Origin of the sequence: Proteus sp. fly-1089 (assembly GCF_040138965.1) — a bacterium.
Classification (GTDB): Bacteria; Pseudomonadota; Gammaproteobacteria; order Enterobacterales; family Enterobacteriaceae; genus Proteus; species Proteus vulgaris_B.
On sequence record NZ_JBEETS010000005.1, the window covers coordinates 1 to 115,343 of the forward strand.

At 38.2% G+C, this 115,343-nt stretch carries 98 protein-coding genes, 1 tRNA gene and 3 pseudogenes; 45 read left to right on the forward strand and 57 right to left on the reverse strand.

Annotated features, from left to right (window positions below):
- Positions 1-293 precede the first annotated feature (293 nt).
- Genes hemG through pepQ form a run of 4 tightly spaced genes read right to left on the reverse strand, consistent with a single transcriptional unit; the run spans position 294 to position 4,276 of the window.
- Complete coding sequence (gene hemG, locus ABN080_RS11995; RefSeq protein ID WP_072069481.1) at positions 294-824, reverse strand: menaquinone-dependent protoporphyrinogen IX dehydrogenase; 531 nt, start codon at positions 822-824, stop codon at positions 294-296.
- Positions 825-844: 20 nt separating this feature from the next.
- Positions 845-2,296: a Trk system potassium transporter TrkH gene (trkH, locus tag ABN080_RS12000; protein ID WP_072064491.1), complete on the reverse strand. Its 1,452-nt coding sequence runs from the start codon at positions 2,294-2,296 to the stop codon at positions 845-847.
- Positions 2,297-2,321: 25 nt separating this feature from the next.
- The gene (locus ABN080_RS12005) at positions 2,322-2,942 is read right to left on the reverse strand and encodes an IMPACT family protein (protein WP_196554339.1); all 621 of its coding nucleotides are present in this window, start codon (positions 2,940-2,942) and stop codon (positions 2,322-2,324) included.
- A complete protein-coding gene (gene pepQ, locus ABN080_RS12010) occupies positions 2,942-4,276 on the reverse strand; it encodes a Xaa-Pro dipeptidase (protein ID WP_196554338.1) in 1,335 nt (444 codons plus the stop codon). The genes ABN080_RS12005 and pepQ overlap by 1 nt, the downstream gene beginning before the upstream one ends.
- A gap of 267 nt (positions 4,277-4,543) precedes the next feature.
- Between pepQ and fadB the strand changes: the two genes are divergently transcribed.
- Positions 4,544-6,724 (forward strand): fatty acid oxidation complex subunit alpha FadB, encoded by a 2,181-nt coding sequence (gene fadB, locus ABN080_RS12015; RefSeq protein ID WP_349441156.1) that lies wholly within the window; start codon positions 4,544-4,546, stop codon positions 6,722-6,724.
- 11 nt (positions 6,725-6,735) lie between these two features.
- A complete protein-coding gene (fadA, locus tag ABN080_RS12020; RefSeq protein ID WP_349441157.1) occupies positions 6,736-7,899 on the forward strand; it encodes an acetyl-CoA C-acyltransferase FadA in 1,164 nt (387 codons plus the stop codon).
- A 142-nt stretch (positions 7,900-8,041) separates the two neighbouring features.
- Here fadA and fre read toward each other — a convergent pair whose 3' ends face one another.
- The 3 genes from fre to pepE form a co-directional block, all read right to left on the reverse strand.
- Positions 8,042-8,743, reverse strand: coding sequence for an NAD(P)H-flavin reductase (gene fre / locus ABN080_RS12025; protein WP_072069486.1), 702 nt, complete (start codon positions 8,741-8,743; stop codon positions 8,042-8,044).
- A 15-nt stretch (positions 8,744-8,758) separates the two neighbouring features.
- Positions 8,759-10,228: a 4-hydroxy-3-polyprenylbenzoate decarboxylase gene (gene ubiD, locus ABN080_RS12030; protein ID WP_196554345.1), complete on the reverse strand. Its 1,470-nt coding sequence runs from the start codon at positions 10,226-10,228 to the stop codon at positions 8,759-8,761.
- Between the two features lie 119 nt (positions 10,229-10,347).
- Positions 10,348-11,073: a dipeptidase PepE gene (pepE, locus tag ABN080_RS12035; protein ID WP_072069488.1), complete on the reverse strand. Its 726-nt coding sequence runs from the start codon at positions 11,071-11,073 to the stop codon at positions 10,348-10,350.
- Between the two features lie 287 nt (positions 11,074-11,360).
- Here pepE and rfaH point away from each other — a divergent pair, with 287 nt between their 5' ends.
- Positions 11,361-11,861, forward strand: a complete 501-nt coding sequence (rfaH, locus tag ABN080_RS12040; protein WP_349441158.1) for a transcription/translation regulatory transformer protein RfaH — start codon at positions 11,361-11,363, stop codon at positions 11,859-11,861.
- A gap of 63 nt (positions 11,862-11,924) precedes the next feature.
- Here the strand turns inward: rfaH and tatC are convergent, their stop codons facing one another.
- From tatC to udp, 10 genes are all read right to left on the reverse strand, one after another.
- Positions 11,925-12,713: a Sec-independent protein translocase subunit TatC gene (tatC, locus tag ABN080_RS12045; RefSeq protein WP_072069490.1), complete on the reverse strand. Its 789-nt coding sequence runs from the start codon at positions 12,711-12,713 to the stop codon at positions 11,925-11,927.
- A 3-nt stretch (positions 12,714-12,716) separates the two neighbouring features.
- On the reverse strand, positions 12,717-13,235 hold the full coding sequence (gene tatB / locus ABN080_RS12050; protein WP_349441159.1) for a Sec-independent protein translocase protein TatB: 519 nt from the start codon (positions 13,233-13,235) through the stop codon (positions 12,717-12,719).
- Positions 13,236-13,238: 3 nt separating this feature from the next.
- Positions 13,239-13,508, reverse strand: coding sequence for a twin-arginine translocase TatA/TatE family subunit (tatA, locus tag ABN080_RS12055; RefSeq protein WP_006535549.1), 270 nt, complete (start codon positions 13,506-13,508; stop codon positions 13,239-13,241).
- 125 nt (positions 13,509-13,633) lie between these two features.
- Complete coding sequence (ubiB, locus tag ABN080_RS12060; RefSeq protein ID WP_072069492.1) at positions 13,634-15,271, reverse strand: ubiquinone biosynthesis regulatory protein kinase UbiB; 1,638 nt, start codon at positions 15,269-15,271, stop codon at positions 13,634-13,636.
- The gene (locus ABN080_RS12065; RefSeq protein ID WP_197269601.1) at positions 15,271-15,912 is read right to left on the reverse strand and encodes a ubiquinone biosynthesis accessory factor UbiJ; all 642 of its coding nucleotides are present in this window, start codon (positions 15,910-15,912) and stop codon (positions 15,271-15,273) included. The genes ubiB and ABN080_RS12065 overlap by 1 nt, the downstream gene beginning before the upstream one ends.
- 1 nt (position 15,913) lies before the next feature.
- The gene (ubiE, locus tag ABN080_RS12070) at positions 15,914-16,669 is read right to left on the reverse strand and encodes a bifunctional demethylmenaquinone methyltransferase/2-methoxy-6-polyprenyl-1,4-benzoquinol methylase UbiE (RefSeq protein WP_072069494.1); all 756 of its coding nucleotides are present in this window, start codon (positions 16,667-16,669) and stop codon (positions 15,914-15,916) included.
- An 83-nt stretch (positions 16,670-16,752) separates the two neighbouring features.
- Entirely contained in the window at positions 16,753-18,093 is a 1,341-nt protein-coding gene (gene rmuC, locus ABN080_RS12075; RefSeq protein WP_072069495.1) for a DNA recombination protein RmuC, read from the reverse strand.
- A 102-nt stretch (positions 18,094-18,195) separates the two neighbouring features.
- Positions 18,196-18,726 carry a DedA family protein gene (locus ABN080_RS12080; RefSeq protein ID WP_164525886.1) on the reverse strand — a complete coding sequence of 177 codons (531 nt, stop codon included), beginning with the start codon at positions 18,724-18,726 and terminating at the stop codon, positions 18,196-18,198.
- A 71-nt stretch (positions 18,727-18,797) separates the two neighbouring features.
- A complete protein-coding gene (locus ABN080_RS12085; protein WP_349441160.1) occupies positions 18,798-19,580 on the reverse strand; it encodes a tyrosine-protein phosphatase in 783 nt (260 codons plus the stop codon).
- A 151-nt stretch (positions 19,581-19,731) separates the two neighbouring features.
- Positions 19,732-20,490, reverse strand: a complete 759-nt coding sequence (udp, locus tag ABN080_RS12090) for a uridine phosphorylase (RefSeq protein ID WP_023583501.1) — start codon at positions 20,488-20,490, stop codon at positions 19,732-19,734.
- Between the two features lie 436 nt (positions 20,491-20,926).
- Between udp and ABN080_RS12095 the strand changes: the two genes are divergently transcribed.
- Complete coding sequence (locus ABN080_RS12095; protein WP_349441161.1) at positions 20,927-21,319, forward strand: YidB family protein; 393 nt, start codon at positions 20,927-20,929, stop codon at positions 21,317-21,319.
- A 92-nt stretch (positions 21,320-21,411) separates the two neighbouring features.
- Here the strand turns inward: ABN080_RS12095 and ABN080_RS12100 are convergent, their stop codons facing one another.
- Together ABN080_RS12100 and metE are read right to left on the reverse strand one after the other, a co-directional pair.
- The gene (locus tag ABN080_RS12100; protein WP_072069499.1) at positions 21,412-22,239 is read right to left on the reverse strand and encodes a hypothetical protein; all 828 of its coding nucleotides are present in this window, start codon (positions 22,237-22,239) and stop codon (positions 21,412-21,414) included.
- Positions 22,240-22,414: 175 nt separating this feature from the next.
- A complete protein-coding gene (metE, locus tag ABN080_RS12105) occupies positions 22,415-24,688 on the reverse strand; it encodes a 5-methyltetrahydropteroyltriglutamate--homocysteine S-methyltransferase (RefSeq protein WP_349441162.1) in 2,274 nt (757 codons plus the stop codon).
- A gap of 106 nt (positions 24,689-24,794) precedes the next feature.
- Here metE and metR point away from each other — a divergent pair, with 106 nt between their 5' ends.
- Positions 24,795-25,748: an HTH-type transcriptional regulator MetR gene (gene metR, locus ABN080_RS12110; protein ID WP_115351170.1), complete on the forward strand. Its 954-nt coding sequence runs from the start codon at positions 24,795-24,797 to the stop codon at positions 25,746-25,748.
- On the opposite strand, the gene ABN080_RS12115 is transcribed toward metR, so the two are convergent.
- From ABN080_RS12115 to ABN080_RS12140, 6 genes are all read right to left on the reverse strand, one after another.
- Positions 25,663-26,535: a carboxylate/amino acid/amine transporter gene (locus tag ABN080_RS12115; protein ID WP_349441163.1), complete on the reverse strand. Its 873-nt coding sequence runs from the start codon at positions 26,533-26,535 to the stop codon at positions 25,663-25,665. The genes metR and ABN080_RS12115 overlap by 86 nt on opposite strands.
- A 2-nt stretch (positions 26,536-26,537) precedes the next feature.
- Positions 26,538-28,187 (reverse strand): Na+/H+ antiporter, encoded by a 1,650-nt coding sequence (locus tag ABN080_RS12120; RefSeq protein WP_072069503.1) that lies wholly within the window; start codon positions 28,185-28,187, stop codon positions 26,538-26,540.
- A 393-nt stretch (positions 28,188-28,580) separates the two neighbouring features.
- A complete protein-coding gene (locus ABN080_RS12125; RefSeq protein ID WP_072069504.1) occupies positions 28,581-29,084 on the reverse strand; it encodes a GNAT family N-acetyltransferase in 504 nt (167 codons plus the stop codon).
- Positions 29,085-29,211: 127 nt separating this feature from the next.
- A complete protein-coding gene (locus ABN080_RS12130) occupies positions 29,212-30,558 on the reverse strand; it encodes an NCS2 family permease (RefSeq protein ID WP_164525884.1) in 1,347 nt (448 codons plus the stop codon).
- A 759-nt stretch (positions 30,559-31,317) separates the two neighbouring features.
- Positions 31,318-32,505 carry an MFS transporter gene (locus ABN080_RS12135; RefSeq protein ID WP_196554328.1) on the reverse strand — a complete coding sequence of 396 codons (1,188 nt, stop codon included), beginning with the start codon at positions 32,503-32,505 and terminating at the stop codon, positions 31,318-31,320.
- 200 nt (positions 32,506-32,705) lie between these two features.
- Complete coding sequence (locus tag ABN080_RS12140) at positions 32,706-33,452, reverse strand: sulfite exporter TauE/SafE family protein (RefSeq protein WP_502929698.1); 747 nt, start codon at positions 33,450-33,452, stop codon at positions 32,706-32,708.
- A 184-nt stretch (positions 33,453-33,636) separates the two neighbouring features.
- Between ABN080_RS12140 and ABN080_RS12145 the strand changes: the two genes are divergently transcribed.
- Positions 33,637-34,215, forward strand: coding sequence for a helix-turn-helix domain-containing protein (locus tag ABN080_RS12145; RefSeq protein ID WP_069368071.1), 579 nt, complete (start codon positions 33,637-33,639; stop codon positions 34,213-34,215).
- Between the two features lie 51 nt (positions 34,216-34,266).
- On the opposite strand, the gene ilvN is transcribed toward ABN080_RS12145, so the two are convergent.
- Together ilvN and ilvB are read right to left on the reverse strand one after the other, a co-directional pair.
- Entirely contained in the window at positions 34,267-34,551 is a 285-nt protein-coding gene (gene ilvN / locus ABN080_RS12150) for an acetolactate synthase small subunit (protein WP_006535577.1), read from the reverse strand.
- Positions 34,552-34,554: 3 nt separating this feature from the next.
- Entirely contained in the window at positions 34,555-36,252 is a 1,698-nt protein-coding gene (gene ilvB, locus ABN080_RS12155) for an acetolactate synthase large subunit (protein WP_072069508.1), read from the reverse strand.
- 91 nt (positions 36,253-36,343) lie between these two features.
- Here ilvB and ABN080_RS18260 point away from each other — a divergent pair, with 91 nt between their 5' ends.
- On the forward strand, positions 36,344-36,511 hold the full coding sequence (locus ABN080_RS18260; protein ID WP_420902346.1) for a hypothetical protein: 168 nt from the start codon (positions 36,344-36,346) through the stop codon (positions 36,509-36,511).
- A gap of 190 nt (positions 36,512-36,701) precedes the next feature.
- On the opposite strand, the gene ABN080_RS12165 is transcribed toward ABN080_RS18260, so the two are convergent.
- From ABN080_RS12165 to rbsK, 9 genes are all read right to left on the reverse strand, one after another.
- Complete coding sequence (locus ABN080_RS12165) at positions 36,702-38,213, reverse strand: YfcC family protein (protein ID WP_349441164.1); 1,512 nt, start codon at positions 38,211-38,213, stop codon at positions 36,702-36,704.
- Between the two features lie 101 nt (positions 38,214-38,314).
- Entirely contained in the window at positions 38,315-39,262 is a 948-nt protein-coding gene (arcC, locus tag ABN080_RS12170) for a carbamate kinase (RefSeq protein WP_349441165.1), read from the reverse strand.
- Between the two features lie 15 nt (positions 39,263-39,277).
- On the reverse strand, positions 39,278-40,270 hold the full coding sequence (gene argF / locus ABN080_RS12175; protein ID WP_196554324.1) for an ornithine carbamoyltransferase: 993 nt from the start codon (positions 40,268-40,270) through the stop codon (positions 39,278-39,280).
- 134 nt (positions 40,271-40,404) lie between these two features.
- A complete protein-coding gene (gene speFL, locus ABN080_RS12180) occupies positions 40,405-40,506 on the reverse strand; it encodes a leader peptide SpeFL (protein WP_109372621.1) in 102 nt (33 codons plus the stop codon).
- Between the two features lie 306 nt (positions 40,507-40,812).
- Positions 40,813-41,601 (reverse strand): sulfite exporter TauE/SafE family protein, encoded by a 789-nt coding sequence (locus ABN080_RS12185; RefSeq protein WP_349441166.1) that lies wholly within the window; start codon positions 41,599-41,601, stop codon positions 40,813-40,815.
- Positions 41,601-42,452 (reverse strand): MurR/RpiR family transcriptional regulator, encoded by an 852-nt coding sequence (locus ABN080_RS12190; protein WP_349441167.1) that lies wholly within the window; start codon positions 42,450-42,452, stop codon positions 41,601-41,603. Before ABN080_RS12190 ends, ABN080_RS12185 begins: the two co-directional genes overlap by 1 nt.
- 24 nt (positions 42,453-42,476) lie before the next feature.
- Entirely contained in the window at positions 42,477-43,841 is a 1,365-nt protein-coding gene (locus ABN080_RS12195; protein WP_349441168.1) for a PTS transporter subunit EIIC, read from the reverse strand.
- 42 nt (positions 43,842-43,883) lie between these two features.
- Positions 43,884-44,795 carry an N-acetylmuramic acid 6-phosphate etherase gene (gene murQ / locus ABN080_RS12200; RefSeq protein ID WP_196554319.1) on the reverse strand — a complete coding sequence of 304 codons (912 nt, stop codon included), beginning with the start codon at positions 44,793-44,795 and terminating at the stop codon, positions 43,884-43,886.
- 238 nt (positions 44,796-45,033) lie between these two features.
- Positions 45,034-45,954 (reverse strand): ribokinase, encoded by a 921-nt coding sequence (gene rbsK / locus ABN080_RS12205; RefSeq protein ID WP_196554318.1) that lies wholly within the window; start codon positions 45,952-45,954, stop codon positions 45,034-45,036.
- A 179-nt stretch (positions 45,955-46,133) separates the two neighbouring features.
- Here rbsK and deoC point away from each other — a divergent pair, with 179 nt between their 5' ends.
- The 4 genes from deoC to prfH all read left to right on the forward strand — a co-directional run bounded on the left by deoC (position 46,134) and on the right by prfH (position 49,694).
- A complete protein-coding gene (gene deoC, locus ABN080_RS12210; protein WP_349441169.1) occupies positions 46,134-46,802 on the forward strand; it encodes a deoxyribose-phosphate aldolase in 669 nt (222 codons plus the stop codon).
- 56 nt (positions 46,803-46,858) lie between these two features.
- Positions 46,859-47,635, forward strand: coding sequence for a DeoR family transcriptional regulator (locus tag ABN080_RS12215; RefSeq protein ID WP_115351181.1), 777 nt, complete (start codon positions 46,859-46,861; stop codon positions 47,633-47,635).
- A gap of 311 nt (positions 47,636-47,946) precedes the next feature.
- A complete protein-coding gene (locus tag ABN080_RS12220) occupies positions 47,947-49,083 on the forward strand; it encodes an RNA ligase RtcB family protein (protein WP_349441170.1) in 1,137 nt (378 codons plus the stop codon).
- Entirely contained in the window at positions 49,083-49,694 is a 612-nt protein-coding gene (prfH, locus tag ABN080_RS12225; RefSeq protein WP_196554316.1) for a peptide chain release factor H, read from the forward strand. Before ABN080_RS12220 ends, prfH begins: the two co-directional genes overlap by 1 nt.
- 221 nt (positions 49,695-49,915) lie before the next feature.
- Here the strand turns inward: prfH and ABN080_RS12230 are convergent, their stop codons facing one another.
- The 4 genes from ABN080_RS12230 to dpaL all read right to left on the reverse strand — a co-directional run bounded on the left by ABN080_RS12230 (position 49,916) and on the right by dpaL (position 55,379).
- Positions 49,916-51,190 (reverse strand): MFS transporter, encoded by a 1,275-nt coding sequence (locus ABN080_RS12230; RefSeq protein ID WP_166540349.1) that lies wholly within the window; start codon positions 51,188-51,190, stop codon positions 49,916-49,918.
- A 95-nt stretch (positions 51,191-51,285) separates the two neighbouring features.
- Entirely contained in the window at positions 51,286-52,872 is a 1,587-nt protein-coding gene (locus ABN080_RS12235; protein WP_072069521.1) for an N-acyl-D-amino-acid deacylase family protein, read from the reverse strand.
- A gap of 73 nt (positions 52,873-52,945) precedes the next feature.
- On the reverse strand, positions 52,946-54,130 hold the full coding sequence (locus ABN080_RS12240; RefSeq protein ID WP_340894845.1) for a YgeY family selenium metabolism-linked hydrolase: 1,185 nt from the start codon (positions 54,128-54,130) through the stop codon (positions 52,946-52,948).
- A gap of 31 nt (positions 54,131-54,161) precedes the next feature.
- Positions 54,162-55,379 (reverse strand): diaminopropionate ammonia-lyase, encoded by a 1,218-nt coding sequence (dpaL, locus tag ABN080_RS12245; RefSeq protein ID WP_072069523.1) that lies wholly within the window; start codon positions 55,377-55,379, stop codon positions 54,162-54,164.
- Between the two features lie 364 nt (positions 55,380-55,743).
- Between dpaL and ABN080_RS12250 the strand changes: the two genes are divergently transcribed.
- The 5 genes from ABN080_RS12250 to ABN080_RS12270 all read left to right on the forward strand — a co-directional run bounded on the left by ABN080_RS12250 (position 55,744) and on the right by ABN080_RS12270 (position 63,094).
- The gene (locus ABN080_RS12250; RefSeq protein WP_197269617.1) at positions 55,744-57,546 is read left to right on the forward strand and encodes a sigma-54 interaction domain-containing protein; all 1,803 of its coding nucleotides are present in this window, start codon (positions 55,744-55,746) and stop codon (positions 57,544-57,546) included.
- Positions 57,547-58,182: 636 nt separating this feature from the next.
- On the forward strand, positions 58,183-58,755 hold the full coding sequence (locus ABN080_RS12255) for a fimbrial protein (protein ID WP_349441171.1): 573 nt from the start codon (positions 58,183-58,185) through the stop codon (positions 58,753-58,755).
- Positions 58,756-58,813: 58 nt separating this feature from the next.
- The gene (locus ABN080_RS12260; protein ID WP_197269985.1) at positions 58,814-59,494 is read left to right on the forward strand and encodes a fimbrial biogenesis chaperone; all 681 of its coding nucleotides are present in this window, start codon (positions 58,814-58,816) and stop codon (positions 59,492-59,494) included.
- 18 nt (positions 59,495-59,512) lie between these two features.
- Positions 59,513-62,023, forward strand: coding sequence for a fimbria/pilus outer membrane usher protein (locus ABN080_RS12265; protein WP_349441172.1), 2,511 nt, complete (start codon positions 59,513-59,515; stop codon positions 62,021-62,023).
- A 9-nt stretch (positions 62,024-62,032) separates the two neighbouring features.
- Complete coding sequence (locus tag ABN080_RS12270; RefSeq protein ID WP_349441173.1) at positions 62,033-63,094, forward strand: fimbrial protein; 1,062 nt, start codon at positions 62,033-62,035, stop codon at positions 63,092-63,094.
- 88 nt (positions 63,095-63,182) lie between these two features.
- On the opposite strand, the gene ABN080_RS12275 is transcribed toward ABN080_RS12270, so the two are convergent.
- The 8 genes from ABN080_RS12275 to ABN080_RS12310 are packed head-to-tail and all read right to left on the reverse strand — an operon-like array spanning position 63,183 to position 70,340.
- Positions 63,183-64,283 carry an MrpH family fimbial adhesin gene (locus ABN080_RS12275; protein ID WP_115351189.1) on the reverse strand — a complete coding sequence of 367 codons (1,101 nt, stop codon included), beginning with the start codon at positions 64,281-64,283 and terminating at the stop codon, positions 63,183-63,185.
- A gap of 8 nt (positions 64,284-64,291) precedes the next feature.
- Positions 64,292-64,807 carry a fimbrial protein gene (locus tag ABN080_RS12280; protein WP_115351190.1) on the reverse strand — a complete coding sequence of 172 codons (516 nt, stop codon included), beginning with the start codon at positions 64,805-64,807 and terminating at the stop codon, positions 64,292-64,294.
- Positions 64,808-64,816: 9 nt separating this feature from the next.
- Complete coding sequence (locus ABN080_RS12285; RefSeq protein ID WP_349441174.1) at positions 64,817-65,344, reverse strand: fimbrial protein; 528 nt, start codon at positions 65,342-65,344, stop codon at positions 64,817-64,819.
- Positions 65,337-65,825, reverse strand: coding sequence for a hypothetical protein (locus ABN080_RS12290; protein ID WP_072069531.1), 489 nt, complete (start codon positions 65,823-65,825; stop codon positions 65,337-65,339). Before ABN080_RS12290 ends, ABN080_RS12285 begins: the two co-directional genes overlap by 8 nt.
- 15 nt (positions 65,826-65,840) lie before the next feature.
- Positions 65,841-66,575: a fimbria/pilus periplasmic chaperone gene (locus ABN080_RS12295; RefSeq protein ID WP_196554308.1), complete on the reverse strand. Its 735-nt coding sequence runs from the start codon at positions 66,573-66,575 to the stop codon at positions 65,841-65,843.
- A gap of 21 nt (positions 66,576-66,596) precedes the next feature.
- Positions 66,597-69,101, reverse strand: coding sequence for a fimbria/pilus outer membrane usher protein (locus tag ABN080_RS12300; RefSeq protein WP_419775797.1), 2,505 nt, complete (start codon positions 69,099-69,101; stop codon positions 66,597-66,599).
- 38 nt (positions 69,102-69,139) lie between these two features.
- Positions 69,140-69,727: a fimbrial protein gene (locus ABN080_RS12305; RefSeq protein ID WP_072069534.1), complete on the reverse strand. Its 588-nt coding sequence runs from the start codon at positions 69,725-69,727 to the stop codon at positions 69,140-69,142.
- Between the two features lie 58 nt (positions 69,728-69,785).
- A complete protein-coding gene (locus ABN080_RS12310; RefSeq protein ID WP_072069535.1) occupies positions 69,786-70,340 on the reverse strand; it encodes a fimbrial protein in 555 nt (184 codons plus the stop codon).
- Positions 70,341-71,970: 1,630 nt separating this feature from the next.
- Between ABN080_RS12310 and ABN080_RS12315 the strand changes: the two genes are divergently transcribed.
- Both ABN080_RS12315 and ABN080_RS12320 read left to right on the forward strand, forming a co-directional pair.
- Positions 71,971-72,456: a hypothetical protein gene (locus ABN080_RS12315; RefSeq protein ID WP_349441176.1), complete on the forward strand. Its 486-nt coding sequence runs from the start codon at positions 71,971-71,973 to the stop codon at positions 72,454-72,456.
- Between the two features lie 100 nt (positions 72,457-72,556).
- Positions 72,557-73,429 carry a phosphorothioated DNA-binding restriction endonuclease gene (locus tag ABN080_RS12320; RefSeq protein WP_349441177.1) on the forward strand — a complete coding sequence of 291 codons (873 nt, stop codon included), beginning with the start codon at positions 72,557-72,559 and terminating at the stop codon, positions 73,427-73,429.
- Positions 73,430-73,512: 83 nt separating this feature from the next.
- On the opposite strand, the pseudogene ABN080_RS12325 reads toward ABN080_RS12320, so the two are convergent.
- Both ABN080_RS12325 and ABN080_RS12330 read right to left on the reverse strand, forming a co-directional pair.
- Positions 73,513-73,812: pseudogene (locus ABN080_RS12325) on the reverse strand (DUF932 domain-containing protein); the annotation flags it as partial.
- A gap of 133 nt (positions 73,813-73,945) precedes the next feature.
- The gene (locus ABN080_RS12330; protein ID WP_349441178.1) at positions 73,946-74,104 is read right to left on the reverse strand and encodes a hypothetical protein; all 159 of its coding nucleotides are present in this window, start codon (positions 74,102-74,104) and stop codon (positions 73,946-73,948) included.
- 790 nt (positions 74,105-74,894) lie between these two features.
- Between ABN080_RS12330 and ABN080_RS12335 the strand changes: the two genes are divergently transcribed.
- The 3 genes from ABN080_RS12335 to ABN080_RS12345 all read left to right on the forward strand — a co-directional run bounded on the left by ABN080_RS12335 (position 74,895) and on the right by ABN080_RS12345 (position 82,074).
- Entirely contained in the window at positions 74,895-78,245 is a 3,351-nt protein-coding gene (locus ABN080_RS12335; protein WP_349441179.1) for a DNA methyltransferase, read from the forward strand.
- Complete coding sequence (locus ABN080_RS12340) at positions 78,245-81,499, forward strand: DEAD/DEAH box helicase family protein (RefSeq protein ID WP_349441180.1); 3,255 nt, start codon at positions 78,245-78,247, stop codon at positions 81,497-81,499. Before ABN080_RS12335 ends, ABN080_RS12340 begins: the two co-directional genes overlap by 1 nt.
- Positions 81,500-81,783: 284 nt before the next feature.
- Positions 81,784-82,074, forward strand: coding sequence for an N-6 DNA methylase (locus ABN080_RS12345; protein ID WP_502935115.1), 291 nt, complete (start codon positions 81,784-81,786; stop codon positions 82,072-82,074).
- Positions 82,075-82,384: 310 nt separating this feature from the next.
- Here ABN080_RS12345 and ABN080_RS12350 read toward each other — a convergent pair.
- Positions 82,385-82,597 (reverse strand): annotated as a pseudogene (locus tag ABN080_RS12350) (integrase); the annotation flags it as partial.
- 269 nt (positions 82,598-82,866) lie between these two features.
- On the opposite strand from ABN080_RS12350, the gene ABN080_RS12355 reads away from it, so the two are divergent.
- The 7 genes from ABN080_RS12355 to ABN080_RS12385 are packed head-to-tail and all read left to right on the forward strand — an operon-like array spanning position 82,867 to position 92,380.
- Positions 82,867-83,766 (forward strand): helix-turn-helix transcriptional regulator, encoded by a 900-nt coding sequence (locus ABN080_RS12355; protein ID WP_349441182.1) that lies wholly within the window; start codon positions 82,867-82,869, stop codon positions 83,764-83,766.
- The gene (locus ABN080_RS12360) at positions 83,763-84,677 is read left to right on the forward strand and encodes a dynamin family protein (RefSeq protein ID WP_349441183.1); all 915 of its coding nucleotides are present in this window, start codon (positions 83,763-83,765) and stop codon (positions 84,675-84,677) included. Before ABN080_RS12355 ends, ABN080_RS12360 begins: the two co-directional genes overlap by 4 nt.
- Positions 84,678-84,730: 53 nt before the next feature.
- Positions 84,731-87,019, forward strand: coding sequence for a dynamin family protein (locus ABN080_RS12365; RefSeq protein ID WP_349441184.1), 2,289 nt, complete (start codon positions 84,731-84,733; stop codon positions 87,017-87,019).
- A gap of 51 nt (positions 87,020-87,070) precedes the next feature.
- Complete coding sequence (locus ABN080_RS12370) at positions 87,071-88,024, forward strand: hypothetical protein (RefSeq protein ID WP_349441185.1); 954 nt, start codon at positions 87,071-87,073, stop codon at positions 88,022-88,024.
- A gap of 11 nt (positions 88,025-88,035) precedes the next feature.
- A complete protein-coding gene (locus ABN080_RS12375; protein ID WP_349441186.1) occupies positions 88,036-91,290 on the forward strand; it encodes an ATP-binding protein in 3,255 nt (1,084 codons plus the stop codon).
- Positions 91,287-91,961 (forward strand): HNH endonuclease, encoded by a 675-nt coding sequence (locus ABN080_RS12380; protein ID WP_349441187.1) that lies wholly within the window; start codon positions 91,287-91,289, stop codon positions 91,959-91,961. Before ABN080_RS12375 ends, ABN080_RS12380 begins: the two co-directional genes overlap by 4 nt.
- 2 nt (positions 91,962-91,963) lie before the next feature.
- Complete coding sequence (locus ABN080_RS12385; RefSeq protein WP_349441188.1) at positions 91,964-92,380, forward strand: SMI1/KNR4 family protein; 417 nt, start codon at positions 91,964-91,966, stop codon at positions 92,378-92,380.
- A gap of 193 nt (positions 92,381-92,573) precedes the next feature.
- Here ABN080_RS12385 and ABN080_RS12390 read toward each other — a convergent pair.
- Together ABN080_RS12390 and ABN080_RS12395 are read right to left on the reverse strand one after the other, a co-directional pair.
- Positions 92,574-93,167, reverse strand: a pseudogene (locus tag ABN080_RS12390) (tyrosine-type recombinase/integrase); the annotation flags it as partial.
- 157 nt (positions 93,168-93,324) lie between these two features.
- Positions 93,325-93,409, reverse strand: a tRNA-Leu gene (locus ABN080_RS12395).
- Positions 93,410-94,975: 1,566 nt separating this feature from the next.
- Between ABN080_RS12395 and ampH the strand changes: the two genes are divergently transcribed.
- Positions 94,976-96,208, forward strand: a complete 1,233-nt coding sequence (gene ampH, locus ABN080_RS12400) for a D-alanyl-D-alanine-carboxypeptidase/endopeptidase AmpH (RefSeq protein WP_197269636.1) — start codon at positions 94,976-94,978, stop codon at positions 96,206-96,208.
- 71 nt (positions 96,209-96,279) lie between these two features.
- Here ampH and lptG read toward each other — a convergent pair whose 3' ends face one another.
- Complete coding sequence (lptG, locus tag ABN080_RS12405) at positions 96,280-97,359, reverse strand: LPS export ABC transporter permease LptG (RefSeq protein ID WP_115351194.1); 1,080 nt, start codon at positions 97,357-97,359, stop codon at positions 96,280-96,282.
- Complete coding sequence (gene lptF, locus ABN080_RS12410) at positions 97,359-98,456, reverse strand: LPS export ABC transporter permease LptF (protein WP_349441189.1); 1,098 nt, start codon at positions 98,454-98,456, stop codon at positions 97,359-97,361. The genes lptG and lptF overlap by 1 nt, the downstream gene beginning before the upstream one ends.
- A gap of 286 nt (positions 98,457-98,742) precedes the next feature.
- Here lptF and pepA point away from each other — a divergent pair, with 286 nt between their 5' ends.
- The 7 genes from pepA (at position 98,743) to ABN080_RS12445 (ending at position 106,918) form a co-directional block, all read left to right on the forward strand.
- Positions 98,743-100,251 carry a leucyl aminopeptidase gene (pepA, locus tag ABN080_RS12415; RefSeq protein ID WP_349441190.1) on the forward strand — a complete coding sequence of 503 codons (1,509 nt, stop codon included), beginning with the start codon at positions 98,743-98,745 and terminating at the stop codon, positions 100,249-100,251.
- Positions 100,252-100,356: 105 nt separating this feature from the next.
- Positions 100,357-100,806: a DNA polymerase III subunit chi gene (locus ABN080_RS12420; protein ID WP_006535638.1), complete on the forward strand. Its 450-nt coding sequence runs from the start codon at positions 100,357-100,359 to the stop codon at positions 100,804-100,806.
- 14 nt (positions 100,807-100,820) lie between these two features.
- Entirely contained in the window at positions 100,821-103,709 is a 2,889-nt protein-coding gene (locus ABN080_RS12425; protein WP_340894823.1) for a valine--tRNA ligase, read from the forward strand.
- A 373-nt stretch (positions 103,710-104,082) separates the two neighbouring features.
- On the forward strand, positions 104,083-104,592 hold the full coding sequence (locus ABN080_RS12430) for a GNAT family N-acetyltransferase (RefSeq protein ID WP_371032880.1): 510 nt from the start codon (positions 104,083-104,085) through the stop codon (positions 104,590-104,592).
- A gap of 421 nt (positions 104,593-105,013) precedes the next feature.
- Complete coding sequence (locus ABN080_RS12435) at positions 105,014-105,181, forward strand: YhfL family protein (protein ID WP_036914671.1); 168 nt, start codon at positions 105,014-105,016, stop codon at positions 105,179-105,181.
- Positions 105,182-105,391: 210 nt separating this feature from the next.
- A complete protein-coding gene (locus ABN080_RS12440) occupies positions 105,392-105,751 on the forward strand; it encodes a tetratricopeptide repeat protein (protein WP_349441192.1) in 360 nt (119 codons plus the stop codon).
- Between the two features lie 297 nt (positions 105,752-106,048).
- A complete protein-coding gene (locus tag ABN080_RS12445; RefSeq protein WP_349441193.1) occupies positions 106,049-106,918 on the forward strand; it encodes a pirin family protein in 870 nt (289 codons plus the stop codon).
- Positions 106,919-107,028: 110 nt separating this feature from the next.
- On the opposite strand, the gene rraB is transcribed toward ABN080_RS12445, so the two are convergent.
- Positions 107,029-107,463 (reverse strand): ribonuclease E inhibitor RraB, encoded by a 435-nt coding sequence (gene rraB / locus ABN080_RS12450; protein WP_349441194.1) that lies wholly within the window; start codon positions 107,461-107,463, stop codon positions 107,029-107,031.
- Between the two features lie 184 nt (positions 107,464-107,647).
- Between rraB and argF (ABN080_RS12455) the strand changes: the two genes are divergently transcribed.
- The 9 genes from argF (ABN080_RS12455) to ABN080_RS12495 all read left to right on the forward strand — a co-directional run bounded on the left by argF (ABN080_RS12455) (position 107,648) and on the right by ABN080_RS12495 (position 114,829).
- Positions 107,648-108,652 (forward strand): ornithine carbamoyltransferase, encoded by a 1,005-nt coding sequence (gene argF / locus ABN080_RS12455; RefSeq protein WP_349441195.1) that lies wholly within the window; start codon positions 107,648-107,650, stop codon positions 108,650-108,652.
- A gap of 178 nt (positions 108,653-108,830) precedes the next feature.
- On the forward strand, positions 108,831-109,001 hold the full coding sequence (locus tag ABN080_RS12460) for a hypothetical protein (protein ID WP_176694712.1): 171 nt from the start codon (positions 108,831-108,833) through the stop codon (positions 108,999-109,001).
- Positions 109,001-109,936 carry an aspartate carbamoyltransferase gene (gene pyrB / locus ABN080_RS12465; RefSeq protein ID WP_072069547.1) on the forward strand — a complete coding sequence of 312 codons (936 nt, stop codon included), beginning with the start codon at positions 109,001-109,003 and terminating at the stop codon, positions 109,934-109,936. The genes ABN080_RS12460 and pyrB overlap by 1 nt, the downstream gene beginning before the upstream one ends.
- Positions 109,937-109,949: 13 nt before the next feature.
- On the forward strand, positions 109,950-110,408 hold the full coding sequence (gene pyrI, locus ABN080_RS12470; protein WP_006535648.1) for an aspartate carbamoyltransferase regulatory subunit: 459 nt from the start codon (positions 109,950-109,952) through the stop codon (positions 110,406-110,408).
- Between the two features lie 324 nt (positions 110,409-110,732).
- Positions 110,733-111,119, forward strand: a complete 387-nt coding sequence (locus ABN080_RS12475; RefSeq protein WP_006535650.1) for a RidA family protein — start codon at positions 110,733-110,735, stop codon at positions 111,117-111,119.
- Between the two features lie 343 nt (positions 111,120-111,462).
- Positions 111,463-113,601: an anaerobic ribonucleoside-triphosphate reductase gene (gene nrdD, locus ABN080_RS12480; RefSeq protein WP_349441196.1), complete on the forward strand. Its 2,139-nt coding sequence runs from the start codon at positions 111,463-111,465 to the stop codon at positions 113,599-113,601.
- A 4-nt stretch (positions 113,602-113,605) separates the two neighbouring features.
- Positions 113,606-114,070 carry an anaerobic ribonucleoside-triphosphate reductase-activating protein gene (gene nrdG / locus ABN080_RS12485; RefSeq protein ID WP_072069548.1) on the forward strand — a complete coding sequence of 155 codons (465 nt, stop codon included), beginning with the start codon at positions 113,606-113,608 and terminating at the stop codon, positions 114,068-114,070.
- A 26-nt stretch (positions 114,071-114,096) separates the two neighbouring features.
- Complete coding sequence (locus ABN080_RS12490; protein ID WP_023583554.1) at positions 114,097-114,306, forward strand: hypothetical protein; 210 nt, start codon at positions 114,097-114,099, stop codon at positions 114,304-114,306.
- Positions 114,307-114,466: 160 nt separating this feature from the next.
- Positions 114,467-114,829, forward strand: coding sequence for a hypothetical protein (locus tag ABN080_RS12495; RefSeq protein ID WP_082151806.1), 363 nt, complete (start codon positions 114,467-114,469; stop codon positions 114,827-114,829).
- Between the two features lie 24 nt (positions 114,830-114,853).
- On the opposite strand, the gene ABN080_RS12500 is transcribed toward ABN080_RS12495, so the two are convergent.
- Complete coding sequence (locus tag ABN080_RS12500; RefSeq protein ID WP_196554278.1) at positions 114,854-115,294, reverse strand: YhbP family protein; 441 nt, start codon at positions 115,292-115,294, stop codon at positions 114,854-114,856.
- Between the last annotated feature and the right edge of the window lie 49 nt (positions 115,295-115,343).

Consider the following 115,343-nt stretch of genomic DNA (forward strand, 5'->3'; position numbering starts at 1 on the left):
CAGATTGTCTGATAATTTGTTAAAGAGCAGTGCAACATTCGCTGCCGTTTCCGGTCTTCTGCGTTGTTGCGAGGAGGCGTATATTACGTTATTCCTCTGAAGAGTCAAGAGTTTTTTCAAACTTTTTTCTTTTCTCTTCACCGTCCTGCGTGGCTAGTTGTTTGCTCATCGCCGGTCAGTGGATGCGCATTATAGGGAGATCTCGGATTAGCGCAAGTGTTTTTTTAAAATAATTTTCCGTTCGTTCAAAACACCAACAAGACGTATAAAAACCCAACAATAAAGGTGGGATATCACTCAATTTTGGCAAAATAAGAGGCAAATTCGCTTACTTTATTCCAATCCGTATATTCAATTTCTTTTGTAGGATCTGTTTCACCTTTAGTCATCTTCATAATTAGCTGGATCATGACTCTATCAATCCATTTATAACGAGGATAAAAAAGGGCACCAGCAAATACACCCGTTAATGTTGGCTTCCATGGGGTCTTATCTAGAAACTTACGCATATAAGCATTCGTTTCAGGTGTATTCTTTTCTTCTTTTCTTGCCGTAAGATTAACGCCAAAGAATGCGGACGGCATACTATTCAATTGTGCAAGATGGCGAGTGATAAATTTATCGAGAGCTTTATTAAAGTAACCATAACGAATAGAAGCACCCACTAAGACTTTATTATAAGCAGATAAATTTAAACTCTGCTGGACAGAGGTTAAATCTCTCACATCACATTCATAACCGTGTTGTCTTAATTCATTCGCGATTTGTATCATTATCTTTTTAGTTTGACCATCAGTACTACAATACAACAATAGCGCGCTCATACATCACTCCTTGTATTAGATTAATCACGCCAAAACGTTGGGGTAAATAAAACTAATAATGTGAAAACTTCTAGTCGTCCAAATAACATTGTTACGACGAGTATCCATTTTGCAGCCGGATTCATTGTCGTAAAGTTATCAGCGACAATACCTAGTCCTGGCCCAAGATTATTTAATGTTGTTGCAATAGCAGAAAATGCAGAGAACTCATCAACCCCCGTTGCGATCAACAACATTAAGCTAATAATAAATACCAAAGCATAAGCGGAGAAAAATCCCCATACGGCTTCAATAATACGTTCAGGTAATGCTCGATGACCAAGTTTGATGGTATAAACTGCATTCGGGTGAACAAGACGTTTTAATTCACGATTCCCTTGTAAGAATAAAAGTAAAATACGGATCACTTTTAATCCACCACCTGTTGATCCCGCACACCCACCAATAAAAGCTGAGCATAATAATAGAAGAGGTAGAAATGCCGGCCATTGTGCAAAACTGTCTGTTGCAAAACCAGCAGTTGTCGCCATAGAGACAACTTGGAAAAAGGCCTGATTTATGGTTATCCATCCTGAATCATATACAGAATAAAGCCAAAGAATACCGCTACAGATAATGACTAATCCCAATTGAATTGAGATAAACATACGAAATTCAGGATCACGCCAATAAATATTAAGACTTCTTCCTGTTAATACAGCAAAGTGTAAGCCAAAGTTACACCCAGAAATTAAGAGGAATACACCAATAATGATATTAATAGTTGGGCTATTAAAATAACCAATACTAGCATCGTGAGTAGAAAACCCACCAATTGCAATAGTTGAAAAGCTATGAGAAATAGCATCAAATACATCCATGCCTGCAATCCATAATGCTAAAGCACAAATGATGGTAAGCAAGACATAAATAAGCCACAGTGCTTTTGCTGTTTCTGCAATTCGAGGTCGCATTTTATTATCTTTCAATGGCCCCGGCATTTCTGCACGATAAAGCTGCATTCCCCCAACACCTAAAAGAGGAAGAATAGCGACTGCTAATACAATGATCCCCATCCCCCCTAACCATTGAAGCATTTGGCGATAAAACAAAATAGCTTTAGGTAAGGAATCTAGCCCTACTAAGGTTGTAGCTCCTGTCGTAGTAAGCCCAGAAAAAGATTCAAAAAATGCATCTGTTATAGAAAGGTGTGGTTGCTCAGAAAAAATAAACGGTAATGCCCCCACACTGCCCAATACAGTCCAAAATAAAACCACAATAAGAAAGCCCTCTTTAGGCTTCAACTCACTTTTCTTATGTCGGTTGGGGATCCACAGCATTAACCCAATGATCAATGCGACAATAAATGTTTGGCTAAATGCTCGTCCGGCACCATCTCGGTATATTAACGCGACAATACCAGGAATGATCATCGTGACAGAAAATAAGATAACGAGCAGTCCGACAATACGGGTTATTGAACGAAAATGCATTTAGCGATTTCCTTGGTAGCAAAGATTATTCATTTTTATCTAATGGGATTAATTGCATACTGCCACGACTCATATCGCGTAGTTTAATTTCCACTTCACCACTATGTACAGCTGGCAATGAAAGGATAAATGTGACTTTATCAGTATATTCACTTGAGAGCACTTGCCCTTGATATTGTTCAACGACTTGTTCAAGTAATGAAACAAGTGAATATTCACACTCCACATTAAAGCGTAATTGTGGCACTTTTGTCTTTGTAGATAATATTTTTAATGCCTGCTGAACACCACTACCATAAGCACGAACCAACCCGCCTGTTCCTAATTTGATCCCGCCAAAATACCGAACAACCACTGCGGTTACTTCTCCCATTCCACTTCCTAAGAGGGGAGCTAGAATAGGTTTTCCCGCAGTACCTGTTGGTTCACCATCATCAGAAAATCCTAATTGTTGCGAATCATCTGGCCTACCAGCAACAAAAGCCCAACAATGATGTCGGGCATCAGGAAATTGCTCTTTGATAGACTGAATATAGGCTTTAGCTGCATCAATGCCCTCAGTGTGAGCAATAAATGTAATAAAACGGCTTTTCTTTATTTCTTCACTGAACTCTACAGTTTCAGCGGGGATCAAATACGCTTTCATCAGGCTAAGTGTAAGTCTCTGGTCATATTTTCAATTTTGTTATCGTGGATAATAATATTATCTTCAATACGAATGCCACCAAAGGGTTTGAAGTGTTCAATTTGCTTCCAATTAAAATGAGTGCTGTATTTCCCATCTTTCCAAGGCTCTAATAAAGAATCGATGAAGTAAAATCCAGGTTCAATCGTTAATACCATGCCAGGTTCAATAATACGTGTACAACGTAAGAATGGATACATAGCAGGAGCAGCTAAATGAGTTCCTTTATCATCTTGCATAAACCCAGCAGCATCATGAACTTGCAGACCTAAAGCATGTCCTAAACCATGAGGCAAAAATGGTGTCGTTAAGCCAGCACTCACCATCTCTTCTTCACTAACACCTTTCACAATACCGTATTTATTGAGCAATCCAGCAATACGCTGATGCATTTGAACATGGTATTCTGTGTAACGCACACCCGCTTTCATCGTTGCGATCAGCGCTTGTTGCGCATCATTCATATCTTTAACTAAAGACGTAAATTCATGATTTTCTTTTGCGCTATAAGTACGAGTTATATCAGCAGCATAACCATTATATTCTGCGCCAGCATCAATAAGGAAACTACGGTATTCATCTGGTGATTCATGATCTAATTTTGTGTAATGCAACACAGCCGCATGCTCATTTAATGCAACAATATTCCCATAAGGTACATCGGTATCACGATGACCTGTTGCCATTAAATACGCCATATTAATATCAAATTCACTTAATCCTGCTTGGAAAGCTTCGCGTGCAGCAATATGTCCATTCACTGCCATTTTCTGAGCTTCACGCATACAGGCTAATTCATAACCTGTCTTATAGGCACGATAGTAATGATAATAATTAAGAAGAGATTGATTATTGATATTATCAATACTCACACCTAATGATTCAGCACGTTGCGTATTTGGCCCAATATAAGCAGTATTCTTATTAATATAAGGAGCAAGTTCTTTTTGAATATCATCAACATTTTTGAGATGAATTAATTCAATTTCATGCGTCCAATAGCTACTTGGTAGTGCTTCAACACTATGCCAATAATCAACTGGAGAATAAAACCATAATTTTGGTTTATTAACACCATCAACTAATAACCAGCAATGAGGTACATCAGTCACAGGTACCCATGCTTTAAAATGTGCGTTAACTTTAAAAGGATAATCACTGTCATCAAGAAAAATACGAATAGGCTCACCAGAATGAATTAATACGGAATCAAGATGGTGTCTGGATAAAGCATCACGCGTACGATTTTGTAGAGTTTTGATATGTTCTTGGTACAGAGAGAGCAATTTTTCCATTATTAATTACCTTATCTTATTCATTGTTAATGATTCAGCTTAACACGCCAACTCTTTTAGTAGCTAATGCCATAACAAAAATAGATTATTAGCGATTTATCTCACTTATTTTTATCAAATAGAGCAACGATATAAAATTCAACAAGTTAAATAATTTCACTGTGATCCTCCTTGCAGTTTTTTAATCAATTATTTGCATTTATTTAACATTGTATTCACACTCTTATTATCTGGTCATACCAGTCTATACTTTTAGGGAGAATACAAATGCTCTATCAAAGCGAAAATATTCAAGTCGATTGGGTGAAACAAGGTATTGTTGAACTCGTTTTTAACGCCAAAGGTTCTATTAATAAATTAGATACCAAAACAGTTGCGATGCTAAGCGAAGCTTTAACTGTATTAGAGGCAACACAAGATCTAAAAGGTGTTATTTTACGTTCTGAAAAACCTGCCTTTATTGTCGGAGCTGACATCACTGAGTTTTTATCCCTATTTGATGCCCCTGAAGAAGAATTGACTCAGTGGCTACACTTTTCTAATCAAATCTTTAGCCGACTCGAAGATCTCCCAGTTCCCACCATCTCTGCTATCAATGGTTATGCACTTGGTGGAGGCTGCGAATGTGTACTTGCTACCGATTTCCGAATTGCATCCCCTGATTTACGCATTGGTCTTCCAGAAACCAAACTTGGGATCATGCCCGGCTTTGGTGGGTCGGTACGTCTTCCCCGTTTAATTGGTGTCGATAATGCATTAGAAATTATTACTGCGGGTAAAGATGTTGATGCTCAAACGGCACTTCAAAATGGGTTGATCCAAGCTATTGTTCCACTGGAAAACTTAAAAGAGAGTGCAATTTCGCTAATAGAACAATCCATTGACGGCAAGATTGATTGGAAGGCCGCTCGTTATCCGAAAACAACGCCATTAAGATTGACAGAACTTGAACATAAGATGTCTTTTGGTGTAGCTAAAGGCATGGTGATGAAAGTAGCTGGCTCTCATTATCCAGCGCCTATCACCGCAGTTAAAACCATAGAAAAAGCAGCATTTTTAAATAGAGATGAAGCACTTGCTCTTGAAACCGAAAGTTTTGTCAAACTCACGCGCACTGATGTTGCTAAAGCCTTAGTCGGTATTTTTCTCAATGATCAGTATGTCAAAAATATTACGAAAAAACGGCATGCAGAATTACCTAAACAAGCAGCTGTATTAGGTGCAGGTATTATGGGCGGTGGAATTTCCTACCAGTCAGCCTTAAAAGGTATTCCGGTTATTATGAAAGATATTAACCAAAAATCCCTTGAACTGGGTATGAATGAAGCACTAAGCCTATTACAAAAACGCCAAGAAAAAGGTCGTATGACCGCTGTTGATATGGCGAAAACACTCTCCTCTATTCAACCAACACTAAATTATGCCTCTGTCAGCGATGCAGATATTGTGGTTGAAGCTGTTGTTGAAAATCCAAAAGTAAAAGCAACTGTACTTGCAGAAACAGAAGCATTATTAGCAGATAACGCGATCCTTGCTTCCAATACCTCAACGATACCTATCTCATTGCTCGCAAAATCCTTAAAACGCCCAGAAAATTTCTGTGGTATGCATTTCTTTAATCCTGTCCATCGCATGCCTTTAGTGGAAATTATTAAAGGTGAAAAAACCAGTGAAGAGACCATTAATCGTATTGTTAGTTATGCAAGCAAAATGGGCAAAACACCGATTATTGTTAATGATTGCCCTGGCTTCTTTGTAAATCGAGTCCTCTTTCCTTATTTTGCAGGATTCTCTCTATTGCTAAGAGACGGTGCTGATTTTATTGCTGTTGATAAGGTGATGGAAAAAGTATTTGGTTGGCCAATGGGTCCAGCTTATTTACTTGATGTTGTGGGTATTGATACAGCTAATCATGCTCAAGCTGTTATGGCTCAAGGCTTCCCTGACAGAATGGGAACTATTGAACGCGATACTATTGCACTGTTATATGAACAACAGCGATACGGGCAAAAGAATAATCATGGTTTCTATAATTACACAGTTGATAAACGAGGTAAAAAACAGAAATCAGTTGATGGGCAAATTCAAACACTCATTCAACAAAATGTGGGTAAAGCACAAGAGTTTAGCCAAGACGAGATTATTGCTCGCATGATGATCCCAATGATCAATGAAGTTATTCGTTGTCTAGATGAAGGTATTATTGCTTCACCAGCCGAAGCTGATATCGCACTAGTATATGGCTTAGGCTTCCCTCCTTTCCGTGGTGGTGTATTCCGTTACCTCGATACTATTGGAACTGCAAAATTCGTTGCAGATGCACAGCAATATGCGTCATTAGGGGCACTTTATCAAATCCCTGAAAGCTTAAAACAGAAAGCACAACACAACGAAACCTATTATCCAAAACCCACAAAAGTAGATGTTAACATCAGAGAACTCGCTTAAGGAGAGATGAAATGGAAAAGGTTGTCATAATTGATGGTATTCGTACTCCTATGGGACGCTCTAAAGGTGGTGCTTTTCGCCATGTTAGAGCAGAAAATCTCTCTGCTCACCTGATGCAAGCACTACTAAAACGTAATCCTAATATTAATCCTAATGATATTGGCGATGTGATTTGGGGTTGTGTACAGCAAACCTTAGAACAAGGTTTCAATATTGCACGTAACGCTGCATTATTAGCCGAACTTCCTCACAAAGTGCCAGCTGTCACGGTTAATCGCTTATGCGGTTCATCAATGCAAGCATTACATGATGGCGCTCGCCAAATTATGCTTGGTGATAGCCAAGTGGCATTAATTGGTGGTGTTGAACATATGGGTCATGTACCAATGACTTATAATGCGGATTTTAATCCATCTCTCAATCTTTCTGTTGCTAAGGCCTCATTTTCCATGGGGTTAACCGCAGAAATGTTAGCTAAATCATTCCAAATTTCACGTGAAGACCAAGATAAATTTGCTTATCGTTCTCACCATTTAGCAGCTCTTGCAACACAACAAGGCTATTTTGATAATGAAATAGTGGCTATCAATGGTCATGATGCAAAGGGTAATTTCATTAATGTTAAAAATGACGAAGTTATTCGTTATAACCCAAGTCTTGATGATTTAGCACAACTAAAACCTGTATTTGATCCCGTAACTGGCTCTGTAACAGCAGGAAATTCATCCGCAGTTTCGGATGGTGCATCAGCGATGTTTATCACCAGTGAAGGTTATGCTAAAGAGCACAACTTAAAGCCTAGAGCTGTTATTCGTGCTATGGCTGTTACAGGGTGCGATCCCGCAATTATGGGTTATGGCCCTGTTCCTGCGACAGAAATTGCATTGAAGAAAGCAGGATTAACACTCAGTGATATTGATATTTTTGAACTCAATGAAGCTTTTGCAGCACAATCATTAGCCTGTATGAAGAAAATGAATTTGCTAGAAAATCTAGATGACAAGATTAATTTAAATGGTGGTGCAATTGCCTTAGGACACCCTTTAGGTTGCTCCGGTTCACGTATAACAACCTCGTTACTCAATATTATGGAACGTAAAGATGCACAATTTGGCTTAGCCACAATGTGCATTGGATTAGGGCAAGGCATTGCAACGATTATAGAACGTGTTTAATGCGATATTCTGTATATCCACGTTCTTATCATTATGAAAGTCTTCTTTTCGATTGCATGGTTAGAAACCATTTTCCCGCCGTCAGGGGCGGGTTTTTTTATGGTTTTAAAAACAAAATCGATAATAACGTGGAAAAACGTTATCAAATAAATTCAAACGCATCGCTAAATAAGCGTGTTTTATCTGCATTACGTTCATTACAAAAGCGCTCTCTGGCTATTTTGGCCATTTCAAAACGCCCTGCAATGTAAATATCATATTCTGATAAATCACCAAAATCTTCGCTTATTGCAGTTAATACCGTACCTTTTCTGCCTCGCCAAGTTTCATCAGGTTGTTCAACTACGGGGACAACAGTTAAAGAAGGATGCAACTCTGATAATTCTTGTAATTCATTGAGATCATAGAGATGAATGCTTTCTCTTCCACCCCAATAAATTGTAATAGGTCTCTGTGGGTTTTCAGCTAATGCTGCCAGTAAAATTGAATGGGTATAAGAAAAACCTGTGCCACCAGCAATTAATAGTAGAGGACGCTGACTCTCTTTTTTAAACCATGCATTTCCATGAGGAATATCAATGGTGAGTTGCTGTTTTTCTAAAATCACATCAAGCACAGCCATCGCATAAAGATTGAGTTCAGAAGCACCAATATGAAGTTCAATAAAGTCTTTATTTTCAGGTATAGATGCTATAGAAAAAGGGCGTTTATCACGTTCATCCATAACAGCTAAAAGATATTGCCCAGCCTGAAAATCAAATTCGCCATCGGGTAATAGCCTTACCCGATAAACCGTATCTGTCATCGGCTCAACAAGTGAGACTTTACAATTCAGTATTGCCATGTTGTTCCTCTGTTATTATTTAAGAATATCGAGCTGTTCCCAAATAGTATCGACTCGTTGCTTAACTTCATCAGACATCACAATAGGTCTACCCCATTCTCTATCTGTCTCACCAGGCCATTTGTTGGTCGCATCAAGACCCATTTTTGATCCTAATCCTGAAACAGGTGAAGCGAAATCGAGATAATCAATAGGCGTATTTTCCATCATAATGGTATCTCTCGCAGGATCCATTCTGGTTGTAATTGCCCAAATCACATCTTTCCAATCTCTTGCATTGACATCATCATCGCAAACAATCACAAATTTGGTGTACATAAATTGCCGTAAATAAGACCAAACTCCCATCATTACGCGTTTAGCATGACCCGCATACTGTTTCTTCATAGTCACAACGGCTAAACGATAAGAACATCCTTCAGGAGGTAGATAAAAGTCTACAATTTCAGGAAATTGTTTTTGTAATATCGGAACAAGCACTTCATTAAGTGCAACACCTAATACTGCGGGTTCATCAGGTGGGCGTCCTGTATAAGTGGAGTGATAAATTGCATCTTTACGGCGCGTTAAATGCGTAATGGTAAACACAGGGAAAGAATCAATTTCATTATAATATCCTGTGTGATCGCCATATGGTCCTTCTGGCGCAAGCTCTCCCGGTTCAATGTAACCTTCAAGGATAATTTCAGCACTTGCAGGCACTTCAAGATCATTCGAAAGACATTTTACAACTTCTGATTTATTTCCACGCAATAAGCCTGCGAAAGCATATTCAGATAATGTATCAGGTACCGGTGTTACAGCACCTAAAATAGTAGCGGGATCTGCCCCTAATGCTACGGAAACAGGGAATCGTTCACCCGGATGTTTTTGACACCATTCTTGAAAATCTAAAGCACCACCACGATGCGATAACCAACGCATAATCACTTTGTTTTTACCCAGCACTTGCTGGCGATAAATACCCAGATTTTGGCGCTCTTTAAGTGGGCCACGAGTCACCGTTAATCCCCAAGTAATTAAAGGTGCTGCATCTTCAGGCCAACAATGCATAACAGGGATCTTTGTTAAATCAACATCATCACCAGTTAAAACAACTTCCTGGCAAGGTGCTTTGCTCAAGCGTTTCGTTGGCATATTTAAAACTTGCTTAAACTTGGGTAGCTTATCAAAAAGATCACGAAAGCCTTTCGGTGGATCGGGTTCTTTTAGAAATGCTAATAGTTTGCCGACTTCATGCAAAGCTTTAACATCATCTTGCCCCATTCCCATAGCCACACGCTCTGGTGTGCCAAATAAGTTACAAAGCACTGGCATATCAAACCCTTTGGGATTTTCAAATAACAGCGCTGGCCCACCGGCACGTAAAGTTCTGTCCGCTATTTCGGTCATTTCAAGGTAGGGATCTATTTCGAAGGTGATACGTTTTAATTCACCTTTTTCTTCTAATAATGAAAGGAAATCTCTTAAATCGCGGTATTTCATCATAATCTTACGAGCCAGTGAGTGAAAGAAAAGAGGGCAATGCCCTCTTTGAGACGCTATAAGCTAAACGCATAACTCACTAAAATGCAATGCTTTTTATTTGATAGCGTTTACTATACTTATAAACAACGGAATGGAACCCACTCTGAAAGTAATTTAGTATCAAACTGTTCAGGAAATGTTTTTCCATGTTGGAAGATTTTAAAACCTTCATTTTTAGCGCTGTAATAATGTAATTCTTCACCATGAATATATAAGTAACTCCCTTCACGGATAGCCACAACAATCTCTTCAGGATTAATAGCACAAAACTCAGCAATACGCTCATCACGTGTTTCACCCATATGACCACTAATAGAAGCATCAATGTAATGTGGGTTAATTTGAACAGGGAATAAGCCAAGTGATGGCATGATAACAGAGGAACGTACTGGCATGTCATTGGTTGTACGAATTGTTGGGGTTGCAACGTTACAACCTGCGCTCCAACCAATATAAGGAATATTACGTTCACGGACAGCACGTTGGATAGGAACAACTAATCCTTTTTCATGTAGCATTTGGTTTAATAACCAAGTATTACCACCGCTAACTAAAATACATTCCGCATTATTGATTGCGTCAACTTCTGAATCGAAATGCTCAATACAAGTCACTTCAATACCTAACACTTCTGATAAATCACGAGCACGTTGGTCATGATCAGAACGAATAACAGCATAGGCAATTAATACAGCAGAACGAATACCACGTTTTTTGATCATATTATCGATATTATCTTTCGCATAACTTAACCATCGTGGATCCCCGGCAATTTTTCCGTTACTTAATAAAAAAACTTCCATTACAGAACCTCTTTATAATTATGAATAGAACTCTAAGATAATTATCTTGAAAGCTTTTTCTTGTTTTTACCATCACTTTTTTGTCAACTTGTTACCTCTATCTGAGATCCAATTGAAAGTAACAAAAACGACCTCTTTTATTGCGTATGAACACAGCTTTTCTATTTTTTTTCCAGTATAAAACCACGTTAGGCTATTTTTACTTAAACCCAATAGATGACTGTTACCATAATTATAAATTTGCTATTATCACTTAAATTAAAATTAACTAACTTATTGTCTCTATTATGAAAAAATGGCACTTGCTGTATTGTAAACGAGGACAAGTTCCTCGCGCTATCGAACACTTAGAACGTCAGCAAGTGGGCTGTTTCACACCAATGGTTACCATAGAAAAAATAATAAGAGGAAAACGCACAGCAGTAACCGAGCCTCTTTTTCCTAATTACCTTTTTATCGAGTTTGATCCTGAAGTGATCCATACCACAACCATTAACTCAACACGTGGAGTGAGCTCGTTTGTCCGCTTTGGGCAATATCCTGTCACTGTTCCTCAAGATGTGATTGATACATTACAAATACCCCAACTTTCATCACTCACTTATAGTGAAGAAAATGTACCTCATAGTGGAGATAGTGTATTGATTACAGAGGGTATTTTTCAAGGAATTCAAGCTATATATCAAGAACCTGATGGTGAGGCTCGCTCAATTTTGCTTTTAAACATATTAAATAGCGAAGTGAAAAAATCAGTGAGTAATAAAGAATTTAAAAAAGAGTCCCCCTAGAAAAAGTTAACCCAGCTATTGCTGGGCTAATATCATATGATTCCAGGAACCTTGTTCCTAAAACTATTTTTGCTGTTCTGTTTCAGCTTCTTCCTCTGCTTCCTCAGCTTCTTCTTCAGGTGTTTTTCTTCGGCCGTTACCCACATAGAAACGCGATACCATGACACCGATTTCAAACAGTAAGTACATCGGTATTGCTAATAAGGTTTGAGAGAAAACATCTGGTGGCGTCAATACCATACCAACGACAAAGGCACCCACAAGAATATAAGGACGTTTTTTCTTTAATGCTTCTGGGGTTGTTACACCACTCCAGCACAGTAAGATAATCGCAATAGGTACTTCAAACGCCGCACCAAACGCCATAAAGAGCGTCATCACGAAGCTGAGATATTTACTGATATCTGGAATAAAGTTAACCCCTTCAGGGGTTGTATTAACAAAGAAACCAAATGCAAGAGGGAACACAACAAAATAAGCAAACGCCATGCCGAGATAGAATAATACCGTACTTGAAACAAGTAACGGCAACATCAGGCGACGTTCGTGTTTATACAATGCTGGTGCGATAAAAGCCCATACCTGATAAAGGATAACAGGTACAGAAGCAAAAACAGATACCATGATTGTCAATTTAATCGGAGTCAAAAAAGTAGAGGCAACATCTGTCGCACTCATATTTGACCCTTGTGGCAACTTATCGAGTAATGGAGCCGAGACTAATTGATAGATATCGTTAGAAAAATAAACCAGCCCTAAAAAAACCACTAAAACAGAAACCAAGCTATACATCAAACGCTTGCGTAGTTCTATTAAATGGCTGATCAGTGGTTGGGTATCATTTACTGCCATGTTTTAATGCTCACCATTGACCTGATCAGTTATTTTTTTCTCTATTGTTACTGTTTTAGTAACAGGAACTTCTGTCTTTGTAACACTTTCTGCCACAACAGGTTTATGGCTGTTAGCATCATCATTAACTTCATCAGCTTCAACAAGCGCAGCAAGATCAGAAGGTGAAGGTTCCGTAGAGTCGGTTTTTACAGACTGCTCTGTTGTTGAGTCTGGCGTTGAAGGTGCTTGATAAGTCTGCTTTAAAGACTGTGCAGCCTCTTTTAACTCATCCATAGACGCTTTTAACTCTGGCGATAACGTTTGTAAATTTGCTTTCTCTTCAACTTTCTTCAAACTCTCTTGGAGTTCTTGAAGTTTGAGTTCTTGAGTTAGCTCATTTTGTACATTCGCAGCCAAAGAGCGTAGTGCCCTTACCCAGCCAGCAATTGTTTTTACTGCTACGGGCAAACGTTCTGGCCCCAGAAAAACAAGACCAATCACCATGACCAATAGCAGCTGACTAAAACCAATGTCAAACACGGTTTATACCTGCTCTTTGTTTTTGCTCTCAGTTGTAGACTTCTCTTCTGTTGAAGTCTTCTGCGCTAAATTTTTAGTATCAAAATCTGCGTCGTTATTTGTTTTTTCAGCGTTGTTGGTGTCTTTATCTGCAGCTTCGTCACCAATCGCTTTTTTAAAGCCTTTTACTGATGCACCTAAATCTGAGCCCAATGTGCGCAGTTTATTTGTACCAAATAATAAGACAACGATGACAGCGATGATAAGTAATTGCCAAATGCTAATACCGCCCATTTTATGTTCCTCAACTATTTTCGGGGTTATACTTAATAACAGTGCCCATTATATACAACGAATTCAATTTTCGGGAATCTCGAATTCATCTTTTAACTTGCTCAAAGACAAACTTTGATGCGTTTTTATTGTGCATTACCAGATCTAAACCAACCCAAAATCCATGCAAGAAGACCTAAACTGATAAAAACACTGAATAATGTTTTAAAACCAGAAACAAAAAACAGGCTACCGCATAAAAACAGTGTCGTACCTATACCCAATAAAAATAGAGACTGTCTCTGTTTGACTCTTTGCGAACTTATTTGTTCCGTCAATTTATCTAGTGTTAACTTCATATTTTTATGTTGTTTCAGACTATCATAAACCAGCTCTGGTATCTCTGGCATTTTTTCTATCCAGTAAGGCGCCTTACTCTTTATACCATTCATTAACGCTGTAATACCAATTTGGCTATGCAACCAATCTTCTAAGAAAGGTTTTGCCGTTTTCCATAAATCTAATTGTGGATACAGTTGTCGCCCAAGCCCTTCAACATAAAGTAGTGTTTTTTGAAGCAACACTAATTGAGGCTGTACTTCCATATTAAAACGCCGTGCGGTATTGAACAGATTAAGCAACACATGGCCAAATGAGATCTCAGACAGAGGCTTTTCAAAAATTGGTTCGCACACAGTACGGATTGCAAATTCAAAATCTTCCACATTGGTATCTGCTGGCACCCAACCTGAATCAACATGTAACTCTGCAACTTTTCGATAATCACGATTAAAGAAAGCTAAGAAGTTCTCAGCTAAATAGCGCTTATCTTCTTTATTTAATGAACCAACGATACCGCAATCAATGCCGATATAATATGGATTTTCAGGGTGATCATAACTAATAAATACATTACCAGGATGCATATCTGCATGGAAGAAACTGTCTCTAAACACTTGAGTGAAAAAGACTTTTACACCGCGCTCTGCAAGAAGCTTCATATTCGTCTTTTGTGCATTCAACGCTTCAATATCAGAAACGGGAATACCATAAATACGTTCCATCACCATCACATTTTCATGGCAATAATCTGAATACACTTCAGGGATATAAAGCATCGAGCTATTTTCAAAATTACGGCGAAGTTGAATAGCATTTGCGGCTTCACGCAGTAAATTTAGCTCATCGAGTAATGTTTTTTCGTATTCGCGGATCACTTCTTTAGGTCGTAAACGACGACCATCAGGTAAAAACGGTAATAAATTTGCCAAGCGATACATTAAACGGATATCTGCTTTGATCACAGGCTGGATATCGGGGCGAATAACTTTTAGCACAACTTCTTTGCCGTTTTCTTTTAATTTCGCTGTATGAACCTGAGCAATAGAAGCCGAAGCCAGAGGTGTTTCATCAAAATCATCAAACCATTGATCGATAGGACCACCGAATGAATTTTCGATATATTGTCGTGCTTTTTTACCATCAAAAGGAGCAACTTTATCTTGCAATAGCGCAAGTTGGTCAGCAATTTGAGGAGGAAAGAGATCACGTCGAGTTGACAACATTTGACCTAATTTAATCCAAACAGGCCCTAATGTTTGCAATGCGAGTCGTAAGCGTTCACCTAATGGTTTTTCTGGATGCTTATTTTTGATCCAAAAGAGTGCTCGGCATCCCAATCTTGCAGGTAAAGTAATTCGATGTTTAGGAATTAATTCATCAAGCCCATAAGATAAGAATACCTGAATAATATGATAGAGGCGCTTTAACTCACTAAGGAGCATTATTTTTTCTCCAATGTGCCTAACCGTTTTTCTAGTTCGGCTGTTTGCTGTGCAAGTTGTTCTATTTCATCATAAAAATGGACTGTTTCTAATGTACTAGGTGCGGTTTTCCACTCCTCAATTAACGCATCACGCAAATAACCTTTTTGGTGACTCAAGAGTGAAGAAAATAACTGAACGCCCTTTCCTGCAACAACAGTCAAACTTTGCGCTGCTATGTCGCCAATATACGGTGCTAAATATTGCGCGGGGTCCCACTGCGCCATATCTAGCAATGCAGACCAATTTTGAACAACCTGCATATCACCATCAATAGTGATATCGCCACGATTGATCAGTTCTGACATTTTCTGGCGATCGCGAAGCTTAATCAGAGTAAGTAATTTTGTTTTTATCAAACAATCAGTTTCATCATCCCACTGGCTTAATACATCAACTTGTTGTTCGCTAAAGACTAAGTAGATGGAACGAGGAAACTCATTGATAGAAAGCGCCAACACTTTGCCCGCAAGGCGATTGCGGGCAGGTTTAAGCACATTTTCCTGATATAAAACGTGATTAAGAGCTGTCTCCATTGATGCTGTTAACAGCGGATACAGCACTTGAGTAGCAATATCATGAGAAAAAGTGGCTTTTTCCATCTCAGAATTTAAATCCTTTGTGTAGAGCAACTATACCGCCAGTCATGTTGGTATAGGTCACTTGGCCAAATCCCGCTTCTTCCATCATACCTTTTAAAGTTTCTTGGTCTGGATGCATACGAATTGACTCTGTTAAATAACGGTAACTTTCAGCATCATTTACAATCACTTGACCAATTTTTGGTAGGATATGGAAAGAGTAAGCATCATAAATCTTGCTTAAAGGATCAAGAACCGGTTTAGAGAACTCCAGCACCAGCAATCGTCCACCTGGTTTCAATACACGAAACATAGAACGTAATGCTTTCGCTTTATCGGTCACATTACGTAAGCCAAAGGAGATAGTGATGCAATCAAAATGGTTATCAGGAAAAGGTAACTCTTCAGCATTCGCTTGTACGTAGTTAACATTACCCACAATACCGTGATCGCGTAGCTTCTCACGTCCCATTTTCAGCATTGAATCATTAATATCAGCTAAAACAACTTCCCCATTTTCACCTACTAAACGAGAGAATTTAGCTGTTAAATCACCAGTACCGCCCGCAAGATCAAGAACTCGTTGATTACGTCTTACACCACTTGCTTCAATAGTATAACGTTTCCAAATGCGGTGGACACCGAAAGACATCAAGTCATTCATTAAATCATATTTAGACGCGACAGAGTGAAAAACCCTTGCAACCATGGTTTGTTTATCATCTTTGTCAACGGTTTGGAAACCAAAATCTGTTGTTTCCTTAGTTTGTTGAGTCATATTATTTGCCCGCTAATTAATCAAAATTTAGTAAATTCAGTACTGGTCTTATTTCAGAAATCTTTGTCTCTTTATTTTTCAAATCAATCAGACGTCGATTTTTCAATGAGATCATTATCAATCGTTTTTTTTATCTCAACCCCTAGGGATTTGAAGCCTTCCGCTTGACTGATAAGATTTCCACGACCTTCAGAGAGTTTTTTCATCGCCAATAAATAGCCAGACTGCGCTTTTTGAATACTGTTTCCTAGCCCTTGCATATCATCAACGAAAAGTCTTAATTTGTCATACATTTTAGCCGCTCTGTCCGCAATTTCTTGCGCATTTTGGCTTTGATATTCATATCGCCACAATGCCGCTATTGTACGCAAAGCAACAAGTAAAGTAGATGGCCCAACTAACATTATATTGTTTTTCAATGCTTCTTCTAACAAATCAGGAGAATGACCAATCGCAACAAGATAAGCTGGCTCTATGGGTATAAACATCAAAACATAGTCTAAAGACGTAACACCCGGTAGTTTATGATAATCTTTTACACTCAATCCTTTAATATGCGTTCTAATTGAGTTCACATGTGCATAAAGCGCCTGTTTACGTTCATTATCATCATGGCTACTAAAATACTTTTCATATGCCACCAGCGACATTTTAGCGTCGATAATGACATCCCTACCATGAGGTAAATGCACAATAACGTCAGGTTGATAGCGACCGCCATTTTCATGGCGAATACTCACCTGTGTTTCAAACTCATGGCCTTCGCGTAATCCTGAAGACTCTAATATACGCGCTAAAACCGTTTCCCCCCAATTACCTTGGACTTTATTGTCCCCTTTTAAGGCATTTGTTAGGTTAACCGCTTCTTGTGCCATCTTGACATTTAATTGTTGAAGCTGGCGAATTTCATGAACTAAGGTATGCCGCTCTCTGGCTTCTTGCCCAAAACCATCTTGAACTTGGCGTCGAAAACTTTCCAGTTGTTCACGAAAAGGTGACAGTAAATGCGTTAGTCCTTGTCGATTTAACTCTTCGGCTTTACGTCCACTTTGTTCAAAAATACGATTAGCCAGATTTTCAAACTGCGTCGCAAGCCGTTGCTCACTATTGACTAATAGCCGCTGTTTTTCTTCAGCAGATATTCGACTCTCTTCCCACCGCGTTGTCACTTCTCTTAATTCTGCTTCTTGAGAGGTAATAATTTCTCGTTGAGCACGCAATTCTTGCTCTAGTTGCTCTATATGCTGTTGTAAAGAGGGGATAATTGCTGATTTTTCTTGGGCAACGGCAAGCTGTGTGTAGTTTTCACGTAACATGGCTTCTTTATCAGCTAGACGTTGCTGGATAGACCACCAAACAAGCGCGCCACCGACCAGTACACCGCCTAATAAACCAATGATCCCATATAACAACTGAATATCCACTAAAGTGACCTTTTTGCTTTCCAGCGGGCTACGTTAAAACGCATAGATAATATTGTCTAGCAACAATTTACATCGTGACTTGATTTGCGATAAAGGACGCAATTATCCCACCCATTTCGCAAGCCATTGCAAACCAAAAGCACCGGGTGCCAAAATACCAAATGCCCAGATCATGGCTGATGTTAAATTAGCAATTTGAAAATAACGCTGTGGCATTGCACAAATGCCCGCAACTAAAGGCACGATGGCACGAAAAGGCCCAAAAAAACGCCCAATAAATACGCCCCAGATCCCCCAACGATTAAAAAATTGATGACCTCTAACAAGCGTTTGTGGTGATCGCGAAATTGGCCATAAGTTTCTCACGCCATCTTTATAGTGGAAACCTACCCAGTACGAGACCCAATCTCCAAAAAAAGCACCTAATGCAGCAGCAAGCCAAATCGGCCAGAAAAATAAGCCACTTTCACCAATTAAGGCCCCTAATCCCAATAAAATAACAGTTGCGGGGATCAACAAAGAAATAAAAGCGAGTGACTCGCCAAAAGCAAGAAAGAACACGATAGGAATAGCCCAGATTTCGTGCTCTTTTACAAAGAGAGTGATGGTATGAATGATATCTTGTACTGTCAAAATAGAGGCCTTAAATTCGGTTAACCTAAGTGAAATAAAACAGACTGATTAACCGAATATAAATCACTTCATTATTTGAGAAAATAACTTTGTAAGATATCTCGGCTTGCAGTATCTAAACCAATATCTTTCTCTAACCACGTATCGACGTTGCCATAATGCTGATTAATACTGGCTAGTGCCGTTTGTAAAAACTCTTCTTGTACAGAATAAACATAGGCAAATTTATCGACGATATGTTCACTCATTGTTTTAGCATGCTCTTCTAAGAGGTAAGCACGATAAGGGGCTAATGTTTCATTCGTGAGTAGGTAGTCTTCCATCACCACATCTAAAGAAGCACCGAGTGCAAACAAGACTAATGCAGAACCCACGCCTGTTCTATCTTTACCTACTGCACAATGTTGCACTACCCCCCCTTTTTCAGGTTGCTTTAATAGTGTAGCCAGTTGCTTATATGCAGGATTATTAATAGGTAATAACTTATATAACTGGAACATAAATGCTTTAGCATCAAATTGCTCTAATATTTCAGGTGTCAATTTTTCAAGATTAGCGGAGACTTCTTTTGATAATGGATTTGCAGGTGCATGATAATATTGAGCCCCTTCCCAAACCCGGTCTGGTTTATCAATAATTTCACCAGCGTCACGATAATCAATGATTTGAAAAAGATTTCTATCGACGAGAAGAGATTGATCTGTATGGGTTAATCTATCCAGTGATCCTGAACGAAAGAGCATTCCAGGTTTAATAACACCACCGTTACTTAATTTTTTCCCACCTAAATCACGAAAGTTGATCCCACCAACTAAAGGCAACACCGAAGGATGTGTTTGTAAGATATCAGTCATAACGCCTCTTCTCATTATTATGTTGTTAAGTTCTTAAAGACCTTAACAGAAATCATCTTCTGTTGTCATGTCATATTAACGTGATGAATTACCATACAAAAAAGCCCTTAATACTTTTGTATTAAGGGCTTTAGAACTCAATTGAAAACGCTTATTTCATTAAAATACGAGCTGCTTCAATAACGATTCCAAGTGCATTGTTTTCTGTTTTCTTCAGTAATTCTGCATCTGGAATTTCTTGCTGAGTACGGTTTACGATAACACCTGCAACCATACCTGCACGTAAACCTTGGCTTGCACACATTGTCAATAATGTTGCAGATTCCATCTCATAGTTCATTACGCCCATTTCTTGCCACTCTTTCATTGAGCCTTTGAAACGGCGAACAACACGGCCTGTATAAGTATCGTAACGTTCTTGTCCTGGATAGAATGTATCAGAAGACGCAGTTACACCTACGTGTACAGTTGAGCCATTGTCTTTAGCGGCTTTGTACAATGCATTCATACATTCAAAGTCAGAAACTGCTGGGAATTCCATTGGTGCAAAGTGTAAGCTCGCGCCATCTAAACGGACTGCGGCCGTAGTCACAAGAATATCACCTACGTTGATATGTTCTTGAATTGCACCTGTTGTACCAATGCGTAAGAAAGTACGAATACCTAATTGCGCTAATTCTTCAACTGCGATAGAAGTAGATGGACCACCGATACCCGTTGAGCAAACAATGACAGCTTTGCCATCAATTTCACCACGCCATGACGTGTATTCACGTAAAGAAGCCAGATGGACAGGGTTATCCATTAATTTTGCAATTTTTTCAACACGCTTAGGATCACCTGGAACAATTGCTAAAGTGGCACCCTGTAGGTCATTTTTGGTTAAACCTAAGTGAAATACATCAGACATATCGGACTCCTCAATGGGACAAAACCAATGTTCATTAAATTAAGACTTACTTTATCAGCTTTACAGACCTTTTTAGTGACCAATATCACCTACAAGGCGCCAAACAAAGTAACAATTTCATAAAATTGTGATTATTATCACGAAATATGGCGTTCGAAATACATTATCAGCAAATACATTATCAATATTCGCTTACTTCAATCATTCAAAATACTCATACATCCATTCTAATTAATTAGTATAGATGCAATAAACACCTTATCGAATATAAATACCCCAATATATATACTCTAAATAATTCAATGCGAGTGAATATAATCAACAACACTACAGCTTGAAGCATACGAGTATAGATGAATATACTAACTTCACGTACACTACCCGCCTTTAAAATTAACATCTAATGTGTGACACCTATTTTGTCACTGGAGTGATCATGAGTTTATTTAACCAAATTGCGAGCCTACTAGGTGGCGAAAAAATCAATCAATATAAAACTGTCCTCGACTGGGTTGAGTCTCAAGGTGGCATTGAAAGCTTAATAAAGCAATTTGATACAGCGGGTTTAAGTGAGCTAATCCAATCTTGGATAAGTACAAATACAAATTTACCTATCAGTGCTGAACAAATCGTAACTGTTTTCTCATCGCCTGTTATTAACGAACTTGCGTCAAAGATTAATTTAAGTGCAACTGAAGCCTCTGAAATGGCGGCACAATATCTACCTAAACTCATCGATAAAGTAACGCCTGATGGAGTGGTACCTAAAGATTTAGATTTAGTCAGTGCAGGGATGGATATTTTAAAAGCGAAGATTTTCGGTGGTTAAATAAAACAACTATTTTAATCGAGCCTATTTAATGCGTTTCCCCTTACATCCCATAAGAGAAAACGCATTATGTTCTTAATAATTAAAATTGATTACAGCAAACCTTCTTCAATTAACGCATCATGGAAACGTTGTTTCTCTTCTGGCGTTGCTTGAATACGCTCTAAAGGCACATCTAAAGCATAAGGGATATTTTGTTGTGGTGAATAAACAGCTAAGACATAAGTATTTCCATTTTGCTCAATCACAATAGGAGGTGTTTTCTTATTTCCTGAATAAGCAATACGAATATCTTTACCATCTAAGTTAAGATGATAAGTTGCAATAAATTGCTTATTACTCACAACCATTTTTGCCGGGATTGCTATTAATTTTAGAGGCTGAGTGCCTACCGATAATAATGCTTTTCTCACTTTACTCGTCAGTATTTGACGATAAATAAAAAAGATCACACTAAAACCAAATAAGCCGATAAAAATAATCGTACTAATTAAGCGAAGCCAAATATTATCTATTGCCACATCAACGGTCATTTTACTGAGATCATTTGCATCAGCGACGGGTTCAACTAACACATCTTTAGGACCTAAATCTAAAAAAGTAAAATTACGCGAAACTTCATTGCCTTTATAGCGCAAATCAACACTACAGTTAGTCAAAACAAAGAGTTGAGAGCGACAAGAGCCATTTACTGTAGCATCAACAGGTACGGCATTCTCACTGATTTTATAATCATAAAGAATATTGGGAATTTGATAAGCACTAAATACAGTCATTGCTAACATGAAAATAACTAAGAATAAGGTGCGAAATAATCCACCATCTCCTCTTAGTGGAACTAATTTCAAAGGTCTAGTTGGAAAAGCATCTAATACCTTATCCGAAAGTTTAATGCTAGTTTGCACAATAATTATATCCATAAAATTAAAGAGTTTTCGCAGTATAGCAACTCTAATGAATATCAATAATAAGATTTGTTCTGAGTTTTAATTAATACTCTTTTTTATTTATATAAAATTAGTCTGCTATTTTGATGATGTAACTCTTTATCAAAGTAAACATTCAAAAATAGCAGGCTAATAAGTAATTATTTTATTATGCGTTTTGGCGTAAATATTTAGCTGCTTCCACCATATTCGCTAATGCTGCACGTGTTTCAGTCCAGCCTCGTGTTTTTAATCCGCAGTCTGGATTCACCCATAAACGCTCTGCTGGAATACGCGATTGCGCTTTTCTTAATAATCCCACAATCCATTCCACATTGGGGACGTTAGGTGAGTGAATATCATAAACACCTGGTCCAATTTCATTTGGGTAATCAAAGTGTTCAAAGGCTTCTAAAAGCTCCATATCTGAACGTGATGTTTCGATAGTAATCACATCAGCATCCAATGCAGCAATAGAATTCATGATGTCATTAAACTCGCAATAACACATATGAGTATGAATTTGGGTATCATCATCAGCAACAGCGGCACTTAATTTAAAGGCATCAACGGCCCAATCAAGATAAGCTTGCCATTCATCACGACGCAGTGGTAATCCTTCTCGTAAGGCTGGTTCATCTATTTGGATTATACCAATACCCGCTTTTTGTAAATCGTCTACTTCATCACGTAGTGCTAACGCAATCTGTTTTGCAATTGTTTCACGCGTCACATCTTCACGAGGAAACGACCAACATAAAATTGTCACTGGCCCTGTTAGCATTCCTTTGACTGGCTTTTCAGTTAATGATTGTGCGTAAGTTGCCCAATCCACAGTAATGGCTTCCGGACGACTAATATCTCCAATAATCACTGGTGGCTTTACACAACGTGAGCCATAACTTTGTACCCAACCATTTTGTGTAAAGACATAGCCATCAAAATGCTCGCCAAAATATTCCACCATGTCGTTACGTTCAGCTTCACCATGCACTAATACGTCGAGACCTAGGTTTTCTTGCTCTGTTATCGCTTGCTTAATATGTTCACTGATATTTTTGCGATAAGCTACTGTATCAATATTTCCTTTTTTAAAATCAAGGCGTACCGTACGAATTTCAGTAGTTTGTGGAAATGAACCAATAGTCGTAGTTGGCCATAATGGCAGATTAAACCGAGCACGTTGGACTTCTGCGCGTTGGGTATAAGGTGAATTTCTTTCACTGTCTTGCGTTTTAATCGACTCTAAACGAGCGGCCACTTTGGCATTATGCACGCGTGTAGAATGCTGACGTTGACGAATTGGGGCACTGTATTGTGCCAATTGATCATCATACTCGCCTTCGGGTGCATTTAGTGCCCTACTCAGCAAAGCTACTTCTTCACATTTTTGAATAGCAAAAGCAAACCAACTTTTCACTTCATCATCAAGTTTAGTTTCTGCCTTTAAATCAATTGGGCTGTGCAACAATGAACATGAAGTTCCGATCCATAATGGACGTTTATCTTTTAGCGCAACGACTTGCTGATAACGTGTACTCAAATCGGCTTTCCAAACATTACGGCCATTAATGACACCTAATGACAGCACCCAATTTTTAGGTAATGTTTGATGTAAATGTTGCAAATCATCTTGGCCTGCTGAAATATCAACATGAAGCCCATTAATAGGTAAGTCCTTAATAATATCAAGATGATGAGAAACACTATCAAAATAAGTTGTTAGTAGTAATTTAACCTGTCCCGCTAATGCTTGATAAGCGGTTTGGTATGCGTTTTGCCATTCAATTGGTAAATCCAAGACCAATGCAGGCTCATCAATTTGTACCCACTCAATACCTTTTTCTTTTAATGCATTAAGAACTTGTTGATAGATAGGTAGAATTTCTTTTAAAAGCGTTAATCTATCAAATTCAGGTCCTTTTACTTTGCCTAACCAAAGATAAGTCACTGGACCCAGTAACACCGGTTTTATTTTATGACCAAGAGCTAATGCTTCATCTACTTCATCTAATAACTCTTTCCACGCAAAGGCAAATGATTGACCTTGTTGGAATTCTGGCACGATATAGTGATAGTTAGTATTAAACCATTTCGTCATTTCAGATGCGGCAACAGGTTTACCCGTTGGCGCTCTACCACGCGCAACTCTAAATAATGTATCAAGATCTAATGAGCCATCTTCATTACGGTGACGAGGTGGCACGTTGCCTAACAATAGACTTGTTCCTAATACTTGGTCATACCAAGCAAAATCACCAACAGGTAATAATTCGACACCTGCATCTGCTTGTTGCTGCCAGTGACGAGCACGAAGTGTTTTACCCACTGCGATAAGTTCTTCTTGTGAAATCTTGCCTGCCCAATAATTTTCTTGTGCCTTTTTTAGCTCTCTATCTAAGCCAATACGAGGGAAACCCAGTGTGTGATTGCGAATTGTCATAATTAAAATCCTATTTTTAGCCGTCTAGATGTTTACACATCCATAATCTACAGGTAGTGTATAAATCACAAGCGCAAATTTTTCATCAACAACCTGAAGGTTTCTCATGATAGAAATAAAACACTTAAAAACGATATTGGCACTAAAGCACACTGGCTCTCTTGCTAACGCAGCAAATCAACTACATCAAACACAGTCGGCTCTTTCACATCAATTTAGTGAATTAGAACATCGTCTGGGTTATCGAATTTTTGTGCGTAAAAGCCAACCACTGCGTTTTACCCCACAAGGTGAAGTACTGGTCAAATTAGCTGAAGAAGTTCTGCCTATCGTACGCAGAGCGATTGAAGCGTGTAATGAGCCGGGGAGTTCAAATTTAAATATTGCGATTGAATGCCATAGTTGTATTCAATGGTTAACACCCGCATTACAGCAATATCGCCAAACATGGCCTGAAGTCAATGTTGATTTCCATTCGGGGGTTACGTTTGATCCACAACCAGCATTACTACAACGTGAATTAGATGTAGTACTAACTTCTGATATTTTAGATGATGCACGTTTACACTATACTCCGCTGTTTGACTATGAAGTTAAACTGGTTTTATCGCCCGACCACCCTCTCGCAAATCGCTTACATATTCAGCCACAAGATTTAATTGCAGAAACCTTATTTATTTATCCTGTGCAAAGAGAGCGTTTTGATGTGTGGCGCCATTTTTTACAACCCGCAGGAATAACACCACATTTTAAACATGTCGATAATACATTGTTGTTAATTCAAATGGTTGCGGCTGGCATGGGGATCGCTGCTCTACCTCATTGGGCAGTAGAGAATTTTGAAAAACAAGGATTAGTGGTGACAAAAACATTAGGCGAGGGATTATGGAGCCGGTTATATGCAGCCAATCGCAGTGGAGAGCAACATCAACCGGCAATTCGTGAATTTATTCGTTTATCAGGTCAGCACGCTGTTAACAATCTTCCTTTTGTAAAACAGGTCGGTGTATCCAGCGTCGATGGAACCAAAGTGATGCAACAATCAGGCTCGCGCCTATGATGAAACTTGGCCAATTTGGATGTTGTTGCCAAATAGAGAAATTCACTAATAACCCAGCTGGAACCATCATGTTATTCATAATAGCTAAGGTTCCAGCATCAACTTGTGTAGCACCATAGTTCCACATGAAATAGCCTATCCCAGAAGCCCCTATTCCTAACCAGAATAAAACCCCCCATTGTAGTGATGTTGTTGGCATTTTCTGCCAATCAGCAAAACACAATGCACCAACCAGTGAAACGGTAACTGCACCAAGATAAAACCAAGAAAACGCATGATGTTGTGGAATTGGATGTACTTCCATTAATCGCTTATAACCCACTTGGCCAATAGCAAAGAAAATATTAGCAAGTTGCACTAATAACAGCCCATACCAAAAATCATCACTTAAATGGTCATAACGAATAATAGCGGCGCCTAACACTGCTAATAAAGAGCTGAATGCATAACCCCAGCGTAATTTTTGGCGTTCTAATAGATCATAAATTAACGTGATATAAAGCGGTGTTAATACGGTAAACAGTAAGAATTCTGCAACGGTCAAATAGTTATAAGCATGGAAGACAAACAGATACATGATACCAAGTTGGCAAGCTCCCACACTCATATAAAGCAAAATTACCTTAAAACGAATTCCCTTCCAACGTAAGAAAGGTAAAAAGACCAAAGCCGCTAAAGAAACACGGATCAAAACAGAGAGCCAACTATCAACCTGACCCGCGAGATATTCGCCAATCAGGCTAAAAGAGGCTGCCCATAACAGTGTTGTAATAATGAGCAACCACATAATTAACTATCTTTCTCAACTAACAGTGCTTCCATTAAATCCAATTCATGTAGCAATAATTGGAGTGTTTCATTACTAATTTTTCGCGTAGCCCTTAAATGGTAAAGCTCACCACGCTCAGCACGTAATGCAGTTAGGCGAAAACGTCTTTCAAGATCTTCTTCTAACATGTTATGAACCATTTCATCTTGAGTTGCAGTACGACGTCGTAAATAGCCCGTTACCCGAGAAGCAACTTCATTAATTTCTTCTGCATCGAGTTGCTCTTCTGTACTCGCAGCTAAACGCTCTTCCATTTTATTCAAGCTGACAATCGCCACTTCTGCCATGATTTTTCGCGCATAACGAACTTCATTTTTATCAGCTTCTTTATCGGTAGTTTTCACGCCTTTCAACAAGAAAGGAAGCGAAATAATACCGACAAGGATTGACAGTAAAATAACACCTGCTGCGATAAAGATGATTTGATAACGCCCAGGGAAAGTACTGCCATCGGTTAAAAAGAGCGGAATAGAAAGCGCACCAGCAAGAGTAATCGCACCACGAACACCAGCAAATGATGAAAGCCACAGTTCACGCGTTGTATAATTGGCGAAATCAAGTGGGTGTTTTTTCATAAAGATACGGCTAATTTTTTTCATCAGCCATAACCATGTAAAGCGTAAAATAAGTAATGCAAAATAGATGACAAATACGGCAGCAAACAACATCCATACTTCAACTTCTGGATCAAGATCAGCTTGAATAACAGAGCTTGTCCAAATAATCGGAAGTTGTAAGCCAAGCATAATAAAGACCAGGCCGTTAAAGACAAATTCAAGCATTGACCACACACTATCAGCACGTAAACGCATTGCGAGTGGTGCATTACGAATAACACCGGATTTACTGATAGTCATACCGGCAGCAACTGCAGCTAAAATTCCTGAAAAACCAATATGCTCTGCAATTAAGTAGGATGCAAAAGGTAGCAATAACATAAAGACGATTTGTGTAGCAGGATCATCACCACTCCAGCGACTCATTAATCGCAGAGATTTACTGTAAATCAAGGTGACGCCAATACCGGCCAGTAGCCCGCCAACAGCGACTTTAAAGAACTCAAGTGTTGCGCCACCCACAGTAAACACCATGGTGCCCATTGCAACAGCAACCGCAAATTTCAAGGCAACCAGACCTGAAGCATCATTCATTAATGCTTCACCCTCTAAAATGCCCATTATCCGCTTAGGTATTCGCCCTTTACCGACAATAGAAGAAAGTGCTACCGCATCCGTTGGAGAAAGCACCGCCGCTAATGCGAATGCAGAAATCAGAGGGATACTTGGCATCATCCAATAAATTAAATAGCCAATACCAACAACAGTTACCATCACTAAAACAAGCACAAGAATAAAAATTTCACGCCCATTTTGAATAAATTCTCGTGTTGGCGTTTTCCAACCATCAACAAACAACAAAGGAGGGATCAATAGGACGAGGAATAATTCAGGATCAAAAGTGACATGTAAACCAAACTGAGGCCATGCCAATAAAGCCCCTATCACAATCTGTATTAATGGTAACGGAACACGAAAGGGAATTAGTTTTGTAATAACTCCCGAAACTGAAACCACCAGTATTAAAATCAAAATAGTAAAGAAAATTTCCATGTTACCCTTACATGCCTATTTTTATCCCAAAAACCTGTTATCTTTTCCTTAAAAAAGAAAACCCTACTGAATGATAAAAAAACACACCCTGCAAAAACTTATGCGCCATGCCTTTCTTTACCTTTCCTTATTTTAAACAGATCCCACACAGACTCATGCGCGATTATTTAAAATTAAGATTAATCGTATCTAACGTAACAAATTGCACACTTCTCATTACTCTCTATTTATTAACGGCATTAAACATAGAAAGCATACGTTTTTATTTCTCTTTTTCCGTCTAAACGATGTAATTACTCATATACAAACGTAAAACATTAAGAAATTAAATAAAAATAACAAATAAAAGACAATATCGATTAATTTTTAGAGTCACATCGCTTATTTACATGATTATTCAATCGTTCTTAACATCGACATCATGACAACATCACAATATTTTCCGTCTCTAAATGCCGCTTTACGACGTATACCTTCAACTTCAAAGCCTAATTTTTTATATAAATGTAAGCCTTTTTCATTATCTGAATACACTTCCAACTCTAAACGTGTTGCGGCTAGCCAATTGAATGCATAATCGATTGCTGTATTGATAAGTAACTTACCGACACCTTTTCCGGAGTACTCGGCACCCACACCAATACCAAAACTTACAATGTGGCGACGACGAGGATGATTATCAATTATCAGTGCTAAATGTCCCGCAACTTGACCATCAATAGTTGCTACAAAATTAGGAATATTTTGTTCTGCGAATTCGAGTAATCTTTTTTTCCACATCGTCACAGAAGGGTAAGGAAATTGGCAAGTACAAATATATAAATCAGGATGAGTATATAACTGTTGAATTGCGGCTGCGTCGTCTGGTTCGCCATGGCGTATTTTTATTTCTTGCATATATTCTACCAATTATTTAACAACTAAGCTTAATTTCGACAATAGCGAATTAAAGTAGATAAATAAATAGTAAAAAAGCGGAATATAGATATATTCCGCTTTTTGTCTTTAAAACCGATGATTCGAATTAAATCGCCCACTCACCCGCATAAAATGCCACTAAAGCAATTGTAATTAATACGGTACCAATATTGAGTTTACGCCATTCGCCGGCAAATACTCGACCAATCACTAAACAACCAAAACCTAGCATAATGCCAGTAACAATATTACACGTTAAAACAATAAAGACGGCACACACCATGCCTGACATTGCATCAACAAAATCACTGAAATCTAACTTAGTGACATTACCTAGCATCAATAAACCCACATACATTAATGCAGGTGCCGTTGCATAAGCTGGAACTAAATAAGAGAGAGGCGATAAGAAAAGGATCAGTAAAAATAAAATACCCACCACTGTTGCAGTTAATCCGGTTTTACCACCTGCGGCTGTTCCTGCAGCTGATTCAACATAAACGGCTGCAGGTGCGGCACCAATTACACCCGCAAAAATACTACTGACGGAGTCAGAAGTCAGTGCTTTTCCGCCATTAATAATTTGTCCACGTTTATCTAATAAATTGGCTTGACCGGCAACGGCACGGATAGTCCCGGTTGCATCAAAAATCGCAGTCATCACTAACGCAAGAACACTTGGTAAAACTAAAGGTTGTAATGCTCCTTTAATATCCATTGCGAATAATAAAGAAAGCCCTTCTTCACCTAATTGAGGCATTTTAAAAACACCTTGATATTTTACATTAGGATCGAAAATCAGCCCAATAATAGAAATGGCAACAATCACCAATAATACGCCACCTGGGACTTTGCGTTTTTCTAATCCGAAAATAGCGGCTAAACCTGCAAGTGACATCAGAACAGAAAATGAAGTAAATTTACCCATCGCCACAGGTAAACCATCTAATGGATTTTTAACGACAAGTCCAACGCTATTGGCGGCAATTAAAAGTAAAAATAAACCTATCCCTATTCCTGCGCCATGAGCAATACCTGTCGGAATATTTTTTAAGATCCAAGTACGAATGCCAGTTAATGAAAAGACAGTGAATAAACACCCCATTAAAAATACGGCGCCTAATGCAACAGGCACAGAGATATTTTGTCCCAAGACCAAGCTAAAAGCGGTAAATGCTGTTAATGAAATAGCACAACCAATCGCCATAGGAAGATTTGCCCACAATCCCATTAGAAGGGAGCCCAATCCCGCGACTAAACAGGTTGCAATAAAAACTGCAGTATGCGGAAAACCGGCTTGTCCTAGCATGCTAGGAACAACAATCACGGAATACACCATAGCCAAAAAAGTCGTCAAACCGGCGATCATTTCTTTGCGAACAGTTGTACCACGAGCTGTAAGTTTAAAATAGCTATCCAGTTTACCAGTAGTTGCTGATTGATTAGCAGACATTACATTCCTCTGACATAAAAGCGGTTCACTCTCCAAAAAACGAAAACGATTACGTATCAATTAAAATAACCTCTTACTGATAAGGATCTTAAGAGGGAGTCAAAAGCAAACGTTTGGTTTTTCGTGTGGATTGAGTGAGAGAATTTGACGCAAACGATTATCTTGTGCTTTTAGGGTAAGAATCAAGCGAAAAAACATATTTTTAATAAAAATGTCATAAAAAGATAATTTAAAGTGAGAGAAAAAGAAAAAGAGGAAAGCCACTACCGACTTTCCTCATCATTCTACTTTTGTGCGGCCATCCAATGTCATGCTTATTCCATAGTATAAAAAAAGATTAACCAATTGGTTTAATTGAATTTATATTACATACCATGATAACTAGGTATATCTATCTATTATTAGTAACTTTAATAAGTTGCTTAGATAAATAATACCTTCCGTTCCCAATGTGTGGCGATTAATGATTTGCAGTATTCATGATTTTTATCTGAAGATAGTATTATCTTCTACTTCTAACGTTAGATGAATAAACGTCGTTTTAGCAAATTACTTCTGTTCAATATAAACATTTCTAGATTATTCTTAATAACTTTTAAAATAAGTACAATTACGAAATATAATTATAATCATTTATAAAAAACAATAAGATAAAGTTTTAATATTGAGAAATTAAGAAAAGGAAGACTTCCTCTATCGTATTCCTATCACCCTAAATGGAATACGATAAAGAAGAAATAATATTAAGATGAAATAATATTAAGGTGAACTGCTATTGAGTGCTTCAACACCCACATTCCAACGTTCCATCGTTGAAACTAAGAATAAACCTGTCATGGCGACCAATAAGAATGGTAGTGAAGATGAAGAGATTTCTGACAACGCCCCTGCCAGCAAAGGCCCAGATAAATTACCCACTCCCCATAACATGGCTGCTGATGCATTAGCGACCATCAGATCATTACCTGAGAAATATTGTCCTATTTGCACCAATGCAATGGTATATATCGCACCCGCTGTTGCGCCCAACACCAGTAATAAAGGCCAAATTAAAAATGAGTGAGACATAGTGATAGGTAATAATAAGCTTGCAAGTAGCGTTACCACACCACAAATTCGATATAATCGAGTCCTATTCATATGATCAGCAAGCCAGCCAAACGGCATTTGCATAATGGCATCACCTGCTAAAATCGCGCTTATCATCATTGCGGCAATAGCTTCAGTGTGTCCCATACTTAAACCATAAATAGGAAACATAGAAAGTACGGTACCATCAAAAAAAGCAAAGAAAACAATACCGCCACAGATCGCTGGTGCAACTTTAACAAAGCGAATAATAGAAAAATTAGGCTCTTGTGTATCTTTTGGTAATTTATCACCCGTTTTTTGATCCATCATTAAAAACAGGATAATTGAGATAATATGAATAAAGACGCTAATTAGAATCGGTGTTTTATCTGCAACGCCATAAAGTGCAATAATTGAAGGCCCTAATAACTGGCTAATAGTAAATACCGTGGTATATACCGCTAAAATCCGCCCACGTTTATTATCTGGTGAAAGCTCATTAATCCACGTTTCTCCTAAACAAATCATCACACCACTGGCAATACCAGTGATTAATCGCAAAGGAAATAACAACTCTAGAGGTAAACTTCCCATTAAGGGTAATAAGCTTATTGCAGAAACAATGGTAGCTAATAGCATGGCAAAGCGTTTACCAATCCATTGCACAATACGTCGAGCAAAGGGTGAAATAATTAACATCCCAATAGCTGGTGCGGCAGAAATAAGTCCGATGATAGATTCACTAATACCCGCTAAATTGAGGCGTAGTGCAACCATGGGAATAGTTAATCCGATAACAATCCCGATAACGCCAATACTTACCGTGATAGTTGTTATCGCAAAAACTTCAGATTGGCGATAATTTTGATATGACATGTTATTTTGTTTCTGTAAGTAACAGAAACCTCTGTAATAAAAGAAAGGTAGTTAAATAAAATATTGTTATATTATAGGGGATAAGAAATAGATAAACATGCTTAAAAAATAACATTAATTAGAGAAAGATCTCCATTTGGCGCACGAAGATCTTTACCTTTCACAACATTCTCACTCCATCGTAAATTACCCTAAGGATCTTAAGAGAAATAACGGTAAATAAGCACAGCACCAGATATCAATACAATGGTATAAATCACACTCATAAATCGTGCTTTCGACATACGTAATGTTAAATTTCGTCCTAACCAAACACCTGCAAACATGGCTGGTAAGAAAATAACAGCTAACTTAAGAATATCTAATTGCCAATAAATTCCTGCAAATAAAAAAATCACAACTCGAGTTAATGTACTGAAACCAATCAACGTCGTTTGTGTAATACGGAATTTATTTTTATCTGCAATTCGTCCTGACAAGTAAATGGCATATAAAAAGCCACCACTGCCAAATAACGCACTAAATACGCCACCAATTAATCCAAAAGGATAAACTAAACGTTGAGAAAATCGGCTTTCTTGTTTTTTCCAAAATAGTGCATAAAGTGCATAACAAGCAGCAAAAATACCGAGAAGAAGAGAGAGTAAGTCCGGGCGGGTTGTTAATAGAATACTCGCACCGATAAGACTACCAATAATAATCAGCGGAATAAGATAGCGTATCTCTTTGAAATCAGCTTGTTTTCCATCTCTTAATACATTAACCACAGCGGCACTTAAATCAATTAATGCCAATAATGGCACTATCATTGAAAGTGGTAAATAAATTGCCAACACAGGACCTGCAATTAATGCTGAGCCAAATCCTGCCATACCAAAAATAACATAAGCAAAAAATAAGGTCAGTAGGCATACAAAAATATCAGCCCAACTCAGTAATTCCATCACAATAAGCCTTAAATAGTTATCATTTTCAAAAATGATATTAGCTTAATTATTAAAAATCGAACAGCTATCATAAGGCTATTCACAAAATACAGCAGAAATAGGATCTCATTTTCCGAAGACGGTTAATTAGTGTTATCATCTAATAAGAATGGCACTTTTAAACTAACGATATTTTGAATTGGCAATGAACCCACAACCTCCTAAAAAAACGAATGAGTACCTTGGTAATAAAGTCAAACAACTAAGACAATCTCGAAACTTGTCACTTAATGAGTTATCAAGAAAATCGGGAATATCCAAGGCTGCATTGTCAAAATTAGAATCTGGTGATTCTAATCCGAGGATCGATACCTTAGAGGCTATCGCAATAGCGCTTGGCTTTCCTTTGGGAGATTTATTTAGTTTTACACGCGAAGAATACCCTCGTTTAGAACGACATAAACCTATCGTTGGTGATTATGCCCAAGAGTTTAAATTCCGTATTGGTATCGGCAATATTACTGAGATTTGGCATATTGAGATGAAGCATGGCGCGATTATTAATAGCCCTGCTCACGCTGATGGTACTCAAGAACACATCATGGTCTATTCCGGTAAATTAATGATGCGTTTTGATAACGACGAAACCGTCTTATTAGAAACTGGGGATTTTTACGCTTTTCATGGCAATGCCCCCCACTCTTATATCTGTGTGGAAGGACACCTACGCGCATCCGTGATTATGTCTAGCCCAAATCAACAGCATTATCATCACCGCCCTTAAGCACTATATTGGCTCGCTCTTAATGATAAAGAGAGAGCCAATCTGCATTAATTAATTTAAGTAACTTTCCATTTGCTCAAAAACTCGTAAATCATCGCTAAACCTCACTTCTTTTACATCTTCAAGCTTTTCTACCTGACTGACCATTTGCATTAGACGATCATCTTTTTGCACTAATAGCCAAATACGACTTTTATCACTATTTTTCATTGGTAAACACAAAATGCCATCGACGTTAAATGCGCGACGAGCAAATAGACCACAAATATGGGTCATAACTCCGGGATGGTTGCGAACAATCAATTCCAGCGCGATAGGTTGTGATTGGTTTGACATAAATTAAGCTCCTATCATCTCAATATTTGCAGCCCCAGGTGGAACCATCGGAAATACTTTTTCATGGATATCAATCATAACGTGAATTAAGCAAGGCCCTGGTTTTTCAATAGCAGCTTGCAATGCACCAGCGGGATCTGCTTCCTGGTTTAAGTCACAGGTATCTAAACCAAAACCTTGTGCAATACGGATAAAGTCTGTTTGATAAGGGTAAGCCGCGGCATAAATACGCTCTTCAAAAAATAGCGTTTGTTGTTGGTGAACTAATCCTAATGCCTGATTATTAATCAAAATAATTTTGATATCTAATTGGTGTTCAGCCGCAGTGGCAAGCTCTTGAATATTCATCATAATACTGCCATCCCCCGAAAAGCAGAGGATTTTCTTATCTGGCTCAGCTAACGCCGCACCAATTGCAGCAGGTAAACCAAAACCCATCGTGCCTAATCCACCTGAAGTTAGCCATTGTCGAGGTCGATTTAACGGATACGCTTGTGCTACCCACATCTGATGTTGTCCTACGTCAGTCGTAATAATCGCATCATCATCTACGCAATTTGCGGCCGCCAATACAATACCGTAACCACTCAGAATATTTTCAGAGTTTTTCATCTCTAATGGATATTCTTGTTTCAGTGTCGTAACACGTTCTATCCATTCATTACGTTTATTGGTATTAATCAATGGTAATAACAGTGATAACACTGATTTTGCATCAGCATGGATCGCGATATCAGGGCGTTTGATCTTGCTAATTTCAGCGCGATCGATATCAACATGAATAATTTTAGCATTAGGGCAAAACTTCTCTGCTTTACCGATGGCACGATCGTCAAATCGAGCCCCTAATACAATCAACAGATCCGCTTCTTCTAAAATAAAGTTAGTACTACGAGTCGCATGCATACCCAACATCCCCAAATACAAAGGATGTGAAGGTGGCATTAAGCCTAACCCCATTAAGGTCATGGTTGTTGGCAGATTATTTTTCTCTGCCAATTCAATTGCCTCTTTACATGCCTCAGAGCTAATAATTCCTCCACCTAAATATAAAACGGGATTTTTAGCTTGATTAATCATTTGTGCCGCTTGTATCACTAAATCAGTATTAAAGGTGGGAACAGGATCCTTTTGTGGAATAGGTGGTAACGCTTCTAATGTAATTGTGGCTTGCTGAATATCTTTAGGCACATCAACCCAAACTGGTCCCGGTCTCCCTGACATTGCTAAACGGAATGCATCACAAATAATGCCAGGTAAGTCCGCAATATCGCGTACTAAATAGTTATGTTTAGTAATGGGAATAGACATGCCATAGGTATCAACTTCTTGGAAAGCATCGGTTCCGATCATGGCTGAAGAGACTTGGCCTGTAATACAAACCAAAGGAATAGAATCCAGTTTAGCATCAGCAATAGCTGTCACTAAATTCGTAGCACCTGGACCACTTGAGGCAATACACACAGCAGGTTTACCATTTGCTCTTGCAATACCTTGTGCAATAAAACCCGCACCTTGCTCATGGCGAGTTAAAATATGTCGAATAGAGTTACTTTGGCTCAATGCATCATACAAAGGAAGTGCAGCTCCACCTGGAATACCCGCAACTGTCGTAATGCCTTGTCGTTCCAGTAAATAAACGATTAATTGTGCGCCAGTAAACGTTCTACTTGTTGTGGCGTTTTCTTGTTGATCACCCATTTTTATCTGTCCTTTGTTCTAAGCCGGACTTGATGGGCAGGTAGAAATGAAAAACCCCGCCCGGTTAGTGCGCCGGCGGGGTTTCGAAACTGTGTTGATTCGGACCCGTTACGGCGCTTTGCCGACGACCACCACCACACGCACGACAACCACAGCCGCAATGTGCGCTGTTAGTCGTAGGCTTTGTAGTAGAGTAGTGATGATCATGGGTTACCTATCAATTAATTTAATGATGTGTTTGCGTGTTATCTGTATTTAAAAAAACATAACTTCTACAAATTAACAACCTTTTTTTTCGGTTTATTTTTTATCACCATTAAAAACGAGAGCTAGATCACTTCTAATGAAAATCAAAAAATAATGACGATAACAGCACAAAAAACCAGATTAATTTCACATTACAGAATAACCAAAAATCCTTTTATCTGCGTAAACACACCAACTCAATTTTATAAAAATGCAACTTGCACCAAGAGTAATGTTGCCGAAAGTACAAACATAAATACCACCATTGGCATAATAAATTTGAGCCATTTGTTATAGGAGATATCTAACATTTGCAAGGTTGCTAACACCAGTCCAGTAGGAGCTAAGAACAACATAATATATTGCCCCCAATTATATGCTGACACCACCATATAACGAGGAACACCGACTGCGTCTGCTAATGGTGCCATAATTGGCATCGCTAAGACCGCAAGGCCAGAAGAGGAAGGAACAATAAAACCTAAACAAATAAAAACAACGAGCTGTGCTAATAAGAATAGGCTTGGCGGCATTCCTGCAACCATATGAGACATAAACTCAAGGATAGTATCGGCAATTTTACCTTGTTCCATCACAAGGTTAACACCACGCGCTAAACCAATAATTAATGAAACGCCTACTAATTCAGATGCCCCGTGAATAAATCCATCAATGGCCGTTTTTTCTTTTAATCCAGAAAGGAAAATAATGACGATGGCAATGGCTAAAAAGAGAGCGGCCATTTGTGGAAACCACCAGCCCATATCCATGACACCCCAAACCATAATAGGGAAAGCGGCAACAAATAAGCAGAGGATCACTTTACGACGCCATGAAAATTCTAATATTTCGTTTGGATCGTAATTACTTAAAAAGCGCTGTTTAAAACTTTCGGCATTTTCATAGTTATAAGAAAAAGCAGGATCTTTTTTGATTTTTTTACAATACCAATATAAATAAACCAAAACGCCAATTGTACCTATAACTAACCCAATCGTACGAAAGCCAATCCCTTCAATAAAACTTATTCCTGATGCATTTGAGGCAATGACCACAGAGAATGGATTAACGGTTGAAAATCCAGCCCCCATTGAAGACGCAAGAAAAATAGCCCCAACACACACAATAGCGTCATAACCCAATATTAAGAATATCGGTACTAATATGGGATAGAAAGCTACGGCTTCTTCTTCAATCCCACAGCTTGTCCCGCCTATGGATAATATAATCGTGACACCAAATACCACTAAAAACTCTTTACCTTTGGTTCGATTTGCCAGTGCTGTTAAACCTGCATTGAATGCACCGGTTTTATTAACAACCCCAATAAGCCCCCCTAAAACAAGAATGAAAACAATAACATCAGCCCCCTCTATCGTCCCTTTCACCATACTTTCGGTAATATCCATTATCCCTTTGGGTTGCTGTGCTACACGTTCATAGGTTCCAGGTATCGCTATTGGTTTTTTAATTGTTCCATCAGTAAATTTATTAATTTCAATAGAGACATTTAAATCGTTTAATGTCGCTTGAGTTGCAGGTAATACTTCATGAGAACCATCTATTTTCGCAACCACTAATGATGGTTCTGCTGAGTTATAACTTAATCGTTGATATTCGCCTGCCGGAATAATCCACGTTAAACCAACCACAATTACTGTAATTGCAAATAAAATAGTAAATGCGGTCGGAAACGCAAACTTTTTAAGTTTCATAGCGTCCTCGACTTAAATAAGAGGTAACGACTGCCAGTAGAAATAATATCTAACTGGCAGTGTTTATTTTTAAAATTAGTTTTAGAATAATAAAAACAATATTAATTAGAGATAATTATTGTGCCTGTCTTTCCTTCTAAAGCAGATAATGCATTATCTAAAGAAGTAATAATTGCTTGAGCATCCTTGTGACTTTCTTTTATAAAATTAAGACAAGCTTCAACTTTAGGTAACATACTTCCTTTAGCAAACTGTCCTTGAGAAATATACTCTTCAGCTTGAGAAAGCGTTATTTTATCTAAGTCAACTTGCTCTGGTTTATTAAAATTAATTGCCACTTTATTAACAGCCGTTAATATCAGTAAAATATCTGTTTTTAATTCGACAGCTAATTTAGCACTGGAGTTATCTTTATCAATAACGGCATCAATACCCTCTAATAAATCATCTTTCCTAATAACAGGAATACCACCACCACCAACCGTGATCACGACGATATTGTGTTCAACTAACTGTTTAATAATCGGTGATTCTACAATTTCTAACGGCTTTGGTGATGGAATAACGCGACGATATCCACGCCCCACATCTTCCATAAAATGAAAACCATGCTCTTTTTGAATCGCCTCTGCTTGCTGTTGAGTATAAAACGCACCAATTGGTTTTGTAGGTGATAAAAAAGCAGGATCATTTTTATCCACAACCACTTGGGTCACGATTGTTGCACATCCATGATTTTTATTTAGATGTCGTGCACACAATTCATCATTAATAGCTTGTTGTAAGTGATAACCGATATAACCTTGGCTCATCGCACCACATTCAGCAAATGGCATATAAGGCGTGCCAATATTTTGTTGTGATGCATAATCCATAGCTAAATTTATCATCCCAACTTGTGGGCCATTACCATGACCAATAATGACTTGGTAACCTTTCTCAACCAAATCTACGATAGGCTTAGCGGTTTTTCGTACTATCTGCTTTTGCTCTAGTGGCGTATTTCCTAATGCATTTCCTCCTAAAGCAATAAATACCTTTTTAGGCATTGTTAACTCCTTGCTTTAGCTTAAAGTGGCGAACATAACTGCTTTAATGGTATGCATACGGTTTTCAGCTTGATCAAAAACTTTTGATTGGCGAGATTCAAAAACATCATCAGCCACTTCCATTTCACTCAAACCAAATTTCTGATAAATATCTTCACCAATAATAGTTAAACGATCGTGAAATGAAGGTAAACAGTGTAAGAAAATCGCATGAGGATTTGCCATTTTCATCATAGAACTATTCACTTGATAGGCTTTTAATAAGCGAATGCGCTCATCCCATACACTATCTGGCTCACCCATTGAAACCCAAATATCGGTATAGAGAACATCCGCGTCTTTTGCCCCTTTTTCAATATCCTCGGTTAACGTGATAGAGCCTTCATTTTCTGCCGCGATTGCACGACACTCTTTCACCAGTTGCTCTTCAGGCATTAAAGATGCTGGGCCACACGCTGTAAAATGTAAGCCTAATTTCGCACAAACGACCATTAAAGAGTTAGCTACATTATTGCGAGCATCACCAAAGAAAGTCAGCTTAAGCCCTTTTAAATGACCAAAGTTTTCTTCAACAGTCAGCATATCCGCCAACATCTGAGTTGGATGGAATTTATCAGTAAGACCATTCCATACTGGTACTCCTGATTTCGCCGCCAGTTCTTCAACTAATGACTGATCGAAACCACGATATTCAATACCATCATAGAAACGCCCTAACACACGTGCAGTATCTTCAATAGACTCTTTTTTCCCCATTTGTGATGAGCCAGGATCAAGATAAGTCACCCCCATTCCTAAATCATAGCCCGCAACTTCAAAAGCGCAGCGTGTCCGTGTTGAGGTTTTTTCAAATAATAAAACAATATTTTTACCTTCCAAAGAACGATGAGGAATACCGGTCATTTTTAATGATTTAAAATGTTTAGATAACTTTAATAAATATTGAATTTCAGCAGATGAAAAATCGAGTAATTTTAAAAAACTTCTACCTTTAATATTAATAGACATAATAATCCTATCTCCTAATTATTCTGATAATAATAGAGTTAAAAATGATTTTTTATTTATAAAAATAGAGACTCCCCCAATAACACACGTTATTAGGAAATATGCTTTATATTTTTAGCGTGAGGAAAGAGAGCTTAGCCGTTAAAAACGGAGAAATGAAAGCATTGACGTTGTTTATACATCATAATGTGGGCAATACGTCTAATATGAGGTGTTTTCCTATTATTATTTTCCATAATACTAGTACCTTCATCTATAGGTATTAAATGAGGATTACAGTGAAACATATAGGAATTAACATTAATGTGATTATCATCTCAATTATCTATTTATGACTAAAATCATATCCCATTAAAAACAAATAATAAATCAAACATCCCATTAACACACAGATATTATAAGGAGAATTGAATTTATATTATAAAACTATCTCAATTAAATTAATAAGATAATATAAAATAAACCAATAAAAACAATCAGGCTTTATTTGGTTATTATTTATTATATTTTCTAAATGTTAATATCAATGATATATTTTAACATTAAAATAATTTAGCCATCATCATTACGGCACTACAAATAATTAAAACTAAAGTCGCATACTGAAACACTCTATCAGGCATCCTTATTAGCAACCATTTAGACAGTGGAATCGAGATCAACGAGCCTAAAAATAACAAAAGCGCCAAATGAATATCCGTATGCCCGTCTTGCATATAAGCCAGTGCCGAAGATCCCGATAACAATGTTGTGGTAAATATAGAAGTACCAATGGCCTGCTTAATAGAGAGGTTTGCATAACGCAACAATAACGGTAATACAACTACACCACCCCCGACACCGGTTGCACCTAAAATAACCCCTGCCATAACCGCAGGAAGTAAAAGTGCTTTAATATTTAAAGGTGCTAGTTTTATATTTTCAATCACAACCGGAGGTGATGAGAAAAACATTCTCTGCACGAAGAGAAAAAGAGAAAAAACAATCGCACCCACGACAAGCGCATTAATTCCCCACTCTACTTGTTGCTGATACTGCTCTAATGAACCCAAATAGTTAACCAAAACGCTGGCCAAAAAGGTACTTGGTAGCATTATTCCTAATACAATCATTGCTCTTTTAAAAGGAATATTGCCAAGGCGAAAATGCATATAAGACGAGGTGACCTTCATCAACATCGATAATAAATTTGCAGTCGCCACAGCCATTAATGCATTCATACCAAAAAAATACGTCAATACAGGTAAAACAATAACACCTCCACCCACGCCCGTTGTGCTAATAATTAAACCAATAGCAGCACCCACCGCTAATGTGGTAATAAGTAACATTATTGATTTCCTTGCATGACAGCTTCTCGCCCTTTTAATAAGGCTTTTTCTGCTGACTCACTCGCCAGTGTCATATATTTAAAAAACAACACATCAAAAGCCACCATTTGTAAAACTTGTGGTGTAATGACCCCCAATTGAGAGTGTTGTTCATCATAAAAATAAGGCAAAGTATAATCAGATAAACGAGTCGCTTCATCTTGCCCAAAACGTGTTAATGCCACCGTTAAACAGCCTTCATTCTTTGCCGATTTCAACATACGATTAATATCAGCAGTATTGCCTCGTGCAGTAACCGCGATAGCAAAGTCATCAGCTGATAAATTGGCAGAATAAGCCAGTTGAGCATGAAGATCCGAACTAAATAAGGCGTTTTTATTCACACGAATAAGCTTATGAAAAATATCACTTGCTACGACTGCTGATGCTCCAATACCAAACAGGACAATACGTTTAGCTGAGACCATTTTTTCAGCCAGCAGATCAATACACTTGGGATCTAACAAAGCCAATGAATCCTGAATAGCGCTAGTAAATAGATGACCTGTTTTTGAAATAATTAATTCTGTCGGATCTGTTTTCGCTAAATTACCATAAAGAATATCGCCACTGCTTTTTTGTTGCTTTTCTTCTGAAAGATAATCAATTTTAAATTCAGGATAACCACGATATCCCATTTGACGAGAGAAACGGATAACAGAAGCACTACTTACACCGGCTTTAAGTGCCAGATCAGCCGCATTCATACTGGCAATATTCTCACTATTCTCCAATAAATAATGAGCAATACGTTGTTCTGTACCTTTGCCTTGTATTAGCAAACTTTCAAGCTTTTTTGTCAGCGTTGACATTCTGTTATCCTTTTTATCACTGGCTTATTTTTCTGGATCAGTAAAACCCATTAGCATACTGGCAATAAAACCGACAATCCATGCACCTAATACCGCGATCAGGAACTTAATAATTTGCCCATCACCAACTAACGGAATTAATGATAACCCAGCAGTACCAAATGGAATAATGATCCCCACTTGGAAATATGCCATTAATGCACCACCAGCAGCACCACCAATACATCCCGCTATAAAAGGTTTTCCTAATGGAAGAGAAACACCAAATAATAGCGGCTCACCGATGCCAAAAATACCCACAGGTAATGCGCCCATCAATGTTTTCTTTAAACGTTGATTTTTAGTACGTAGATAAACCCAAAAACAAGAGCCTACTTGCCCCATTCCGCCCATAGCTAAAATAGGGAACAGGTAATTTAAACCAAAAGTATTTAAGATTTCGGTATGAATAGGAATTAATCCTTGATGTAATCCCGTTAAGAGTAAAAATAAGAAACTCCCCCCTAACGCAGCACCAGTTACAACCGCACCACCACCTTGATTTAATAGTGATAATGATACGCCTTGCGCTAATAACTGATTAAGGTAATGACCGATAGGTTGGAATATCATAATCGCCACAAGTGAAGAGACTAAAATCGTCACAAAGGGCGTAAGAATAAGATCGAGACTCTCTTTAACGATGCTACGAAACCACAGTTCTAATTTTGAAGAGAATACCACCACCATTAAGACAGCAAAAATCCCACCACTGTTTGGCTGTAATTTCTCACCAAATAACGTGATATCAGCAAGCCCTGGCATGGCTAATAATCCAGCCATTACCGCGCCAATCGAAGTTGATGCCCCCAACTCTTTCGCTGTATTTATCCCAATCATAATGGAGAGATAAGCAAAAACGGTACTGCCGATTAATTTGAATAATTTAAATAACTCAGGGAACTGATCTACTAAACCGGGAGCCATTAAACGAATAATATTAATTAGCCCCATAATCAAGCCACAGCCAATTAATGCGGGGATCGTAGGAACAAAAATAGCCGCTAACGTATTAAGCATACGGCGAATGGAGAAGCCTTTTTTCACTGGTGTTGACGCAGGCTCATCTTCACTACTTGTAGAGCTGTTTTGCATACGCTTATTCATGATGGAATAAACTTTTGCAGCTGTTCCCATTCCGACAATCACTTGATGCTGTTCGCCATTAAATACAACACCTTTAACGCCTTCGACTTGTTTTAAAGCGTCTGCATCAAATAGCGAGCTATCTTTTAAAATCAATCGAATACGAGTCATACAATGTGTTAGGGTTGCCACATTTTGAAACCCACCAGCATGTTTTTCTATTTCTATTGCTAACGTGTCGAGATGTTCTATTTTATTAGCCATATGTATGCCTACTAAAGTTCAGAGTATTTACTCATCTTGTTATTAATTAAATAGGGCAAGTTGCTGTTGTAGCGAACGATAAGGATATTGCTGTGTGATTTGCTCAACTTTCTCCACACTTAGATGAAGCTCATACATTAAAATGGCTTTTCTAGGATGATAATTAACCATTTGTAATAGTGTTCTGGCTCTTTCATTGGAAATTCCACACACTTCGCTGACAATACCTTCAGCACGACGTTGTAATTTCTCATTACTCGCAATCACATCTACCATCAGGTTTTTATGCACTTTACCGAGCTTAGTCATTACACTGGTGCTTAACATACCCAAAATCATTTTTTGAGCAGTACCACTTTTCATTCTTGTAGAGCCAGTTAATACCTCTGCGCCTACGTCTGGTGCAATAGATAAATCAGCAATCTCACTCATCTCACTTTTTCCACGTGTGGTAATAGATATTGTTAACGCTTTTAATTTCTTGCCATATTGCAACGCGGCAACCGTAAAAGGAGTTCGACCGCTTGCGGCAATACCAATAACGACATCTTTATCACTGACATGACGATGTTGAAGCTCTTCAATTGCCGCCTCTTGGCTATCTTCAATATTTTCAACTGCTTTTAGCATTGCATCATGACCACCTGCAATAATGGCCTGCACTAATGTAGAAGGTACACCAAAAGTTGGCGGACATTCGGCACTGTCTAATACTGCTAATCGTCCACTCGTTCCTGCACCAACATAAAAAATACGCCCACCTTTTTGCAAACGTTCAGTAATTTTTTCTACCGCATAGGCAATAGCTGGTAATTCTTTTTTGACTGCATTTGCAACCGTCATATCTGCACTATTGATTAAAGTGACCAATTCCAATGCACTTAACTCTGAAAATTGGGTTGTTTCTTGGTTACTTTCATTTTTAAGACATTGGCTCAATGCATCTTCTTTCATCACAACAACCTTATGAAACTAAATTTCAATTAAAAATACATTTAATGAAATTGTATTTCAATCTTATTTGTCCTGATGGTGTGAAATAAATCACATAATACGAGATCTTTTTCTGTAGAGAAAAATTTAATAGTCATCATCAATATAATTTAATTGATTGATTTCAATGAAGTTCTCTCAATTATCTTATGAGCTAGATAACTGAGAGAATAGAAAGGAGTGGTTATGAAAAAGGATATTACTTTGCTTGTGACAAAAACTGCCCAAACTCTTCAATACTGGGATAAGAAGATTGTGTGCCTTTTCCGGCGACACTTAAGCCTGAAAACATCACCGCTTTATTTAATGCTTCTTCAATATTATTAGTGTGAACATAATAATGGGAAAAACAACCAATAAAGGCATCGCCTGCTCCACTGGTATCTATTGCATCAACTTCAATAGCAGGAATGTATTTTTCAATTTCACCATTCATCCATAATGCGCCCTTCTCACCTAATGTGACGATGACATTCTTAAAGCCTTTTTGTAGTAAAGAACAAGCGGCTTCGCGAATTTCATCCATTGTGGTGATTGGCATACCTGTCAAAATTTCAAGCTCTGTTTCATTCGGAACAAAAAAGTCACAACGGGCAGCAATATCAAGATCTAATGCTTTTGAAGCAGGTGCTGGGTTAAATAACACAGGAATATGGTGTTTGTTACCAAACTCAATAGCGTGATAGACCGTTTCAAGCGGGATTTCTAATTGCAGTACAATTATTTTGCATTTTTTCAGGCTATCTGTCGCTCTATCAATATCTTCTGGTGACAAATGTTGATTAGCACCCTTAACAATTAAAATACTATTTGATGATTGAGAAGTCACAAAAATAGGTGCAACACCGCTTGTTGTACCCGGCACTTTTTCAACATAGCGTGTGTTAATGCCATAAGATCCTAAATTCATGATGGTGTTATCCGCAAAAATATCATCGCCGACTTTAGTTAACATCATCACTTTTGAATTTAATTTAGCAGCAGCAACCGCTTGATTTGCTCCTTTACCACCACAACCAATTTTAAATGCCGGCGCCTCAAGGGTTTCACCCTCTTTTGGCATCCTATCTATATAGGTGATCAAATCCACCATATTTGAACCAATCACTGCGATATCCATAGCGCCTCTTACTCTTATGTAAATTTTATAAATGTGAAAATAGTGACATAGTGATAGATGTATAACAGTATCATGTTATTTAAATATCATTTGTGATTGTTATCTCGTTAAAACAGCACTAATATGTTGCCAAACTAACATGAGTGATAAATAACAATCTTCTTATTAAGGAATATACAATGCGTCCATTAGCTAATTATATCGATCATACCCTTCTTGCTGCAGATACAACTGAAGCACAAATCAAGAAATTGTGTGCTGAAGCAGCTGAACACGGTTTCTTCTCTGTTTGTATTAACACTTCTTACATCCCTTTAGCAAGAACTTGCCTTGAAGGAAGTGATGTAAAAGTATGTTGTGTTATCGACTTCCCATTTGGTGCTGGTTTAACTGCAACAAAAGCATTTGAAGCCGCTGAAGCTATCCGCCAAGGCGCACAAGAAGTCGATATGGTTATTAACATTGGTATGTTAAAAAGCGGTCGTTTAGACTTTGTAAAACAAGATATCGAGGCCGTAAAAGCGGCTTGTGGTAACACAACACTGAAAGTTATTTTAGAAACTTGCTTATTAACTGACGACGAAGTACGTTTAGTGTGTGAAATATGTCGTGAGATCCGCGTTGATTTTGTGAAAACATCAACAGGATACAGTACAATGGGCGCTACAGAACATCATGTCGCATTAATGCGTAAAACAGTGGGTGACGAAGTGGGCGTAAAAGCGTCTGGTGGTGTTCGCGATCGCCAAACAGCATTAAACATGATCAAAGCAGGTGCAACTCGTATTGGTGCTAGCGCAAGTGTCGCTATCGCAACAGATTCAGATGCACCTGAATCAAACTACTAAATAGTTTAGCGTATATTTTCTTGGAGTACGCTATTCAATAACACAAGGATCCTTCGGTGATAGAGACCAAACAGCACGAACGTTTGCGCCGCCTCAGTGAATGTATAAAACGCTCAGGTCGCATACATCTTAAAGACGCCGCGAGGATCCTTGAAGTTTCTGAAATGACGATTAGACGCGATCTTAGTTCTGACGCTGAAAATCCATTTCCAATGTCATTATTGGGTGGCTATATTGTTGCATTAGCCCAACCTCATTCTGGATTAATTTCAACATCATCCGATATTATTACACCAGATCAAACGGAAGAACTTCATATCCCCAATCTTGCCGCCGGTATGGTCTCTGAGGGTGATGTCCTTTTTTTCGATAATGGGCAATTTATTCCTACACTGATTGAACTTATACCTGATAATCTGCACTTCACGGGGATCTGTTATTCTCATCGTGTATTTTTAGCATTAAGCCAGAAAAAAAATGCCACCGTCTTACTTTGTGGTGGTGAATATCGTTCTAAAAGTGATTCATTCTACAACCCTACCCAACCTTCTTATCTTGATAGCATTAATCCTAAAAAAGCCTTTATTGCAGCTGAAGGTGTCCATCTCGATTTTGGTGTTACCTGTTATAACATCGACGATCTTTATATGAAGAAAAAAGCGATGGATAAATCTATTCGTAAGATCTTACTTACCAAATACCACTATTTTGATGAAACAGCGACAGGTAATATGGGCGATTTAGCTCAGTTTGATGTTGTTATCACTGATAGAAAATTAACAGATGATTACGAAGATTATTGCCGAAAAAGCTCAGTAAAAGTGATTTATTAATTAAAAATAAAGTCCTAACTAAAATGAAGAATAAAGAAAAGTGAGTCTTAAATTAAATCGATTATATTTATTCTTTTTATAAAAAATAAAGAAAAACAGCACCACTTTTTAATTGCTAAAGCAAAAAAAAGTGGTTACTATGCCCGCGATTTATTATTTCTTATCCATTTCACTTAACTGCAAGGAGGTATCCCATGACAACTACAAATATGAATACTCTTTGCGGACAATCTCAGAAGTAATCTTTTTTCCTTCTTTTTGCTGTCCGCCAATCAATTTATTTTTATCCTTTACATTATATGGATTGGTATATGGACAAGTGTGTTCATTATTTATCTGATAGCGTTTGTTATATCGCATCAGATAATACTTGGATTGAAAGCAAAGCAATCCAACAATTAGAAACAACGGCTCAACTTCCTGATATGACTTATGTCGCAGGTATGCCAGATCTACATCCTGGTCGTGGTTATCCTATTGGTGCAGCCTTTTTTTCTGTTAATCGTTTTTATCCTGCCTTAGTCGGAAATGATATCGGCTGTGGTATGACACTCTTTCAAACTGAATTTAAAAACAACAAACTCAACTTAGATAAAGCAGAAAAACAGTTGAGTGAAATGAGTGATATCGCACCTTCAGAATGGTTAGAAACTCATCTATCGACTGAAATGCAAAACCACTCTTTTGCTGGCTCTTTAGGCTCTATTGGTGGTGGTAATCACTTTGCTGAATTCCAGCAAATTGACCAAGTGATTAATGAAACGCTTTTCGCTGAAAGTGGTATCAATAAAAAACAGTTATTGCTCTTAGTCCACAGTGGATCACGAGGTTTAGGACAATCTATCTTACGCTCTCACACAGAACAATTTGGTCATAAAGGGCTGGTTGCAAACACTGATGATGCAAATGAATATTTGCAAGCTCACAATAAAGCACTTGATTATGCAAAACTAAATCGTCGCCTTATTGGTGAAAGAATGATGCGCCAAATTCATACTCAAGGTGAAGTCATTTCTGATGTTAATCATAATCTTGTAGAGCCTTGTGAATTACATGGTCAACAAGGTTGGTTACATCGTAAAGGTGCAACACCAGCACATCACGATATGGTCGTTATTCCGGGTTCACGCGGTGACTACAGTTATATTGTTAAGCCCATTGTGTCTGAATTAAGCCTTTATTCATTACCGCATGGTGCAGGCAGAAAATGGATGCGTACCGAGTGTAAAGGCCGTTTATCACACCGTTTTACCCCCTTACAACTTTCACGAACTGCATTAGGTAGCCGTATTATTTGTGCCAATAAACAACTGATTTATGAAGAAGCACCACAATCTTATAAATCAATTGAAACTGTGATTGAAAGTATGGTGAGCATTGGATTAATCGAAGTTATTGCACGTTTAAAACCCGTGATCACCTATAAAACAAGTGGGGAGATGGCGTAATGTTATTACAATTCACCTCCGCACAAGGCCCTGAAGAGTGCTGTTTAGCCGTTGAAAAAGCCTTAAATTACTTTTTGAAATCGACATTAAAACAACAAGTTAACGTAACCATACTTGAAAAAGAGCCTTCACGTTATGGCTTAAAATCTGCATTAGTGTCTCTTGAAGGCACTGATGCACAAACTATCGCCCAACAGTGGGCGGGTTCAGTACAATGGCAATGTGCAAGCACGTTACGACCACGGCATAAGCGTAAAAACTGGTTTATTGGTGTTGCTTGTTTTGAACAACCTGATGAAATTAATGACAAAGAAATTGTCTTTGAAACCATGCGTTCCAATGGCCCCGGTGGTCAGCATGTTAACAAAACAGAGTCTGCGGTCAGAGCAACACATATTGCCACCGGCATTAGTGTAAAAGTGCAATCAGAGCGTAGTCAGCACGCCAATAAAAAGCTCGCTAAGCAACTTATTGCATGGCATTTAGAGACTTATATGATGAAGCAACATGCCTCATTAAATAGCCAACGCCATATTGCCCATCACCGAGTTATTCGTGGCGATGCCACACTCTGTTTTAGTGGTAATGACTTTGTTCTTATAAGCAAATAATGTTATTAATCTAACAAAAGCAAAGCCACGATTTTTAATCGTGGCTTTTTTAAGACAAAAATACCCTACAATAAGATTTTTTAAATTAAAAAATCAATAAAGCGTATAGTGAGTTTTAATAAATAAATCTTACAGTTAATACATTTATTTTATTTAATTAATCTTATTTCTTTTAATAACATCACATTTATTTAAATATAAATATTATGAATACTGATTAATTAAATTTCTGCGGGTGTATTTCGCATTTTAACAGTGAACGTCACAACAGCAGAGGCAACCAATGCAATTATCATAAACATAAATGCACTGTCATAACTACCGCCACTGGCTTTAATTAAGAAGCCCATAACAGGTGCAGAAACAACACCCGCCATTTGACCACCGAAGTTAACAATCCCTGAAGCACGACCCATGATTTTATTCGGGATAGTATCCATCAAAATACCCCAGAACATTGCCATAGCGAAGAACATAAATAATGCTGAAATACACTGATATACAACAGCCATATCAGCACTTTCAACGGTATATGTCATATATAAGAAGCCTGCTGCAATCACTGCGGTAACCATATATAACCATTTACGCTGTGATTTACATTTATCAGAAACATAACCACCTAATAATGTACCACCAGCACCAAATAAGAATGGAATAGCCGCCATTACCCCTGTTTTCGCCAAAGAGAATTCACGAACAGTAATTAAATAGCTTGGTAACCAAGTTGAAAATCCCCAAAAGGTGATATCAAACAGAAACCAAATGGCTGCCATTTGCCATAACACTGGCATTTTTAACACATCTTTAAAAGGGACGGCTTCAACAGGTTTATCCGTTAATGTACCATCTGCCGCTAATTCATCGAGATCTTGCTGAGTAATGCTTGGGTGATCTTTTGGATTATCGCGAGTAAAGAAGTAGATACCTGCGGCAATTAATAAGCCCGGAATACCTAAAACAATAAATACCATATGCCAGCCAAAAGCACCGATAATACTGGCTGCAACAATTACGGCTAATGCAGGCCCTAAAGTATTTACGGTTGATTGAATGGCAGTAGCACGACCACGCTCTTTAGATGGGAAATAAGTTGAGATCATTTTCCAAGAAGCAGATGGAAAACAGCCTTCACCAATACCAAATAAGAATCGTACCGCTAACATTAACGGTAATGTAAACACCATCCCCGTTAAACTGGTAAATACTGACCACCAAGCGATCCCTATTGCCATAATTTTACGTGCACCAAAGCGGTCAGCTAAGAAACCTCCCGGTATTTGGAATGCGGCATAACCGACAAAGAAGGCACTAATGATTAAGCCTTGTTGAGTGGTATCAAGATTAAGATCACGCCCAATAAAAGGTAACGAAACACTCATCACCATTCTATCTAAGAATGAAAGTAACCATGCTAACCAAATCAAAGATAAAACGGTGTAACGAGCTTTCCATGTCTTCTTCTGTTGAAGGTCTGGAATAATATTTGAACTCATTTTCCTGTTCCTCAGGTAAGGGGAAACCATCACGGTTGAAGAACAACCGTGATAAACAGAGATAAGATTTAACGTTTAAGAGCGCTATTGTGTTGTTATGCTCTTAAAACATGACCGCTACAGGCGTAACTTTCGACTCCATTAATTAAAGCGATACGCCCATTGACCATCACCAAATCAATTCCTTCTGGATATTGGTTTGGTTCAACAAACGTGCCTTTATCAATAATGGTCTCAGGATCAAGCATCACAATATCTGCTGCATACCCTTCTTTAATCAAACCTCTGTCGGTTAATCTAAGGACTTCAGCAGGTTTACCTGTCATTTTGCGGATAGCTTGTTCCCAAGTGAGGCATTTTTCTTCTCTAACGTATTTCCCTAAAACACGAGGGAATGCACCAAATACACGAGGATGAGGTTTTCCTGCGCCCATTAATCCATCAGTACAGACGTTTTGCTCAGGACGACATAAAAATTTGATAACGTGCTCTTCTGTACCATAAAAATCCACCATACCTACCGCATTTTCTTCTTCATATAGCAGGTCAAAGGTTGCGTTATAGGGATCTTTACCTCTCAATTTGCCTAGCTCGACAAGACTAAGTCCAACAGCATCTTGGTTTTTTTCTGTTTTAGAACTAGTGACATAAATATTTTCTAATCCTGCGAAATCAATAAAGTTATCCCAACCTGGGATACCTTTTTCGATATCTTCAATCATCTTTTTACGCAGTTCAGGAGAGGCTAAACGTTCTAATAGTTTCTCTGTACCCCCTGCATGAACCCAAGGTGGTAAAATTACCCCAAGCATGGTACTGCCTGCCACATACGGATATTGGTCAAAAGAGATACGAATACCCTCTTTTTGGGCTTGCTCTAACATACCGAGCATTTCATCGATTAATCCCCAGTTTTTCTTACCGCATACTTTCATATGAGAAATATGCAACCAAACACCGGATGCTTTAGCGATATCAATAAGCTCTTGAGTAGACTGAATAATATCGTCAGCTTCACTACGTTGGTGAACAACAAAAATACCATTATGCTTCGCGGTAACCTTACAAAGCTCGATCATTTCGGCGGTATCGCCAAAGGCACAAGGCATATAAATCAATCCTGTTGATAAACCAAATGCCCCTGCTTTTAATTCACGCTCTAAGATCTCACACATTTTGGCGACATCTTCACGAGTAGAGGGATTACCTTCTAATCCCATTGCTTCCATTCTGATATTTCCATGAGGTACAAGGTAAGCGAGATTGGTTGCAGAGCCTCTGGCTTCCAACATCCCTAAGTAACCTTCGGTATTTTTAAAATGCCAATCAATACTGTCAGAATCTCCATCTAACCCCGCAATATTCTTACGCCATGCAGAAATATACTGCTCTGGCAATGGTGCTAACGCGACACCATCTTGCCCTAATAATTCCGTGGTGATCCCTTGACGGATCTTTGCCGATAATGCGGGATTAAGTAGAGCAGAAAGATCGGAGTGAGTATGCGTATCAATAAAGCCAGGACAGACTATCTTCCCTGTAGCATCAATTATTTGATCATTTGTTTTTGTCTCAAACTGACCGATTTTTATTATTTTTCCTTCATTAACCACGACATCAGCTTGAAATGCACTAGCCCCTGTTCCATCAATAACAGTGGCGTTTTTAAATATTGTTTTCATTCTGTTATTTCTCCAAAGAGCATCTGGCTATTTCGCCAGATACTCTTCTAGTAAGGATTTATTTGAGTAAGAATTAAAGGTGATAAAGGCTGTTCATAATGCTGTAATAACCGCGAGCAGCGCCTTTGAGTTGCTCAATCTCGATATATTCATCAATGGTATGTGCTAAATTTTCGCGAGATGGACCAAAACCAATCGTTTTAATACCCGCTTCACCCGCATAATGGCTACCGTTGGTACAGAAAGAGTATTGTGTGACCGTTGGTTTGAAACCAAATTCATGTAACCCTTTTAAAACACTTTGCACATAAGGGTCACTCTCTTCTAATACCCAACCAGGGAAGAAACGCTCACCTTCAATAGTCGCACCGGTGTAACATTTTTCAGTACCATAGGCATAAGAGACTTTGGCTTTAAAATCCGCATCTTGAGAAGCGAGTTCATCAATGGCTTTTTGCAGTGGTGCAAGCACGCCTTCTTTTGTTTCACCGACTAATAAACGGCGATCGTAAGTGGCTCGACAATACTCAGGTACAACAGAAGCTCCCGGATAAGGCGCTGATTTAATATCTGTCAGCTCTAAGATCCCTTTTCCTAATATCGGATGAACAGGTGGCGTTAATGCTCTGATCTTCTCGATCAGTTTTGCCATTTTATACACTGAGTTGATCCCAGCATCTGGGTTGGCGGAGTGCGCTGGCTTACCAAAGGTTTCAACAACAATTTCGGCACGGCCACGTTGCCCTATTTTCAGGTTTAATTCAGAGGCTTCACCAATCACCACATAATCGGGTTTATATCGCTCTGAAACCAGTCTTGCCGCCACACCTTCAAAGCATTCTTCATGTACAATACAAGAGACATAAATACGGCCAGCAAAATTACGCTGATTATCTTGACCATAAAAACCAATTGCCGAAATCATCGCAGCCACAGCACCTTTCATATCACTAGTACCACGACCATAAATCTTGCCGTCTTTTATTTCTGCACCATAAGGTTTTTCTTTCCAGTCTTGCTCACTTACTGGAACAGTATCGATATGACCATCAAAAATAAGGGTTTTCCCTGGGTGTTGGCCTATAATTCCACCAATAATATTGCCGTATTTATCAATATGAATGTCATCAAAATCATAGTTTTTCATCATCTCTTCTATGACCTTAACAACGTTACCTTCTTCACCCGAATAGCTTTTTTGTTGGATTAATAATTGGCAATTCTTAATAACTTCATCAAATCGGTTTGCTGATAACATACTTTTTCACTCCAAAAGACTTATTTGTTTTTTAAAATTGTTTGAAGCTAGGCAACTCACCATCCCACACGATATCGCGATAACGCTCAGGATCTGTGTCACCTTCAGTGCTTATCACAAGCACTCTTGCATTTTCATCTAATCCCAGCTCTTCTTTCACACTTTGATAAACCGGTGATTGCATTAAAATAGAGAGCAATCCTGTTGTCACAGCGCCAGATTCACCAGAAATGATGTGCGGATCACCAGGTAAAGGGTTCCCTAAAATCCGCATTCCCCTAGTCGCGACGGCATCAGGGCAAGAGAAAAATGCCGCTGAATAATCGCGTAACAAATTCCAACCAATACTATTCGCTTCACCACAAGCAAGCCCCGCCATAACGGTTTGTAAATCTCCGCCAACAGGAATGGCATCCGCTTTTCCTGATACGGCAGATTGATATAAACAGTCGGCAATACGTGCTTCTGCCACAATCACTTTAGGGGCTTGTTTGCCATAAGCTGCGGTTACCATGCCTTGCACCATACCCGCAAAAGAGCCCACACCGGCTTGTACAAAAATATGCGTCGGTGGTACTTCATGTAATTGCGCAAGAGATTCCAGCATTAAAGTGCCATAGCCTTGCATGATCCATAAAGGGATCTCTTCATAGCCATCCCATGCAGTGTCTTGAACCACGATCCAGCCATATTTTTCAGCCATTTCCGCTGTCATTCTCACTGCATCGTCATAGTTCATATCAACGATTTCAGCGACTGCGCCTTCTCGTAAAATGGCATCTAAACGTTCTTGTGATGATCCTTTTGGCATATAGACCACCGCTTTTTGCTTTAACTGTCTTGCCATCCAAGCAACGCCACGTCCATGATTCCCGTCAGTGGTTGTCGCAAAAGTTACGCCATTTAGCTTTTTCCTGATCTCATCACTGATCATTACCTCATAAGGTAATTCACTTATGTCCATTTCAAGAAAATCAGCGATATGGCGCGCCATCGCATAAGCACCACCTAACGCTTTAAACGCTTTTAAACCAAAACGGAAAGATTCATCTTTGAGATATAACTCACCAACCCCTAAAGTTTTAGCTAACTGGGGTAAATGAAATAACGGTGTAGGTGCGTATCCTGGAATAGTTCTGTGAAAATCTAACGCTTTGGCTAACTCGTCATAATGAAAAGGGGCAAGCTCAGCGGTTGGTTTTCGCGTAAATGAACTTTGGTTAATCAGGTACTGCAATTGCTCCTGCATGGAATTACCTCTTAATCACACTTTAAAATTCGCGATAACCCAATATCGCGATTAATCGGAATACATAGGGTTATCCCCTATATCGCAATATGTATGCCAACTCACTCAAAAAGCATCTAATAAAAATACAATTAATTGATTTTAAATATATTTATTGTTTTAGTGATTAAGGGGTAAAATTTCTGATACAGAAAAGCTGTGATCTAGACGGTTTTATTTAGTTGATAAATTATCAATAATAAGAAACTGTGTGAGCTTTATACAAAATAAAACTAACTAATTAATAAATAACAATTAAATAAAACATCAAAAATAGATGATGATAATTTATTATCAATAATGATAATTTTAAGGTGAGAATGTGATGCACTCATTACTTAGTACACTGCAAGATGAAATCAGCAAATATACCGATGCCATTGCAGGGATCACTGGCACTGATGTTGAAATTATTGATAACAATTTAATTCGTATCGCAGGTACAGGACGTTACCGCTATATGCTCAATCAAGATGTCTCCAATAATGGGCATATTTATCGTCATGTACTGCAAGTACAAAAGACTATTTTAATTGAAGATCCGAAAGAAAATAGCCTCTGCCAACTTTGTCAAAATCGCTTAACCTGCACTGAAGAGCTTGATCTTAATGCCCCTATTTTTCTGAATAACCAAGTTATTGGTGTAATTGGAATTATCTGTTCTAACCGAGAACAAAAAATGTTTTTGATGAAGCAAAAACAAGCTTTTATCACCTTTATCGAACAATTTTCAGAAATGATCTCAAGTCGTATTTTTGAATGCCTTGAAAGGCTTCGTGAACAAGAGCGATTTGGCACTTTTCGAAATTTAATTGATGTGATGGATAGAGGCGTAATTGCTATTGATAGCCAAGGTAAGATTTGGCATGCTAATCTTTCTGCTTTGCGTTTTTTTGATTGTGAGCTTATTGGTCAGTCTCTTGATATCGATATGACTGGCGATATCCTTTATGGTGATGAAGAAGCGTGGCTGATATTAAACCAGCAACGCTACCATGTTCTGTGTAAAAAAATCACCTTTTCATCAGTTGATAACGACCAACTTACCATGGTTATCTTTCATGATGCCCGTGATTATATGACGCAGGTAAATGCCCTTTCCGTTGATGAAAATCCCCACTCTCCTTTAATTGGTAATTCACAAAATATGCTTCACCTAAAAAGCATGCTAAGTAAAGTTGCCGTAAGCCATGCCAGTGTGCTTATCACAGGAGAAAGTGGCTCAGGTAAAGAAGTGGTTGCTTATACTATTCATCAACAAAGCCTACGCACAAAGCAGCCTTTTATTACTATTAACTGTGCTGCTATTCCTGAACAACTCTTAGAAAGCGAGCTTTTTGGTTATGTGCGTGGCGCTTTTAGTGGTGCTGATCCTAAAGGCCGGATTGGTAAATTTGAATTAGCTCATGGTGGTAGCCTATTTCTTGATGAAATTGGTGATATGCCTTTGCATTTACAAGCCAAACTTTTACGTGTACTCCAAGAAAAAAGTATTACCCGTGTTGGCTCTAATAATCTAATTAATATTGATGTGCGTATTATTGCCGCCACAAACAAAGATCTGCGTGAAATGGTAAATAAAGGGCAATTTCGTGAAGATTTATTTTATCGTCTCAATGTTGTTCCGATCCATACACCAGCATTACGTGATCACAGAGAAGATATTGCAGAGCTTGCACAATTCTTTGCTGATAATCTGGCTTTAACCTATCAAAGGCCTTCCACGAAGATCCCCAACGTTGTTATTAACTACTTATATTCCTATGATTGGCCCGGTAATATTCGCGAGTTACGCAATGTGATTGAATATATGTATGTTATGCAAGGGGATACCGTCGATTTAAATCTCAGCCACCTTCCGCCTTATCTGTTAGAGGCTTCTCATGGTGATATATTAGAAAAAGAAAATCTTAGTCGTATCTATACCAAAACTAACGCATCCCATGAACATCAAACTCAATCCTTAAACACACAAGAACTTCTCAAAACTAAAAGCTTAACATCAGAGTATCAAACCATTATGGGCATATTAGAAAAAACAGGAACAACATTGGAAGGAAAGAAGAAAGCAGCAAAGATCTTAGGAATAAGCATTGCCACTTTATATAGAAAAATGAAAATACGATAAAATTTATTTAAAATTAACTTTTAATTTAATCAAAAGATTTAAATAAAATTTAAAGTTCTAATAAGAATTATTCCCACTAATTATTCTATCTATATTATTAGAAACTCTTCTTTTAATGACTACCTTTTATAAAGTATTGTTACCATGATATTTTAATCTTAATGCCATTTGTAACAAAATATATTTTCCATAAAGTAAATTTGAACTATCTCCCTTTCTTCCTTTCACTACATGAAAAATCAACCATATGAAAAATAAGCATAAATAATTTTGTTTTCATTATCTTATTAATGTTTTTTCTAAATCACATAAGAAAACTTTGTAACACTGTACATAAGACATTATTAAATAAACTACATAGAATCCACCTGTACAGAAATTGAAGTCATTTTCTATATTCAGAATTAGTATTAATTATAAAAAGCAAAGTAATAAAAGTAGATTGTGAATTTTATGATTAATACTAAAAGCTATTGTATCTAAGATTATATTTCTATTAGAACTATCTTTTTTAATTTCTATATCTATTGGTTCTTTTAGTTAACTTATGAGCAATAAGGATAAGCAGATCTTAGAGTAAATAGCACTTAATATGATTTATTAAATACTATTTATATCAATCACTAGGGGTCAACAATGTCTATTTTAACAAAAAAATTACTTCCAATGACTTTCGTTATTTCAGCAATAACGGCAAGTGCAACAGTTTCTGCGGAAGAGCAAACAGGACAAATTTCTTTTACTGGTTTAATTTATGCATCAACTTGTACCATTGATATTAATGGCACCGGTTCTGATGGTAACGTTAATATGGGGCGTTATGCTACCAGTGAATTTGACGGTGCAGGTAGCGAAGTAGGAGGAACTGGCGGTAATGGTAAATTAGATATCTCTTTAATTAATTGCCCACCTCAAGGTAAAGTTAAATTAAAACTAGAGGGTAAAACAGATAGTAGCTCTAACCAAATTTTGGCATTAGATAATCCTAATGATACTAATACCGCAAAAAATGTCGGTATTCATATTTATGATCATGATGATTTAGATGTTCCTTACAATATTAATTTTGCTGAAGAATATGATATTAAAGATAATGGAGATCTTAAATCTAAAACATTATCTTTTATTGCCAAATATGTCAGCACTGATAATGACGTTGAAGCAGGTCGTGCTGATGCAACATTAAATTATACTCTGACTTATCAATAATAAATAAATGCAGGTTAATTATTATATTAACCTGCATATCTTAAAGAGGTACTTTTTGATGATATTTAAAAAAATGCTATTAGGACTAGGATTAATATTTAGCTCAATCACATCTAGCTTTGCTGGATTTGGTTTAGAAACAACCCGTGTTGTTTATAATGAAAGTAATAATAATGAAGGATTTGTTGCATTTAATAGCGATAAAAATACTAATTATTTATTACAATCTTGGGTCGAAGATCTTAATGGGAAACTTACCCAAGATTTTGTTATTACACCACCATTAATTAAATTAATAGCTCAACAAAAAAACACATTACAAGTCACTAAAAATACCATCTTACCTAATGATATTGAATCTATGTATTGGATCAATGTTAAATTTGTCGCACCAAGTAGTGAGAACTTAGAGAATGTGCTTCGCTATTCTATGACCAATAGAATTAAATTAATTTATAGACCTCAATCTCTTAAAAATGCCAATATTGAAAAAGAAATCAAAACGTTAAATTGGAATATAAAAAATGAAAACCTCGTAGTATCAAATAAATCACCTTATTTTATCAATATTGGGAAGCTAATAATCGATGGTAAAGAGATTGAAAATATACCTAGTTTTCTTTTACCAAAATCAGAAACAACAATTAATGTAGGTAAAACACTTCCGAGCAATAAGAAAATAGAATTATTTTATATCGATGATTTTGGAAAAAGTCTTCCAGTGGAATTCTCATTATAATAAGAGACGTTATTCAATATGAAAAAGACAATGGATAATTATTTAAATAAATCGCCACTCCATTTATTTATTGTTGGTGTTTTATTCGCTTCTTTTAATACATCTGCAAACGATTATTATCCTGCTAATCTATTAAATATTGAAGGAAGTACACAGCAAGTTACCAATGAAGATCTTAATGTCTTTAGAGAGAATAATATTGCTCCAGATAGTTATACTGTAACACTTTTTGTGAATGACAATCGCGTATTAACTCGTGAATTTGATTTCATTCTGATGGAAGATGAGGATGGTAATAAAATATTAGCACCTCGTCTTTCCGCTGAAGAATGGTATAACGCAGGTATTGATCTCCCTTATGATGTGATTAATAAAAACAAAAATAATGATTTTATTAATCTCAACGATATTAACAATGCCAGTGGTTATCTTGATCTAAATAGAAAAAAATATATTTTAACAATACCACAGTTATATGTTAACGAAGATAGACTAAAAGAAAATGAAATAAAAAATTGGGATTCAGGTATTCCTGCATTATTAGTTAACTATGCCTTATCTTCATTCAATAGCCGTAGTCATGGTAATACAACAGACAGTTATTATGGCAATATTCAAACCCAAGTTAACTTAGGACCTTGGCGCTTTAATAACTATTCAACCTGGTCAAAGAATGAGAATGGCGATAAAAAATGGAATACGCTAAGTAATGTGATTTCTAGAGCAATCACCAGTATTAATAGTGAATTAATGATTGGTGATCTTTATTCTTCTTCACAACTGTTTGATTCAGTAAAATTTAGAGGCATTAAATTAGTCACTGATAGATTAATGACACCAACACAAAATAGAACTTATGCACCGAGTGTTTCTGGTATTGCCAATTCAGAATCTATAGTGACTATTACCCAAAATGGCCAAGTCATTTATAAACGCAGTGTACCTGCGGGGCCTTTTAATATCACTGATTATTATCCGATGAACAGTGGGGGAGATTTACATGTTAGCGTTACTGAAGCCGATGGCTCTGAAAAAAACTTCATAGTCCCCTTTTCTTCTATTGCCAATCTTGAACGAAAAGGTGAAATAAAATATAGCTTTTCAACCGGTAAATATGACGGTAACAATAGCGGTGATGGCGCCTATGTTGTTCAAACTGAGGCTTTCTATGGTTTAACTGACTACGTTACTCTTTATGGCGGCGTGCTTGTTGGTGAAAAATATCAATCTGTTGGTATCGGAACTGGGCTCAATTTAGGTAGCTATGGTGCAATAACCTCTGATTTACTATACGCAAAATCTTCCACTAATCATGGTAATGACGCATTACATGGTAATGCCATTAGAGTAAATTATTCTAAAAATATATCAGTTACAGATACAACACTTTCATTAGTCGGCTATCGTCATTTTGATGCCAACTTTCTTAATTTTACGCAAGCAATGGAACACAAGGATACAAAATATAATCCTAATAATGGATTAAAAAATGAATATACATTCTCCATTAATCAGCCTTTATTTTCTAATAATGCATCAATTAATTTAAACTCTGTTATTTATAAGTATGTCGATGGCAAAACTGTTCACTCTTATAATACAGGTATTAATAGCTCTATTAATAAAGTTAGCTATAGCATTTATTATACTTATTATGATGGTAGTCGTTATAACGATAAGAATAAAAATAGTCATGATTTAAGTATGAATATTAGTATTCCATTCTCATGGAATGAAAACTACATTTGGGCTAATTATGGTATTTCGACTAATAATGATAGCCAAGTATTACAAACCGCACGTCTAAGCGGAACCTATGGTGATAAAAACCAAGCCAACTGGGATGTTTACCAAGGATATGGCAATAAAGGTGTTAATTATAGTGGTGGTTTAAACGGCTCTTATAAAGCACCAAACGCTGTCGTTAATGCAGGATATTCATATACAGAAGATAAACAAAATATTAACTACGGTATTAGTGGAGCATTAATAGCAACACAATATGGAGCGGTATTTACGCCTTCATTACAACAAACAAACGCATTAATATTGACCAAGGATACCTCTGGTGTAGAAGTGATTAATGGTCAATCTATTAAAACCAATAATAGTGGGTTAGCGGTTGTTTCTGGCATGTCTCCTTACCAAAAAAATAGCATTAGCGTTAATACCAATTCAATACCTAGTAACACTGAAATCTCGAACAATATTATTAGTAATATTATTCCGACCAAAGGTGCATTAGTGTTGGCTGATTTTGATGCCAAAAAAGGATTTAAATTCCTACTAACATTACAGACACCGGATAAAAGTACCATTCCAATGGGCGCTAAAGCCGTGATTGATAATGATGATACACAATTAGTAGCAAGCTTCCATCAACTCTATTTTGTTGCCAATAAACCACAAGGCAACATTCAAGTTTCATGGACTATTCACGGTGAGCAGAAAATCTGTCATGCAACTTATGACATTAATAACAAAGCGCCAGTTAATGGTTTATATATTTTAGATACTGAGTGTAAATAAGGAAATAAAATGACTAACTTAAAAAATAAGATGAATAAATTATTATTTCTAATTTTTATCCTTAGTTTATCTTCTCTCTCTTTTTACAGCCATGCGGCACCAGATTGTGTTAATAACGGGGGTATTAAACATGGCACGATGGATGCGAGAGGTGGCACAATTGAACTAAAAGGAATGGTCAAAAAAAATCAAGAAGTAGCCCGTTTTACATTTAAACGTGATGGCTCTGATGTTGCTGTTGCGGATTGTCCTGATGGTGCTGAGTTTTATGCTTATGCAACATATAGCGAGGCAAGTGGTGTAATGCCAACGTATTATATGGATATTGATGGTAGACCAGCTTATTACGTTGTTCGAAATGCCCCTATAGTCGGTTTAGATGATTATGCTTATGTTCTAATCGAAAACCAATCTGGTCTTGCATTTAGAAGCCAACCAGGGCAAGAAGTCCCCGTTAATGCACCCAAGCTTAATACTAGAGACGCGACGGTAATTGTTTACGCCACTAAAGATAACCCTAAATCACAGCGTTTTACGACTCAATATATTGGCTCTATATTAATTAATCGGTTTAATTCAGGTGGTGGTACGACAGCCGTTGGCTTTAGTTACCGTTTATCGGTAAATATTATCAGCGCTCCCACATCATGCAGTGCAGAAAATACTAACCTTGAAATGAATCTCCCTAAAATGCCAATTACTGCATTTTCTAGCCTTGGTTTTCCACGCGATAATCAATATGCTGAAGATAATCTTAGAATAAATTGTACTGGTAATGCTTCCGCTAAAATTAAATTGATGGCACATAATACGACAAGTTATGACGGGCAAAAAACAATTATAAAGCCAGATAATGAAGGTGACGGTAATAATACCAAAGGTGTAGGCTTTGTGGTTTCAGCCCCTCTAAATGATGATACAGTATTAATTAATAATCAGTTTGTGAAACTGGCTGATTTAACCAGTGGGATCAATAATGTTCCATTAAAAACTGAATATTATCGTTATGGTGATGAGGTAAAACCTGGCAAGCTTAGTGCCTCTGCAAACTTTGTGTTGGAGTTTAATTAAAAAGTCTTTGATAATTAAATAATCCACTATCTTTAAAAGAAAAAAACGCTATTCATTTTAATAGCGTTTTTCAATCAATAAGAAAGAATTAAGGATAAGCGGCTATTAATACGGCTGTACCACTATAATTACCCCCACTAGCATTTGTTCCTTTTAAAATACTTTCTATTTGGATCTGCTTATATTGCCCCACTCTAGAAGTAAATTTCTGTCCTCGATTACCAGTCTCTGCATCAATCATTTCAATTTTGCTATAGATAGTACTATTTGTGCCATCGACTTTTAAAGGTAAACGCTGTTGAGGATCACCATCTTTGGTGTAAAACAGTTCAAATTCAACGGGGGTTGGAACAACGTGATCACAAGAGAAATTAATTGGTCTAACAACTCGGCTTTCATACTTTTCAGCATTTAATACACCGTGATTAATAATTAGACTTCCACCTACATCAGTTCGACATTCTGCTGGGGAAATAATAGTACCACCAATTAAACGCATAGGTGCCGTTACACTAGATACTGGCATCATTTGTGGCAACTTAGCCATCGTTTGAGCTAATGGGAATGTACTGTATGCACGAGAATATCCCGCAAATTCAGAAGAAGGAATAACCGTGATCCCATCTAGGTTTCTCTTTTTTACATAAACAGATACTTCAAATGGAAATTGATAAACAAAGCTTTTCATAGTAGCAGTACCACTGCCTGTTTGGCATATACTAGCTTTATAATTTATCCAATTATCCACCATTCCTTTATTTGAATAAATAGTCACAAAAGTATTAAAACTTAATTGATAGAGAGGTAATCCATTAATTGTTGCAGCGCCAGGTGCACGAGGAATATAAGTAAAAATCCTATGAAAACCTTCTCTCTTAACCGGTTTTACACTAGCATCCTCTTGATAAAAAGCCCCCGTACAATTAACTCGTCCTGATGGGCGTAATCCCTTATCACTGATAACATAAGTATCACCGACTTTATAATAATAAACACCATCAGTACCAACAGTAGGTATATTGGATATTTTCGCATTCCGACTTAAGTCAATAATATATCCATCTTGAGAACTTTGTGCCGTGCTCGTATATATTTTAGCAGGTGCCGCTACTGCATTGTTTGTTAACAATAGTCCCGTTACAAAAATAGTGTAAGAAATTTTATTTAGCACTATTAAAAAACTCTTCATATCAACCTCTAATTATAATCAACTAATAACGAGACATTAGCTGTAAAAGGTCCCATTTTAAGCTGTGAGCCAGCTTGATTTGATACCAACTGAGTACTTAGTGAAATTTTTCCTGAATTACTACTACTAAGGATCGGCGTAATACGTTCATAACGTTGAACATTAATTTTACGTTTACCACTGGTAATATCAGAAAATTCAATTCCTAATTGAGCTGTTGTTGTAGCTAATACATCAGTACCATTATAAGAAAAATAACCATTATCTTTAGGAGAAAGATATAAGTTCATCATTTTATTTAAGTTACAATCTTTAATTAATACATCAAAGGTTTTAGGTGGTGTTTTTACTATTGCATTAACATCTACATTTTGAAAATCAATAAATAACTCTTTCGCTCCTTTAGCATCTGTCACTGTACATGCGGGATTAATTAAGGTCGCATTAACTGTAATATAAATTTCAGCAGATGAAATAGGTACATATAATAAGCTAATAGTTAGCGCTAGTATTATTTTTTTCATTATCGCCTCCTATTGATAATCAATATTAAATGTAATTGTCGATGAAAATGCACCCTCTTTTAAATCCCCAGTGACAGGTGGGCGTGCATAAACCTTAAAATTCAATAAATTTTGTTCATTTTGACCTGTTACTAAAACACGAGCCATATCAATTTTTTCATTAAATTTAATGACTGTATCGTTATTATCCAGTAGGCCTAATAAAACATTAGAGCCACCCTCTGTTTTTAAATAACTAATACCTTTATCTGTTACAAGAGTATTACTATTTAATTTTATTGAAATTGTTTTATTTAAATCACTCACATAACAATCAATAATGGGTATAGAAAAATCGACAGGTTGAGAACGGCCATATTCATAAAGATATTTGCTACTAATTTTATTAAGCTGAACCTCTAAGTTATAAGGTGATTCAGGGAGCTTACACCCTGTAGAAACTAGATTTCCCATAAAAGAAATATCTAATGAACCACCCGCATAGCTATAAGTAGAAAAGCTACATAATGGCAATAGTAGATAAATCAACTTATTCATAATATATCTCCATCAGATAGCTATGAGCACCTAATTCTCGCGCTTCAAATTGCAATGCATTTTTACCATTTTGTAATGAAAATTTATGCTTTGATAAAACACGATCATATTCAATAAAAGATAAATTAATCGGTGTCGGTGCCGTCATATTTTTAACAGTCTGTGGAGCAAAAGAATTACCCATACCACATTCAGATAAATTCGCTGTAATTAAAAAAGCGTCATAACTTAGAAATTTATTTTTTGGACGATAAGTTTTTATTTTGTAGTCAATGAATTCACAGGGCGAACTAACAAGATTTGCAGTGACATAAATATAGCCACTGCTTTTATTGTTATATGCACTTTCTATCGTCTCAGTAGAATTTAATAAAGGTTTTGTTTCAATAGTAATTATTTTGGCATAGGCATAACTCCCAGATAATAAAATTATCATAGATAAACAGCTATTTTTTAGATAACGAAATTTCTGGGAATTCATATTCTATTCCTTATGTTACATTTCTTTTGCTACTGTGCATTTAGCTTGATCACACTTAAATTGCAGCGTCGGTTTTCCGCCGTAATCATTAATAATGGTCATATAGGGAACATTTGTTTTAGGTACAGCAACTTCATAATCTGATTTAGGTGGGATCATCACAACACTAAAGGCGCCTGTTTCAGATGCTTTTTGTGTTGAAGCCAATCCAATCACAGTTAAATAAAAAGGTGTCACGTTATTCACGGTATACCCTTTCGCGGATGGTGTTAATGTCACATTATGGAACCACATGCTGTCTGCTTGTGACAGAATTTCTGCAGGACGATAGAACAGTTTTACTCTACTTTGTAATGCAATTTGTAAAACATTCGCTTCTTCAGATTTAGGCGGAACTTCACGTAAGTTATAGTAAAAAACAGTCTCTCTATCTTTTGGTAATGATGCGATAGAAGGTGTCGTACTAATTTGTACAATACTTGATGATTTAGGATCTAGACGCTGGATCGGTGGCGTCGCAATTAATGGCCCTGTTGTTAATTTTTTTTCATTAGCATCATCAATCCACGTTTGTGCTAAATAAGGAAGTGTTGGATTATCATTACGAATAGTAATGTTAATCGATTTTTCAGTTCCAGGAAAAATCACTCTCGTTCTATCTAGTGTTACTGCACTTTGAGCAACACTAGAGATCCCCATTAATGAGATAAAAAGAGTGGAAATGACAGTTTTATTAAATTCTTTTTTCATTTACGGTTAACCTTATTAGTATCACTTACATGGCATTAATAGCATCTGTGTTTTTGGATCAATGGTTTCAGGTAAATTAATGGTGCAACGCTTTTCATTTCCCCAGAAGACGCCCAGTTCTTCATTTTCAGCAACACCCACTACCCAAGCTATACCTTCGTCTCCAACAATACCTAATTCCACATTATCTTTATTACGAATACTTGCCCCAAATGGTGGGTGTTTACCATCACTCATATTAACTGTGGCAAATAACTTATAACCTTTAATTACTTTCATTTGGCGATAACCAATTGCACCTCTTGTTAAAGTGACATCTGTCATCGTATCAATAGCGTCATAGTTATCCGGTAATGCACTTACATCAATCGCTGCTGATGAACTACGGAAACTAGTAACACTTGGTATAACTGCTAATCCAAATGCGTTTGTTTTTACTGATTCACCTTCAATTGGAACACCCGCTATTCCCGGAGTTTCAATAAGTAAGCGTGTATCCCCGTAAGCAGGTTGATGAAGCACAAGGCCATGAGATGTTCCTGTTAAACCACCTGAAAGTGTTCCGCTTAAACTCTTATATTGACTAGGTACATAACTTGCACTTGCAGCAAGGTTTGCAAGACTCATATCTTTACTGACATAACCACTAAATGAAGATTCTGAATCCACTTCTTTTCCATGTGTTAAGCCAGCATTCATACTGTAGCTTAAACCTTCATCATATCCACTATAGCCCACGTTATGGTTGTAACGTCCTTTTCCATCTGTTTTTGTATATTGTTCAGAGAAAGTCAGGTTGCCACCTTGATCGAAAGGCACAGATACATACAAACTTAACGTATCATCATTCACACCTTCACGCTGAGAGCGAAAAGCTGAGAGTGTTAAGTTAATATCGCGGATCTTCACTTTAGATAAAGAGAATCGCGTATTTGCATAAATACCATATTGCGTTTGAGAACGACTATTCCAGAAAGTATTATGTTGATAATTAAGTGATAATGAGAAATTATCAAAATATTTATTTAAATAAATTTGGTAACTTTCTTTCGGAGAATAAGCATCCTGCCCAGTTCTTCGCTCTTCCATAGCTTGGCTTAAGGTACGATAGTCTTCATCCGTAAAACGATAACCAGCAAAGGTAATATTGGTTTTTACTTCATCAAATGATTTCGAGTAGTTCACACGATATGAACGACCTTGTTTATCACTCTCTGATAATTTGGCAAATGATTGGTTGATATCAAAAGAGAGCGCACCAAACATAGAAAGGTCACGCCCAACACCAACTGCAACAGATTGATAGTGTTGAGATAATTGGCTACCACCATATAAACTCCATGCATTACTCACACCATAGGAAATTTCACCGCCAATTGCTGTATCACCCGTTAATCTATGATCTTCATAACGTGATTTACCCCCCACCAATTTATAGCGGATTTGCCCAGGACGAGTTAAGTAAGGCAGTGTTGCAGTAGAAATAGTAAACTTGCGCTCTTCACCATTATCTTCACGAATAGTGACATCTAATTGCCCTTGGATAGAGCTATCCAAAGTCTGAATTCTAAATGGTCCAGGTGGAACTGTTGTTTCTAAAATAATACGATCTTGGCTTTTAACAATAATGGTTGCATTCGTTTTTGCTACACCAACAATTTCTGGCGCATAGCCCACCAACTTAGGTGGTAACATACGATCGTCACTTTCTAAGGTGATACCCGTGTATTGCCAAGCATCAAATAATTGTGAATAAAAATAGTTTTCACCAACAGTTAATGTCGCAGCCAACGCTTTAATAGAACGATAAGCATAGAAACGATTGAAATCAAAATTATGTGATTCATGTTTATCACTGCTATTTCCGCCGTTTTCTTTCTGGTAACTCATACTATAGTCACTACGAAAACGCCAAACGCCCATATTAAAGCCACTGGTACCATTCATAGATGCATAAACAGATTTAGAACCTGAATTATATTTAGCACCGCTGAGTGATAACGTGTAATCAATAAATGCACCTACAATACCTTCCTCCCAACGCGAAGGAGGTACCCATGAAGGATCTGAATATTGTAACCACGTTTGTGGAACCGTTAATTTAAGCGCGAGTGCGGGCAAATCAAATGTTAAATTTGTCCCCGTTAATGGGGATAAATCTAAACATTGACCATCATGGTGTGTTAGAACTTTTTTTTCTGCTTCTTCTGTTAATCCTAATTTTTCAAGATTATTACTAGGCACACAGACAGTATTAAATATATTTTCTGAAGATGCTGTTTTTTCAATTGGATAAACAGAGACTTTTTGACTAGGACCGATCCTTTCACCATTACTAAAAATAGTAAGATGGTAATCCCCTGGCATAATATAGCCAGCACTATTAAATTGGCTGATATCAATATTTGCAGCATCGGAAGCATCAAGAATATCTGTATTAAATTCGACAGAATAAGCATAGAAGCACGGTGACATTGTGAGTAATAAAACTACTTTTGCCATATTTTTTGAAATTAGCATATTCATTCACCGTGATAATGTGATCAAAAAAATAAATTTATTATCTATTTATAATCGATTGAAAAATACACAAATGCAGAGTGCTTTCCTGCTTCTATTATTTGATTAGTAAAAGCAAGTTCAATTTGATAATTTAATATAGGTTCTCTTTTTGCATCTTTAGTATGATATATAAGATGATCAATATAATAAGGCTTATTAGGGGTAATTATATTCTCATCTTCATCTAAAATATAAAAACCTAGTCCATTAGAGCTTCCAGACATCGAAAATATAGAATCATTATTAGCTTCTAATCCATTAAATTGAATATTTAATGCTTTCTTATCTGTATCACTATATTGACTAACACAACTCGATAATCTTATATAAAATTTCTTTCTTAAATTTTCTCTTTTTACTTTATTATCAATGGCAGATAACGATATATCTCCAAATTGGATGTATTGATAACGATCTTCCATTTCAATAGAGCAAGGCGATGCTATAATTGAGCCAACTAATGATGCATTGCCTTTGAGAACTTTGGGTTTTACCACGTCATCAAAAGCAAAAGAGACTGATGATACAAAAAATAGTACTCCCATCGTATTTAAAATAGTCAGATACTTATTTTTATTAAATTTCATCATCTCATTACCATTATTTAAATATGTATAGGGGAAAATCCCCTATACATATATTGGTGCATTATTCGTATGAAATACGGAAGTCAGCGATAGCAGAAAATTCGCCTTCTTTAACTTCTTTAGATGCATCAACAGCTTTAGCTAAAGCAGTGAACTCAAGTACGTTAGTACCTTGTTTGTTACGCATTTTAGCTAAGATATCAGTAGCTTCACCAAATTTGTAAGTATCGATAGCGATACCAACGTTGTTAGCTTTAGTTCTGTCAGTTGCTAACAGTGTATTTGTTGCATCTGCATATGAACGTCCGTCAAATTGGATTTTCATAGTTTTAACAGGTAACCAGTCGCCATTTTCATCTTTTTTGAATTTGTCGAAGTTACACTGTTCTAATTTAATAGTGAATGCTCTTTCTCTTTCATTACCTTGCTCTAAGAACACACGAGAAATTTCACCAAATTTAACTGTTTGATTTAAACTTTCGTCAGCGATGTTACATGGAGAATCAACAACTGAACCAACGAAGTTAACTACGCCATTATTATCAGCAATAGAACCGAAAGATGCTAAAGATAATGCAACTGCAGCGCCAACGATGCTTAATTTCTTAAATGTCATTATGTATACCTCAAAAGTAAGTTAATATCTGACTAACGTCATTTTTTAAAATAGTAGAGCTTATCTTTATTAGATTAAGATATTTAAAAAACCTTTATCTAATTACCTAGATATTATTAATGGAATAATTAATTTATATTTTCTAATTACTCCACCAAATTTCGTTACGCACATACTATAACTTGAAATATTTCTTTTCAATTTGTAAAAAAACTTAAGGTTAAATAAAAAATAGTAATTATTTTTAATGAAATATAGGGATAAAAGATCAAAAAACATCAAAAAACGATCAATAACAAGTGTAATAAACTAAAAAGCAAATTAGGATAATCCGCATATGAGCAGAAGATTAATTTATTGATACTCGCATTGTGATTAAAAATAATATTATTTACCACAAATTAAGACTATTCTTGGTCATTGATATTCAATAAGAAACATCAAAATTACACGTAAAACACGTAAAAAATACACATATTTAATTTTATTAACAATCCTGAAACAAACATGGAGAAAAGTATGGAATAAATATATATCAATAATTACATTTAATATTACTAATCCAGATAACTTTTTAAATCAAAAAAATAACAATAGAATTATTGTCTAATAAATTCTATTATTAAGTCCTTATTTACCCGTCTAAAACAGAACACCAACATAATTGTATGGTTATATTTTCACACACAAATAAATTAAGTATTATTACCTAATTATTTGAATCTCTTCTTTCAGAAAAGAAATTTTTATTTGTTAAAAGTAAGTAGCAAAAAAAACATTTTACTCACAATCAATATTGAGATACTTAACTCAACTTAATATATTAAATCTCACTTAAATTAATCTATTAGTTATTAAATAAAGTTAATTATCGTAATGTTATACTTGTAAATACTAAAATTAGAATATCTGATAACTACTTATTATTAGAATAATCATGTAACTATTTTTTATGTTTTGGATAAATAATAATATCTATATTTCCTTCATAACCATTTATTATCTTAATTCGATATACATTAAACAATGATAGAAAGAAAAGTGAATTTATTCTCTTTGGTAAGCTTTTCATAATCACTGATAGGTTTGCACTATTCACTAACTGAGTAGTAGGAACTGGCTAGTTATATTATAAGTAGAGTTCTAATCAATTAAGCTTCACTGTGTTACATTGCACACAATCGTTATCACATACTGTTATAATTGTGTCGCAATATCAAAACTCCCTGTCGTATCCATGCCTTTAATGGACTCGACAGCTATGCCTGATCACTTCTTATTGGTCGCGCGCTGATCACAGAGAAGCTTGTCGAATGTATTAAATTCTTTTTCTGTTCTTCTTTAACTTGATGCAATTGAGTATACATTGGAAGCTTGAAAAGCAGGGAAAATACTAATATGTCAGGGATTCCAGACATAAAAAAGACGCTTTTAGCGTCTGATTTTTGGTGCCAAGGCCGGACTCGAATAACAAGACTAACAACATGAAATTTAAATAATATATTTTTATTGGTTATTTTTATACCCGTAAATGTACCCATATTGAAAACATTGTATTGATAGATATAAAAATTAGGACAATATTTGGTTTATACTTTGTCAGCCTAAAACATGCCAATAAGTCAACACCATGAAAACAATAAATGAGATCAGTAAAGAAGCATTAAAATTTCGAGAACTACTTAATAACTGTGATAAATCAAATACAGAACTTGTAATAGATTGCTTTCCGATTATGAGCTGTAAGCTTTCCTCGATGCTTTTAGCATACCATTTTCTAAAAAAATGGCCAAATCTAGAACTAAAAGGTGTCTCCGCAGCAACAGGCAAAGGGGAAGAAATAAGCCATTATTGGCTAGAAATCGACGATATTGTGATCGATATAACTGGCGATCAGTACAATATGATCGATGATAATGAGCTGAACAAAAAGATCATAAAAAATAGACCTTTTCCTTCAGTGCATGTTGAGCTCATTTCTGACAGCTATTTATATAACCTATTTAAAATAAAAGAAAAAGAAATACTAATATCAGGATTTCCTGAAATTAGTGCTGATTTCATAGAAAAAATGGAAATTGGTTATAAGCAACTATTGTTCCCTAAAATCATTTAATCCCCTTTTGCATTTAATCAATGAATAATGTATTAATAATCATCTGATTTTTATAGGCAATAACTATATTAAGTGAATGGCAAGATAAGTAAAAATCACTATGTGTACTCAAAAAACACTACAACATAAAGTTTCTAATATCTCAATATGGCGTAAAGGCGATCAAAGAGCTCCTCATAAACCGTTATTACTCCTATTAACACTTTCAGAGTACCGAAAAGGACATGATCGACTATTTAATTATGGAAATGAGATCCATCAACAGCTATTAGAACTACTTGTTAGTTTTGGTCCATCTCGCAGAGAGCATTACCCTAATATGCCCTTTTGGCGATTAGCTCGTGATGGATTTTGGGATTTAGAATCGCCCGAAGAATGGTCCTTACAAAAAAATAATAAACAGCCATCAAAAAATGAGCTCATCAAGCAAAATGTGTTAGGTGGATTTAATCAAGAAAGCTATCAGCTCCTTCTGCATAAACCAAGCCTAATAGATAAATTAGCGCAACAAATTTTAAGTGAGCACTTTCCTGAAAATGTTCAAGATATCATAGCTAACCGCCTCGATTTTCCTCTACAAGAAATTCGCAAAAACCGTGACCCTGCCTTCAGAAAAAATACTCTTCGGGCCTACAATTATCAATGTGCTATATGCGGCTATAACCTACGTTATGATAGTGCTGTCGTTGGCTTAGAAGCAGCTCATATTAAATGGAAACAGTTTGGGGGGCCATGTACTACGGATAATGGAATTGCATTGTGTGCATTACACCATTCTGCATTTGATATGGGAGCTATCAGTATTGATGATAGTATGAAATTACTCGTTTCTAATGGAGTTAATGGTAGCCAAATGGTAGAACAACTATTTTGGCAGTTTGCAAATAAACTAATATATTTGCCTAAAAACCCCTTAGAATATCCCAACGATACATTTATCAATTGGCATCAAGAACAAGTCTTTAAACAATAAAATTTAATTATTTAGATAATCCATTATTCATATCGAAATGATATATCAGCATATTACTTTTCAGCTGTAATATGCTGATATCGTTATACCTTATCCCTACGAGAAAAGCACTCATATATTTTTTCAGTCATCACCCATAGCGCCTTATTCAATTTGATATCCCCATCGATACCATTCACAGAACGAGTGCGAGCTCGCTTGCCTTTAGCATTTCTGCCTAATAATCCCCCTTTAATTAAATTCTCCTGCAAACGTTGATATACCGTCCACAGATCATCTTTCTTATCCTCCCATCGGCGAGGCTGTAATACTTGTTCTTCAGTAATGGGTTGATGCTCTTCGCCATAACGATACGTGAGTGCCGCTTGTGCCAAAGCTTGCCGAGTCCAGAGCATAACCATCGTACCGCTACCCTTTCTGCGCTGATAGCACCAACATTTAAATCACACCGGAAACCCAACAATGAAAAAGTATCATGACTCTCATGAGGCATAGCTACGCCGTTATCAATACAAGCTAAATGGCTTTACTAAATTCACTATCAATCACGGCATCTAATATCCCTATATCAAGAATAGTCCAGCGGATGCTAGCAGATATACGCTTTCCTGGCACCGACAGCACACCCGCTATGTCTGTACCGTTTAATCGACGGTAGAACGTTCCCTGAGCCATTATCAGTACAGTTTGATATGGATGTGAGTTAATGGTTGATAACCGTCTGCTACGTTATCACCCATGTTAGAGGAGGTTCTTCTCAGCGAATGCGTTCGCCTTGGACAACTTTCATTTGCTAATAAACTGATTAGCCTATTCAACCAGTTCAATGAACCTGATCTACGCCATAAAGTGATGTGGCTGTACTGGTATGATTTGATGCTGGGTTTTCCTTTAGATGATTGGCTGAATGCCCTGAAGATGAAAACTGAAGAACTGTCGAAGGAATAACTAATTGACAGACAAATGGAGAACTGGGGGCTAGTGAGGATCATGGATGATTATGTGTTGTTTGGTTGACAAAGAAAATTTATCTACCAGTCCCCCATGCTTGAATATTCACTTTAGTCCAAATAATTTAAAATGAGAGTTTAAGCTAAAAAATGTAATTTAAAATTACAAATTACCACGTTAATCAGCAATTCGTGATATATTTATACTCTTCCTATATTTGAACTATTCAGCAAGAGCCACAACCATGATCCGCTGCCACCTAGCCCGCATGATGGGAGAACACAAGCTACGTATTGCCGACGTTGCCAGAAATCCGTTCTGCAAAATCAGCTGCGCGATTTAGAGCGCCAACAACACCGTCAACGTCAGCAAATTTTTGATGTAGAAGACGAGATCATGGTCAAGCGCGATGAACTGATTGAAGCGCTGCAGGAACGGCTCACGCAAACGACACAAACAGAACATCTTTTTACTATCCGCTGGATGGTGAAGTAATTATTTAGGAGAAAATTCAGTGGCAACCACACAAAAACTCAGAAGCAAACTCATGGGCAAGCTAACTGAGCTATTTCAGCTTGACCAGCCAGACCTAGACTTTGGTTTTTACCGCATCATGCAGGCAAAATCACAGCAGGTCACATCGTTTATCGATAAAGACTTACTGCAAATCATTGAAGATGCTTTTGGGCAGGTGGATGAGAATAGAAAAACCGAACTACAAGCCAACATTCAAAAAGAAATTGAAGCCGCCAAAGAATATGGTGTTGCAGACCCTGAGAACTCGCCCAAGGTATTAGCCGCTAAAGTGAAATACGATACCTTAAAAGAAAGTGCCACTGCAGAGGCCGATGTGTACGACCATTTGTACCGCTTTTTTGAGCGCTACTACGATGAAGGTGATTTTATTTCGCGCCGTTACTACGCCCGCGAAAACGCTGGCAAAGCAGCGCCGTTTGCCATTCCCTACAACGGTGAAGAAGTTAAGTTGCACTGGGCCAATGCAGACCAGTACTACATAAAAACAGCAGAGTATTTTACCAACTTCACCTTTGACCTTGCTAAAGCTAAAGAAGTATTAGACAACCAAAAATCAGCTGCGCCACTGGAATTACCAAACAATCTAAAAGTGCATTTCCGTATTGTCGAGGCCAGCGAAGGTGAGCACGACAATGTAAAAGCCGCTGAAGATAAAAAGCGGTTTTTCGTTCTGCACGAGGAAACCCCAATTGAATTCAATGATGCCAACGAGTTGGTGATCAACTTTGAATACAAAGCGCTCCCCGGCGGCAAGAACGACGTTGATTCTGAAACAGAAAAGGCGCTAAAGGCTAAATTCGGAAAAAGCCTCAACAAAAGGGATATGCCGAATCTGGCGATTACCGAAAAAGTGATTGCGGCCATTGCTACATTAGAAAACACAAAAGATTACCTCGACGCTCTTTCGCTACTGGCACCCACTGACAAAATAACTAACAGACCGTTACTGGCGAAATATATCAACCAGTACACGGCTCGCAACACCTGTGATTACTTCATTCATAAAGATCTTGCAGGCTTCTTAAAGCGTGAACTGGATTTTTATATCAAAAACGAGGTGATGCACCTGGATGATATTGAAAATGCCGATGCCCCTGCCGTGGAAAACTATCTGACCAAGCTCAAGGTGATCCGCAAGATTGCCACCAAGCTGATCGACTTCCTTGCCCAGCTGGAAAACTTTCAGAAGAAACTCTGGCTAAAAAAGAAGTTTGTTACCGAGACCAACTACTGCATTACGCTGGATCGCATTTCCGTAGATTTGTACGAAGAAATTGCTACTAACGATTCACAGCGTGAAGAGTGGGTAAAACTCTTCGCCATTGATGAGATAAAGGACGGCGCCGGAGTACTGCCGGGTATGGGCTCACCTGCCTATTCGGTTCCGCTGACGGCGGACTTCCTGAAAGCCAACGATAAGCTGGTATTGGATACCGCATTTTTTGATAGTGATTTTAAGGAAAAGTTGATTTCTTCCATTGAGGATTTTGATGAGCAGTGTGATGGCCTGCTTGTTTCATCTGAAAATGCACAAGCAATAAGACTATTATCTGAAAGATATAGAGGAAGTATTGATGCACTGATTACAGATCCTCCTTACAATACAGGGGATGATGGTTTTCATTATAAAGACAATTATTCTCACTCTTCATGGGCAACTATGATCAATGAAAGATTAGAAAGTATAAAACCATTCTTTAAATCAACAGCTTGGCTTTCCTTTAATATCAATGACATAGAGTTCAGCAACTTATCATCTATTCTTTCACAGCATCAAATAGCTCCTGTCTCAACTATTGCCGTTAAAATGTCGCACATGAGCGGGATGAAAATGTCTCATGCTGATAGAAAGCCTCCAAAGATAAAGGAGTATATAACGCTTTCAAATTTATCAGATAAAGCTCGGATAAATCCTGTTTTTGAACAATGTGACTGGTTTGAAGCCTTTGATCGCTATGATAGCTTTTTATATCGCAATCATTCGGATAACCCTGAAGATTGGACGAGATGCTCATTAAGACAAGCTGCTATTGGAGAGGGTGTAGATGTAAATAATAAAGATGCGTTTAACAAGTTTTGTATAAATAATGCAGAAAAAATCTATCAACGAGCAAAAAATGATAGCCTTTATGATTTACCACGAGATGGTAAATTTAGAACTGTGGTGACTGCTACTGGGATGAATAAGATTGCTTTAGATGGCAAAGAAGTATTGTTTGCATCGAATTATCTTAAAGAGGTTGATGGAGAGAAGGTTCCAGCAAAGATAAAAGGGGATATCTGGGATGATATCGGCATTAATAATTCACACAATGAGGGTGGTGTTTCATTTGATAATGGAAAGAAACCAGTGAAGTTATTTGAGCGACTTGTTCATATGTTAACACCTGATAATGCAACTATTATTGATATCTTCGCGGGATCAGGGACAATTGCTCATGCTATCTTGAACTTGAATCGTCCTGAAAATAAAAGAAAATTCGTCTTAACTGAAATGGGAGAATACTTTAATTCAGTTTTGAAAAAGCGAATTGTGAATACGAGCTATTCATCAGACTGGCAAGCCGGGAAACCAATTAAGTCAGGTAAATCATCGTCTATTCTTATCAAATACATCCGCCTCGAATCCTACGAAGACACCCTAAACAACCTTGTCTTTGATGACAATCTTGTTCGCAACAAAGCCATCGAGAACAACCCATCACTCAAAGAGGATTACATGCTCCGCTATCTGCTGGATGTGGAAACCCGTGGCAGTCAAAGCTTACTCAATATCGACGCCTTTGCCGATCCAACGAGTTACTCGCTTGTGGTGAAAAAGCCCGGTAGCGATGAGCAAATTCAACAAAATATCGACCTTATTGAAACCTTCAATTACCTGCTTGGCTTGCGCCTTGAGCACATGGATGCCCCGCAGACGTTTACCGCCAGCTTTACCCGCAAGCCCGACCCAGAATTGCCAGAAGACCTGCACACCAAGCTAGTTGTTGATGGAAAAATTAAGCTGGCTGCTGATGGGAAATGGTGGTTCCGTAAATTGGAAGGCTGGGTGCCTGTAGACCCAATGAATCCTAATAATGGCCAGAAAGAAAAAGTGCTCATTGTGTGGCGTAAGCTCACCGGCAATTTGGAAGAAGATAACCTGATGCTGGATGAGTGGTTTAAAAAGTATCAGATATCCAGCCGTGAATCTGCTGAGTTTGATGTTATCTATGTCAATGGCTCTAACAATTTGCCCAACCTAAAAAAAGATGAAGAGCGCTGGAAAGTACGCCTTATTGAAGAGAGCTTCCATAAACTGATGTGGGCAGTTGAGGGAGAGGCTTAATGGCGAAGGCAAAAGCAAAATCTCAAGCGCTAAAGCAGCATAAGTTCAGAGACAAGCTGCTATTGAACCAATGGCTAATGAGTTTGTTCGGTATTGATCCGCTCGATAAAAAAGCCAAAAAGCGCCCGTTTCACCAATTGGCAGAGCCTATTCGTGACCCGAGGTTAGAAGGGCTGGATAAAGATAACCTGCACCATTTTTACCACACACTCACCGCAAGCAAGCTATTTGCGGGTAATGCTGCTGAACTGAGCAAAGTTCAGCTATTGGCCTATGAGGAAAATATTGTCCATTACACGCAAGCAATCAATGCGAAACGTCATCGCCCCGTGGTGTGGAAGTATTATCAGTGGCTTTCGCTTTTATTTGTGGAAATTTATCTCGACCGTTATTTCAGTAACCGGGAGTCTTTACTTGCATCCTTGAATGAGTATGTTGACCGCTTTAATGACCGTTGGCCTGATTTTGCGAATATGGGTTATTTCAACGAGGACGAGCTAAATAAACTCTCTTTGCAGAATGCCACCGGCTCTGGCAAAACGCTGCTTATGCATGTGAATTACTTGCAATATAAACATTACGCTAAACAGTACGGTAAAGAAAAAAATTTATCCCGAGCGATTCTTATTTCACCCAATGAGCGATTGAGTGAACAGCATATTGCCGAGTTTGCTGAAAGCAATATTGGCGCATCTAACTTTTCTAAAGAAGGTCACGGCTTATTTACCCAAGCACAGGGGCTTTCCAGGGTAGACGTTCTGGAAATTACCAAACTAGGCGATAAAGGAGGCCCAAATACCATCGCTACCCGCAGCCTTGGTGATCAAAACCTTCTGCTGGTTGATGAGGGGCATCGCGGTCTTTCAGGGAAAAACGCCAAAGCCGATGAAAACGCATGGTTTAAAAACCGCGCCATGCTGTGTGAAAAAGGCTTTACCTTCGAATACTCCGCTACCTTTGATCAAGCCGTTTCTGGCACGGGGCACGAAGACGATTATGCAAAAACCGTTGTGTTTGATTACTCATACCGCTGGTTTTATGAAGATGGTTTTGGCAAAGATTACCAAATCCTTAACCTGCCTAATTCTTTTGAGGAAACTAAAGCGATCTATTTAACCGCTTGCTTGCTAAAGTTCTACCAGCAGCTTGATATCTTTGCGGAAAAAAGCCAAGTTTTGCGGCCATTTAACATAGAAAAGCCGTTATGGGTGTTTGTCGGGAGTACGGTAACTGGAGGCAAACTCAGGAAAGACGAGCAAACTGTTGCAACCGATGTAGCACAAATCATTTCGTTTATTGCTGATTTTCTCTCAAACAAAGAAAACGCCTGTAGACGCATGAAGGAAATCTTACTCGGTAAAGGGCAAGATACAGGCCTGCTGGACAGCAATGGGGTTGATATTTTTGAAGGTTCATTTACGTGGCTGGCCAAAAAAATAAATGCCGGCCTCACGTATGATAACATCTACATTCATATTCTTAAACGTCTTTTCAATACCAATAGCGGAGGCCACTTGGTACTTGATCGCATAAAAGGCGAATCAGGGGAGATTGCACTGCGTGTTGGTACATCAGAAACCCCGTTTGGGTTAATTAATGTCGGTGACGCCAAAGCGCTTGCAGAGCATATTGAAAATGTAACCAAACAAAATAATTTATCGCTGACGGTAGACGATAGCGATTTTTCGGAAGCAACATTCGATACGGTTAAGGATTCATCCTCACCAGTCAACTTATTGATCGGTTCAAAAAAGTTTGTCGAAGGCTGGGACTGCTGGCGAGTGAGTACACTTGGTTTAATGCATGTGGGTAAAAGCGAAGGTGCGCAGATTATTCAGCTTTTTGGACGTGGTGTTCGCCTTAAGGGATACGATTGGAGTCTTAAGCGAAGTGGTCATGCCTATGCACCAGCGATTCCTCAATATATTGAGGAGCTAGAAACGCTGAACGTATTTGGTGTGGAAGCTGATTTTATGGAAAAATTCCGTCAATTCCTTGCTGATGAAGGTCTGCCCGGCAATGAGCGGAGGCGTGTGTTCACCATACCGCTAAACGTTACCTATGACTTCGGTAAGAAGCTCCAAATTATCCGCCCAAAACGTAAAGCAGATGACGGAAAAGAATATGACTTTAAAAAAGACGCGCCAGTCCCCACTCTTGGGCTGCTTACTAAGTACCTAGAGCTTCATCCGGTGGTATCTGATTGGTATCCGCGTATTCAATCCATTCACTCAAAACAAACGAATGATGCGGCCAAAAAAGATGATGTAAAGTTGGAAGATAAACATATTGCGCTTCTGAATTTCGACCAACTATATTTTGATCTTGAGCAGTTCAAACGCGCACGAAGTTGGTACAACTTAAACATTGATAAAGGAGGTATTCAAAAGCTGCTTTCTGATAATGCATGGTACAGCCTCTTTTTGCCTACAGACCGTTTGGTGCCAAAAGATTTTGCTGGTGTTGCTTTGTTGCAACAGGTGGCTACTGAATTACTGAAGCGGTTTGTAGAACACTATTACAATTATTGTAAACGGTCATTTATTGAACCGCGTCTAGAGTTAAGAGAGCTCACTCCGCAAGATGACAACATTCCCCAAGAAGAGTTCTATCAACTCATTGTTGATGGTAGTGAAGATCAGGTAATCCTTGCCATTGAAACACTTAAAAAGGAACTTGAAGACAACAAGAAAACGCTGTTAAAAGCCGGTGACCTACAGGCGTGTAAATTTGGAATGCATATGTTTCAGCCACTCTTTCATATCAAAAAGGGTGGAAAAATTACGATTCTTCCTGTTGCGTTAAATGATAGTGAATTCCAGTTTGTAACGGATCTTAAAGAATGGGCAGAATTAAATACTCAGCAGCTTCAAAAAGATGGAGCGGAACTCTTTTTGCTACGCAATCAGAGCCGTGGTAAAGGTGTCGGCTTTTTTGAAGCGGGGAATTTTCACCCCGACTTTATTCTGTGGAAGATTGTTGGCGGCAAGGAATATGTTACCTTCATTGAGCCGCATGGATTGCTCCATGAAGGCCCTGCTAGCGATAAAGTTATGTTCCATAGTCGCATTAAAGATATTGAAAAGCGTTTTGCTAACCCTGATGTGATTCTTAACAGTTTTATTTTGTCGCCGACAAAATACGCGCAACTTCAATGGGGGATAGATAAACAGGATCTGGTAGACAAACACGTGCTATTTATGGACGATGGGGGGAGCATCTACCTTAAAAAAATGTTTGATCGGATTTATTAATCACAACCAACTCTCAGAAATTTCTAGCTCAAATTGCTTCGCAGCATATTTGAGCATAGAGATTATCTCCTAGTAATTGCTTGCTAGAATGTTGTGTTTAACAACAGTGAATAGTCGTATTGGGTGGTGACAAAAAACACTGAAATGTCACCACTTAGAATGGTAACCTATGGACAAAGTGAAAATCGACTACAATGCAGAAAAATCCTGACCCCAAGCCCTTGTCACCAGAATGTTACGGGTGCTGCGGTACAGCTGGATTCCTGGTTGCTGCGATTATCTACATGCGTGAACAAACTTATGACTATATAGACTTAAGCGTGAAAGACGCTGATTTTCAAAAAAACAAAGCCTTTGTCGGCGTCGAATTGGTCCCCAACACCCGACGTTTAGCCTTAATGAACTGCTTACTCCATAGCATGGAAGGAGATAACGAAGGCGTAGTTCACTTAGGAAATTCCTTAGGTGAGGCAGGTAAATCATTAAAACAAGCTAATGTTATTTTAGCAAACCCACCTTTTGGTACCAGTAAAGGCGGTGAAGCATCTAATACCCGTGATGATCTCACTTTATAAAAACCAGCAATAACCGTGCATTCTTTGGCAAGCTTGGATTACCATCTGCTTAAAAGTGCCCACTTCCCTCATTTATTTTTGATATAAATTGCATGAGATCGCAAATATAGTCCATTAGATCAAGCCATCTATACATATTTATGTGTGGAAGGCTATTTAGATTATCTAATAATTTACCGTATTTCCTACTCCCCACTCCAACTCATCTATATAGTCATATACCACTGCATCATTTCCCAACGTCCATCCATATACTAAACATGATTATACGTACCACGGATCGCATTCTTATCGATATGCGCGAGCTGAATTTCAATCCATGCTGAATTAAATTCCTTCTCATACAATATCGGCTCATCATGCCGCGGAATGCGTTGTTTACCGTATTTTCACTCATTGGCTTTCTAGGGTTATGATCACCGATAAAGATCAGCTCATGGTTGCCGCTGAATTGATAGATCTGTTTTAAGATCTCAATGGCTTGTCGGCTTAAAGGCACTAAGTGAACCGGGAACAACTTCGTGATATTACTATGAGTATTGTGCCTGCTGTTGTTGAACTAATGATGGATGGCGCAGATCAGATATAGGGGATGCTATATACTCGTTAGTGGAAACCTAATCTTACAAAATAATCAATAAATTTGGTTTTCTTTTCTGTGTGATAGTGAGCAAAATCATAAATTCTAAAATTAATCAGGAAAAATGAAAATTAAAGTTTCCAAGGGACACAACCTGTCTCACCCTTTGTGTAATATATGCGATATTCTTTAAAGCATTCGACCTAAATTTTATGAAAAGCAACATTCTTGCAAACCGTTTAGCCAACATTACCGCCATGGCTTATGCTGGACAGGCATTAAATATTGCTGAATTGGCTGAAAAATTTCATGTCAGTACGAAAACAATTTACCGGGATTTTAACCGGTTGCGTTCTATTCTCGAGCGTTGTCCAAACACAGGAAATTACCTGCTTTCGGCATCTGCTCGGAGCCAATATAACGAACAAGATCTTGTTCGCTTGGTTGATGATCTTGGGCTGAAAAAAGCACTTCCGCTTAAAGCTGCTCAGTTTCTTCGCAGTTTTATTAATGACTCAACCAGCGATTGTTATCACTTTCAAGAACAACCTCTTGAGGCTGACTTTATTTCTTCGCTTCATAAAACCTTTGAAGCTGCGATTAAAAATCGAAGAAACGTTAGCTTCTTATACAAAGATAAGTCTCGGATGGTTTCACCATATCTCATGGTTTACAGCCATGGCAGTTGGTACTTAGCAGCAACTTCAGAAGGCATACTCAAAACTTTCTCACTTGCTCGTATTAAGTTCATGTGCATCCAAAAAGAGTGCTTTGACTATGAGCCATCGATTGTTGAGAAAATTAAAGGACAAGACACCATTTGGTTTGGGCAGCCCTTTTTTAACGTCACTCTTGAAGTGTCGCGCGACGTTGCATTTTACTTTGAACGTAAAGCACTTTTGCCAAAACAAAAAATCATTGAAAAACGTCAGGATGGAACTCTCGTTATTTCATCTTCAGCATGGAATTACAATCAAATAGCACCAATTATTCAATATTGGATACCTAATATTCGAGTTATCTCTCCGTGTGAGCTCGATACATACATACGCAAAAATCTTAGGTCTTGGTTAGACCAGGTAAACATCGAAATGGAAGACGAAATGTTATGAAGCCCTCCCCAAAATTCATACTCGTTGCGGCATCTATGAGTGCAGGAAAATCCTCTGTAATTAATGCCCTTATTGGTAAAGAGTTACTACCTACAGGCAACGAGGCGACGACCGCCAAAGTTGCTCGCATAATCGTAACCGTGAATACTAAATCTAGTGTAAAAGCTTATTGCCACACAGGAAGCGTTGTTGAAACAAGTAACACCCTATGCCCTGAGAAAATCAGGCTATGGAACCGATCAGACAAAATCGCAAGCATTGATATAGCCGTTCCGCTCTCAGGGAGAATACTACCTTCAATGCTGGCAGGGTACACGTTAATCGACACTCCGGGAGCCAATAACAGCATGGATATTCGCCATAAAGAAAAGTTTATAAATGCCGTAAAGGCTTATCCGGCAAGCCCAATCCTTTTCGTGCTAAATGCAACACAGCTCGGTACTAATGATGACGCAGAGATCATTCGTACCATTCGTGAAATAAATCCAAAACAGACTGTGATCTTTGCGCTAAACAAAGTCGATGAATTGGACGAAGAAAAAGGTGAAACCGCCAAACATTATGTAACTTTAGCGCGCAAATATCTGGAAGGGTTCGGTTACAATAAAGCCCAAATTATACCTCTGATGGCACAGTCCGCCTTGATAGCAAAAAAATTACTGAATAACGTTGAACTGCGGCGCACAGAGCAAAATATCCTTAGAGCTGAATTAGAGCGTTTTCGAGAAAACCCTTTCCACTTCAGAAGTGCAGCAGTAGGCGTGCCACAAGTGTTGAAGAAAAATGTGCGAAGAAGGCTCGTAAAAATATCAAAAGGAAAAATTCCTGCGATGAGTAAAGAAGAGCTGCATGCCTTTGTTGACTACACCGGCTTAAGTACGGTGAACGCTCTCATCATGGGTGCAGTATAAATGTTGCCTGATTAAAACAAACAATCAATATCAAATCGAAACGAGACTTCCCTATGAATCACATCGCTATAACTCATAACCCATTTTTAGTAGAAACCGAATTTCTCATTAATGGTCATTCACCATCTGAAAGTTCGAACATCACGGCATATAGCTCTAAACGCTTACAACTGTGGGTAGAACAGATTTTTGATGACCTGCAGGCACTGTTTAATGGAAGTAACGACTTCTTTATTGAATTCACAGGCGTAGAATCGGACTTCAATGACATTAAAGAAGCTGCCAGCAATGCAATCCAAAAAGGTATGTGTGTTGAACTGAAATTCAATCCTGTTGTGCCTTCTGAAGAGCGCCTGGAAAAAATCAAAGCCCTAATGACACGTGTCAGTGAAAAGTCACCAAAGTTTGCGGATTACTTAGCGAATAGCGACCTAAAAGCCAAGCAAGACTTCGAAGACGCATTGAACAATGAGTTTGATGCGTATGTGGTTGCCACCATGTCTTCAGGCAAATCTACCTTTATTAACGCTATACTGGGGCAAGACTTGCTGCCCGCTGCGAACGAAGCAACAACTGCGACCATTGCCCACATTTTTGACGACAAATCCAAAGGCGACACTTTTTACGGCGAACGTTTCGACCGCAATGGCAATTGCATTAAGCATATGGATGATGTTGACTTGGCAATCATGAAGGAGTGGAACTCTGACTGTGAAACCAAAACCATCAGGTTGACAGGTAATATCCGCGCTATCAAAGAAAACAACAATGTCCGTCTCGTGCTGACCGATACCCCGGGGCCTAATAACAGCCAAGACCCGGAACACCAGCGTACGACACTGGGATTTATTCAGGATTCGAAGCGTAATCCACTTATTATTTATGTTTTGAATGGAACGCAATTAGGTACAAACGATGATGCTCAGTTACTAAGACTTGTTTCAGACACAATGAGTAAAGGCGGTAAGCAAAGTAAGGATCGTTTCCTGTTTGTGGTGAACAAGATGGACATGTTCGACCCAGAAAAAGGGGAAGACATTGGAGAAGCGCTAAATCGCGTGAAAAGCTATCTCGAAGAGAATGGTATTCACGACCCTAACCTCTTCCCTGTTTCTGCGCGGATGGCTTATCTGCTGCGCAAGCAAGGTGAATTGACCCGTGCAGAGCGTAACGATAAAACAAATATTGCCGACCTGTTGCTTGAAGAACCAAGTATGGCGTTCCCGCAATATATGTCGGTCAGTACCTCTGTAATGTCAACTATGCAGGAAAAGGCGCAAAATGATGACGCTTTACAAGACAAAGCGATGTGGCGTGCTCTTCTGAACAGTGGCTTACCTGGTGTTGAAGCCACTATCGATGAGTACATCAATAAATACAGCTTTCCAATGCGACTCAACCGCGCTCATTTGGCCATGACCGCAGCGATTGAATGTGGAATGCAAGAGGCCGAGTTAATCAAACAACTGGAGATTGATGAACACGCACTTTCAATACTTCAGTCAGAAATTCATAATCTAAAAGTGCGCCGTAACCAGGGCTTCAATACACAGGCCTACAAAGAACAGTTGAAAAAAGAAGGCCGGGATTTGCCGATGGACGTGCACAATGATCTAAATGATTTAGAAATAGACGTCCTCTCACGTATCGGAGAATTGGGCGACTTGTTTATCGGTGATGTCAGTAGTAGAGAGGCAGAATCGAAAATCGATGTTGCATCTAAAGATATTAAATTTCTGTTTAATCGCAGCATAAACGAGTACGAGAAGGCATTCTTGAACTCACAAGAAATTATTAAACAGGAGTTGCATCAAGAGTATCAAAATCATATAGCGCAACTGTTTCCTGAGAGTCGAACATTGGAGTTACCCGTATTTCAGTCACTGAAGAAATCTATAAGCTCTTTCTCTCTCAATATTGAATTGAAAAGTGATGAAGTGCAAACCAAAAGAGTGGTGGTTGATTCATACGAAAGAAGTACTTCGAAATGGTATAAGCCTTGGACTTGGGGAGATACAGAGACTGTTAAAGTATATGGCAATAAAGAATATGTTGATCTTCCAGAACTTTGGAAGGAACGGATTATCGTAATCCGCAATCAGTTTGCTTCTTTAAAGAGTAACGCTATTCAACGTATCAGAGAAGACAAGGACAAGCTAATTGATAACTACCTTGCATTCTTGGAAGGCGAATTTAGCACTAAATTTGCTGACATTCTTGCCGATCTAGAACAAAAAGTTGAAAACCAGACTCAGCGAGAAAATGCTATTGCTCAAGCAAAAATTGATATCGACGAAATTCGTGTTATCAAGCAAGAACTGGAAGCCATTTTACAGTTTTAACCCGTTACTGATCGACTGAAATTATCAGCCGGTCTTTTGAGGCCAGATACCATGACAGAATCTACGGAATTTGTTGCACTAAATTTAACAGCAGAAGAGTTTAAAGCGGAAATCATCGACTTTATAAAAAGCAGAGATTTTAAAGCGGAGTTACTCCGCCAAATATTGTCTGCATTGCCAGATGACAAACGTGCGCTTTTCGAAGAATACCGAACTAATAGCACCACGGATCCAATTAGTGAAGACAGTTATAAGTGGGAACGGGAAGGGGGTGCTTATTTCGCCTTGCAACTCCATATGGCAGAAGAAAATTTCTGTTTAAAACGATTAGAGCACCTTATTCAGGTGAAAAGTCACCTAACAGAACGAGGTATCGCAGGTTTTTCCCGCCCGGCCTCTAGTTCGACAACAAGCCACGAAGAAGCCAAAAGTACAAAGGAAAACACAATGAGCGCTGATTTTTCATCTGTTGATTTAACAGGGTTTACCCCATCACGCTCGCTAAGCAATAGCGTGAACAGTGGTGACCTATCTTCTGTTCGCACTTCACTATTTATGGAAATGAATGATAAGCGTCTATCAACAGCGGTTATTACCCAAGCTATAGCTTGGACACTCTCTAAATATCCAACCCTTTTTGTTGTTTACGAAGAAAACGCATATTCCCAGCAGATGGAACAAGACAAGGTAAAATGGGACACGCACTACTACCACAAACAAGAGCTATATGCAACATCCAACTTCTCATTGGAACGTATTCGTCATATGGTCGTAGTGCGTGAGCACGTGTTTACAATTGCACAAGAAGACACTCGCCTTGCAACATTGCCGAACACTCAACCACAACACCCATCGAAACAATCGACCCCGTATCGAGAGCAACCATCAACGGGCAGCATTCATCGCCCTGAATCTAAATCAGAGAACAATGTACTGAAATCGTTACTGCTGATTGGTGGTGTGGTGGCAGCTATTGCCTTAGTTATTCTGGCTGTTATTGTTTAGCAGGACTTACAATGAATCTATCTACGACTGAAAGGGAACAACTTTATTCCGAAACCGAATTGCTTCCCGCACAACAAAAGGCGTTGACAACGCTATCAGCTGCTCATGCGCTGGTTAATAAGAGCTATCTTGCTGAACTCAAACACTACGATGTGTTACCAGTGGGAGACCAGCAAAGCGTGCTACTTAACAGAGGCGGAGATGTGCGTATTTTCCGTGTGGAACGTCTGGTTCAGGAAAACAAGCAATCTGTACTTGAAAGTACCACTGCAGCTTATACTGCATTGGGCGCAGCGGGATACACTGTATTCCTCTTCCTGAAATCTGACGGAAAAGAGACTCTGCTCTATATTGGCACACGTGGTGAGCCGGGGAGAATGCTCGGGCAAAACTCAGGCGATTTATTGCAAGAGACTTTCAAAGGGCATTTTCCGGGCAGCAAACTTACGGCACTCATAGGTACCGACGTAGACGCACTATTAGATGGGCTCAGTGACAGTGATTCAATTAAAACGGTCACTGCTGTTAGCAGCGTACCAGGACTTTCTACAGAAGACCAAACGAACTTTATGCAAGGACTGGAACGTTTTATCGATGCAGCAGAAAGCCGTACTTACGAGGGGCTGATCCTAGCCGAGCCGGTATCTATGCAAGCATTGAATACCGTTCGTACAGGCTATGAGCAAGTAGCAACGCAACTTTCTGCGCTATCGAGTCGCCAATATAGCTATGGCGTTCAGGACAGTAATGCTGTCAACCTCAGCATTAGCGAAGGGTTAAGCCATTCTTTGGGCGAAAGCATCGGACTGACCGAAACAATAGGCAGCAGTGAAAGTACAACGACATCGACTTCCCATTCTCACACCTCCAATGAAAGTAAATCTTCACCAAACAAAAAGGATAAAATAATTGGAATGGGGGCGATGGCAATTGGCTCTGCTATAGGCTCTTTCGGAGGACCTTTAGGAGCCATTGTTGGTGGACAAGTTGGTGGACAAGTCGCGAGCATGTTCCAAACCCAAGACACAGTCGGCACCTCTGATTCTACCTCAACAAGTGAAAGTAGCAGTTATTCGACCAACCAGTCGATGGCAACAAGTGCTACAACGACAAAGACTGACACACGTAGCACGACCAACACCAAAGGCATAACCCAAACGCACGGCTCAACACAGCAAGTCAGTTTTGAGGCGGCAGACAAAGGCATTTTAAATATGCTTGATAAGGTCGATCACCACTTAAACCGAATCAACGAAGCTAAAAGCCACGGTGGCTGGCTCAGTACCGCTTACTTTGTCAGTGATAGCGCAGCCTCCAGCGAAGCGCTATCCAGTATTTTTTTGGGGCTAACTCGCGGTACTCAGTCGTCTATGGAAGATTTTGCTCTGACCACATGGGCTGGCAAAAAAGCCAATGCGATAACACAATGGTTGGGGCAGCTCATGCACCCTAGACTCGAACCGAGTTTTGCAGGGAATACTCACATCCCCTACCTTACTCCTGCTACCTTAGTTTCGAGCAAGGAAATGGCACTACAGCTAAGCCTTCCTCGCCGTTCTACGTCTACCGTCGTGGTACAGGAAACCGCTTCATTTGGCCGTAAAGTGCAAACGCTGAACGCTGGTGTCGCTGACACCAACTTACGAACTATATCGCTGGGTCAGGTACGCCATTTGTGGACTGATTTACCACAAGCTGTGGAGTTAGACCTTGACCAACTGACAAGCCACACCCTGATCACTGGCTCTACAGGTTCTGGCAAAAGCAACACGGTTTACGCTCTGTTGGATCAAGCAATACAACAAGATATTCCATTCTTGGTTATTGAACCGGCAAAAGGTGAGTACAAGCACGTCTTCGGAAATCGCCAAGATGTACGTGTTTTAGGTACTAATAACCGATTTACAGAACTTTTGAAAATCAATCCGTTTTCCTTTCCGGAACAAACCCATGTACTTGAACATGTGGATCGCTTGATTGAAGTATTTAACGTCTGCTGGCCAATGTATGCAGCGATGCCTGCAATTCTCAAAGATGCAGTACTGCGAAGCTATGAAGCCTGTGGATGGGATTTACACGATTCTACGTCAGCGTATTGTTCTACGTTGTTCCCGACCTTTGCCGATTTGCTGATCCAGCTCGAATCTGTAATCGCTCAATCTGCTTACTCAGATGAAATAAAAAGTAACTATACAGGTGCATTAGTCACGCGTGTTCGGTCAATGGTTAACGGACTGAACGGCCAAATCTTTGCCGCTGATGAAATCAGCAATGCTGACCTGTTCGACCGTAACGTCATCATTGATTTGAGCCGGGTAGGATCACAAGAAACGAAATCGCTTCTGATGGGGCTGTTGATCATAAAACTTGGTGAATACCGTGCCGAGAAAATGCTGATGAACCAGCAGCTAAAACACATCACTGTTTTAGAAGAAGCTCACAATATTTTGCGAGCAAACCCATCCGGTAATGGTGGAGAAGGTGGCAGCGTCGCAGAAAAATCCGTCGAAATGTTGTCTAATGCCATCGCCGAAATGCGCACGCATGGCGAAGGCTTTATCATTGCTGACCAATCACCGTCAGCGGTGCATATTTCAGCTATTCGCAATACCAACACTAAAATCTTAATGCGCTTACCGGATGAAACTGACCGATTGTTGGCGGGTAAATCTGCAGCACTAACGGATGAGCAAGTTGATGAAATGGCTCGTTTACCGCGGGGAGTGGCAGTAGTTTATCAGAATGAATGGCTCGAAGCTGTGCTGTGTAAAGTTAGCCGTTTTCCTGGACAAGAAAGGCTTTACCATTATCAAGCAACACCAACCAGAGCAATAAGTGAAATGACATTTCGTTTTAATCTACTCACCCATCTTTTGAGTGAGTACAATCAAGTGCCGTCAGAAGCAAATGAAGAGCAATTGGCAGAAGAGCTCTATAGAAGTAATTTGCCCACTGAAATGAAAATTCAACTCAGAAAGTATTTACACTCTGGTCTGACTGAAATGCTATTCAGCGACTTCTCATTTCTTGTACCATATTTATTAGACTGTAAGAACAAGTTAGAAAACATTATTTGCCGAGCTAAGAGCATAGAGAAAATGCATTTTAATCTTCAAAATCTGATTTTCGAAAAATGCCACATCGCATCTCAAGAGCAAGTGATTATGTTGATTCAGCCTTTGCTCAGATCATTAGTTCCTAATGGAGAGTTGTACACCAAACTCTACTCTGAGTGGACACAGTTTGCTAAGAATAGGCTTGCATGATGATGAATTTAATGGCAATTAAAGAGATTGCAAATAAACTACACCCAGAACTGTCGAAAATATTAGAAAATATTGACCCGGTAAACATCGACTTAAGCGACTTGGATCGTCCTATTCTAAAAGTAGCAGACTCAAAGCCTGAATGTGAAGAAACTGAAACCCGGCCCTTAACACAAGAGGAAAAGGACTATTATCGAGAAAAGCTCGGTTGCTCAGGAAATTTACTCGAAAATGCTACTATCGATGAAAATGGAAAAATTTACATAAAAACAATAAACGAAAGCAAAGAAGGTCAAACAGGTGACGATGGCGTTATATATGAACGAAAAACTATCGAAGTGAATGGCGTAGAAGTTGAAGGTGTGTTCCCGCAATTAAATAGTACCATTGATGTACAACTTCCCGAACAGTTGACGCAGGCAAAAGATTCTGCGCAAGCAGATTATGCGAATCAAGCGCTTAAAGAAAAGGTAGATAACGATCCTGAATTTGCACAACAATTCAGCGATGAACAGTTAGAACAAATTGAAAATGGTGAAACTCCCGATGGCTATACCTGGCATCACAGTGAAGAGCCAGGCAAAATGCAGCTGGTCAGCACGGAAGAGCATCAAAATAACCGACATACCGGTGGTAAAGCCATTTGGGGCGGTGGTAGAGAAAACCGTTGATTATGAGGATAGAGAAAATGAAAGAATGGCGTTATATAAAACCTTTGGTGACGGAAAGCCTAATTTCAGATGTCGAGGAAAAACTTGGCTACAAATTCACCGATACCTATGTGGATTTTGTTAAGAAATATAATGGTGGCCGACCTCCGGTAAGTGTATTTAGTACGACTACATCACAAGAGAGAATGATTAAATCCTTTTTGTCATTCAATCCTGATGATGAAGAAAATATCATCAGATTGAACAGAGGTGTTGCTGAAATATCAAAATTACTCGTTGCTTTTGCAATAGATAACTTTGGTAACTACATATGCTTCGATAAACAACATGATATGGTCTACTTTTTGGATTTTGATACAGGAAAAACAGATCTGATCGACAAGACGTTTTCTGAATTTTTGCTCAAAATAGATAGTTAAGATGATGAAATAAAATTTGAAATTTAAATATTAGCTGGTACAAAATGCAGAATTGGTTAGGTTTAGTTATATGCTAGTCAGACTAAATTTGAATTAGTGACCCTGTGGCCCTGTAAATACTACTTAAACCAGCCCTTTTAGTTATATACCTAAAAGGGCTATATTTTATATAATCATACCTACCGCTTCAAAATCACTTCCCAAACCCAAATGCCCCCACATGCCCTTCCCTATTCACATCCAGATAATCTGCCCACCACTGCACCATCCGCCGCCTTTCTTCAATATGCTCTACCTTATGAATATAAGCAGCTCTTACTGAGTTGCGCTCTTGGTGGCTCATCTGGCGTTCTACTGCATCCTTCGACCATAGCCCTGACTCAATCAGCGAACTACAGGCCATCGTTCTAAAACCATGCCCACAGACTTCTGTCTTCGTATCATAGCCCATCATACGTAATGCGTTGTTAACTGTGTTTTCACTCATTGGTTTTCTAGGGTTATGATCACCGATAAAGATCAGTTCGTGGTTACCGCTGAATTGATAAATCTGTTTTAAGATCTCAATGGCTTGTAGGCTTAAAGGCACTAAGTGAGTAGTACGCATTTTTGATCCGCGATGGGAATGCTTAACCCCATCTATCGCTTCACGTTCGGCGGGGATCGTCCACATGGCATTTTCAAAATCGATTTTATCCCAACGGGCAAAACGCAGTTCACTGGAACGAATGAAGACTAATAAGATAAGTTTGACGGCAAGTTTAGTTAAAGGCCTTCCCTTATAATTGGTGCATTGGTACAAACTATTATCGAATCGAGAGATACCAACAACAGGTACTTGATGTGGGTTGACCTTAGTATACTTGGAAAGACTGAAAAGCGAAGAAAACCTTGTATTTCGGGGATTCCAGACATAAAAAAAGACGCTTTTAGCGTCTGATTTTTGGTGCCGAAGGCCGGACTCGAACCGGCACACCCGAAGGCGGTTGATTTTGAATCAACTGCGTCTACCAATTTCGCCACTCCGGCACTGAAGTGTATTTGGAAAACCTGCCCATTATACTTGCGTGAAGAAGCCTCGCAACAATTATTGTTAGTTTTCAGTTTGATTGGCGAAAAAAAGTGCACTTATGTTGTAGAGTTACCATAAAAGTACAATTGTGTGTTACCCAAAAGCGACTGCTGTGTAGGTTTAAGTCGCATTGTATCAATCATCAAAATTCTTTGAGACAATTTGACCTGTTTTTTATTTATTTTTATTCTTTTTATGTATTTTTTATTTCACTCTAATTTATTTAAGAATAAATTAATAGCAATTATATTTACTTACTCTTATAGAGTAATATCTTTTTTCATTAAAGTAATCTTTTAATTATTATTATCCAACAATATCGAAATATTATTTTTTATATAACGATAAATAAAAAAAGGATCAAAACTTGGGTTAGTGTTTTGATCCAACAGTACTGCTAATAGAGGGCTTAATTTTATTTTAATGACTATAAGTTATTTTTATAGTGTCACTGCCCTTTTCTTCCCTGGTGTGAGGAAGAAGGTAGTTATATTTTAATATGATAAATAAACTTCTTTATCGGTACTGCATTTTATTGATATAAAGGTACTTATTACTAAACTAACAAACTTACTTTTAAAACAAAGGTATACATTACTACTATAACGAAAATTCTACTATCTAATATAAAGGTACTTTTTTACTGCTATAACGAAGGTACTACTATCTAATATCAAGGTATTTATAACTAAATTAATAAACTTAATTTTAAAACAAAGGAACTACTATTTAATATAATGGTGTTGAAATACTACTACTAATATATAAATAATTTTATTATTTAAGAGGCCATTTTATAATATGCCTTCTTATTGCTTCACTCTATTATTGCTGTGTTATCTTTGCTCTGTAACGCTTATATTCTCAGTCTCTCGACTTGATGAAACTATAATAAGTTTAATTTCACGTTCCCACAATCACTAAATTATTACAAAATATGACACAGTCTTATATTGCATTTATAAAATATTGCAAATAACTCCAAATTCGAATCAACTTGGATTAAAATCTTAAAAAACCAAAATTTATAGAAATTAAACACCATCCATTAACATTTGCTTGATATACACATTTTAACTTAATAATAAAGAAAAATTAATAATAGAGTTAAAATATACGATAAACGAGGGAGATTGTAACTTAACGGTAATACTTATCTCATTTTTAGATGAGAAATAGGAGAGAATTATCTTTTTATGATGCAGTTTTTCTTCACTATCTTTATATCAGAGACAATTTGACACATTTAATGTCAACTTTCTGATAACTGGCACTTGCACTGATAGACATTCTTATTTCTGATAATATAATCAAAATTTGGTTTAAATCGGATTAGAAGGCGGTGTTATGGGCATTGTTGGCTGGATTATAACGGGTATATTTGTTGGTATTATCTTAGGTGCCGTATTAAAAATGATAAAGAAAAAATAGCGCGACGCGATAAGAAAGGCACCAAATTAAAACATAAACCACTTATGTTGATCGCACTCCTTTCACCTCACTGACTTCTGTTGAAAGTAAAAATGAAAAAACATTTTCTAAAATATCTTATGATCCCAGTCGCTTTGCTGACATTGAATGCCTGTAGCCAGCATTCATCGCTGCCACCAGCAACGCAACCTTCTATGTTAAATCAGCAGAATAATAATGTACCTGAACTTACACAATGGCCTACAGCATTAAGCCCTAATGTGAGTAATGCGCGAGTGTTGTTTGATAAATACTCGTCTCAAATCTATCAAAAAAGTAATCCTCAAGGCATGGTTATTGTCATGATCAATAACTCTCAAACCTTAAATCGTGCTTTTGGAACCACAACACCAGAAAGCCGCAATACACCATCCATGAATTCACTTATTCGTATTGCTTCAATTACAAAGTTAATGACCAGTGAAGTCATGTTAAAACTACAAGATGATGGGAAATTATTAGTTACTGATCCATTACAGAAATACAATTACTATGGTGTTGATATCCCATTAGTGAGAACTCAATCACCTATCCGTCTTTATCATTTAGCTAGTCATACCAGTGGTTTTCCTCGAGAACAACCAGGTGGAAAATGGGGAAGACCCGTTTTTATTTGGCCAACTCATGGCGACCGTTGGAACTGGTTAAAAAAAGCAACATTAACATCGCCTGCTGGAGATCAAGCTGCATATTCAAATTTAGCGTATGACTTATTAGCAGATGCCTTAGTGAAAGCATCCGGTAAAAGTTATCCGCAACTATTAAAACAATATGTTACTCAACCGGCAGGAATGACCAATACCACATTGACGCCAACCCCCGCACAATGCCAACGATTATTAGTCGGGTATAAACCAAGCCCATGTTCTGACACGATAGCAGCAGCAGGAAGTGGTGGTGTGTATTCAACGCCAGCAGATATGCAACGTTGGATGCAAGGCTTTTTGACCTCTCATAATGCCATGCGAAAAGCAACAGCAAGTAAAGAGCAGTCTGTCTATTTTCCTCGTAATCGGCTCTCTTCAATAGAAGGAATGGATGTTGCGGGTCGTGCCGATGGTGTAGGTTTAGGCTGGGTTTATATGGCTCCAGCTAATGGAGTTCCAGCTATCTACCAAAAAACTGGCGGTGGTGGTGGATTTAATACCTATATGGCAACAATACCTGAATTAAATATTGGTGTATTTGTTGTGATCACTCGTAAACCAAATGGCACTAAATTTAGTGAAGTGACTCAAGGTACTAATGCTCTTGTTCGCGCACTTGCCAAAGACTTCTATCAGTAGTGTTCAGTCTCTCGCAATAGTGCTAAAAAAAGCGCCTTTAAGGCGCTTTTTGCTTTTTAGTCTGCTGCTATCTAACGATTACGCCTCATCAATAGCCATAAACTTAATGTTAGGAATAATATTCCTGGCACTAATGCTGCAATCACAGCAGGTATGCCATAAACCAAACTTAATCGTCCTGAAACTTCATTGACGATATAGAACAGGAAACCAAAAGAGATACCTGTTAAAACTCTTAATCCCATTGGCACCGTACGTAATGGGCCAAAGATAAATGACAATGCCATCAGCATCATTACTGCAACAGAGACTGGTGCAAAGATTTTTTTCCAGAAATTCAGCTCATAGTTTGCTGATTCCTGTCCACTCTGTTTGAGATATTTAACATATTGATAGAGCCCACTAATCGATAATGCATCAGGATCTAAGGCCACAACGCTCAATTTTTCTGGCGTTAATCGTGTTGGCCATTCAAGTGATACTTGTTTTTTGCCTGTGATTTTTTGTGGATCTGTTAAGTCTGACTGTTCGACTTGTTTTAACATCCACGTTTTTTTATCGACATCATAGGTTGCACTTGATGCATAACGCACAATTTCTAGTTTTCTATCATTATTAAAATCATAGAGTGTGATGCCTTGCATCTCATTTTGGCTCTTTATTCGGTTGATATGAATAAATTGGTTGCCATCTTTAGCCCACATACCACGGTTAGTGGAAACTAAAGAGTTACCCATGATTTTTTCAGCGCGATAGTTACGTGCATATTGTTCACCTTGTGGTGCCCCCCATTCGCCAATCAGGACTGTCAACAGTACTAATGGAATAGCGGTTTTCATCACAGAGCCAGCAATTTGCAAACGTGTAAAACCAGATGCCTGCATGACCACCAGCTCACTGCGAGTTGCCAATGCGCCTAACCCTAATAATGCACCAAGTAACGCAGCCATGGGGAAGAAAATCTGCACATCTTTAAGGATATTTAAGATCGCATAAATACCCGCATCAAGTGTAGTGAAATCCCCTTGCCCTACTTTACGGAGTTGATCGACAAATTTGATAATGCCAGATAGAGAAACCAGCAAAAATAGTGTCATCAAAATCGACTGTAAAATAGTACGCCCGATATATCTATCTAATACACCAAACATCAGGCAACTCCTTTCTTAAAGCGAGCTCGGAATTTACGCATAGGCAAGGTATCCCAAATATTCAATAAGATAGCTAAGCCAAGATAAACACCATTAACACTCCACATCGCAATGAGAGGATCAACTTTTCCTTTTTCGCCATTAGAATGTAGCGAACTTTGTAATAAGAAAAAGACCAGATAAAGCAACATTGCGGGTAACATACTTAATACTCGGCCTTGGCGTGGATTAACCTCACTTAAAGGCACTACCATCACAGCCATAATGACAACAGAGAAAATCAAGGTTAATCGCCAATGGAATTCAGCGATAGATTCTGTTTCATTAGAATGCCAAAGTTCCGTCATCGTTTTTTGTTCTACACGATTACTGCTAATGGTAGATTCACGATGCCCGATAACAGCTTGGTAGTCATTAAAATCGGTGATACGAAAATCACGTAATACAGCCGTACCTTCATAGCGAGTTCCCTCACTGAGCACAACAATCTGATTTCCGTTAGGCAATTCCTTGGTATAGCCTTTATCTGCCACCACAACCGATGGACGCTGATCTTGCGTTGGACGTAACTGTGCGAGGAACACATCTTGGAATTGGTTACCTTTCACGCTACCAAGATAAAGCACCATATTACGGTCACTGGACATTTTAAATTGTCCTTCCATCAAGGCCGCCAAACTTGGATTTGCCTTGGCATCTTCAAGCACTTGCTCTTGATGTGCTGATGACCATGGAATAAGCCAAATAACATTCCCTGCGGCTAATACGCTGGTCAGTAATGAAAGCAATAATGCTGCTTGCACTAATGCTTTTTTACCTATCCCACACGCATTCATGACGGTTATCTCACTTTCAACATAAAGTTTGCTGTAAGTCATCAGAAGCCCAAGAAAGAGGCTTAATGGAAGAATAAGCTGTGCCATCTCTGGAATTCCCAGCCACAGCAGAGAAACCACGAGGTTTGTAGGAATGTTACCTTCAACAGCAGCCCCTAAAATTTCAACCAGTTTCTGGCTAAAGAAGATAAGCATCAAAATAAATAAGATGGCTATCTGACTTTTAAGGGTTTCCCGAGCTAAATATCGAATTATAATCACGCTAGTTATGCCTGTGAAAACTTGTCTTTTTGCAGGAAAATCGCTAACTTCGTTGTATATCTATCATTTGTGCATCTCAGTTAGACATTCTTGCAGCCCAAATGATATCAAAACATGCTATAAACAGGTTCCCAATAAGAACAAGCTTATAAGTTAGCTAAATTAGTTGTGTTCAATTAATGCATTTAGCTTAACATAAAAAGTAAACTTTCTATGGGGTAGATTAATGCGGATCACTATTCTAAACGATACTTTCCGTTTTTGTCTTTAATATTCAGGAGAACGCATGGAGTTTAATGTAAAAAGCGGCAGCCCAGAGAAACAACGCAGCGCTTGTATTATCGTGGGGGTGTTTGAGCCTCGTCGTTTATCTCCGATCGCGGAGCAACTTGATAAAATCAGTGATGGCTATATCAGCGCCTTATTACGCAGAGGTGAGCTGGAAGGCAAAGTTGGACAATCATTGCTGTTACATCATGTACCTAATGTTCTCTCTGAGCGCGTTTTACTGATCGGTTGCGGTAAAGAGCGTGAGTTGGATGAACGTCAATATAAACAAATCATTCAAAAAACCATTAATACGCTCAATGAAACTGGCTCAATGGAAGCAGTCTGCTTTCTCACTGAGTTACATGTTAAAGGTCGTAATAACTACTGGAAAGTACGTCAAGCGGTTGAGACTGCAAAAGACTGCCTCTATACTTTTGATCAGCTAAAGAGCAATAAGACAGAATTACGTCGTCCATTACGTAAGATGGTCTTTAATGTTCCTACTCGCCGAGAACTACCTAGTGGCGAACGTGCTATTGCTCATGGTTTAGCTATCGCATCAGGCATTAAAGCATGTAAAGATTTAGCAAACATGCCACCCAATATCTGTAATGCAGCTTATTTAGCTTCTCAAGCACGTCAATTGGCAGACTCTTCTTCAAATGTTTCTACGCGTGTTATTGGCGAAGAGCAAATGAAAGAGCTCAACATGAATGCTTACCTTGCAGTAGGCCAGGGCTCTCAAAATGAATCTTTAATGTCTATCATTGAGTACAAAGGCAGTAAAGATCCTGAAACTCGCCCTATTGTATTGGTGGGCAAAGGGCTAACATTTGACTCTGGTGGTATTTCTATCAAACCTGCTGACGGTATGGATGAGATGAAATATGACATGTGTGGTGCTGCAACAGTCTATGGTGTGATGCGTGTGGTTGCAGAACTGCAATTACCGATTAACGTCATTGGTGTACTAGCAGGTTGTGAAAATATGCCGGGTGGAAAAGCCTATCGTCCTGGTGACATTTTAACAACCATGTCCGGCCAAACCGTTGAAGTATTAAACACTGATGCTGAAGGTCGCTTAGTGTTATGTGATACGTTAACTTATGTTGAACGTTTTGAGCCTGAGTTAGTTGTCGATATCGCAACATTAACAGGTGCATGTATGGTGGCTTTAGGTCATCACTACAGTGGATTAATGTCTAACCATAATCCATTAGCACATGAGTTAATGAATGCATCAGAACAAGCTGGTGACCGCGCTTGGCGCTTACCATTAGGTGATGAGTTCTATGAACAAATCGAATCTAATTTTGCTGATTTAGCCAATACAGGTGGTCGCTTAGGTGGTGCAATTACTGCTGGTTGTTTCTTAGCGCGTTTTGCGACGAAATATAACTGGGCTCACTTAGATATTGCGGGTACAGCATGGCGTTCTGGTAAAGCCAAAGGCGCAACAGGTCGTCCTGTTTCTTTACTGTCTCAGTTCTTACTTAATCGCGCAGGTTTGAATAGCGACGAGTAATACCGCATAATTATCAGGGTTAAGGTATTACCCTATTATTATGGTAAATAGCGCAGACTCCAAGAAGGGTATTGCAACGCAATACCCTTCTGTTATCGGGATATCATGAAAAACGCCACGTTTTATTTAATGGAACACCCATCAATACACGATGATTTACAGGCTCATGAGTGGCTTGCCTGTCAACTTACCGCTGAACATTGGCGATTAGGCAAACGTATTTTATTGGTTTGTGAGTCTCAGGCTCAAGCTGAATTGCTTGATGAGGCATTATGGGCCAGAGAACCTCATCAGTTTGTTCCTCATAATCTTGCAGGTGAAGGCCCTCGTTATGGCGCTCCTGTTGAATTATGTTGGCCTGGAAAACGTGGTAATGCACCTCGTGATCTCTTGATTAATTTGCAATCGCAATTCGTAGACTTTGCCACAGCTTTCCATGAAGTGATAGACTTTGTACCTATTGATGAACAATTGAAACAGTTGGCGCGTGAACGATATAAAATTTATCGTAGCGTCGGCTTTACTTTGACAATGGCTACGCCGCCAACCTATTGAATACGTAAAAAAATATGGAAAATAAATCCGCACCGAAAGAGCCATCGCTCGACACAACTTATAATCCAGCAGAGATTGAACAACCTCTGTATCAGCATTGGGAAAAAAACGGCTACTTTAAAGCCAATGGCGATACAACAAAAGAAAGCTTCTGTATCGTGATCCCACCGCCAAACGTCACTGGTAGCCTACATATGGGCCATGCTTTCCAGCAGACCATTATGGATACCATGATCCGTTATCAGCGCATGCAAGGTAAAAACACTTTATGGCAATCAGGGACTGACCATGCGGGTATCGCAACTCAAATGGTCGTTGAGCGTAAAATTGCTGCTGAAGAAGGTAAAAATCGTCATGACTATGGTCGTGATGCATTTATCGACAAAATTTGGGAATGGAAAGCTGAATCAGGTGGCAACATTTCTAACCAAATGCGTCGTTTAGGTAACTCTGTTGATTGGGAACGTGAACGTTTCACAATGGATGAAGGGTTATCGAAAGCGGTTAAAGAAGCTTTTGTTCGCTTACATAAAGAAGATCTTATCTACCGTGGTAAACGCCTTGTAAACTGGGATCCTAAATTACATACTGCAATTTCTGATCTAGAAGTTGAGAACCGCGAAGTTAAAGGATCTATGTGGCATCTGCGTTATCCTTTAGCGGATGGGGCAAAAACAGCAGAAGGTAAAGATTACCTCATTGTTGCAACAACACGTCCTGAAACCATGTTAGGTGATACTGGTGTTGCGGTTAATCCAGAAGATCCTCGTTATAAAGATTTAATTGGCAAAGAAATTATTCTACCAATCGTAAACCGTCGTATTCCTATTTTAGCGGACGAACACGCTGATATGGAAAAAGGTACAGGTTGCGTAAAAATCACCCCTGCCCACGACTTTAATGACTATGAAGTTGGACGCCGTCATCAATTACCCATGATTAATATCATGGACTTTGATGGCAATATCCGTGCTAGCGCAGAAGTCTTAGACACCAATGGTGTTGAGTCAGATGTTTACAGTACTGAAATTCCAGAAGCCTACCAAGGTATGGAACGCTTTGCAGCACGTAAAGCAATGGTTGCTGAATTTGAACGTCTAGGTTTATTAGAAGAGATCAAACCTCACGATTTAACCGTACCTTACGGCGACCGTGGTGGTGTCGTTATCGAGCCTTTATTAACAGACCAATGGTATGTTCGCGCGGCGCCTTTAGCGAAACCTGCGGTTGAAGCGGTTAAAAATGGCGATATCCAATTTGTACCAAAACAGTATGAAAACATGTACTTCTCTTGGATGAATGATATCCAAGATTGGTGTATTTCTCGTCAACTGTGGTGGGGTCACCGTATTCCGGCTTGGTACGACAATGAAGGTAATGTTTATGTTGGTCGTGACGAAGAAGAAGTGCGTCGTGAAAACAATATCGCCGCTGATGTGGCATTACGCCAAGATGAAGACGTACTCGATACGTGGTTCTCATCTGCACTGTGGACATTCTCAACATTAGGCTGGCCTGAAAATACCGAAGCACTGAAAACATTCCATCCAACGAATGTATTAGTCAGTGGCTTTGATATCATTTTCTTCTGGATTGCTCGCATGATCATGATGACCATGCACTTCATCAAAGACGAAGACGGTAAACCGCAAGTTCCATTTAATACGGTTTATATGACGGGTCTTATCCGTGATGAAGAAGGCCAGAAGATGTCAAAATCCAAAGGTAACGTACTTGATCCTCTGGATATGATCGACGGTATTTCATTAGAAAACCTGTTAGAAAAACGTACTGGTAATATGATGCAGCCACAAATGGCTGAAAAAATTGCTAAACGTACTAGCAAAGAGTTCCCAGAAGGTATTGAAGCACACGGTACAGATGCCCTGCGCTTTACCTTAGCGGCATTAGCTTCAACAGGTCGCGATATTAACTGGGATATGAAACGCCTATCTGGTTACCGTAACTTCTGTAACAAGCTGTGGAACGCAAGCCGCTTTGTTCTGATGAATACTGAAGATCAAGATTGTGGCTACCAAGGTGGTGAGATGACATTCTCACTGGCTGACCGTTGGATCTTAGCTGAATTTAACAATACCGTTAAAGCCTATCGTGAAGCGTTAGACAACTATCGTTTCGATATCGCTGCGGGTATTTTATATGAGTTCACTTGGAACCAATTCTGTGACTGGTATCTTGAGCTATCAAAACCTGCGGTACACAAAGGTAATGATGCACAAAAACGTGCAGCACGTCATACACTGATTGAAGTGTTAGAAGGCTTACTGCGTCTTGCTCACCCTATTATTCCATTTATCACTGAAACAATCTGGCAACGAGTGAAGGAAGTTAAAGGCATTGAAGGTGAAACCATCATGCTACAAGCTTTCCCTGAGTTCGATGCTTCATTAGTGGATGAACACGCACTTAGCGATCTTGAGTGGATCAAAGAAGTGATTGTTGCAGTTCGTAATATCCGTGCTGAAATGAATATTGCTCCGGGCAAACCACTTGATGTTATTTTACGTGGTGCAGATGACAATGCTAAGCGCCGTGTCAGTGACAATATTGGTTTCTTAAAAGCGATGGGTCGTTTAGCTGATATTCGTCCATTAGCAGAAAGTGAAGAAGCGCCATTATCAGTGACTAAATTGGTTAGCGGTGCCGAATTGCTTATCCCAATGGCAGGCTTTATCGATAAAGATGCAGAACTTGCACGTTTAGATAAAGAGCTTGAAAAAGTAGAGAAAGATATCACAACTTTAGACAGCAAATTATCTAACGATGGTTTTGTTAGCCGTGCGCCAGAAGCGGTTGTTGCTAAAGAGCGTGAACGCTTAGCAACATGCTTAAGCGCAAAAGAAAAGCTAATCGCACAGAAAGTCTCTATCGCCTCTTTATAAGCACTATCGCTTTAAAGACACTGAGATTGTTAATAAAAACCCGCGTTTATCGCGGGTTTTTGCTTAGTTTTTTTCAGCAAAAAATAAAACCATTTTTCACTTCATTTTTTACTATTCTCGGTTCTATACTCGTTAATATATCTTTCTATCCCTTATTTTCGCTTAAATTTAATCACCCACTAAAATATAACGCTAGAAATAAAGGGAATAGGTAAGCAAAGAAAACGAGCTAACGGTTTACAAACACGCTTAATCAATTAAGATAGTTTTCGTAGCTATCCGTGCTACTTTCAATGAAGAAGTTCCTTTCCGGTGCTCTCTCAATACGTAATCAAAAAATATTCTACTAATAAGTGAAACGATGAGTGCAACTATGACTGCAACCCAAATTATAGCCCCAAATATTATTATTCGAGCGATTGAAGAAAAAGACAATGCAGGTATTGCACGCGTTATTCGTGAAGTCTCTGCTGAGCACGGTTTAACTGCTGATAAAGGCTTTGCGGTTGCCGATCCGATTTTAGATACTCTCTATGAAGTTTATCATCAGCCACGTAGCGCTTACTGGGTTGTTGAAATGGAGGGAGAAATTGTTGGCGGTGGCGGTCTCGCACCACTTGCTGGTGGTGATGGCAATACCTGTGAATTACAAAAAATGTATCTTTCATCCAAACTGCGTGGCAAAGGCATTGCAAAAAAAATCGTTCTACAATCTCTTGAGTTCGGTAAAGCACAAGGCTTTAGCCGTTGCTATTTAGAAACCACCGACATCTTAAAAGCGGCGGTGGGCTTATATGAGAAATTAGGATTCGAATTTATTGATGAAGCCTTAGGTAATACAGGACATAGTGATTGTGAAATTCGTATGGTGAAATCACTTTAAGCGTTCTCGTTGTTCCCTACGTAATACAATAAATAAAATAAGTACGACTTTACCCGCATTTCTTATGCGGGTTTTTATTATCAAAAATAGCATCTATAAACACAAATTCTATTTTTTAAAATGATATAAAAGAACTCTATTTACCCTCTATTTGTTCAAATTGATTTATTATTAAATTATTAGCTATTTATTATTCAATAATTCCTTATCTTAAATATCATTAAAAAATACAAGTTTATTTTTTTACTCATTTCACTCTGGATAATTATATTTCACTTCTTAAGTTAAATATTTTTTAGCATCTTTTCTATTTTAAATTTTCTTATTTTTTAGATTGCTATTTATCGCTAATTTAATATCTTTATGCAGATAAAGTCATGTAATGGCTTTTATAACTCTAAAATTTAAAAGGAATTTTTTCATGAAAAACTTTGTTAAAATTGCACTTATTGCTTCTGTAATTACCGTAATGACTGGTTGTACTGGTAGCGTGTACAATAAAGAAAAAGACTGTAACTACGACTACTTACTGCACCCAGCAGTTTCTATTTCTAAAATCATTGGCGGTTGTGGCGACACAAGCAAATAAGATTTAAGAAATAAACGTATTAATAAACTACATTCTGACTTATTGTTGCTAAGAAAGAATGTGGTTTTTATTTTTTCATATTTTATATTTCCAACCATTTTTCATGGTTCGCATTCCTCACCATCATAAGAAATCAGAGCTTAGTGTTTCCATTTTAATGGAAGATAGATTAAATTAATCATTAATAAAATCTATTTTAGGTAATTTTATATGACATTAAACTACAAGATTATTATCGTCACATTATTTTTATCTATTCCTATATTGGCCTATTCCTCCCCCCAAGTTAAATGCATTTCCGAAGAAAAAAACTTTTCCACATGTGAGATATTAGCAAAACAAGGAGACGATAAGGCATTATTAGTACTTGGACGTTTCTATGAAACGGGTACTGGAATTGAGAAAAATGTAGAGAAAGCAGAACAAATCTATCAACTCTTAGCAGATAAAAATGATGCTGATGGATTTAATCAACTGGCAATGCTTAAAGAAGATCAGGGTAAAAAACAAGAAGCTATCAAAGATAGGAAGGATCTAATTACAATGAATTTGCTAGATTTACTGTACTAATATGGTTTTGGTAAAAAATGTGATATCAGCCAAGCGATAAAAATATACTAAAATGCGGTAAATAAAGATGTATAAATATTTAGCCTTTCGTAGTCACCAAATTACACATTCAATCAATATGCCTATTTATTTTTAGAAGTTTGTTCATTTTTTTTGAACACCATCAACAAATTCCCCCTATTTTGTTCATCATGAGAACACTCTATGATCAGCTTCATTAAGAAATCGCAATAATCTGTATTACCTCCTTCTGTGTCTTGGTTATTGCGGTTTCTTTCCTTAACTCGGAGAACAATCATGACTATCAGACAGATTAATCATATTTATTCGGCGCCAAATTCACACTGGGTAGGTAATGGCTTTCCAGTCAGCACCTTATTTTCCTATCAGGAAAATGGTGAGAAACATAGCCCGTTTCTGCTGATGGATTATGCCGAGCCAACACTGTTTAAACCTGTTACCAATGCCCGTGGTGTAGGAGCACATCCTCATCGTGGATTTGAAACCGTAACAATCGCCTATCAAGGTGAGGTTTCTCATCATGACTCTAAAGGCCATGCAGGAACTATTACCGCAGGTGATGTGCAATGGATGACAGCCGCTTCTGGCATTTTGCATAAAGAGTATCACTCTGAAAAGATGACTAAAGAAGGTGGCGTACTGGAGATGGTGCAACTTTGGGTAAATCTGCCGACAGCGTACAAAATGACACAGCCTCGTTATCAGGCGCTGAAAGCAGAGGATATCCCTCATGTTGGATTACCTAATGATCAAGGCTATGTCCGAGTGATCGCAGGTAATTATGCTAATACCCAAGGTATCGCAATGACCTACTCACCACTTAATGTGTGGGATTTGCACTTAAATCGTGCTGGTGTTTCACACTACAGTATTCCTGAAGGTCATAATGCAATGCTGTTTGTGGTGAAAGGTGCTGTACATATCAATGACAGTGAAATTGCCCGTCAACATGACATGGTAGTATTAGATAATTATGGCGATACACTGACATTAGAATCAATGGGTGACACCATTGTTTTAATTCTCACTGGTGAGCCAATTAATGAACCAATTGCAGGACAAGGGCCTTTTGTAATGAACACTCAAGAAGAGTTACAACAAGCTTTTGATGATTATGACAATGGCAAATTTGGTGTGATGGATTAATGGCTCTCCCCTTAAAACCAATAACACCAGTCACAAAGCAGTAATTTTGTGGCTGGTGCTATTATTTTGCACTGATAAATCAGGTACAAAGGGACAACATTTAGCAAAAATTAATGTAAGCGTGATGACTTATCAGACTCTTCATCTTCGCCGTCTTCGTCTTCACCGTCTTCATCATCATACTCAGCGTCAGGATCTTCAAAGTAAGTTCCCCAACCATCGTAATAAACACCCATTTTTTCAGCTAAATTCATTAACTGTTCAACTTGAGCATCAATAAGCTCAGCATTTAAACCGCTTTCACTCACAGCATCAAAGCAAACTAAAATTTCACCTGATTCTACTTCAATTTCTTCAGGTTCAGTCACTTCATAACCTAATTTAAATACTTCAACTGCCGCTTTTTCTAGTGTTTCGAAGTTTTCACAAGAGATGTGGTGTTCGATAGCATACAGCGCATCAGGATCACTACCATCTTCAAGTAATTCTTCAATAATAAGACGTGTTTCTTCACGTTGTTCTGCTAATTCTTTGCTGTCCGCCATAATCATGCTCCGCAATAGTCTGAAAAGGTATCTTGTTCATTCTCCCACAGGGCGAATCAACACTCCATACCTAATATGATGTGCTTATCGCAGACTGTCTAAATTAAAAGTTTTCCTCTAGGGGTTGATGATGAATATTTATTGATATAAATTGAATATAAATTCAATTACAGGATATCACTCTATGAACCCTTTTTATCAAAAATCATTCTTACGTTTACTGGATTTTTCACCCGCTGAAATTCAACAACTACTTACATTGTCAGCACAATTAAAAAAAGCCAAAAAATCAGGTAAAGAAACTCAATATCTTGCAGGAAAAAATATTGCGCTTATTTTTGAAAAAGACTCAACACGTACTCGTTGTGCCTTTGAAGTTGCGGCTTTTGATCAAGGCGCCAGAGTGACTTATTTGGGGGGCGGAAGCCAAATTGGGCATAAAGAATCCATCAAAGATACCGCTCGAGTATTAGGCCGTATGTATGATGGTATTCAGTATCGGGGTTATGGGCAAAAAACGGTAGATGCCCTTGCACAATATTCAGGTGTACCTGTTTGGAATGGTTTAACCAATGAATTTCACCCAACCCAGCTGTTAGCAGACTTACTGACTATCACAGAACATCAAACCAAGCCATTATCAAAAACCGTATTTGCTTACCTTGGTGACGCTCGTAATAACATGGGAAATACTATGCTGGAAGCAGCAGCGTTAACAGGTATAGATTTACGTTTAGTTGCACCTAAAGCATGTTGGCCTGATGCAAGCTTAGTGGCTCAATGCCAAGATGTTGCCAACAAGAATGGCGGAAAAATCATACTTACAGAAAATGTGGCTGAAGGTGTTAAAAATGCTGATTTTCTTTACACCGATGTATGGGTCTCTATGGGTGAACCAAAAGAAGTTTGGAAAGAGCGTATTGCGTTACTGAAGCCTTATCAGGTCAATATGAATGTTGTTAAATTAACAGGAAACCCAGAAGTCAAATTCCTTCACTGTTTACCGGCTTTTCATGATGAAGAAACCACAATGGGTAAAGCATTAGCGGAAGAGTTTAACCTATATGGCGGTTTTGAAGTCACTGATGAAGTATTCGAATCAAAACACAGTATTGTGTTTGATGAAGCAGAGAACCGTCTTCACACCATAAAAGCCGTGATGGTAGCGACCCTTGCCAATCCGTTCTGAAATACATAATCATGCAAAACACCTATTTTTTCTCGATTAAAAAATAGGTGTTTTCTTCGTTTTATCTCAAGCTTATTGATTTTTAAATCAAAAAAAAAATTTTAGAAAAAAATAAAAGCAAACGCTTGCGTGCAAAGCTAAGATGCGTATAATGCGCCACAATTTGTCAGGAGGAAAGATGAAACAGCGCCTATTCCAATTTTTCACAAAAACACGCACCTTAATGGGTCGCAAGCGCATTCACTTTTTTCCAATAGCCCAATTTTTTGAAACCCCTCTTATTGAGGGGTTTTTTTTGGCCTATAAGAAACCACTCATCGCACAATTCATCGCTAAAGGAGAACTCTAATGACTAATCCGCTCTACCAAAAGCATATTATCTCCATCAATGATCTGGACAGGGAAGATTTGGAAGCAGTTCTTCGCGTTGCTGATAAATTAAAACAGCAGCCTAATAACGAATTGTTAAAAGATAAAGTGATAGCAAGTTGCTTTTTTGAAGCATCAACACGAACTCGTTTATCATTTGAAACAGCGATCCACCGCCTTGGCGCATCTGTTGTCGGCTTTTCTGATGGAAGCAACACATCATTGGGAAAAAAAGGTGAAACATTAGCGGATACCATTTCTGTTCTACGCACTTATGCCGATGCCATTGTGATTCGCCATCCTCAAGAAGGTGCCGCACGTTTAGCCTCTGAGTTTGCTGGTGATATTCCTGTCCTAAATGCAGGTGATGGTGCAAATCAACATCCAACACAGACTTTACTGGATTTGTTTACCATTCAAGAAACACAAGGCCGTTTAGATAATCTCAATATCGCAATGGTTGGTGACTTAAAATATGGTCGAACTGTGCATTCACTGGCACAAGCATTAGCGAAATTTAAAGGTAATCATCTCTATTTTATCGCCCCTAAAGTGCTCGCGATGCCTGAGCATATTCTTCACTTGCTGGAAGAAAATGGTGTTGAATATAGCCAGCATGAAACAGTAGATGAAGTCATGCCAGAGCTGGATATTCTCTATATGACACGTGTACAAAAAGAACGTTTAGATCCTTCTGAATATGCAAATGTTAAAGCTCAGTTTATTTTAACTAGCGCTGATTTAGTGAATGTGAAAGATAATCTCAAGATTTTACACCCACTGCCGCGTATTGATGAAATCACAACGGATGTAGATAAAACACCTTATGCTTACTATTTCCAACAAGCTGGAAATGGTATCTACGCACGTCAGGCATTACTTGCCTTAGTTCTGAATAAAAACTTAGTTCTTTAATAAGGAGCACACCATGACACATGATCACAAACTAAAAGTTGAAGCTATCAAACGTGGGACTGTTATTGATCATATTCCAGCGCAGGTGGGCTTTAAAATTCTTTCACTGTTCCGTTTAACTGAAACTGATGAAAGAATAACCGTAGGTTTTAATTTACCTTCAGAAAATTTAGGTAAAAAAGACCTCATTAAAATCGAAAATGTCTTTTTAACCTCAGAACAAGCAAACCGTTTAGCAATGTATGCGCCACAAGCCACTGTCAATATTATCGATGATTACCAAGTGGTTAATAAGATGGCGTTAAGCTTACCTGAATTACTTGAAGATGTGGTGCCTTGTCCTAATAGCAACTGTATTAGTCATAACGAGCCAGTACAAAGTAGTTTCCGAGTCAAAAAACTGGCCTCAGATGTGGTATTAACCTGTAAATACTGTGAAAAAGAGTTCGAACGCCACGCGGTTATTCGTTAATTATCTTCACTATCTGCTCGCAAGGGCAGATAGTTTTTTATAAAAAGAGAATAATTACCTATTAAAAGCTTCAAGGCTATTTATATTAAAAATGAAAATAGCCTATCCTTTCTTTTTTATAAAAAAATTTACTATAACTTCGCCACTTTTATGGGCTAAAAATAGCGTCAAACCGCACTACTACTCTTCATTTATTTTCTTTTTATACTTACAGACTTTATGATAAAGCCTGACATCTGTCATATTGCTAACTTACAGCGCTGGCTATAATAGCGCCGTGCTAATCAAGCGTTAGTCTTAATCTTATAAAAACAGGAGTTCTACATGTCTTACGAAATTAATACCGATAAAGCCCCTGCAGCAATTGGCCCTTATGTACAAGGCGTTGATTTAGGTAATTTAGTGATCACTTCAGGTCAATTACCTGTTGATCCAGCTACAGGTGAATTTGTTTCTGATAATGCTGCAGAACAAGCTCGTCAGTCTTTAGAAAATGTAAAAGCAATTATTGAAAAAGCGGGTTTAACTGTTGCTAATATCATCAAAACTACTGTTTTCGTAAAAGATTTAAATGATTTTGGTACCATTAATGCCGCTTATGAAGCTTTCTTTAAAGAGCATAATGCAGCATTCCCAGCTCGTTCTTGTGTTGAAGTTGCTCGTTTACCAAAAGATGCAAAAGTAGAAATCGAAGTTATCGCTATCCGTTAATTTCATTTCAAGAATCGATCATAAAAAAGCAAAGGTCTCTTTATGAGCACTTTGCTTTTTTTATGTTCTCATTTTTTCATGATTAATTTATCGTTTCTGTTTTGGCGTATATTTACAATTCAGCTAACCCCTCTTGATGCCTGATGTAGCAAAAATACCTTGATTTAGATCAGTTTTAATGAAGATTATTTCCCTTTCAATTACTATATATTGTGCTTTAATACATCTCGATATACAACATATAGTAATTATACACATCTTATCCACAATAAGCCTGAATGCTGTGCCATCACCTGTTTTTATGGGATTTGAGCCTGTGGATAAATAGTTAAGGAGCAAGATTGTGAAAACCATAGTGATAAAACGAGACGGATGTAAAGTCTCTTTTGACCAAACCCGCATCAGCGATGCTATCAAAAGAGCCGCCGTAGCTTGTGAGATCACTGATGATGATTATTGCGATTCTGTCGCGCAATCCGTTTCACAATCTCTCGCAGGACGTTCGAATGTCGATATCCGTGAGATCCAAGACGCCGTAGAAAATCAGCTGATGGCTGGCGAGCATAAAGATGTCGCCAGAGCCTACATTGAATACCGTCATGACCGGGATGTTGCCCGTGAGCAACGCGGAAGATTAACTCAGGAAATTCGAGGTCTTATCGAACAAAGCGATGTCTCTATTCTTCATGAGAATGCGAATAAAGACAGTAAAGTTATCCCTACCCAACGTGATTTACTTGCGGGTATTGTGGCTAAACATTACGCAAAATTGCATATCCTGCCAAGAGATGTGGTACTCGCTCATGAGCGAGGTGAAATTCATTATCATGATCTCGATTATTCACCGTTTTTCCCTATGTTTAACTGTATGCTAATTGACCTTAAAGACATGTTAAACAATGGCTTTAAAATGGGGAATGCAGAAATAGAGCCTCCTAAATCTATTTCAACAGCAACCGCAGTAACAGCACAAATTATTGCACAAGTGGCGAGCCATATTTATGGTGGTACAACGATAAATCGTATCGATGAAGTATTAGCGCCATTTGTAAAATCAAGTTATGACAAACACTATAAAGTAGCGCAAGAGTGGCAAATTGCTGATAAAGAAGCCTATGCCAATGCGCGCACTGAAAAAGAATGTTATGACGCATTCCAATCTTTAGAGTATGAAGTTAATACACTACATACCGCTAATGGACAAACGCCATTTGTCACTTTCGGCTTTGGTCTTGGTACGTCAAAAGAAGCGCGTCTAATTCAACGTTCTATCCTTGAAAACCGTATGGCTGGTTTAGGCAAAAACCGCAAAACAGCTGTCTTCCCTAAACTTGTTTTTGCCATCAAAGATGGCTTAAACCATAAGTTCGGTGATCCTAATTACGATATCAAACAACTTGCGCTTGAATGTGCAAGTAAACGAATGTATCCGGATATCTTAAATTACGATCAAGTGGTTAAAGTAACGGGATCATTTAAAACTCCAATGGGTTGCCGTAGCTTCTTAGGTGTTTACGAAGAAAATGGTGAAATGATCCACGAAGGCCGTAATAACCTAGGTGTTATCAGTCTGAACTTACCGCGTATTGCCATTGAAGCCCAGGGTGACGAAGCCGCATTCTGGTCACTACTTGATGACCGTCTTGAATTAGCTAAAAAAGCGCTAATGACACGTATTGCACGTTTAGAAAATGTTAAAGCACGTGTTGCCCCAATTCTTTATATGGAAGGTGCATGTGGCGTGCGCTTAAAAGCAGACGATAACGTGTCTGAAATCTTTAAAAATGGCAGAGCGTCAATTTCATTAGGTTATATCGGTGTTCATGAAACCATCAATGCACTGTTTGGTACTGAAAAACACGTTTTTGATGATGAAACCTTAAGAGAAAAAGCGGTGGCGATTATTAATCGCCTACGTGAAGCAACAGACCAATGGAAAGCAGAGACTGGCTATGGCTTCAGTCTTTACAGCACACCGAGTGAGAACTTATGTGATCGTTTCTGTCGTTTAGATGCGGCTGAATTCGGCATTCTACCGGGTGTAACAGATAAAGGTTATTACACCAATAGCTTCCACTTAGATGTTGAGAAAAAAGTAAATCCATACGACAAACTGGATTTTGAAGCACCTTATCCTCCATTAGCCAATGGCGGTTTTATTTGCTATGGCGAATATCCAAACTTACAACATAACCTTAAAGCATTAGAAGACGTGTGGGATTACAGCTATACCCGTGTTCCTTACTACGGCACAAACACCCCAATTGATGAATGTTATGACTGTGGCTATACCGGTGAATTCTCTTGTACTAGCAAAGGCTTCACTTGCCCGCGTTGTGGTAATCACAACCCCGCGAGAGTCTCTGTTATTCGCCGTGTCTGTGGATATTTAGGTAGTCCAGATTCACGCCCATTTAATGCAGGTAAGCAAGAAGAAGTTAAACGCCGTGTAAAACATCTGGCAAATGGTCAGTTAGGTTAAGATTGTGAATTACCATCAATATTACCCTGTTGATGTTGTGAATGGTGAAGGTACACGTTGCACCCTGTTTGTTGCAGGGTGCATACACCAATGCCGAGGCTGTTATAACAAATCAACGTGGTCATTAACGTCAGGTAAGCCGTTTACCCAAGAGATGGAAGATCAGATCATTGCTGATCTACAAGACAATCGTATTAAACGCCAAGGATTATCACTTTCAGGTGGCGATCCTCTACACCCTCAAAATCTTTCTGCTATATTAAAATTGGTAAAACGCGTTAAAACGGAATGCCCTGAGAAAGATATTTGGGTTTGGACTGGCTACTTACTGGCTGACTTAACCCCAGAGCAGCAAGAAGTCGTTAACTATATTAACGTACTGATTGATGGGAAGTTCGTGCAAGAACTTTATGATCCCGCATTACTGTGGCGTGGTAGTAGTAATCAGGTGATCCATAAATTGAAATAATACACATTGAATTAACTGGAGGATGTATGCCTTTAAGTGATAATAAATATGTAAGCTTTTCTGAAGATCATGAGCTGAACTACCATTTAAAAAAATGGGGTAAAAAGCAGTCTAAAGCGAATCGAGAACAACTCGTGAAGCTAGGTACCGAATTGAAAAAGAAACTCGGTGCTAAACATCTCCAGCATACTGAAATAGATGCTGAGATAGAAAAAAATCTTTCATCATTTGAGTAACGCCTAAAAGCCCATTTCATAATGGGCTTTTTTCTTTCATCATTATCATTTAATCACCTCCGTTATCAAATGCGAATCATTTTCAAAAAAGATAGTCAGAGTGATTAGTTTTGTTTTATTATTAACACTCTTAACTATTCTTTTTATGATGATATTTGATATGAAATTAGCACTCTTCCCTTTATTTTCAATAGTTTTACTTTCTGGTTGTAGCAGTACTTGGGAACCTAAAGGTGCATCAGATTACACATTACAAGAAGCTAAAATGCTTTGTGAACTTGATGCGAATACTCGCTACCCTATTCGTAAAGAAGTACTACAACGTACTGTTTATCGCGATGTACAAAAAACATGTCGTAAAGATGATAAAGATCACTGTGGGGATAAAAAAACCTACACTGAACGTGTACCAATGACAGAAAGCTATGTTGAAGACATTAATCAAGAAGACAGAAAAACCTTCTACACCTCTTGTATGTCTTTAAAAGGGTGGGAACAAAAAAGTCATTATTTTTGGGAATAATAAGAAGTTAAGAACATAAGAGGCTTAATGACGTTGCCAATACAGCTTAGTCCCAAAACCTAACTGATTATTGACCATCTTAATTTCTTGTAATTGTAATTCCCATAAAGGCACATGGATGGCGGCTAATGCGACAGGAAAACGTAAACAATAATGTTTTCTTGCGTTGATGTCGTCCTTACCTGCCAGTAAAGCAACAGAACCTGTGAATTGAATACCTTGTAGATCGGATACTGCAATTTCTTGTGTGCTAATACTCCCTGCAACTAATAAATTTTCCTGCATCATTTGAGCATGACGAGTTTTCTTTTCAGAAAGGAAAACGAGCCTCATCTGACATTCATCAAACCAATAAAAACAATTAGCACACCAAATATCACTCAATGAACATGTTGTACATAAGGTGAACACATAGTTATTGTGTATATATTGTTTAATTAATTTGATCGAGTCTAGAGAAGTCATTATATACCTGCATAGAAACAAAAAGAGACGCTGTTTAGATGATAATTAT

Bases quoted from the DNA above. Each gene is read 5' to 3' on its own strand.
- hemG (WP_072069481.1), bottom strand. From the start codon at position 824: ATGAGCGCGCTATTGTTGTATTGTAGTACTGATGGTCAAACTAAAAAG.
- trkH (WP_072064491.1), bottom strand. From the start codon at position 2,296: ATGCATTTTCGTTCAATAACCCGTATTGTCGGACTGCTCGTTATCTTA.
- ABN080_RS12005 (WP_196554339.1), bottom strand. From the start codon at position 2,942: ATGAAAGCGTATTTGATCCCCGCTGAAACTGTAGAGTTCAGTGAAGAA.
- pepQ (WP_196554338.1), bottom strand. From the start codon at position 4,276: ATGGAAAAATTGCTCTCTCTGTACCAAGAACATATCAAAACTCTACAA.
- fadB (WP_349441156.1), top strand. From the start codon at position 4,544: ATGCTCTATCAAAGCGAAAATATTCAAGTCGATTGGGTGAAACAAGGT.
- fadA (WP_349441157.1), top strand. From the start codon at position 6,736: ATGGAAAAGGTTGTCATAATTGATGGTATTCGTACTCCTATGGGACGC.
- fre (WP_072069486.1), bottom strand. From the start codon at position 8,743: ATGGCAATACTGAATTGTAAAGTCTCACTTGTTGAGCCGATGACAGAT.
- ubiD (WP_196554345.1), bottom strand. From the start codon at position 10,228: ATGAAATACCGCGATTTAAGAGATTTCCTTTCATTATTAGAAGAAAAA.
- pepE (WP_072069488.1), bottom strand. From the start codon at position 11,073: ATGGAAGTTTTTTTATTAAGTAACGGAAAAATTGCCGGGGATCCACGA.
- rfaH (WP_349441158.1), top strand. From the start codon at position 11,361: ATGAAAAAATGGCACTTGCTGTATTGTAAACGAGGACAAGTTCCTCGC.
- tatC (WP_072069490.1), bottom strand. From the start codon at position 12,713: ATGGCAGTAAATGATACCCAACCACTGATCAGCCATTTAATAGAACTA.
- tatA (WP_006535549.1), bottom strand. From the start codon at position 13,508: ATGGGCGGTATTAGCATTTGGCAATTACTTATCATCGCTGTCATCGTT.
- ubiB (WP_072069492.1), bottom strand. From the start codon at position 15,271: ATGCTCCTTAGTGAGTTAAAGCGCCTCTATCATATTATTCAGGTATTC.
- ABN080_RS12065 (WP_197269601.1), bottom strand. From the start codon at position 15,912: ATGGAAAAAGCCACTTTTTCTCATGATATTGCTACTCAAGTGCTGTAT.
- ubiE (WP_072069494.1), bottom strand. From the start codon at position 16,669: ATGACTCAACAAACTAAGGAAACAACAGATTTTGGTTTCCAAACCGTT.
- ABN080_RS12085 (WP_349441160.1), bottom strand. From the start codon at position 19,580: ATGACTGATATCTTACAAACACATCCTTCGGTGTTGCCTTTAGTTGGT.
- udp (WP_023583501.1), bottom strand. From the start codon at position 20,490: ATGTCTGATGTATTTCACTTAGGTTTAACCAAAAATGACCTACAGGGT.
- ABN080_RS12095 (WP_349441161.1), top strand. From the start codon at position 20,927: ATGAGTTTATTTAACCAAATTGCGAGCCTACTAGGTGGCGAAAAAATC.
- ABN080_RS12100 (WP_072069499.1), bottom strand. From the start codon at position 22,239: ATGGATATAATTATTGTGCAAACTAGCATTAAACTTTCGGATAAGGTA.
- metE (WP_349441162.1), bottom strand. From the start codon at position 24,688: ATGACAATTCGCAATCACACACTGGGTTTCCCTCGTATTGGCTTAGAT.
- metR (WP_115351170.1), top strand. From the start codon at position 24,795: ATGATAGAAATAAAACACTTAAAAACGATATTGGCACTAAAGCACACT.
- ABN080_RS12115 (WP_349441163.1), bottom strand. From the start codon at position 26,535: ATGTGGTTGCTCATTATTACAACACTGTTATGGGCAGCCTCTTTTAGC.
- ABN080_RS12120 (WP_072069503.1), bottom strand. From the start codon at position 28,187: ATGGAAATTTTCTTTACTATTTTGATTTTAATACTGGTGGTTTCAGTT.
- ABN080_RS12125 (WP_072069504.1), bottom strand. From the start codon at position 29,084: ATGCAAGAAATAAAAATACGCCATGGCGAACCAGACGACGCAGCCGCA.
- ABN080_RS12130 (WP_164525884.1), bottom strand. From the start codon at position 30,558: ATGTCTGCTAATCAATCAGCAACTACTGGTAAACTGGATAGCTATTTT.
- ABN080_RS12135 (WP_196554328.1), bottom strand. From the start codon at position 32,505: ATGTCATATCAAAATTATCGCCAATCTGAAGTTTTTGCGATAACAACT.
- ABN080_RS12145 (WP_069368071.1), top strand. From the start codon at position 33,637: ATGAACCCACAACCTCCTAAAAAAACGAATGAGTACCTTGGTAATAAA.
- ilvN (WP_006535577.1), bottom strand. From the start codon at position 34,551: ATGTCAAACCAATCACAACCTATCGCGCTGGAATTGATTGTTCGCAAC.
- ilvB (WP_072069508.1), bottom strand. From the start codon at position 36,252: ATGGGTGATCAACAAGAAAACGCCACAACAAGTAGAACGTTTACTGGC.
- ABN080_RS12165 (WP_349441164.1), bottom strand. From the start codon at position 38,213: ATGAAACTTAAAAAGTTTGCGTTTCCGACCGCATTTACTATTTTATTT.
- arcC (WP_349441165.1), bottom strand. From the start codon at position 39,262: ATGCCTAAAAAGGTATTTATTGCTTTAGGAGGAAATGCATTAGGAAAT.
- argF (WP_196554324.1), bottom strand. From the start codon at position 40,270: ATGTCTATTAATATTAAAGGTAGAAGTTTTTTAAAATTACTCGATTTT.
- speFL (WP_109372621.1), bottom strand. From the start codon at position 40,506: ATGGAAAATAATAATAGGAAAACACCTCATATTAGACGTATTGCCCAC.
- ABN080_RS12185 (WP_349441166.1), bottom strand. From the start codon at position 41,601: ATGTTACTTATTACCACATTAGCGGTGGGTGCTGCTATTGGTTTAATT.
- ABN080_RS12190 (WP_349441167.1), bottom strand. From the start codon at position 42,452: ATGTCAACGCTGACAAAAAAGCTTGAAAGTTTGCTAATACAAGGCAAA.
- ABN080_RS12195 (WP_349441168.1), bottom strand. From the start codon at position 43,841: ATGGCTAATAAAATAGAACATCTCGACACGTTAGCAATAGAAATAGAA.
- murQ (WP_196554319.1), bottom strand. From the start codon at position 44,795: ATGAAAGAAGATGCATTGAGCCAATGTCTTAAAAATGAAAGTAACCAA.
- rbsK (WP_196554318.1), bottom strand. From the start codon at position 45,954: ATGGATATCGCAGTGATTGGTTCAAATATGGTGGATTTGATCACCTAT.
- deoC (WP_349441169.1), top strand. From the start codon at position 46,134: ATGCGTCCATTAGCTAATTATATCGATCATACCCTTCTTGCTGCAGAT.
- ABN080_RS12220 (WP_349441170.1), top strand. From the start codon at position 47,947: ATGGACAAGTGTGTTCATTATTTATCTGATAGCGTTTGTTATATCGCA.
- prfH (WP_196554316.1), top strand. From the start codon at position 49,083: ATGTTATTACAATTCACCTCCGCACAAGGCCCTGAAGAGTGCTGTTTA.
- ABN080_RS12230 (WP_166540349.1), bottom strand. From the start codon at position 51,190: ATGAGTTCAAATATTATTCCAGACCTTCAACAGAAGAAGACATGGAAA.
- ABN080_RS12235 (WP_072069521.1), bottom strand. From the start codon at position 52,872: ATGAAAACAATATTTAAAAACGCCACTGTTATTGATGGAACAGGGGCT.
- ABN080_RS12240 (WP_340894845.1), bottom strand. From the start codon at position 54,130: ATGTTATCAGCAAACCGATTTGATGAAGTTATTAAGAATTGCCAATTA.
- dpaL (WP_072069523.1), bottom strand. From the start codon at position 55,379: ATGCAGGAGCAATTGCAGTACCTGATTAACCAAAGTTCATTTACGCGA.
- ABN080_RS12250 (WP_197269617.1), top strand. From the start codon at position 55,744: ATGCACTCATTACTTAGTACACTGCAAGATGAAATCAGCAAATATACC.
- ABN080_RS12255 (WP_349441171.1), top strand. From the start codon at position 58,183: ATGTCTATTTTAACAAAAAAATTACTTCCAATGACTTTCGTTATTTCA.
- ABN080_RS12260 (WP_197269985.1), top strand. From the start codon at position 58,814: ATGATATTTAAAAAAATGCTATTAGGACTAGGATTAATATTTAGCTCA.
- ABN080_RS12265 (WP_349441172.1), top strand. From the start codon at position 59,513: ATGAAAAAGACAATGGATAATTATTTAAATAAATCGCCACTCCATTTA.
- ABN080_RS12270 (WP_349441173.1), top strand. From the start codon at position 62,033: ATGACTAACTTAAAAAATAAGATGAATAAATTATTATTTCTAATTTTT.
- ABN080_RS12275 (WP_115351189.1), bottom strand. From the start codon at position 64,283: ATGAAGAGTTTTTTAATAGTGCTAAATAAAATTTCTTACACTATTTTT.
- ABN080_RS12280 (WP_115351190.1), bottom strand. From the start codon at position 64,807: ATGAAAAAAATAATACTAGCGCTAACTATTAGCTTATTATATGTACCT.
- ABN080_RS12285 (WP_349441174.1), bottom strand. From the start codon at position 65,344: ATGAATAAGTTGATTTATCTACTATTGCCATTATGTAGCTTTTCTACT.
- ABN080_RS12290 (WP_072069531.1), bottom strand. From the start codon at position 65,825: ATGAATTCCCAGAAATTTCGTTATCTAAAAAATAGCTGTTTATCTATG.
- ABN080_RS12295 (WP_196554308.1), bottom strand. From the start codon at position 66,575: ATGAAAAAAGAATTTAATAAAACTGTCATTTCCACTCTTTTTATCTCA.
- ABN080_RS12300 (WP_419775797.1), bottom strand. From the start codon at position 69,101: ATGAATATGCTAATTTCAAAAAATATGGCAAAAGTAGTTTTATTACTC.
- ABN080_RS12305 (WP_072069534.1), bottom strand. From the start codon at position 69,727: ATGATGAAATTTAATAAAAATAAGTATCTGACTATTTTAAATACGATG.
- ABN080_RS12310 (WP_072069535.1), bottom strand. From the start codon at position 70,340: ATGACATTTAAGAAATTAAGCATCGTTGGCGCTGCAGTTGCATTATCT.
- ABN080_RS12315 (WP_349441176.1), top strand. From the start codon at position 71,971: ATGAAAACAATAAATGAGATCAGTAAAGAAGCATTAAAATTTCGAGAA.
- ABN080_RS12320 (WP_349441177.1), top strand. From the start codon at position 72,557: ATGTGTACTCAAAAAACACTACAACATAAAGTTTCTAATATCTCAATA.
- ABN080_RS12330 (WP_349441178.1), bottom strand. From the start codon at position 74,104: ATGGCTCAGGGAACGTTCTACCGTCGATTAAACGGTACAGACATAGCG.
- ABN080_RS12340 (WP_349441180.1), top strand. From the start codon at position 78,245: ATGGCGAAGGCAAAAGCAAAATCTCAAGCGCTAAAGCAGCATAAGTTC.
- ABN080_RS12345 (WP_502935115.1), top strand. From the start codon at position 81,784: ATGCGTGAACAAACTTATGACTATATAGACTTAAGCGTGAAAGACGCT.
- ABN080_RS12355 (WP_349441182.1), top strand. From the start codon at position 82,867: ATGAAAAGCAACATTCTTGCAAACCGTTTAGCCAACATTACCGCCATG.
- ABN080_RS12360 (WP_349441183.1), top strand. From the start codon at position 83,763: ATGAAGCCCTCCCCAAAATTCATACTCGTTGCGGCATCTATGAGTGCA.
- ABN080_RS12365 (WP_349441184.1), top strand. From the start codon at position 84,731: ATGAATCACATCGCTATAACTCATAACCCATTTTTAGTAGAAACCGAA.
- ABN080_RS12370 (WP_349441185.1), top strand. From the start codon at position 87,071: ATGACAGAATCTACGGAATTTGTTGCACTAAATTTAACAGCAGAAGAG.
- ABN080_RS12375 (WP_349441186.1), top strand. From the start codon at position 88,036: ATGAATCTATCTACGACTGAAAGGGAACAACTTTATTCCGAAACCGAA.
- ABN080_RS12380 (WP_349441187.1), top strand. From the start codon at position 91,287: ATGATGATGAATTTAATGGCAATTAAAGAGATTGCAAATAAACTACAC.
- ABN080_RS12385 (WP_349441188.1), top strand. From the start codon at position 91,964: ATGAGGATAGAGAAAATGAAAGAATGGCGTTATATAAAACCTTTGGTG.
- ampH (WP_197269636.1), top strand. From the start codon at position 94,976: ATGAAAAAACATTTTCTAAAATATCTTATGATCCCAGTCGCTTTGCTG.
- lptG (WP_115351194.1), bottom strand. From the start codon at position 97,359: ATGTTTGGTGTATTAGATAGATATATCGGGCGTACTATTTTACAGTCG.
- pepA (WP_349441190.1), top strand. From the start codon at position 98,743: ATGGAGTTTAATGTAAAAAGCGGCAGCCCAGAGAAACAACGCAGCGCT.
- ABN080_RS12420 (WP_006535638.1), top strand. From the start codon at position 100,357: ATGAAAAACGCCACGTTTTATTTAATGGAACACCCATCAATACACGAT.
- ABN080_RS12425 (WP_340894823.1), top strand. From the start codon at position 100,821: ATGGAAAATAAATCCGCACCGAAAGAGCCATCGCTCGACACAACTTAT.
- ABN080_RS12430 (WP_371032880.1), top strand. From the start codon at position 104,083: ATGACTGCAACCCAAATTATAGCCCCAAATATTATTATTCGAGCGATT.
- ABN080_RS12435 (WP_036914671.1), top strand. From the start codon at position 105,014: ATGAAAAACTTTGTTAAAATTGCACTTATTGCTTCTGTAATTACCGTA.
- ABN080_RS12440 (WP_349441192.1), top strand. From the start codon at position 105,392: ATGACATTAAACTACAAGATTATTATCGTCACATTATTTTTATCTATT.
- ABN080_RS12445 (WP_349441193.1), top strand. From the start codon at position 106,049: ATGACTATCAGACAGATTAATCATATTTATTCGGCGCCAAATTCACAC.
- rraB (WP_349441194.1), bottom strand. From the start codon at position 107,463: ATGGCGGACAGCAAAGAATTAGCAGAACAACGTGAAGAAACACGTCTT.
- argF (WP_349441195.1), top strand. From the start codon at position 107,648: ATGAACCCTTTTTATCAAAAATCATTCTTACGTTTACTGGATTTTTCA.
- ABN080_RS12460 (WP_176694712.1), top strand. From the start codon at position 108,831: ATGAAACAGCGCCTATTCCAATTTTTCACAAAAACACGCACCTTAATG.
- pyrB (WP_072069547.1), top strand. From the start codon at position 109,001: ATGACTAATCCGCTCTACCAAAAGCATATTATCTCCATCAATGATCTG.
- pyrI (WP_006535648.1), top strand. From the start codon at position 109,950: ATGACACATGATCACAAACTAAAAGTTGAAGCTATCAAACGTGGGACT.
- ABN080_RS12475 (WP_006535650.1), top strand. From the start codon at position 110,733: ATGTCTTACGAAATTAATACCGATAAAGCCCCTGCAGCAATTGGCCCT.
- ABN080_RS12490 (WP_023583554.1), top strand. From the start codon at position 114,097: ATGCCTTTAAGTGATAATAAATATGTAAGCTTTTCTGAAGATCATGAG.
- ABN080_RS12495 (WP_082151806.1), top strand. From the start codon at position 114,467: ATGAAATTAGCACTCTTCCCTTTATTTTCAATAGTTTTACTTTCTGGT.
- ABN080_RS12500 (WP_196554278.1), bottom strand. From the start codon at position 115,294: ATGACTTCTCTAGACTCGATCAAATTAATTAAACAATATATACACAAT.